The 115,343-nt window shown below is 69.2% G+C and carries 99 protein-coding genes, 1 tRNA gene and 2 pseudogenes (2 of these 102 cut by a window edge); 50 read left to right on the forward strand and 52 right to left on the reverse strand.

What is annotated here, in order from left to right; translation table 11 throughout:
- The 6 genes in view from pstC to IPN47_13525 are tightly spaced (at most 59 nt apart) and all read left to right on the forward strand, a layout consistent with a single transcriptional unit that may run on beyond the window.
- A protein-coding gene (pstC, locus tag IPN47_13500) for a phosphate ABC transporter permease subunit PstC (protein ID MBK9409030.1) crosses the window boundary here: on the forward strand, window positions 1-129 show its 3' portion. Its footprint begins 840 nt before the window's first position; only the last 129 of its 969 coding nucleotides appear in the window; its start codon lies off the left edge, out of view; its stop codon occupies window positions 127-129.
- Entirely contained in the window at window positions 126-1,043 is a 918-nt protein-coding gene (pstA, locus tag IPN47_13505) for a phosphate ABC transporter permease PstA (GenBank protein MBK9409031.1), read from the forward strand. Before pstC ends, pstA begins: the two co-directional genes overlap by 4 nt.
- Window positions 1,044-1,089: 46 nt before the next feature.
- Entirely contained in the window at window positions 1,090-1,932 is an 843-nt protein-coding gene (gene pstB / locus IPN47_13510) for a phosphate ABC transporter ATP-binding protein (GenBank protein ID MBK9409032.1), read from the forward strand.
- Window positions 1,933-1,991: 59 nt separating this feature from the next.
- Window positions 1,992-2,735 carry a phosphate ABC transporter ATP-binding protein gene (locus tag IPN47_13515; protein ID MBK9409033.1) on the forward strand — a complete coding sequence of 248 codons (744 nt, stop codon included), beginning with the start codon at window positions 1,992-1,994 and terminating at the stop codon, window positions 2,733-2,735.
- Window positions 2,732-3,454, forward strand: a complete 723-nt coding sequence (gene phoU, locus IPN47_13520; GenBank protein MBK9409034.1) for a phosphate signaling complex protein PhoU — start codon at window positions 2,732-2,734, stop codon at window positions 3,452-3,454. Before IPN47_13515 ends, phoU begins: the two co-directional genes overlap by 4 nt.
- Window positions 3,455-3,464: 10 nt before the next feature.
- Window positions 3,465-5,108: a Ppx/GppA family phosphatase gene (locus IPN47_13525; protein ID MBK9409035.1), complete on the forward strand. Its 1,644-nt coding sequence runs from the start codon at window positions 3,465-3,467 to the stop codon at window positions 5,106-5,108.
- A 54-nt stretch (window positions 5,109-5,162) separates the two neighbouring features.
- Here IPN47_13525 and ppk1 read toward each other — a convergent pair whose 3' ends face one another.
- The 6 genes from ppk1 to IPN47_13555 all read right to left on the reverse strand — a co-directional run bounded on the left by ppk1 (window position 5,163) and on the right by IPN47_13555 (window position 12,342).
- Entirely contained in the window at window positions 5,163-7,385 is a 2,223-nt protein-coding gene (gene ppk1, locus IPN47_13530; GenBank protein MBK9409036.1) for a polyphosphate kinase 1, read from the reverse strand.
- A 156-nt stretch (window positions 7,386-7,541) separates the two neighbouring features.
- Entirely contained in the window at window positions 7,542-8,837 is a 1,296-nt protein-coding gene (locus tag IPN47_13535) for a glycosyltransferase family 1 protein (protein MBK9409037.1), read from the reverse strand.
- Window positions 8,838-8,863: 26 nt separating this feature from the next.
- Window positions 8,864-9,610, reverse strand: a complete 747-nt coding sequence (locus IPN47_13540; protein MBK9409038.1) for a polysaccharide deacetylase family protein — start codon at window positions 9,608-9,610, stop codon at window positions 8,864-8,866.
- A complete protein-coding gene (locus IPN47_13545; protein MBK9409039.1) occupies window positions 9,607-10,902 on the reverse strand; it encodes a glycosyltransferase in 1,296 nt (431 codons plus the stop codon). The genes IPN47_13540 and IPN47_13545 overlap by 4 nt, the downstream gene beginning before the upstream one ends.
- Window positions 10,899-11,420, reverse strand: a complete 522-nt coding sequence (locus IPN47_13550; protein MBK9409040.1) for a phosphatase PAP2 family protein — start codon at window positions 11,418-11,420, stop codon at window positions 10,899-10,901. Before IPN47_13550 ends, IPN47_13545 begins: the two co-directional genes overlap by 4 nt.
- A 34-nt stretch (window positions 11,421-11,454) precedes the next feature.
- The gene (locus tag IPN47_13555; GenBank protein MBK9409041.1) at window positions 11,455-12,342 is read right to left on the reverse strand and encodes an alkaline phosphatase family protein; all 888 of its coding nucleotides are present in this window, start codon (window positions 12,340-12,342) and stop codon (window positions 11,455-11,457) included.
- Between the two features lie 266 nt (window positions 12,343-12,608).
- Between IPN47_13555 and IPN47_13560 the strand changes: the two genes are divergently transcribed.
- Window positions 12,609-13,808, forward strand: coding sequence for a glycosyltransferase family 1 protein (locus tag IPN47_13560; protein ID MBK9409042.1), 1,200 nt, complete (start codon window positions 12,609-12,611; stop codon window positions 13,806-13,808).
- Between the two features lie 81 nt (window positions 13,809-13,889).
- Here the strand turns inward: IPN47_13560 and IPN47_13565 are convergent, their stop codons facing one another.
- The 7 genes from IPN47_13565 to IPN47_13595 form a co-directional block, all read right to left on the reverse strand.
- Window positions 13,890-14,192, reverse strand: coding sequence for a hypothetical protein (locus IPN47_13565; GenBank protein MBK9409043.1), 303 nt, complete (start codon window positions 14,190-14,192; stop codon window positions 13,890-13,892).
- A 135-nt stretch (window positions 14,193-14,327) separates the two neighbouring features.
- Window positions 14,328-15,365: an inorganic phosphate transporter gene (locus IPN47_13570; protein ID MBK9409044.1), complete on the reverse strand. Its 1,038-nt coding sequence runs from the start codon at window positions 15,363-15,365 to the stop codon at window positions 14,328-14,330.
- A gap of 3 nt (window positions 15,366-15,368) precedes the next feature.
- The gene (locus tag IPN47_13575; protein MBK9409045.1) at window positions 15,369-15,986 is read right to left on the reverse strand and encodes a DUF47 domain-containing protein; all 618 of its coding nucleotides are present in this window, start codon (window positions 15,984-15,986) and stop codon (window positions 15,369-15,371) included.
- 164 nt (window positions 15,987-16,150) lie between these two features.
- Window positions 16,151-16,912: a deoxyribose-phosphate aldolase gene (gene deoC / locus IPN47_13580; protein MBK9409046.1), complete on the reverse strand. Its 762-nt coding sequence runs from the start codon at window positions 16,910-16,912 to the stop codon at window positions 16,151-16,153.
- 245 nt (window positions 16,913-17,157) lie between these two features.
- Complete coding sequence (locus IPN47_13585) at window positions 17,158-17,454, reverse strand: EutN/CcmL family microcompartment protein (protein MBK9409047.1); 297 nt, start codon at window positions 17,452-17,454, stop codon at window positions 17,158-17,160.
- A 23-nt stretch (window positions 17,455-17,477) separates the two neighbouring features.
- Entirely contained in the window at window positions 17,478-17,792 is a 315-nt protein-coding gene (locus IPN47_13590; protein MBK9409048.1) for a EutN/CcmL family microcompartment protein, read from the reverse strand.
- Between the two features lie 59 nt (window positions 17,793-17,851).
- On the reverse strand, window positions 17,852-18,622 hold the full coding sequence (locus IPN47_13595; GenBank protein ID MBK9409049.1) for a rhomboid family intramembrane serine protease: 771 nt from the start codon (window positions 18,620-18,622) through the stop codon (window positions 17,852-17,854).
- 184 nt (window positions 18,623-18,806) lie between these two features.
- On the opposite strand from IPN47_13595, the pseudogene dnaK reads away from it, so the two are divergent.
- The 4 genes and pseudogenes from dnaK to IPN47_13615 all read left to right on the forward strand — a co-directional run bounded on the left by dnaK (window position 18,807) and on the right by IPN47_13615 (window position 23,476).
- Window positions 18,807-20,746: pseudogene (gene dnaK, locus IPN47_13600) on the forward strand (molecular chaperone DnaK).
- Between the two features lie 262 nt (window positions 20,747-21,008).
- Window positions 21,009-22,598, forward strand: coding sequence for a Do family serine endopeptidase (locus IPN47_13605; protein MBK9409050.1), 1,590 nt, complete (start codon window positions 21,009-21,011; stop codon window positions 22,596-22,598).
- Window positions 22,599-22,862: 264 nt separating this feature from the next.
- Window positions 22,863-22,944, forward strand: a tRNA-Leu gene (locus IPN47_13610).
- Window positions 22,945-23,017: 73 nt separating this feature from the next.
- Entirely contained in the window at window positions 23,018-23,476 is a 459-nt protein-coding gene (locus tag IPN47_13615; GenBank protein ID MBK9409051.1) for a hypothetical protein, read from the forward strand.
- A 115-nt stretch (window positions 23,477-23,591) separates the two neighbouring features.
- On the opposite strand, the gene IPN47_13620 is transcribed toward IPN47_13615, so the two are convergent.
- The 3 genes from IPN47_13620 to IPN47_13630 are packed head-to-tail and all read right to left on the reverse strand — an operon-like array spanning window position 23,592 to window position 28,194.
- Window positions 23,592-24,929: a hypothetical protein gene (locus IPN47_13620; protein MBK9409052.1), complete on the reverse strand. Its 1,338-nt coding sequence runs from the start codon at window positions 24,927-24,929 to the stop codon at window positions 23,592-23,594.
- Between the two features lie 27 nt (window positions 24,930-24,956).
- A complete protein-coding gene (locus tag IPN47_13625) occupies window positions 24,957-25,139 on the reverse strand; it encodes a hypothetical protein (protein MBK9409053.1) in 183 nt (60 codons plus the stop codon).
- A complete protein-coding gene (locus IPN47_13630) occupies window positions 25,114-28,194 on the reverse strand; it encodes a TonB-dependent receptor (protein ID MBK9409054.1) in 3,081 nt (1,026 codons plus the stop codon). The genes IPN47_13625 and IPN47_13630 overlap by 26 nt, the downstream gene beginning before the upstream one ends.
- Window positions 28,195-28,967: 773 nt before the next feature.
- Here IPN47_13630 and IPN47_13635 point away from each other — a divergent pair.
- The 10 genes from IPN47_13635 (at window position 28,968) to IPN47_13680 (ending at window position 41,842) form a co-directional block, all read left to right on the forward strand.
- Window positions 28,968-29,894 carry a phytoene/squalene synthase family protein gene (locus tag IPN47_13635; GenBank protein ID MBK9409055.1) on the forward strand — a complete coding sequence of 309 codons (927 nt, stop codon included), beginning with the start codon at window positions 28,968-28,970 and terminating at the stop codon, window positions 29,892-29,894.
- Window positions 29,895-29,914: 20 nt separating this feature from the next.
- Window positions 29,915-30,868: a carotenoid biosynthesis protein gene (locus IPN47_13640; GenBank protein ID MBK9409056.1), complete on the forward strand. Its 954-nt coding sequence runs from the start codon at window positions 29,915-29,917 to the stop codon at window positions 30,866-30,868.
- An 82-nt stretch (window positions 30,869-30,950) separates the two neighbouring features.
- Window positions 30,951-32,468, forward strand: coding sequence for a phytoene desaturase (locus IPN47_13645; GenBank protein ID MBK9409057.1), 1,518 nt, complete (start codon window positions 30,951-30,953; stop codon window positions 32,466-32,468).
- A 182-nt stretch (window positions 32,469-32,650) separates the two neighbouring features.
- Window positions 32,651-34,078 (forward strand): hypothetical protein, encoded by a 1,428-nt coding sequence (locus IPN47_13650; protein ID MBK9409058.1) that lies wholly within the window; start codon window positions 32,651-32,653, stop codon window positions 34,076-34,078.
- A 178-nt stretch (window positions 34,079-34,256) separates the two neighbouring features.
- Window positions 34,257-35,495, forward strand: a complete 1,239-nt coding sequence (tig, locus tag IPN47_13655; protein ID MBK9409059.1) for a trigger factor — start codon at window positions 34,257-34,259, stop codon at window positions 35,493-35,495.
- 183 nt (window positions 35,496-35,678) lie between these two features.
- Window positions 35,679-36,317, forward strand: coding sequence for an ATP-dependent Clp endopeptidase proteolytic subunit ClpP (gene clpP, locus IPN47_13660; protein MBK9409060.1), 639 nt, complete (start codon window positions 35,679-35,681; stop codon window positions 36,315-36,317).
- Between the two features lie 140 nt (window positions 36,318-36,457).
- On the forward strand, window positions 36,458-37,708 hold the full coding sequence (gene clpX / locus IPN47_13665; protein ID MBK9409061.1) for an ATP-dependent Clp protease ATP-binding subunit ClpX: 1,251 nt from the start codon (window positions 36,458-36,460) through the stop codon (window positions 37,706-37,708).
- Between the two features lie 188 nt (window positions 37,709-37,896).
- Window positions 37,897-40,344, forward strand: coding sequence for an endopeptidase La (gene lon / locus IPN47_13670; GenBank protein MBK9409062.1), 2,448 nt, complete (start codon window positions 37,897-37,899; stop codon window positions 40,342-40,344).
- Window positions 40,344-41,072, forward strand: a complete 729-nt coding sequence (locus tag IPN47_13675) for a YihA family ribosome biogenesis GTP-binding protein (GenBank protein MBK9409063.1) — start codon at window positions 40,344-40,346, stop codon at window positions 41,070-41,072. The genes lon and IPN47_13675 overlap by 1 nt, the downstream gene beginning before the upstream one ends.
- Window positions 41,072-41,842 carry a hypothetical protein gene (locus IPN47_13680; GenBank protein ID MBK9409064.1) on the forward strand — a complete coding sequence of 257 codons (771 nt, stop codon included), beginning with the start codon at window positions 41,072-41,074 and terminating at the stop codon, window positions 41,840-41,842. The genes IPN47_13675 and IPN47_13680 overlap by 1 nt, the downstream gene beginning before the upstream one ends.
- Before the next feature lie 73 nt (window positions 41,843-41,915).
- Here IPN47_13680 and IPN47_13685 read toward each other — a convergent pair whose 3' ends face one another.
- The 3 genes from IPN47_13685 to IPN47_13695 form a co-directional block, all read right to left on the reverse strand.
- Complete coding sequence (locus tag IPN47_13685) at window positions 41,916-42,380, reverse strand: NUDIX domain-containing protein (GenBank protein ID MBK9409065.1); 465 nt, start codon at window positions 42,378-42,380, stop codon at window positions 41,916-41,918.
- Window positions 42,381-42,444: 64 nt separating this feature from the next.
- On the reverse strand, window positions 42,445-44,715 hold the full coding sequence (gene tadA / locus IPN47_13690; protein ID MBK9409066.1) for a Flp pilus assembly complex ATPase component TadA: 2,271 nt from the start codon (window positions 44,713-44,715) through the stop codon (window positions 42,445-42,447).
- 180 nt (window positions 44,716-44,895) lie between these two features.
- Window positions 44,896-47,037, reverse strand: coding sequence for a hypothetical protein (locus IPN47_13695; protein ID MBK9409067.1), 2,142 nt, complete (start codon window positions 47,035-47,037; stop codon window positions 44,896-44,898).
- Window positions 47,038-47,099: 62 nt separating this feature from the next.
- On the opposite strand from IPN47_13695, the gene IPN47_13700 reads away from it, so the two are divergent.
- The 5 genes from IPN47_13700 (at window position 47,100) to IPN47_13720 (ending at window position 52,699) form a co-directional block, all read left to right on the forward strand.
- Entirely contained in the window at window positions 47,100-48,650 is a 1,551-nt protein-coding gene (locus IPN47_13700; protein MBK9409068.1) for a chorismate-binding protein, read from the forward strand.
- A gap of 48 nt (window positions 48,651-48,698) precedes the next feature.
- Complete coding sequence (locus IPN47_13705; protein ID MBK9409069.1) at window positions 48,699-50,309, forward strand: FHA domain-containing protein; 1,611 nt, start codon at window positions 48,699-48,701, stop codon at window positions 50,307-50,309.
- A gap of 4 nt (window positions 50,310-50,313) precedes the next feature.
- The gene (locus tag IPN47_13710) at window positions 50,314-51,120 is read left to right on the forward strand and encodes a hypothetical protein (protein MBK9409070.1); all 807 of its coding nucleotides are present in this window, start codon (window positions 50,314-50,316) and stop codon (window positions 51,118-51,120) included.
- Between the two features lie 67 nt (window positions 51,121-51,187).
- Window positions 51,188-52,234: a glycosyltransferase family 9 protein gene (locus IPN47_13715; protein MBK9409071.1), complete on the forward strand. Its 1,047-nt coding sequence runs from the start codon at window positions 51,188-51,190 to the stop codon at window positions 52,232-52,234.
- 84 nt (window positions 52,235-52,318) lie between these two features.
- Entirely contained in the window at window positions 52,319-52,699 is a 381-nt protein-coding gene (locus IPN47_13720) for a Spy/CpxP family protein refolding chaperone (GenBank protein MBK9409072.1), read from the forward strand.
- Window positions 52,700-52,811: 112 nt separating this feature from the next.
- Here the strand turns inward: IPN47_13720 and maf are convergent, their stop codons facing one another.
- From maf to glmM, 8 genes are all read right to left on the reverse strand, one after another.
- The gene (maf, locus tag IPN47_13725) at window positions 52,812-53,402 is read right to left on the reverse strand and encodes a septum formation inhibitor Maf (GenBank protein MBK9409073.1); all 591 of its coding nucleotides are present in this window, start codon (window positions 53,400-53,402) and stop codon (window positions 52,812-52,814) included.
- Window positions 53,403-53,418: 16 nt separating this feature from the next.
- Window positions 53,419-53,871: a D-tyrosyl-tRNA(Tyr) deacylase gene (locus tag IPN47_13730; GenBank protein MBK9409074.1), complete on the reverse strand. Its 453-nt coding sequence runs from the start codon at window positions 53,869-53,871 to the stop codon at window positions 53,419-53,421.
- Between the two features lie 4 nt (window positions 53,872-53,875).
- Complete coding sequence (locus IPN47_13735; protein MBK9409075.1) at window positions 53,876-54,538, reverse strand: aquaporin; 663 nt, start codon at window positions 54,536-54,538, stop codon at window positions 53,876-53,878.
- Window positions 54,539-54,594: 56 nt separating this feature from the next.
- Complete coding sequence (locus IPN47_13740; GenBank protein MBK9409076.1) at window positions 54,595-55,602, reverse strand: arsenite methyltransferase; 1,008 nt, start codon at window positions 55,600-55,602, stop codon at window positions 54,595-54,597.
- A gap of 119 nt (window positions 55,603-55,721) precedes the next feature.
- The gene (locus tag IPN47_13745; protein MBK9409077.1) at window positions 55,722-56,171 is read right to left on the reverse strand and encodes a GNAT family N-acetyltransferase; all 450 of its coding nucleotides are present in this window, start codon (window positions 56,169-56,171) and stop codon (window positions 55,722-55,724) included.
- Between the two features lie 310 nt (window positions 56,172-56,481).
- The gene (locus IPN47_13750) at window positions 56,482-56,847 is read right to left on the reverse strand and encodes a winged helix-turn-helix transcriptional regulator (protein ID MBK9409078.1); all 366 of its coding nucleotides are present in this window, start codon (window positions 56,845-56,847) and stop codon (window positions 56,482-56,484) included.
- Between the two features lie 173 nt (window positions 56,848-57,020).
- Window positions 57,021-58,850, reverse strand: a complete 1,830-nt coding sequence (gene glmS / locus IPN47_13755; protein MBK9409079.1) for a glutamine--fructose-6-phosphate transaminase (isomerizing) — start codon at window positions 58,848-58,850, stop codon at window positions 57,021-57,023.
- Between the two features lie 17 nt (window positions 58,851-58,867).
- Window positions 58,868-60,238 (reverse strand): phosphoglucosamine mutase, encoded by a 1,371-nt coding sequence (gene glmM / locus IPN47_13760; GenBank protein MBK9409080.1) that lies wholly within the window; start codon window positions 60,236-60,238, stop codon window positions 58,868-58,870.
- Window positions 60,239-60,510: 272 nt separating this feature from the next.
- Here glmM and IPN47_13765 point away from each other — a divergent pair, with 272 nt between their 5' ends.
- Window positions 60,511-61,494 carry an acyl--CoA ligase gene (locus IPN47_13765; protein ID MBK9409081.1) on the forward strand — a complete coding sequence of 328 codons (984 nt, stop codon included), beginning with the start codon at window positions 60,511-60,513 and terminating at the stop codon, window positions 61,492-61,494.
- Between the two features lie 4 nt (window positions 61,495-61,498).
- Here the strand turns inward: IPN47_13765 and IPN47_13770 are convergent, their stop codons facing one another.
- Window positions 61,499-62,608, reverse strand: a complete 1,110-nt coding sequence (locus IPN47_13770) for a response regulator (GenBank protein MBK9409082.1) — start codon at window positions 62,606-62,608, stop codon at window positions 61,499-61,501.
- Window positions 62,609-62,725: 117 nt separating this feature from the next.
- On the opposite strand from IPN47_13770, the gene IPN47_13775 reads away from it, so the two are divergent.
- The 6 genes from IPN47_13775 to IPN47_13800 all read left to right on the forward strand — a co-directional run bounded on the left by IPN47_13775 (window position 62,726) and on the right by IPN47_13800 (window position 70,977).
- On the forward strand, window positions 62,726-63,898 hold the full coding sequence (locus IPN47_13775; protein ID MBK9409083.1) for a PLP-dependent transferase: 1,173 nt from the start codon (window positions 62,726-62,728) through the stop codon (window positions 63,896-63,898).
- Between the two features lie 148 nt (window positions 63,899-64,046).
- Window positions 64,047-65,027, forward strand: coding sequence for a M48 family metallopeptidase (locus IPN47_13780; protein MBK9409084.1), 981 nt, complete (start codon window positions 64,047-64,049; stop codon window positions 65,025-65,027).
- Window positions 65,024-66,307 carry a phosphoribosylamine--glycine ligase gene (purD, locus tag IPN47_13785; protein ID MBK9409085.1) on the forward strand — a complete coding sequence of 428 codons (1,284 nt, stop codon included), beginning with the start codon at window positions 65,024-65,026 and terminating at the stop codon, window positions 66,305-66,307. Before IPN47_13780 ends, purD begins: the two co-directional genes overlap by 4 nt.
- Window positions 66,291-67,181, forward strand: a complete 891-nt coding sequence (gene mutM, locus IPN47_13790; protein MBK9409086.1) for a bifunctional DNA-formamidopyrimidine glycosylase/DNA-(apurinic or apyrimidinic site) lyase — start codon at window positions 66,291-66,293, stop codon at window positions 67,179-67,181. The genes purD and mutM overlap by 17 nt, the downstream gene beginning before the upstream one ends.
- Window positions 67,169-68,296 (forward strand): UvrB/UvrC motif-containing protein, encoded by a 1,128-nt coding sequence (locus tag IPN47_13795; protein ID MBK9409087.1) that lies wholly within the window; start codon window positions 67,169-67,171, stop codon window positions 68,294-68,296. The genes mutM and IPN47_13795 overlap by 13 nt, the downstream gene beginning before the upstream one ends.
- Window positions 68,297-68,520: 224 nt before the next feature.
- On the forward strand, window positions 68,521-70,977 hold the full coding sequence (locus IPN47_13800) for a hypothetical protein (protein MBK9409088.1): 2,457 nt from the start codon (window positions 68,521-68,523) through the stop codon (window positions 70,975-70,977).
- Between the two features lie 29 nt (window positions 70,978-71,006).
- Here the strand turns inward: IPN47_13800 and IPN47_13805 are convergent, their stop codons facing one another.
- The gene (locus tag IPN47_13805) at window positions 71,007-72,776 is read right to left on the reverse strand and encodes a response regulator (GenBank protein ID MBK9409089.1); all 1,770 of its coding nucleotides are present in this window, start codon (window positions 72,774-72,776) and stop codon (window positions 71,007-71,009) included.
- Between the two features lie 372 nt (window positions 72,777-73,148).
- On the opposite strand from IPN47_13805, the gene IPN47_13810 reads away from it, so the two are divergent.
- Entirely contained in the window at window positions 73,149-73,733 is a 585-nt protein-coding gene (locus IPN47_13810) for a DUF2490 domain-containing protein (protein MBK9409090.1), read from the forward strand.
- An 87-nt stretch (window positions 73,734-73,820) separates the two neighbouring features.
- Here the strand turns inward: IPN47_13810 and IPN47_13815 are convergent, their stop codons facing one another.
- From IPN47_13815 to IPN47_13835, 5 genes are all read right to left on the reverse strand, one after another.
- Window positions 73,821-74,291 (reverse strand): metallophosphoesterase family protein, encoded by a 471-nt coding sequence (locus tag IPN47_13815; GenBank protein MBK9409091.1) that lies wholly within the window; start codon window positions 74,289-74,291, stop codon window positions 73,821-73,823.
- Window positions 74,292-74,317: 26 nt separating this feature from the next.
- Complete coding sequence (locus tag IPN47_13820) at window positions 74,318-74,932, reverse strand: UbiX family flavin prenyltransferase (protein ID MBK9409092.1); 615 nt, start codon at window positions 74,930-74,932, stop codon at window positions 74,318-74,320.
- Between the two features lie 7 nt (window positions 74,933-74,939).
- Entirely contained in the window at window positions 74,940-76,004 is a 1,065-nt protein-coding gene (locus IPN47_13825) for a UbiA family prenyltransferase (protein MBK9409093.1), read from the reverse strand.
- On the reverse strand, window positions 75,890-77,374 hold the full coding sequence (locus IPN47_13830; GenBank protein ID MBK9409094.1) for a menaquinone biosynthesis decarboxylase: 1,485 nt from the start codon (window positions 77,372-77,374) through the stop codon (window positions 75,890-75,892). The genes IPN47_13825 and IPN47_13830 overlap by 115 nt, the downstream gene beginning before the upstream one ends.
- Before the next feature lie 78 nt (window positions 77,375-77,452).
- Window positions 77,453-78,199 carry a ubiquinone/menaquinone biosynthesis methyltransferase gene (locus tag IPN47_13835; protein ID MBK9409095.1) on the reverse strand — a complete coding sequence of 249 codons (747 nt, stop codon included), beginning with the start codon at window positions 78,197-78,199 and terminating at the stop codon, window positions 77,453-77,455.
- Window positions 78,200-78,415: 216 nt separating this feature from the next.
- On the opposite strand from IPN47_13835, the gene IPN47_13840 reads away from it, so the two are divergent.
- The 3 genes from IPN47_13840 to IPN47_13850 are packed head-to-tail and all read left to right on the forward strand — an operon-like array spanning window position 78,416 to window position 80,886.
- Window positions 78,416-79,018, forward strand: coding sequence for a sigma-70 family RNA polymerase sigma factor (locus IPN47_13840; GenBank protein ID MBK9409096.1), 603 nt, complete (start codon window positions 78,416-78,418; stop codon window positions 79,016-79,018).
- A gap of 49 nt (window positions 79,019-79,067) precedes the next feature.
- Window positions 79,068-79,658, forward strand: coding sequence for a hypothetical protein (locus IPN47_13845; protein ID MBK9409097.1), 591 nt, complete (start codon window positions 79,068-79,070; stop codon window positions 79,656-79,658).
- 1 nt (window position 79,659) lies between these two features.
- Window positions 79,660-80,886, forward strand: a complete 1,227-nt coding sequence (locus IPN47_13850) for a hypothetical protein (protein MBK9409098.1) — start codon at window positions 79,660-79,662, stop codon at window positions 80,884-80,886.
- A 6-nt stretch (window positions 80,887-80,892) separates the two neighbouring features.
- Here IPN47_13850 and IPN47_13855 read toward each other — a convergent pair whose 3' ends face one another.
- The 3 genes from IPN47_13855 to IPN47_13865 all read right to left on the reverse strand — a co-directional run bounded on the left by IPN47_13855 (window position 80,893) and on the right by IPN47_13865 (window position 84,769).
- Entirely contained in the window at window positions 80,893-82,146 is a 1,254-nt protein-coding gene (locus IPN47_13855) for an Nramp family divalent metal transporter (GenBank protein ID MBK9409099.1), read from the reverse strand.
- A complete protein-coding gene (locus IPN47_13860) occupies window positions 82,136-83,035 on the reverse strand; it encodes an L-lactate dehydrogenase (protein MBK9409100.1) in 900 nt (299 codons plus the stop codon). The genes IPN47_13855 and IPN47_13860 overlap by 11 nt, the downstream gene beginning before the upstream one ends.
- 93 nt (window positions 83,036-83,128) lie before the next feature.
- Complete coding sequence (locus IPN47_13865) at window positions 83,129-84,769, reverse strand: family 10 glycosylhydrolase (GenBank protein ID MBK9409101.1); 1,641 nt, start codon at window positions 84,767-84,769, stop codon at window positions 83,129-83,131.
- 200 nt (window positions 84,770-84,969) lie between these two features.
- Here IPN47_13865 and IPN47_13870 point away from each other — a divergent pair, with 200 nt between their 5' ends.
- A complete protein-coding gene (locus IPN47_13870) occupies window positions 84,970-85,599 on the forward strand; it encodes a hypothetical protein (GenBank protein MBK9409102.1) in 630 nt (209 codons plus the stop codon).
- Between the two features lie 12 nt (window positions 85,600-85,611).
- Here the strand turns inward: IPN47_13870 and IPN47_13875 are convergent, their stop codons facing one another.
- Window positions 85,612-86,121 carry a GyrI-like domain-containing protein gene (locus IPN47_13875; protein ID MBK9409103.1) on the reverse strand — a complete coding sequence of 170 codons (510 nt, stop codon included), beginning with the start codon at window positions 86,119-86,121 and terminating at the stop codon, window positions 85,612-85,614.
- Window positions 86,122-86,348: 227 nt separating this feature from the next.
- Here IPN47_13875 and IPN47_13880 point away from each other — a divergent pair, with 227 nt between their 5' ends.
- Window positions 86,349-87,893 (forward strand): Ig-like domain-containing protein, encoded by a 1,545-nt coding sequence (locus IPN47_13880; GenBank protein ID MBK9409104.1) that lies wholly within the window; start codon window positions 86,349-86,351, stop codon window positions 87,891-87,893.
- A 42-nt stretch (window positions 87,894-87,935) separates the two neighbouring features.
- Here the strand turns inward: IPN47_13880 and IPN47_13885 are convergent, their stop codons facing one another.
- Complete coding sequence (locus tag IPN47_13885) at window positions 87,936-88,415, reverse strand: SRPBCC family protein (GenBank protein ID MBK9409105.1); 480 nt, start codon at window positions 88,413-88,415, stop codon at window positions 87,936-87,938.
- Window positions 88,416-88,733: 318 nt separating this feature from the next.
- Between IPN47_13885 and IPN47_13890 the strand changes: the two genes are divergently transcribed.
- Window positions 88,734-91,718, forward strand: a complete 2,985-nt coding sequence (locus tag IPN47_13890) for a SusC/RagA family TonB-linked outer membrane protein (protein ID MBK9409106.1) — start codon at window positions 88,734-88,736, stop codon at window positions 91,716-91,718.
- Window positions 91,719-91,723: 5 nt separating this feature from the next.
- Window positions 91,724-93,073 carry a hypothetical protein gene (locus IPN47_13895; GenBank protein MBK9409107.1) on the forward strand — a complete coding sequence of 450 codons (1,350 nt, stop codon included), beginning with the start codon at window positions 91,724-91,726 and terminating at the stop codon, window positions 93,071-93,073.
- A gap of 89 nt (window positions 93,074-93,162) precedes the next feature.
- Here the strand turns inward: IPN47_13895 and IPN47_13900 are convergent, their stop codons facing one another.
- The 11 genes and pseudogenes from IPN47_13900 to IPN47_13950 all read right to left on the reverse strand — a co-directional run bounded on the left by IPN47_13900 (window position 93,163) and on the right by IPN47_13950 (window position 105,486).
- Window positions 93,163-93,912, reverse strand: coding sequence for an SAM-dependent chlorinase/fluorinase (locus tag IPN47_13900; GenBank protein MBK9409108.1), 750 nt, complete (start codon window positions 93,910-93,912; stop codon window positions 93,163-93,165).
- Window positions 93,912-95,336, reverse strand: coding sequence for an MATE family efflux transporter (locus tag IPN47_13905; protein MBK9409109.1), 1,425 nt, complete (start codon window positions 95,334-95,336; stop codon window positions 93,912-93,914). Before IPN47_13905 ends, IPN47_13900 begins: the two co-directional genes overlap by 1 nt.
- A 19-nt stretch (window positions 95,337-95,355) precedes the next feature.
- Complete coding sequence (locus IPN47_13910) at window positions 95,356-96,489, reverse strand: Mrp/NBP35 family ATP-binding protein (GenBank protein ID MBK9409110.1); 1,134 nt, start codon at window positions 96,487-96,489, stop codon at window positions 95,356-95,358.
- 165 nt (window positions 96,490-96,654) lie between these two features.
- Window positions 96,655-97,695 carry a bifunctional oligoribonuclease/PAP phosphatase NrnA gene (locus tag IPN47_13915; GenBank protein ID MBK9409111.1) on the reverse strand — a complete coding sequence of 347 codons (1,041 nt, stop codon included), beginning with the start codon at window positions 97,693-97,695 and terminating at the stop codon, window positions 96,655-96,657.
- Between the two features lie 138 nt (window positions 97,696-97,833).
- Window positions 97,834-99,312: an amino acid permease gene (locus IPN47_13920; GenBank protein MBK9409112.1), complete on the reverse strand. Its 1,479-nt coding sequence runs from the start codon at window positions 99,310-99,312 to the stop codon at window positions 97,834-97,836.
- 268 nt (window positions 99,313-99,580) lie between these two features.
- Window positions 99,581-101,139, reverse strand: a pseudogene (gene guaB, locus IPN47_13925) (IMP dehydrogenase).
- A 39-nt stretch (window positions 101,140-101,178) separates the two neighbouring features.
- A complete protein-coding gene (locus IPN47_13930) occupies window positions 101,179-101,610 on the reverse strand; it encodes a hypothetical protein (GenBank protein MBK9409113.1) in 432 nt (143 codons plus the stop codon).
- A 135-nt stretch (window positions 101,611-101,745) separates the two neighbouring features.
- Window positions 101,746-102,804 carry a DUF882 domain-containing protein gene (locus tag IPN47_13935; GenBank protein ID MBK9409114.1) on the reverse strand — a complete coding sequence of 353 codons (1,059 nt, stop codon included), beginning with the start codon at window positions 102,802-102,804 and terminating at the stop codon, window positions 101,746-101,748.
- Window positions 102,789-103,715 carry a DUF882 domain-containing protein gene (locus IPN47_13940; GenBank protein MBK9409115.1) on the reverse strand — a complete coding sequence of 309 codons (927 nt, stop codon included), beginning with the start codon at window positions 103,713-103,715 and terminating at the stop codon, window positions 102,789-102,791. The genes IPN47_13935 and IPN47_13940 overlap by 16 nt, the downstream gene beginning before the upstream one ends.
- Before the next feature lie 212 nt (window positions 103,716-103,927).
- Window positions 103,928-104,785, reverse strand: coding sequence for a L,D-transpeptidase (locus tag IPN47_13945; protein ID MBK9409116.1), 858 nt, complete (start codon window positions 104,783-104,785; stop codon window positions 103,928-103,930).
- Window positions 104,782-105,486 (reverse strand): hypothetical protein, encoded by a 705-nt coding sequence (locus IPN47_13950; protein MBK9409117.1) that lies wholly within the window; start codon window positions 105,484-105,486, stop codon window positions 104,782-104,784. Before IPN47_13950 ends, IPN47_13945 begins: the two co-directional genes overlap by 4 nt.
- 74 nt (window positions 105,487-105,560) lie before the next feature.
- Between IPN47_13950 and IPN47_13955 the strand changes: the two genes are divergently transcribed.
- From IPN47_13955 to IPN47_13995, 9 genes are all read left to right on the forward strand, one after another.
- On the forward strand, window positions 105,561-107,102 hold the full coding sequence (locus tag IPN47_13955; protein MBK9409118.1) for a 2,3-bisphosphoglycerate-independent phosphoglycerate mutase: 1,542 nt from the start codon (window positions 105,561-105,563) through the stop codon (window positions 107,100-107,102).
- Window positions 107,103-107,121: 19 nt separating this feature from the next.
- Window positions 107,122-107,814 carry a hypothetical protein gene (locus IPN47_13960; protein ID MBK9409119.1) on the forward strand — a complete coding sequence of 231 codons (693 nt, stop codon included), beginning with the start codon at window positions 107,122-107,124 and terminating at the stop codon, window positions 107,812-107,814.
- A 28-nt stretch (window positions 107,815-107,842) separates the two neighbouring features.
- Window positions 107,843-108,271, forward strand: coding sequence for a 6-carboxytetrahydropterin synthase (locus tag IPN47_13965; GenBank protein ID MBK9409120.1), 429 nt, complete (start codon window positions 107,843-107,845; stop codon window positions 108,269-108,271).
- A gap of 148 nt (window positions 108,272-108,419) precedes the next feature.
- Complete coding sequence (gene fdhD, locus IPN47_13970; GenBank protein MBK9409121.1) at window positions 108,420-109,163, forward strand: formate dehydrogenase accessory sulfurtransferase FdhD; 744 nt, start codon at window positions 108,420-108,422, stop codon at window positions 109,161-109,163.
- Between the two features lie 5 nt (window positions 109,164-109,168).
- The gene (locus IPN47_13975; GenBank protein MBK9409122.1) at window positions 109,169-109,807 is read left to right on the forward strand and encodes a molybdenum cofactor guanylyltransferase; all 639 of its coding nucleotides are present in this window, start codon (window positions 109,169-109,171) and stop codon (window positions 109,805-109,807) included.
- A 113-nt stretch (window positions 109,808-109,920) separates the two neighbouring features.
- Window positions 109,921-110,448, forward strand: a complete 528-nt coding sequence (mobB, locus tag IPN47_13980; protein ID MBK9409123.1) for a molybdopterin-guanine dinucleotide biosynthesis protein B — start codon at window positions 109,921-109,923, stop codon at window positions 110,446-110,448.
- A 144-nt stretch (window positions 110,449-110,592) separates the two neighbouring features.
- On the forward strand, window positions 110,593-112,122 hold the full coding sequence (dacB, locus tag IPN47_13985) for a D-alanyl-D-alanine carboxypeptidase/D-alanyl-D-alanine-endopeptidase (GenBank protein MBK9409124.1): 1,530 nt from the start codon (window positions 110,593-110,595) through the stop codon (window positions 112,120-112,122).
- Window positions 112,122-113,372 (forward strand): molybdopterin molybdotransferase MoeA, encoded by a 1,251-nt coding sequence (locus tag IPN47_13990; GenBank protein MBK9409125.1) that lies wholly within the window; start codon window positions 112,122-112,124, stop codon window positions 113,370-113,372. Before dacB ends, IPN47_13990 begins: the two co-directional genes overlap by 1 nt.
- Complete coding sequence (locus tag IPN47_13995) at window positions 113,369-114,037, forward strand: methyltransferase domain-containing protein (GenBank protein ID MBK9409126.1); 669 nt, start codon at window positions 113,369-113,371, stop codon at window positions 114,035-114,037. Before IPN47_13990 ends, IPN47_13995 begins: the two co-directional genes overlap by 4 nt.
- A gap of 15 nt (window positions 114,038-114,052) precedes the next feature.
- Here the strand turns inward: IPN47_13995 and IPN47_14000 are convergent, their stop codons facing one another.
- Window positions 114,053-114,508 carry a hypothetical protein gene (locus tag IPN47_14000; protein ID MBK9409127.1) on the reverse strand — a complete coding sequence of 152 codons (456 nt, stop codon included), beginning with the start codon at window positions 114,506-114,508 and terminating at the stop codon, window positions 114,053-114,055.
- Between the two features lie 60 nt (window positions 114,509-114,568).
- A protein-coding gene (locus IPN47_14005; GenBank protein MBK9409128.1) for a (Fe-S)-binding protein crosses the window boundary here: on the reverse strand, window positions 114,569-115,343 show its 3' end. It continues 1,310 nt past the right edge of the window; only the last 775 of its 2,085 coding nucleotides appear in the window; the start codon falls outside the window, past its right edge; it ends in the stop codon at window positions 114,569-114,571.

Below are 115,343 nucleotides of genomic sequence, written 5' to 3' on the forward strand. Positions count from 1 at the left end.
GCCGAGGCGACGACGGCGCTGCACACCTCGACGCTGATGGCCTGCGGCGCCGTCCTCCTGGCGGTGACGCTCGTCGTCAACGTGATCGCCCGCTGGCTGGTCTGGCAGGTATCGAAGGAGGGACGATGAGCGGCCCGGCCACCGTCCAGCCGTCGCGCGTGACGGGCGTGCAGGTCGCGGCCGCGCAGCGCACCGCCCGCTCGTTAGGGCGGCGCCGCGTCGTCAACACGATCATGCTCGGCGTCATGTACGTCGCCGCGCTGGTCGCCGTCCTCCCGCTCATCTTCATCCTCTGGCACCTGGCCCGAGAGGGGGCGTCCTCGCTCTCGCTCGACTTCTTCACGAAGATGCCCAAGCCGGTGGGTGAGGAAGGCGGTGGCATGGCCAACGCGATCGTGGGGACGCTCGTCCTGCTCGGCATCGCCTCGGCGATCGGACTCCCGATCGGCATCGGCGCGGGGCTCTACCTCGCCGAGCAGCGCGGCACGCGCCTCGCCAACACCGTGCGCTTCCTCTCGGACGTGCTCAACGGCCTCCCGTCGATCGTGATGGGGATCTTCGCCTGGCAGTTCCTCGTTCGCCCCCTCGGGCACTTCTCGGCGGCCGCCGGCGGCATCGCGTTAGGCGCCATGATGATCCCGCTGGTGACGCGCACCACCGAGGAGATGATCCGCCTCGTCCCGGTCTCGCTGCGCGAGGCGGCGCTGGCCCTCGGCTACACGCGGTGGCGCACCTCGCTGGCCATCGTCCTGCGCACCGCGCTGCCGGGGATCGTGACCGGTGCGCTTGTCGCGGTCGCCCGCATCGCCGGCGAAACGGCGCCGCTGCTCTTCACCGCCTTCGGCAACCAGTTCTGGTCGCTCTCGCTCGATGAGCCGACCTCCGCCCTCCCGCTGCAGATCTTCTCGTACGCCATCTCGCCGTACGACGACTGGCATCGCCTGGCCTGGGCCGGCTCGATGGTCCTGATCGGGCTCGTGCTCGTGATCTCGCTCATCTCGCGCTTCGTCACCCGTTCACGATTCGGAGGGGGCGGTGACTGACCTCACCCTCGCCAGCCGCAGGCCGACGCCATCCCCCGTGCGGTCCATGACCCCTGTACCCCCGGTCCCACCAACCCCACCGGTCGTCGTCCCGCCGCGCCAGCACGCGGAGGAATCGGCGGCACCGGTGGTCCGCATCGCCGTACACCACCTCGACGCGTACTACGGCGCCTCGCGCACCGTGCGCGACGTCAACATCGGCTTCCACGACGGCCAGGTCACGGCGATCATCGGCCCGTCGGGGTGCGGCAAGTCGACGCTCCTGCGCTGCCTCAACCGGATGCACGAGACCATTCCGGGGGCGCGCACCGAAGGGGAAGTGTTGCTCGACGGTCAGGACGTCTACGCCCGCGGCGCGTCGCCCATCCAGGTGCGGCGTCGCATCGGCATGGTGTTCCAGCGTCCGACGCCCTTCCCCACCATGTCGATCCGCGACAACGTCGCCGCCGGCTTCAAGGGATTCGGCGGGACGGCCCCCTCGCGTCGCGAACTCGATGAGATCGTCGAGCGCTCGCTGCGCAGCGCCGCCCTGTGGGAGGAGGTGAAGGACCGCCTCAAGGACTCGGCCATCGGGCTCTCCGGCGGCCAGCAGCAACGCCTCTGCATCGCCCGCGCCCTCGCCACCGGGCCGCGCGTCCTCCTGCTCGACGAACCGACCGCCTCGCTCGATCCCATCAGCACGCAGAAGGTCGAGGAGCTGGTCTATCAGCTGCGCGGCACCGTGACCGTCGTGATCGTCACGCACAACATGCAGCAGGCCGCGCGCGTCTCCAACCGCACCGCCTTCATGTTGGGCGGCGAGCTCGTCGAAGTCGCGCCGACCAGCGCCCTGTTCACGACCCCGAAGGACCCACGGACCGAAGCGTACATCACGGGCCGGTTCGGATGACCGCAGAAGCTGCCGTTCCTCCCGTCTCCCGCCTCCCGTCGCCCGTCTCACGCGGCGTCATCGAAGCCAAGCAGTTCAGCTTCTGGTACGGCGCCAAGCAGGCGCTGCACGGCATCGACCTGCGCATGCCGGCGCGCTCCGTCACCGCCTTCATCGGCCCGTCGGGCTGCGGGAAGTCGACCTTCCTGCGCTCCATCAACCGGATGAACGCGCTCATCACCGGAACGCGGCACGAAGGCGAACTCCTGCTCGACGGCGAGGACCTCAACGGGCGCGTGATGGACGTGGTGCAGCTGCGCCAGCGCGTCGGGATGGTCTTCCAGCGCTGGAACCCGTTCCCCAAGTCCATCTACGACAACGTGGCCTACGGGCCCCGCATCAACGGCACGGCCACCCGCGGGGAGATCGACGACATCGTCGAGTCGTCGCTGCGGCGCGCCGCCCTCTGGGACGAGGTGAAGGATCGCCTCAAGCAGAGCGCGCTCGGCCTCTCCGGCGGCCAGCAGCAGCGCCTGTGCATTGCCCGCGCACTGGCCAACCAGCCCGAGGTCCTCCTGCTCGACGAACCCTGCTCGGCGCTGGATCCAATCGCCACGCAGAAGGTCGAAGAACTCCTCTACGAGCTCAAGTCCGAACTGACCATCGTGATCGTCACGCACAACCTCCAGCAGGCCGCACGCGTCTCGGACCAGACGGCCTTCTTCTACCTCGGGCGCCTTGTCGAAGTCGACGCCACAGAGCGTATCTTCACCAGCCCGCGCGAAGAGCGCACCGAGGCCTACATCACCGGGAGGTTCGGATGAGCCCCGCCAACATCGCGTCCGAATCCGTCGGCTTCCGCCACTTCCATGACCAGCTGGCCACGCTCAAGCAGCGGCTGCTGGACATGTCGGCGCGGGCCGAGGAACTCGTCGACCTCGCCGTCGACGCCTTGCTCACGCGCGACAAGGACAAGGCCGACGCCGTCATCCAGGGCGACCGCGAGATCGACACCCTGGAGATCGACGTGGAATCGCTGGCCGTGGAACTGCTCGCCACACAGCAGCCCATGGCGCGCGACCTGCGCTTCATCATCAGCGCCATCAAGGTCTCCAGCGACCTGGAACGCGTCGGCGACCACGCCGTCAACATCGCCCAGTCGGCGCTGCGCCTCATTGCCCTGCGCTCGTCCATCACCCCCGATCCCGAGATCGAGGACATGGCGCGCCGGGCGCGGCGCATGCTCTCCGACGCCCTCGACGCCTTCATCCGCGCCGACGGCTCGCTGGGGCGCGAGGTCTGCAAGGCCGACGACGCCGTCGATGCCCTGCACAACTCGCTCTTCCGCATCCTCCTGACGCACATGATGGCCGACGCCCGGACCATCAACCCGGCGCTGGAACTCCTGCTCGTCAGCCGCAACCTCGAACGCGTCGCCGACCTGGCCACCAACATCGGCGAGGACGCGGTCTATCTGGCGGAAGGCAAGCAAATCAAGCATCGTTTCGAGTTCGACGAGAAGGCGAACGCCGACCCTTCCTAGGCTGACCTCGATGGCCGCTCCCGTTCGCCCCCGCATCATTCCGCTTCGCAGCAAGGCCCCGCGCCCCGGCGACGGCGTTCGGTTGGCGGCCATCGACATCGGGTCCAACTCGATCCGACAGATCATCGCCGACGTCTCCACCGACGGACGCATCCGCGTCCTCGACGAGATGAAGGCGGCCCCGCGGCTCGGCACGGGGCTCGACGCCAGCGGGCGCCTCGACGAGGACGCCATGCGCCACGCCCTCGAGGCGTTGCACCGCATGGCGACCCTGGCCACGCAGTACGGCGCGACCAAGGTCGAATCGGTCGCCACCAGCGCCGTGCGCGACGCCGCCAACGGCAAGCAGTTCATCGAACTCGTGCGGCGTCAGACCGGGCTGCGCGTGCGCGTCCTGCACGGCGATGACGAGGCGCGCCTCGCCTTTCGCTCGGCGCTCGCCCACTTCGACCTCGCGCGCGGCCGGGCGGTGGTGATGGACATCGGCGGCGGATCGTTGGAGCTGGCGATGAGCGCCGACGGGCTGCTCGATGGCCTCGTCTCGCTCCCCTTCGGCGCCATCCGCATGACCGAGCAGTTCCTCGGCCTCACGCCCAGTCGCAAGGCCGTGCGCAAGCTTCGCGAGTACGTGCGCGACGACATTCGCCGGGCGCTCCCGCTGCGCGACTGGCGCGGGGCAAAGCTCATCTGCTCCGGCGGGACCTTCACCAACCTCGCCGGGATCTACCTCTACCGGCAGGCGACATCGAGCGCGGCGGGACGCGTGCAGGGGACGCGTGTCCCGCGCGAGGAACTCGAGCACATCATCGACCTGGTGCAGGAGTGCTCACCCGAAGAGCGCACGCAGGTACGCGGCCTCAACGTCGGGCGCTCCGACATCATCCTCGCCGGGCTCGTCGTCGCCGCCGAAGTGATGGCGCGCACCGAGTCGCGCGACCTCGTGGTCTCGGCGTATGGCATTCGCGAGGGACTCCTGCTCGAGAGCGCGCAGGTGACCACCGTTCCCGCCGACCCCGGCGAGGCGCGCGAACGTTCGGTGAACACGCTGGCCGAACGCTGCCACTACGAGGCGCCGCATGCGCAGCACGTGCGCCGGCTGGCGTTGCAGCTGTTTGACGCCATCGGCCCGCGCATCGGCTGCTCCAACGAGGACCGCCAGGTGCTGGCCGACGCCGCGCTCCTGCACGACATCGGCTACCACATCAACTACGACCAGCACCACAAGCACTCGTACCACCTCATCCTCCACGCCGACCTGCTGGGGATGTCACCGGTGGAACAGGTGCTCGTGGCCAACGTGGCGCGCTACCACCGCGGATCACCGCCGAAGAAGAAGCACCCCAACTTCGGGCGACTCGACCGCGAGTCGCGCGACCGCATCGTGCGGCTCTCGTCGCTCCTGCGCATTGCCGACGGCTTCGACCGGGGGCATGTGGGCGGGGTACAGCGCGTGAAGGTGCGCTGGACCGATCGTGCGTTGCGCATCACCGCCGTCCCCGACCCGCGCGCCCGCGTCCTGCGCCTCGAACTGTGGGGGGCGAGCCGCAAGGCGACGTTGTTGTCCGAGCTCGCCGGGATCCCGGTGGAGATCGTCGCCCCCGATGGCACGGTGATCGACTCGGGGCAGGACGACGGGGACGGCGACGGCGAGTAGCGGCGAAGGCGCGCGCCCCGGACCGCACCATCGCGTCTTGCCTGTGAGCGCCTCCTAACGCCTAGGCGGCCGCTTCCCCTTCCCGCGCGGGGCGGCCGAGGTGCCCTTGCCGTTCGCCGGCGTGGGCTGAGCGACGGGTGCCACCGCCAGCGCCGTCACCGCACGGACCTCGGCGGTGGTGTAGCGCGAATCGATGCGATCCAGCCCCCACGGGTCGCGCAGCAGCTTGCGATGCGTCGCCAGTTCGTCCTCGTGGCCGGGGACCACCTGCACATAGGTTCCGTCCGGCCCCAACTCCCAGGCCTGGCGGTTGTCGGCCAGACACGTCTCGAGGAGCGAGAACATGCGCAGTTGCAGCCCGCGGTCCTCCACCGGGACGATGACCTCCACGCGCCGCTCGAGGTTGCGCGGCATCCAGTCGGCCGAACCCGTGTAGTACTCCTCAGCCCCGCCGTTCGCGAAGTAGAAGAGGCGCGAGTGCTCGAGGAAGCGCCCGATGATGCTGCGCACCCGAATCCGGTCCGACACCCCGGGGAGCGCCGGACGCAGGCAGCAGATCCCGCGCACGATGAGGTCGATCTCCACCCCGGCCTGTGATGCCTCGTACAGGGCGGCGATGACGTCGGGCGAGACGATCGCGTTCAGCTTGGCCACGATGCGCGCCATGCGCCCCGCGCGCGCGTGCTCCGCCTCGCGCCGAATGAGCTCGATGAAGCGCGCCTTCATGTTGGCCGGCGCCACCAGCACCTTGCGATACTCGCGCTGGCGTGAGAAGCCGGTGAGGAGGTTGAAGACGTCGGTGAGGTCGGCGCCAACCGCCGGGTTGCAGGTGAACAGCCCGATGTCGGTGTACAGTCGCGCCGTCTTCGAGTTGTAGTTCCCCGTGCCGATGTGGACGTAGCGCCGGATCCCGTCCGGCTCGCGCCGCACGACCAGCGCGATCTTCGCGTGCGTCTTGAGTCCCGGGAGGCCGTACGCCACGTGCACCCCGAAGTCCTCCAGCGTGCGCGCCCAGGTGATGTTGTTGGCCTCGTCGCCGCGCGCCTGCAGCTCCACCAGCACCGCCACCTGCTTCCCCCGCTGTGCCGCGTTGGTCAGCTGCTTGACGATCGCGCTGTCGCCCGAGGTGCGGTACAGCGTCGTCTTGATCGCCAGGACGTGCTCGTCCACGGCGGCCGACTCGAAGAAGCGCTCGACGGAGGTCGCGAACGACTCGAACGGATGGTGCACGAGGATGTCGCGCTCGCGGATGACGTCGAAGATCGAGCGCGTCGCATCGCGCAGTTCCGGCGGCGTAAGCGGGGCGAACGGCGCATCGCGCAACTCGGGAATGTCCAGCAAGGACAGCGACATCAAGTCGCCCAGCTCGAGCAGCGGCCCGGGTTCGTGCACATCACGGTCGGTGAGCGGCAGGACGTCGGGATCCGTCACCTCGCGCAACTCGTCGAGGAGCAGCTGGCGGATGTGCGCCGGCATCCCGGTCTGCACCTCCAACCGCACCACCTCGCCAAAGCGCCGCTGGAAGACCTGCTCCTCGATCGTCGCGAGCAGGTCTTCGGGCTCGTCAGCCGCCGGCACGTCGAGGTCGGAGTAGCGCGTGATCTTGAACGTGTGCCACCCGAGGATCTCCATCCCCGGAAAGAGCGTTCCCAGGTGCGCGCCGATCAGGCGCTCCAGCGGGACGAAGTGAAACGGGCGCCCGGTCGGGATCCAGCGCGGGAGCGAGCGCGGCACCTTCACGCGAGCGAAGTGCTCGCCGGCACGCGAAGGATCGCGCAGCTCGACCGCCAGCGAGATCGAGAGGTTGGAGATGTACGGGAAGGGATGCCCGGGATCGACCGCGAGCGGGGTCAGGACCGGAAAGACCTCGCGCTCGAAGAAGGCGTCCATCGCCGCCGACTCGTCCGGCGTGAGCGACGCCATGTCGACCAGGCGTATGCCGCGCGCATCGAGCAGCGGGAGGAGCCGGTCGTGCAGGCAATCGCGCTGCTGCACCACGAGGTCACGCACCGCCTTCTCGATGGCCTCGAGCTGCGTCGCTGGCAACATGCCGTCTGCAGGCGCCTGTACCACTCCGGCCGCCACCTGTCGCCGAAGCCCCGCCACACGTACCTGGTAGAACTCGTCGAGGTTGGTGCTGAAGATCGACAGGAACTTGAGGCGTTCGAGCAGCGGCGTCCGCTCGTCGAGCGCCTCATGCAGCACCCGCGCGTTGAATGCGAGCCAGGACAGCTCGCGATTCACGTACAGGGCAGGTGCGACAGCGTGTTCGATCATGGGGTGGGACGTCGCGGGCTCGGGGACGCTCACTCGCACTCGGGCAGTTGTGGGAAATCTCCCCGTGCAAGCTAATGACGGAAGGGTCACCGGCGTGTCACGAAGCTGCAACGCCGGCCGAGGCCGGTTTGCGTCAACTGGTTGTCAGTTGAGGAGTTACGGGCGCCGTGCCCCTTCCTTTACGGCCGCAAGGTAGTCGGCGAACAGCGCATCGAAGACGCAGTCCCAGCTGCGCGCCCGCGCCCCCTCTCGCCCCCGCCGCCCCGCCGCGCGCCGCATCGCCGGGTCGCGCCCCCAGCGGGCGATGTGCGCCGCCAGTCCGCTCGCGTCCCCCGGCGTGTAGAACGAACCGGCCCCGGGTACCATCAGCTCGCGCGTCACCGCACTGTCGGCCGCGACCACCGGAAGACCGCTCGCCATCGCCTCCAGCGTCACGTTGCCGAAGGTGTCCGTCGTCGACGGGAAGACGAAGACGTCGGCCGTCGCATACAAGCGCGACAGCTCCTCGCCGCTGCGGTGCCCGGCGAAGGTGACCGTCTCGCCGGCGCGCGCCCGGCACGCCGCCAGGTGCGGCCCATCGCCAACGACGAGCAGCCGGCATGGCGGCGCGTCGGGCAGTGCCTGCAGGAGGCGCATGGCGTCGATCGCATCGTCGATCCCCTTTTCGCGGGCCACACGCCCCACGTAGAGCACCACCAGGTCGTGTTCGCGCAGGCCAAAGGCCGAACGCAACCGCGGAGTGCGCCACTCGGGCGAGAAGGTCTCCGTATCCACGCCACGCCCCCACACCGCCGTCCGCTCGAAGCCGTGGCGTTCGAGTTCCGCCGCCACGGTCGCCGTGGGGCAGAAGGTCCGCGCGCCGCTGTTGTGGAACCACCTTAGGAAACGCCACCCCGGCCGGCTGAGCAGGCCGAGTTGGTAGAAGTGGGCGTACGCGGTGAAGTGCGTGTGGTACGACGTCACGAGCGGGATGCTCCCGCGCTGCGCCGCGCGTCGCGCCGCCAAACCCATTCCGAAGGGGGTGGCCGCATGCACCAGCGTCGCCCCCCAGCGTCGCATCGCCTCGCCGAGCCGCCGCGAGCCGGGCGCCGCCAGCCGCAATTCCGGATACCCCCAGAAGGCCACGCTCGGGAATCGACGTACATGCGCCGACGGCGTCGCCGCCGGATCGTCCGACGTGAAGACCTCGACCGCCCCCCCGCGCGCCCCCACGGTCCGCACCAACCGGTCGAGGGTGCGCGTCACGCCGTTGACCTGCGGGAGAAACGTGTCGGTGACCAACGCCAGCCGCACGCCATCGAGCCGCACCCCGGCCGAGGCCTCCACCGGCGTCGACCCGCGCGTCACCTCGGACGGCGACGGCCAGGCGCCGCTCCGCGACACGGGCGGCGCGAGCCCCTCCTCCCCCCGTCGCATCGCGCGCGCGACGCGCCAGCTGTGTGTCGCGGGCACGGTCACCTCCGTCCGCTCGGTCATGGTCAGGCAGCCCCGCGCGCCGACGCGCGAATGGCGGCCAGCGAGCCATAGCCGTCGCCTTGCCGGAACTGCAGCCACCGCTGCATCGAGCGCTCCAGCGAGCGCCGCGTCTCCGGGTGATCCATGTCCGTCGGGTGCAAGGCGAGGCGAACCAAGGGCGACGTCCGGTGCGCGTGCCAGCGCGCATCGGCCACCAGCGACGACATCATGGCGCGCCACGACGACCGGGCACTCCATCGCACCGCTGGGGCGCTGAACGACCGCCCTTCCTGCAGCAGGTACACCCGCCGTTCGTCCTCGGCCAGCGCCAGCCCCGCGTCACGCGCCGCCTCACGCGTGGCGGCGCGCGCCAGCCAGGCCGGCGGGACGAAGCCGATCGGCGAAAGCCCGCACCGCGCGAGCGTCCCCAGCCCGCGCGCGATTCGCGCCCGCGCCGCGGCGTAGTCCAGCGTCAGGAACTCCCCCTCGCGCGCGGTCCGCCCGAGCGCGCGCCATTCGTCCATCACCCCGCGCGCGCTCTCTTGCTCGTCGTGGCGTTCGCCGTGCAGGAAGATGCGCGCCCCCTGGTCGGCCCGCGCGAACAGCCAATCGACGAATCGGCGATCGCCCTCCAGGGGATGGGCACCGTGCCAGTTGGGAACCACCAGCAACGCCGGCCGCACCCCCAGCCCGATGCACAGCGACCAGAGTTCGTGCAGCTGGCGGGTGAAGGGTGGCGCGACGTCATGGATCGACACGAGCACGGTCATCGGTGCAGGACCTCACGGTAGACGGCAAAGAGCCGGTCAAGGACGGTGTTCCACCCATGCTCACGCTCGGCGTAGGCGCGCCCCAGCGCCCCGCGCACCCCGCCATCGGGGGTGAGCGCGTCCAGCAGCGCCCGGGTCGCATCGCCCGACGATCCCGGCTCGTACCCCACCCCGGCTTTCGATCGTTGGACCAGCTCCCATCCGCCGCCGTGTGCCGCGGACACGACGGGGACGCCGGAGGCCAGCGCCTCCAGCGCCGAGAGGCCGAACGTCTCCACCGCGCCGGGCGAGACGTACACGTCGGCGCACGCGTGCAACCGTGCCACCATCTCCCGATCGGCGACGAACGGCAGCCACGTCACGTCGGCGTCGCCCGACTGCGCGCGCATGCGGGCACGCAGCGCGCGCTCCGTCGCCCCCGCCCCGACGATCACGAGGCGCGCCCCCGACTGCCGCGCGACCTCCGACCACGCATCCAGTACGACCTCCAGCGACTTCTCGGGGGCCAACCGCCCGATGTACAGCGCCACCGGCCGGTCCACCGGGAGCCCGAAGCGCCGCCGCGTGTGATCGCGCGCCGCTCGACGGACGGGGTGGAAGTGCGCCAGGTCCACGCCTAACGCCACGCGCGACACGCGCTCGATCCCCATGCGACGCAGCTCCCCCGCCGCGTAGTCGGACGCCACCATCGTGGTGCGGAAGAGCCGATTCAATCGGCGGAGGTAGCCCGCGGCGCCGGCGCGCGCCAGCCGCGCGAACGGTTCCGGCATGGCCAGCGACGCCGGCAGCCCGGCAAGGCTGGTATGGTGAAAGGCCACCATCGGCGCCTGCAGCCGGCGAGCGGCGATCGCCGTCACCCACGGGACAAAGAACGGCGACCCCACCTCGATCACGTCCGGACGCTCATGCTCGACGATGCGACGCGTGCTGCGCGTGGCGAACAGGAAGCGGTACGCCGTCTGCGTGGGAATGCGCGGCCCCTGCAACCGGTAGGTACGCACCCCGTCGCCCAGTGCGTATCCATCGAACGGCCCCGGAACGACCAGCACCTGCCGCAACCCCTCCCGCTCCGACACGTAGCGCGCCTTCTCCGTCAGGTACGTGCGCACGCCGCCGCTCGTCTCCCCGAACCACTTGGTAACGTCGAGGATCGTCAGTTCGGCGTGCGGGCGATCGATCGGCGGAAGTGGAGCGCGCCCCAACTCGACACGCGCCGTGCGCGCGATGGCCGGCAGGGGCGTGGCCGGAGCAATCGCTCCCGGCCGCCCGGCCGCCTCGAGAATCGTGGTCACCAGGCGCCGAGCACGAGCGCGGTGAGCATCGCCAGGACCTGCCCTGCCACGACGTCGCCAGGATAGTGCACCGCCAGGGCGACGCGCGAAAATCCGACGATCACGGCCAACAGCGTGAGTGCAGGCGCCAGCGCGGGCGACGCCGTCGCGAAACCGATCGCGACCGACATCGCCGCCGCGGCATGCCCGGATGGAAAGGAAAAGCGATCGGGCTCGGCGATCAGCACCTCGCACGACGTCCCGAGCGATGGACGCGGGCGCCCGACCGTGCGCTTGATGAGCTGCACGACGAGATGCGACACCACGAGAATCGACAGGGCGCGCAGCGCCCCGTCGCGCCACACCCCACCTATCGCCAGCGGCGCCAACGACACGCCGATGGTGCAGCGCGCCCCGCCCAGGTGCGTGAGCGCGCGCCAGAGGCGACGCGTGCGGATGGGGGTCGCATCCTGCAGCGCGAGTCGCAGGAAGAGCGCACGATCGCCGCGGCTGAGCCGCGTCAGAAGCGAGTTCGCCATGTCCGGAACCTCGGTCAGGGGTGTCGCGGAATGCCTAACGGGGAGCCACGAAGGCGTAACGCTGCGCGACTGCCGGGATGGCCGGCCGGGCCGCCGGTTCCGTCGACCCGGCAGGGATGAAGGCCTCGACCATCGCCCGACCGGCGTACCCCGCCGGCACCGGGACACCCATCGCCCACGCCACCGTGGCAGGTACGTCGAGGAGCGACGAGCAGGGGGCCAACTCGCCCGAGACCACGCGCCCGCCCGCCAGGATGAGGGGGATGGTTCGGTCGTGCGGGTGCGCCGAGTCGTGGTCGCGGAAGACCGCCCCGCCGCCGCCATGGTCCGCCATCACGACCAGCAGCGTGTCGGGATCCTCCGAGGCCCGCGTGACTACGTCGAGCAGGCCTAACGCTTCGTCCATGACACGCGCCGCGGCCACGTATTCGCGCGAGAGCCAGCCGTGCGCGTGGCCGGCGCGGTCGGCGTCGGGCCAGTGCAGCAGGAACAACCCCGTGGACTCACGCGCCAGCACCGGCCGCGCCGCCGCGAGGATCTCGACCGCCCCCCTCCCGCGAAACGTGGCGTGGGTGACGCCCGTCATGCGCGCCAGCCGCGTTGCGATCGCGCCGTACCCGAAGGGGACCGAGGCGAGGAACGCGTGCGACCCGATGCGGTGCTGCGCCAGCACGCGCGGCAGCGGCTGCAACGCGACGCGCGGACGGGGAATGCGGAAGCGATCGCTCGTGAGGCCGTGGTCGGCTGGCCGAACCCCGGTCAGGAGCGACCCCATGGCCGCCGCGGTGACGGAGGGGGCCACCGTTTGCGCCGCCAGGCTGGCGGCGCCACCGCTCGCGAGGCGAGACACGTGGCGCAGCGCCAGGAGCGGCACGGCATCGGCCCGGAGGCCGTCGAGCACGACGACGATCACGCGAGACACGCGGGGCGATGGCAGCACCATTCCTCCTGTCGATGGACGAAACACGCCGCGAATACCCGCGAAGCTCGGCCGCGCACGTATGCGGCCGTGCACGGTCGCGTTGCGGCTGCGTAACGACCGCACCCGCCGCCGCGCGTCGTCAGGCGTTCGTGACACGTGTGTCACCGGGCCGTGACCGACCGGCATCACTCGTTATGCATCGCGCGCGCGTACCGGCCACCGCACGGCCGCCACGGAGTCGCTCACCTCCACCCGGATCGCCCCGGATGCCGAGACCCCCTCGCCTGCTCGTCTGCACCGACACCTATCCGCCGCAGGTCAACGGTGTCTCCGTCGTCACGTCGCTGTCCGTCATTGGACTCGCCGAGCGCGGATGGGAGGTCACCGTGGCCGCCCCACGCTATCCCACCGCGATGCGTGACGCCTTCCCCCCCGACGTCATGCGCGCGGGGGCCCGCGAGCTCCTGCTCCTCCCCAGCGCCCCGCTCCCCTTCTATCCTGATATCCGGCTGTCGCTGCCGAATGCCACGGCCCTGTCGGAGCTCGTCGACCGGCATCGCCCGGACCTCGTGCACTGCGCGACCGAGTTTTCCATCGGTTGGCTCGCCCAACGACTCGCCCACCGTCGCGGACTCCCCGTCGTCACGTCGTACCACACGGACTTCTCGCGCTACACCGAGTCGTACGGCGTGGGATGGCTGCGCCCCGCCGTGTCCTCGCACCTCGCGCGCTTCCACCGCCGCGCCGCTCGCACCTACACTCCCTCTGCCAGTGCGGCGGCCGATGTGCGCACGCTCGGAGCCCCCGATGTGGAGGTGTGGGGACGGGGCGTGGACACCACGCAGTTCCACCCCAGGCACCGGAGCGATCCGCTGCGGCGCGCGTACGGCCGGCGCGACACCTTCATCTTCCTGCACGTCGGACGCCTGGCCGCCGAGAAGGGGGTGGATCTGATCCTGGCCGCGTACCAGCGCGCACGCTCCCAACTCCCCGAGGGCGCGGTGCACCTCGTCGTGGCGGGTGCCGGCCCCAAGACCGACGCGCTGCGCGCGCAGGCGGGCGATGGCGTCTCCTTCCTCGGGAACCTCGACCGCCGGGAAGTGCTGCCACGTCTGTACGCCAGCGCCGACGCCTTCGTCTTTTCGTCGGTTACGGAGACGCTGGGGCTCGTGATCCTCGAGGCGATGGCGAGCGGCCTCCCGGTCATCGCCGCCCCAGCAGGGGGCGTCGCCGACCACCTGCGCGACGATCTGAACGGGTTGGCCTATCCTGCGGGCGACGTCGAGGCGATGGCCCGCGCCATGATCGCGCTCGCCCTCCAGCGCGATCGCGCCGCCACGTTAGGCGCCGGCGCTCGCAGCACCGCGGAAGCGCTCGATTGGTCGCACGAGCTCGACCGGCTCGATGACAGCTACCGCGAGGTCATCGCTCGGCACGGTGCGTCGCCGGTGGCCGCGAGCGCGTAGAGCGCGGCGCCGCCGGTCGTGCACGGCACCTGACGCAGGGCGCCTCCCGCGTCGGCGGGAGGCGCGATGCCGCGCGCGGGACTAGGCCGACGCCGCCGTTGCGTTGTCGACGCGCCGTGGGCGTGACGTCAGGCGGATGGTCGTGTCGCTCCCGAGCACCCGGGCACGCTCACGCAGCCCCTCCAGCTCGCTCCACGAGAACTCCGCCCAGGCCAGCGGATAGTCGCGAAGCACGAGCGTCGTTCCGCGCGAAAAGAAGTACAGCCACCCCTCGCCGGCTGCTGGGGCATCGGCGCGCGGGACCACGCCGGGCCGAGGCGCCACCAACTCGCAGACCTGCCAGGCAAAACCAAACCGATCGGTGAAACGTCGAGCCTCGTGCATTCACTCGCTCCTCCCCCGCGTGAATCGCGCTCTCGGGGTCGGTGAATGCTGGCAGCCCGACGCGGCGCCAGCCATACGGGAAGCACGCTGTTACACGAACCGTTACACGGCCGCGACGTGGGGCGCGCGCGCCGCCTACTTCACGGCGACGAGCCGCTCCAGGAGCATGAGGCAGAGCGCCGAAATGGAAGCGGCCGCCGGGATCGTCATGATCCACGCCCACACGATGCGCCCGGCGATCCCCCACCGCACCGCGCTCACGCGGTTGGTCGCCCCGACTCCCATGATGGCCCCGGTGATCGTGTGCGTGGTGCTCACCGGGATACCGAACCTGGTCGCCAGCAGGATCGCGAAGGCGCCAGCGGTCTCGGCCGCACTTCCACCGACCGGGCGGAGCTTCGTGATCCGGCTCCCCATCGTGTGGACGATGCGCCAGCCGCCAAAGAGCGTCCCGGTGGCAATCGCCGTGTAGGCACCGATCTCCACCCAGAAGGGAATGTGATCGCTGTTGGCGACGTACAGGTGGCGCAGCCACCCCGTCTCGTTGGCAAAGGCCGCATTGGCCGAGACGAGCAGGCCGACGATGATCCCCATCGTCTTCTGCGCATCGTTGGCTCCGTGCGAGAGTGAGAAGAGCGCCGCGCTCGCCAGCTGCACTTTCCGGAAGATGGCGTCGACCTTGCGCGGCGACACCTTCTGGAAGGTCCAGTAGATGGCCGTCATCAGCAGGTAGCCGGCCACCATGCCGATGATCGGCGAGAGGAAGATGAAGATGATCGTCTTCGTCCACCCGGCCACGATGATCGCCCCCGATCCCGCCTTGGCCACCGCCGCCCCGGCGTACCCGCCTAACAAGGCGTGCGACGAGCTGCTGGGGAGGCCGTAGTACCAGGTGATCAGGTTCCAGATGATCGCCCCCAGCAACCCACCCAGGATGACGTTCGGAGTGACGATCGACACGTCGATCATCCCCTTCCCGATCGTCTTGGCGACTGCCGTCCCCACCGTGAAGGCCGCCACGAAGTTGAAGAACGCCGCCCACACCACCGCCGTCAGCGGGCTCAGGACGCGCGTCCCGACGATGGTGGCGATGGAGTTGGCGGAGTCGTGAAAGCCGTTGATGAAGTCGAACACGAACGCGACCAGGACGATCGCGATGACGTAGGTGACCACGGCTTACGAGTTCTTGAGGGAGATGCTCTCGAGGACGATGGCCACCGTCTGGCAGCGGTCGAGCGTCTCCTCGACGGTGTCGTAGATCTCCTTCCACTTCATCACGTCGAGCGGATCCGGGCGACCGGCGAAGAGCTGCCCCATCGCGTTGTGGTACACGGTGTCCCCCTCGGCCTCCAGTCGCTTCACCTCGCGCGTGGCAATCGCCACGGTGCGCGGATCCTTGATCGAGGTCACCGCCTTCTCGAGCTGCCGCACCGACTGGCAGAGGATATCGCAGAGCTTCCGGACCGGCTCGCGCGACTCGGCGAGGTGGAACATCTGCGCCCGACGCGCTGTCCCGTCGATCAGGTCGACGACGTTGTCGAGTTCCTGCGTGAGGTTGTGGATGTCCTCGCGGTCGAGCGGCGTGATGAAGCTCTTGTCGAGGCGGGTGCTGACTTCGTGCGTGATATGGTCCGCTTCGTGTTCGACTTCCTTGATCTGCGCCGCGATCTCGTCCAGCCGCTCCGGCTGCGTGAACATGTCCTTCAGGAGGGCGGCGGCCGCAATGAGCTTCTTGGACAGCTCATTGAAGAGATCGAAGAAGCCTTCGTCGCGCGGAATGAGGCGAAAAGCCACGGGAGGTCTCAATCGGGAGACGGCGCCGCACTCGCGAATCGCCCTGGGGGCGCCTAGCCACCGCGCGGTGCCGTGACGGAATCGATACAGAACAGTGACGAAAAAATATGCCGCCGGTGTGCCCGGCGGCAGGAGAGAATTCGTCCGGTTTCGCGTCGATTCGCCTAGTACGGCCCCGTCCCCCCGCTCCCCCCTTTCCCCGCGCCGCCAACCGCACACGTCGCGCAGCCGGTGGAATGCTCCGAGGCGAGCGACAGCAGGTCGTGCAGCGGCAACGGCCCCTGCCCCAGGCACTTTGCCATCGACACGCCACTCGACGTCCCGATTCGCGTCGCGCCGTTGGCGATCATCTTGAGCGCCGCCTCGCAGTCACGGACCCCACCCGAGGCCTTGACCCCCATCGCATCCCCCACCACCAGGCGCATCAGCGCTACCGCTTCGGCGCTGGCCCCTCCCGCAGCGTGGAAACCGGTCGATGTCTTCACGTACTGCGCCCGCATCTCCCGGGCAATCGCGCACGCCTTGATGATCTCCACCGGCGACAGCGCCGCCGATTCGATGATCACCTTCACGAGCGTCCCCGACGCCCCGTCCACCACCGCGGCGATGTCGTCCGCCACGTGGTTCCAGTCGCCACTCTTGATGTGGCCCAGCGCGACGACCATGTCGAGCTCCGTCGCCCCATGCGACACGGCGAGCGCCGCCTCGCGCCGCTTGGTCTCGGGCGCGTTGGCGCCTAACGGGAAGCCGATCACCGTCGCCACCTGTACCGGGATGCCGCGCAGGCGCTCGGCGCAGCGTGACACCCACACCGGGTTCACGCACACCGCGGCGAAGCGATGCACCTTCGCCTCGTCGCACAGCTTGTCGATCTCTCGTGCCGTCGCTTCGGCCTTGAGTAGCGTATGGTCGATGAAATCGGCCATGCGCGCGTTCTGGCGTACGAACGTCACGCCCGGCGGGGCGCCAACGAGTGGCGTGTGCGCGACGGCCGGCCCGCTGGCCGGAGCGGAAACGCTACGCTCGGCAATGGAATGATGAGGGGGCGCTCCGGTGATCGAGGTATCGTGTCGCTCGGGGGGGGCCCCCCGCGTCGCCACCCCCGCCACCGCGCGGTCCCCCGCCGCCAACTCCCGAGCAATCTCCCGCGCCAACGCCTGCAGTCTATCCGTCACCGTCCCTCCTCCGGGACTTCGCCGTCCTCTAGGTCCACTCGATCCACCACCCCCACCACCACCGCCTGCGCGGGAATGCGCGCGCTCTTCGACAACGACCGCGCCGCCCCCCCCTCCTGCACCACAAGGACGCGCTCCCCCACCCCAACGCCAATCACGTCCAGCGCGACCACCTCCCCTCCCTCCTCATGCCCGGTCGTCGACAACCGACGGATCAGCAGGAGCTTGCGCCCCTCCAGCTCGCCGTGTCGATGCGTCGCGATGACCTCGCCGACCACTCGCGCCAGGAACATCGCGCTATCGCCCCCCGCGGCGGTCAGGCATCGAGCGTCCGCTCCGAGGGGGTCCCGACACGAGCCCCCTGCGGCGTGACGTTGCACCAGTCGACCTTGGCCACGATCCCCGCGTCAACCGCCGCCATCGGCTCCGGGAGCGTCATCGCCGCCTCACGCGACGTGATGTAGACGACCACGTCCCCCGGGCCAGAACCAATGCGGTCGATGGCGACGATGGGCTTCCCCGCCAGCTCGCCGGCCGCCGTCAGCGGCTGGATCCACTGCAGCGGAATCGCCGTCAGCGTCTCCTGCTTCACCGTCGCCACGAGGCGCCCGAGCACGCGAGCCAGATGCATGCGGCAAAGGTGGGGGAGACGTGGGCCCCGGGGTAGTGGGAGCTCGTGCGTCCCGACCGTCAGTCGAACACCTGGCGAGCATCGGCCACCGCCCGCCGACGACGCACCATCTCGCGATCCTCGAAAGCACGAATGAGGAGCACCCCGGCCACAAACCCGCCGACGTGGGCCCAGACCGCCACACCGCCCGAGACCTCCCGGCGCAGCGACATGAGTTGCGGCAACCCGCTCAGCACCTGCACCGCGAACCACCAGAGCAGGACGATCCACGCCCGCATGTGCACGATCAGCGGATAGATCACGATCGGGATCAGCATCTTCACTCGCACCTGCGGATAGAGCAGCAGGTACGCCCCCATCACCCCGGAGATCGCCCCCGAGGCCCCGACCGTCGGCACCGGCGACCCGGGGTCGAGGAGCACGTGCGCCCCCGCCGCCGCCAGCCCACACAGCAGGTAGAACGCCAGAAAGCGCAGGTGCCCCATGCTGTCCTCGACGTTGTTGCCGAAGACCCAGAAGAAGAGGCAGTTCCCCAGCAGGTGCATCCACCCGCCGTGCAGGAACATCGACGTGATCGGGGTGACGATGTTGATCGCATGGTCATCGACCACGCACGCCATGTCCGGGCCGATCGGGACCCCGGTGCCCAGCGACGCCCCATGCGTCAGCTCCCCCGGAACCATCCCGTAGTCGCAGACCGTGGCCGCCAGACGCGTCGCGTCCATCCCGCCCCCCTGCACGAGAATCCACGTCCCGACGATCGCCCCCAACAGGGCGTACGTCATGAACGGGGGGTGGAGGGTCGGGTTGTCGTCGCTAAGTGGGATCATGGCGGGCGGCGATTTGTGCCAGACTCACCCTCGCGCCCCCCCGCCGATTTCGCAAGACACCACGCAAACTCGGCATCTGAGACAGAATTCCCTGCCAATCTGACGCCCTTCTGCGGTCCCGGTCTTGCCCTGAACGCGCGCGGGAGTACGAGAGCCCGGACCATCTACTCATTCGGAATCCATCATGGCAGACAAGGTTATCGGCATCGACCTGGGGACCACCAACTCGGTCGTCGCGGTCATGGAGGGGGGCGACCCGGTCGTGATCCCCAACTCCGAGGGCGGACGCACCACCCCATCCGTCGTCGGCTTCACCAAGGACGGCGAGCGCCTGGTCGGGCAGATCGCCAAGCGTCAGGCCGTCACCAACCCCAAGAACACCGTCTTCTCCATCAAGCGCTTCATGGGGCGCAAGATGTCGGAGGTCTCCGAGGAGTCGAAGCGCGTCCCGTACGGGGTGCAGTCGGGGGCCAACGACCAGGTCGCCGTTGAAGTCTCGGGCAAGAAGTTCACGCCGCCCGAGATCTCGGCGATGATCCTCCAGAAGATGAAGCAGACCGCCGAGGACTACCTCGGCCACTCCGTCACCAAGGCGGTCATCACCGTCCCGGCGTATTTCAACGATTCGCAACGTCAGGCGACCAAGGACGCCGGCAAGATCGCCGGGCTCGAAGTGCTCCGCATCATCAACGAGCCCACCGCGGCCGCCCTCGCCTACGGCCTCGACAAGAAGAAGGACGAGAAGGTCGCCGTCTTCGACTTGGGCGGTGGCACGTACGACATCTCCGTGCTCGAACTCTACGACGTCGACGGCACCCGCCAGTTCGAGGTCAAGTCGACCAACGGTGACACCCACCTGGGCGGCGACGACTTCGACCAGCGCGTCATCGACTGGCTCGTGAGCGAGTTCAAGCGCGACCAGGCCATCGACCTCTCCAAGGACCCGATGGCGCTCCAGCGCCTCAAGGAAGCGGCCGAGAAGGCGAAGTGCGAGCTGTCGTCGACCATGTCGACCGACATCAATCTCCCCTTCATCACCGCCGACCAGTCGGGGCCCAAGCACCTCAACTACTCGCTCACGCGCGCCAAGTTCGAGCAGCTCGTGGATGACCTCATCCAGCGCACGCTCGAGCCGATGAAGAAGGCGCTGTCCGACGCGGGGCTCAAGCCGTCGGAGATCGACGAGGTCCTCCTCGTCGGCGGCTCCACGCGCATCCCGAAGATCCAGACCGTGGTCAAGGACTTCTTCGGCAAGGAACCCAACAAGGGCGTGAACCCGGACGAAGTGGTCGCCATCGGCGCCGCCGTACAGGGCGCGGTCCTCACCGGTGAACAGAAGGACGTCCTCCTGCTCGACGTCACCCCGCTCTCGCTCGGCATCGAGACGTTAGGCGGCGTGATGACGGTGCTCATCCCGCGCAACACGACGATCCCCACCCGCAAGACCGACGTCTTCTCCACCGCCGACGACAACCAGACGACGGTCGAGATCCACGTCCTGCAGGGCGAGCGCGAACTGGCCGTCCACAACAAGACGGTCGGCAAGTTCCAGCTCACGGGGATCCCGCCGGCACCGCGCGGCATGCCGCAGGTCGAAGTCGGCTTCGACATCGACGCCAACGGCATTCTCCACGTCTCCGCCAAGGACAAGGCGACCGGCAAGGAGCAGAAGATCCGCATCGAGGCCTCCAGCGGCATCTCGAAGGACGAGATCGACCGCATGGTGAAGGACGCCGAGAAGAACTCCACCGAGGACAAGAAGCGTCGCGAGGAGATCGACACGCGCAACCGCCTCGACTCGCTGGCCTACGAAGTGGAGAAGAACTCGAAGGAGTGGTCGGAGCGCCTGGCCCCTGAGATGAAGACGCGCCTCGACGGCGCCGTGGAGCGTGCCCGCAAGGCGCATCGCGGCGACGACATGGCCGAGATCAAGGCGGCGCTCGAGGAGCTCAACAACGCCTACCAGGAGGCCGGACGCTCGCTCTACGCGCAGCAGCAGGCCGCCGGGGAGCAGCCCCCGCTGGTGAGCCCGCCGCGGATGGCGCCGGGACTCAGCAGCCGCCCAAGGGCGACGACGTGGTCGAGGCCGACTACGAAATCGTCGACGAGAGCAAGAAGTCGTAATCCGCGGTTCAGGGACGCGCCGTAGCTTTCCTCCTACGGCGCTCCCGGACGGCCCACCCCTGTCCGAAGGTCGGTCTCGCGGAAACGTGTACCGGCCTTCGCGCTTTCTTGGTAGTGTGGGGTAGCAACGAAATGGGTGCCGAGCTGTGACTAGTGTCGTAGGGACGAAGTTGAAGGTGAGCCGCGCCCTCCGCCGGGAGGCTCGATTCGCTCGATTCACCTCGTCCTCCCGTCTTCCCGTCTTCTCGTCTTCTGGAGTCCTATGTCGTCACCGATCTCCTCTCGCTTCAAGCTCGCCGGCGCCGTCGCGATTGCCTTCGCCTGCGGGCTGGTCTTCGCGTCGGGCTTCGACCTGACGCGATTCGGGTACGCCCAGCAGTCGCGCAACGGGGTCCTCCGCCCGGCGAGCAACGCGCCGGCCTACACCCCGCCGGCCAACGTCGAGTCGCTCAACGCCTCGTTCGTCGGGATCTCCGAGACCGTCACCCCGGCCGTCGTCTCCATCGAGGCCGAGCGCTCGGAACCCAAGCGCACCCAGCGCAGCAACCCGCGCCGTCAGGCGCCGCCGGGGCTCGAGGACTTCTTCCAGCAGTTCGACCCGCGCCAGCAGGAGCAGCCCATGCAGTCCAGCGGGTCGGGCTTCATCGTCTCGGCCGACGGCTACATCCTCACCAACAACCACGTCGTCGCCAACTTCGACAAGCTCACGGTCAAGCTCACCGATAACCGCGAGTTCAAGGCGCGCCTCATCGGGCGCGACTCCACGACCGACGTGGCCGTCATCAAGATCGACGGGGCCAGCAACCTCCCTGTCACCACGTTAGGCAACGACGATCAGGTGCACGTCGGCGAGTGGGTCCTGGCCATCGGCAACCCGCTCGGCCTCGACCACACCGTCACCGCCGGCATCGTCAGCGCCAAGGGGCGCGGCACCAACGACATCGACATCAATCGCAACCAGTACGCCATCTCCGACTTCATCCAGACCGACGCCGCCATCAACCCGGGCAACTCGGGCGGCCCGCTCGTCAACATCCGCGGTGAAGTCATCGGCATCAACTCGGCCATCGCCACCCGCACCGGCTACTACCAGGGCTACGGCTTCGCCATCCCGGTCAACCTGGCGCGCGACGTCATGGATGACCTCATCAAGCACGGGCGCATCCGCCGTGCGGTCATCGGCGTCAGCATCCGTGACGTCACCGCCGCCGAGGCGGCCGCCGCCAAGCTCCCGCAGGTGCGCGGCGTGCAAGTCGGTGGCTACACCGGTGACGACAGCCCCGCCAAGCGCGCCGGGCTCCAGGAAGGCGACATCATCCTCAAGGCCGACGGCAAGCCCGCCGACCGCGTCGGGACGCTGCAGCGCATCATCCGCTCGCACGAACCCGGCGAGACGGTCGAGGTCGAAGTCTTCCGCTACGGGCAGACCAAGACGTTCAAGGTGAAGCTCGCCGAGGCACCAACCGAGCCGCAGCAGGTGGCACGCGCGGAAGGGAACGAGGAGGAGACGCCCCCCACCCCGACCGGCACCACGTCGTCCAAGCTCGGGATCACGGTGGAGCCGGTCAGTGCCGAGTTCGCCCGACAGGCGAGCATCCCCGAGGAGCGGCGCGGACTTCGCGTCATCGACGTCGATGCACAGAGTGGCGCGCGACAGCACTTCCTCCCTGGCGGCATCGATGTCATCGTGGAGGTCATCTATCCCGCTCCCCGAAAGGCGGTGCGTTCTGCCGCCGATCTGGCCGCATCGCTCTCCAAGGTCGGGAACGGTGAGTTCGTCAGCCTCCTCGTGTACAACGCGCAGCAGAAGTCGACGCGTGTCGAGACGATCAAGGTGGGCGGCGGCGAGTAGTCGCCCCTAGCCCAACCCAACCACGGGTAGGGGTCCCCCCCCTCCCGCGGAGTCTCATCTGGAGCCCGGCCCGCCATCGCGCGCCGGGCTCCGTTCTACGGTGACCTGGCTTTGGGGCAGGCTATCCTGACTGGCGTCACCCGGTGGGAGCCCCCGATGCGCGGGCGTCGTGCGCGGCGGGCGCCCGTCGTCGAGCCCCATGCTGTCGGGCCCCGCAGTGGTCGGTTAGCTTCTCGCCGTTGCGGGCGACCGTGCGTCGCCACCGCGGGAGTGGCGGAATTGGTAGACGCGCTGGACTTAGGATCCAGTGGGGAAACCCGTCCGGGTTCGAGTCCCGGCTCTCGCACTGTACGCTCCCGGCGGTCCCGTCGGGCCTCACGCCGGCTCTCCGCACCTTCCCTCTCCTCTCGTCGTCGCCCATGCGTCTTCCCGGTCTCGTCGGCATCGCCAGCGCCGCCGTCCTCACCGCTGGCTGCTACACCTACACGGACGTCCAGACCGGCACCTCGATGCCGGCCGACACCTTTGTGCGCGTCGAGCTCACCGACGTCGGGACGACCAACGTCACCAAGGCCATCGGCCCGTACGTCCTCATGCTCGACGGTCCACTCGAAACGAGTGGCAGCAACGGCGTGTCGATGCGCATCACCTCACTGCGACGCCGCGGTGAGGGAGAGACGCGGTGGACCGGCGATCAGATCACGCTCGCGCGCGAAGACATCCGCTACATCCACCAGCGATCGCTGAGTCGCGGCCGCACCATCGCCGCCGCCACGGGCTTCATCGGTGGTGGGCTCGGCCTCCTGTACATCATCGCGAAGGCCGCCGGTCTTGTGAGCGGGACCCCCATGCGCCCACCAACGCCGCCCGGGACCTGATCGGCGCGCGACGCCGCGACTTTGCGCCTGCCGGGCGCGCCACGAACGCAACGAGGGGGGCCAATGAATTGGCCCCCCTCGCGCGTTCCGTGCTACGGTGCCGCCGTGCTGCGTGTTACTTCGCGCAGACCGGCGAACCCGTGACCAGCTTGTTCGCGTCGCGCTCGATGAGCGGGATCGGGAACAGGCACCCCGGCTTGGTCGAGGCCAACGCGGCCGCGATCCACTTCGGGTCCTTCGTGCCAAAGCGGTACATGTCGTTCAGGCGACGCCCCTGGAAGACCAGGTGCACGCGCCGCTCCCACTCGAGGAGCTTCACGCGGGTCGGGCCGGCGCCGGTATAGGCCGCCTTTCCGTCCAGCGCGCGGAGCGTGTTGATCGCCGTGTCGAAGGCGGCGTTCTGCCCAGCGGCCAGTGCCCCTTCGGCGATGATCAGGTACATCTCGCGGGTCGAGGCCTGCGTGAGCGGCGGGTGGTTGAGCGCCGCCGTGATGCGCGTGATCTGCTTCACCGCGGACGCGTCGACCAGGTTGGTCACCGGATCAGGCGCAATGATCGCCTGCGGCTTTCCGCTGTTGGGATCGATACGGGCGAGGTCCTGGCTCGGGGTGTACTCCACGCGGGAGTTCATCTCGAAGCCAAAGCCGCCGCCCGACCCATCGCCCTCATTGAGGTCGCTCGTGAGGACGTCGAGGTACCAGTCGCCGCTACGGGCAGCCAACGCCGCCTGGGCATCGGCCACCGCACCGGCGTCGTTCACCAGCGGGTTCGCCGGCGTGGTCCCCGGCGGGTTGAGCTTCTGCCACACGGCACGCGCGTGCTTGGTGCGGGCGCGCATGGCGAGCACCGAAGCCCGGTTGTTCCCCGTGGCGAGCGGGAGCGCGGCGTCGAGCCACTTGGTCGCCGAGTCGTACAGCGCGACCATCCCCTGCTCGCCGAAGTTCTTGCCGGCTACCGTGCGGTCGGAGAAGGCGATGTCGTCGTACTTGTCGGCAATGCCGTTGTAGACGATGGCCGCATTCAGGTACGCGCGCACGAGCAGCTGCTTGTCCAGCAGCTTTCCGTCGGCGTTGAACTTGGCCACCTTCGACACCGCCTGGTCGCCCATCCAGCGCGCGCGGGCCACCACGAGGTACGCCGACTGCACGTACTCGTTGGTGTTGATCCCGAACTCGCCGGAGTCCAGCAGGCGATAGTCGTCGCGCGAGCCGACCCAGTAGGCCTCGTCGGTCGCCGGGCTGTAGAAGTTGAGCATGGACGACAGTGCATTGCCACCGATGTTCTCGGCGCCCTGCACGATCGCCGCTGCCGCCGCCGGGTCATCGAGCGCCTCGGCGGAGACGTTGTTCGGGTTGTCGACGTCGAGAAGCGACGTGCAGGCGCCGGCCATCAGCAGGCCGAGCCCCGCCACGATTCCCTTCCCGATGCGCGTCGCCGTCCCGCTATGAGTCATGCGTGAGTAATTCACGTTGTGATCTCCTTAGAAGCCGAGGCGGACAGAGAGACCGATGCGGCGGGGCACCGGAAGACCGAAGGCATCGACCGAGTCCTGGAAGTTGTTGTCGATACCGCCGCCAGCGCGCCCGAAGTTCGTGACTTCCGGATCGACGCCCTGGTACTTGGTCCACAGGAAGAGGTTACGAGCGGTGAGCGAGATCGCCATTTCGCGCGCACGCAGCTTGTCCGCCAACCCGCGCGGCGCCGTGTACGTGAGGCTCAAGCTCGCGCATGCGGACGAACGAGCCGTCCGACACTTCGTTCAGCCCCTGGTACGGCGTGAGCGAGGCCAGGTCGTAGACCCACTCCTTCGCGGCGGCGAGGCGCTGCTGCGCCGTCGAAGCCGGGTTCTCCAGCGTCGACTGCACGCGGGCAGCCGCTTCGGAGTTGTTGCCACGCGGCGACGCATTGCGGAAGCCGCAGATGAGGCACCAGTACGTGTAGTTGCCGCCCTTGTACTCGAAGAGCGTATTGATGCGGAAGTTGCGACGGAGCGTCACGGCCGCACCAAACGATCCGGTGTAGTCCGGGGTCGGCTTGCCGAGGTTCGACTCCAGCCCGTTCTCGAGCAGGATGATCGAGCCGTTGAACAGGTTCGTGTACGAACGCGAGCGCGACAGATACGCGAGCATCTGCGCTTCGGTCGCCGCCTGTCCGTTGGCCACGCCACCGGTGATGAGACCGGCGTCATACGGATACGAGCCGCTCGGCACGCTCTTGACCTTGGCGCCGAAGATCTGGCCCGGGGCAAAGCCCTCGCGGATGAAGTTACGGATGCGGGCGTAGTTGGCCGACACCTTGATGTTCGGGGCACCACCCAGCGACGCAACGGTCTGGTCGAGGAAGGCGATGTTGGCGAACAGGTCGACCGAGAGCCCCGGGGTCTGCACCACGAAGCCCTTCACGCCAATCTCGAGACCATTGGCGTCGAGCTGGCCGATGTTCGTGAGCTGGGCGTTGGTGAAGCCGCCCGACGGCGGATACTGCACGTTGTACAGCAGGTCCTTGACCTTGCGGTCCCACCACGTCAGCTCGAAGCCGAGGCGGTCGTTGAAGAAGCCGAACTCGGTCCCCGCCTCGATTTCCGTGGCGACTTCGGGCTTCAGGTCGGGGTTGCCGAGGTTATCCGGGCCAAGGCCCGGGCCCGCAGGACCACCGGCAGCCGCAAAGGTCGTGAACTTGGCGAAAGCGCTGGGCTGGCGGCCGGACTGGCCCCAGGCCGCGCGCACGCGCCACGACGAGATCGGACCGATCGCGCCACCCTTGAAGTCGGTCGGGACGAACGAGACCGAGACCTTCGGGTAGACGACGCCCGCCGCCGACTTGCCGAACGCCGACGAGTAGTCGTAGCGCGCGCCGCCGGTGACGAACAGGTAGTTCTTGTAGCCGATCTGCTCCTGGACGAAGTAGCCGCCGTTCACCGTCTCCGTCACGCCGTCGTTGGCGTACTGCGTGCCGGTGGCGTTGGTGACCGCGACGCCCGGGCCCGGGAAGTCGTAGCCGTTGGAGCCGGGGAACTTCTGGCGCGAGATGAAGCCCTGCACGCCCGCGAGGAACTGCGAGTTGAAGGACTTGCCGAAATCGCGCTGCCAGTTGCCCTTGAGGTCGACCGTGACTTCACGATCGTTCCACTGGTAGATCCCCTTCTGCCCGAGGACGTTGTCGCCAATGATCTTGTCGACGTTGTAGCCGAAGGGCTGATAGTTCGTGGTGACTTCCGACGTGTAGTCGACGCCGACGGTCCCCTGGAAGTTGAGCTCGGGGAACGGCGTGTACTGCGCGTCGAGGGCCGACAGGTACCGGTCGGCGCCGATCGTCGAGAGCTTCTTGGCCGTCTCGCGCGGGGTGCCGAAGGCGCCCGGCGATCCGACTTCGTTGCCGGCGATCTTGCACTTGCCGGGTGAGGCGACGCCCAGATCCGGGTCGGTCCCGGTGGGGTCGGAGTTGATGCAGTTGGCCAACTCCGGCTTGCCGAATCCAAGGAGGGTGATCGGCGAGTAGATGTTGTTGCCGTACTGCGGGCGGTCGGCGAACTGGTTCACGTACTGCGCGCGGCCGCCGATGCGGAGCTTGCTGGTCGGGAAGGTGCTGATGTTCAGGTTCCCCGAGCTGCGGCGGATGAAGTCGTGGGCGAGGCCGCCGAGCTTCTGCGCGGCGAACGGCCCGTCATCCTTGTTGTAGCGGCCGGCCAGGAAGTAGTTCAGGTTCTGCGTCCCGCCGGTCACCGAGGCGGACGCCGTGGTGCCGAGACCAGTCTCGAAGTAGTTGCGCAGGAGCGCTTCGGAGAACGGCTTGAACGGGGTGATGTCCGAACGCCCCCAGAACTTCTTGAGCGAGTCGGCCTTGGCCTGCGTCGTGGCGTAGCCCCAGTTGTCGTCGAGGCGGTTGGTCGGATAGTTCGACGCGTCGGCGTTGACCTGGAAGTCCCACTTGGGCTCCCCCGACACTCCACGCTTGGTGAAGATCTGGATCACGCCGTTGGAGGCTTCGGTGCCGTACAGCGTGGCCGCGGCCGCGCCCTTGAGGATCTCGATGCGCTCGATCGTCGCCGGATCGATGTCGTCGAGGCGCGAAATCGACGCGCCGCCCGAGCTCGAGCCGTTCGAGTTGATGCGCAACCCGTCGACGAAGATGATCGGCTCGTTGGACTGCGTCAGCGACGCATTGCCGCGGATACGGATCTTCATCCCCTCGCCGGCCAGGCCGGACGAGGTGAAGCCGACGACGCCCGGCTCACGACCCTGGAGGAGCTCCGAAGGAGAGTTGATCGGGGCGTACTTCGGCGGATCGATCGTGGCGACCGAGTTGCCGAGGCGCTTCACTTCCGTGGCGCCGGCGGTGCCGGTCGTGACGACCGCCTGCAGCTGCAGCGCCGACTGCGCGATGGCAAAGTCGGCGGTGACGGTCTGCCCCGCGTTGACGGAGACCGCCCTCGTGGAGGGCGAGTAGCCTACCATACGAACGCGAACGTCGAAGGCGCGACCGGCCGGGACGTTCTGCAAGCGGTAGCGTCCCTGCGAGTTCGTCGTGCCGCCGATTCCTGCCGTGGTCAAGCCGACCTGGGCGCCCTCGACCGGGCGTCCCGTGCCGGCATCGGTCACGGTTCCTTCGATGGTGCCGACGCCGGCGCCCGTCTGGGCGTACAGCGTCGTGGAAGTCACGCTTAAAGACGCCGCGAGCGCGGCGACCAGCGTTCCTCCCCAGCGAACGAGTCTGTTCATGCGTCCTCCCGCATGAGGTGGTGGAAAAAACCTCTTGCTCTGACCTGGACCTGCGTGCTTCACACTGCGCCCTGACGCATGGCGGGGTGCACGATAGGTGGGCTCGCGCACTACGAACCGGGGGTTGGTCGACGCAAAAAAACGAACGGCGCGCGCCGCCCTGCCTCAGGAGGCCCCTTTAGTACGGCACTTGGCCCCCGCTGTCAATGAACCCGTCCCAATCGGGTAGGTCGCGGCCACCCCAACGCGCGGCGGCCAAACGGGGGGAGGCGGTGCGTAGCCGTGACCGTGCGTATCGCCCTCGCCAGACGGTGACGAACCGAGCGCAGCGGCCCTTGCCTTTACGAGTTCTTAGCGCGACTTCACGCTGGAATGGCGGGGCGCGCGGGGCGATCGCCACCGCCTCCGACGCGATCGGCAGCGATCGACGAGCCGCCGGAGACACGGGCGCGGGGGGGCGTGGTGGACCCGGTCAGTGAAATGCCCGAAGTCCCCTGACGCGTTCGCCCGGTTCCCATGATCGAATTTCCGGCGAGGACACTCCTATGTTGTGTAATTCGTGAATCCTCAAGCTGTTAGGATCGGTTGTCGTTTGCCCGTGTTCGGCTTTGTGGACAAAGCACCAGCCATACCGTACACTATCGTCGTCCGTCATTCACGTCTTCGTGGCGTGGCGACCGTGGGCGTCTGGGGCGTAGGTCTTCCGCCGGAACTCTCCGCGTCCCAGCGCGTTCTCCACTCGGAACCGCGATCGTCCCGCACCCGCCCCCTGCATGTCCGTCGCTGACGCTCAAAGCTGCGAAAGGATCCTTCGTACGCACTCGCGCACGTTCTATCTCGCGAGTCTCTTCCTTCCGCCGGAGAAGCGTCGCGGTGCCTTGGCCCTCTATGCCTTCTGCCGTCTCGCCGACGACATCGTCGACGACGCGACGATCCGGGGCACGTCGGGCGACGAAGTTCGGCAGCGCCTGAACGCGCACACGCGGGGGCTCGACGCCGTCTTCAGCGGGCGCCCGGACACGCCGCTCTTTCGCGAGATCGCGTGGACGGTGCAGCGCTTCGGCGTCCCGCGCGAGCCGCTCGACGAACTCCTCGATGGCGTGGCGCGTGACCTGAGCGAGTGCCGCTACCGCACGTGGAGCGACCTCGAGCACTACTGCGAAGGCGTCGCGTCGTCGGTCGGGGAGATGTGCACGTACGTCTGGGGGGTGCGGGGCGATGCATCGCTCAAGGCGGCGGTGGCCTATGCGCGCACGCTCGGCACCGCCATGCAGCTGACCAACATCCTGCGCGACGTCGGCGAGGACGCGCACCGTCATCGCTGCTACCTCCCCGAGGAGGAACTCGAGGCCTACGGCTTCTCGCCGGAGGACGTGCTGCAGCAACGCGTGCTGCGTCGGCGCGCCGCGTGGACCTCGCTCACGCGGGCCCAGATCGACCGCGCCGTCTCGCTCTATGCCGCGGCGGCCCCGGGGATCGCCCTCCTGTCATCCGACGCCCAACGCTGCGCGAGCGCCTGTGCCGTGGGCTATGCCTCGATCCTCGACGCGATCGCGCGCCAGGATTACGACAATGTCACGCGGCGCGCGAGCGTCGGTTGGCTGGGACGCGCCGGTGTGTTGGCGCGCGCCTGGCTCGGCCCGCTGGCCCCGTTCCCGATGTCGAGTAGTGGCCGCGCGGCCGCTGCGTCCGTCGCCTAACGCTTCTTCCCGCGCTTCCGATGTCTGACGCACACACTCCGCCCTGGGAACGCCGGGCGGCTCCCGGCTTTCTCATCGCGCACTGCGCGCTGATCGCCTTCTCGACGGTCGCGCTCACGACGTTCCTCAAGGGGCCGCCGCCGCCGTGGCTCGCCGAGGAACCGAACGCGACGATCCTGCGCCTGGGGTGGAAGTTCTCGGGCCCCACGTACGTCGTGCTCGGCGCCATCGCCGCGATGCTGCACATGGCAGGCCTCATCACGTGGCGTCGCGCCGTCCCGATGTTCCTCGTGATCTCGGGCGTCGCCCTCGGCTCCGAGCTGCTCGGCACGAGCACGCAACTCCCGTTTGGAGAATACAGCTACACCACGATCCTCGGCTATCGCATCCTCGACCTCGTCCCCTTCCCCATCCCGATCTCGTGGTACTACATGATCGTGGGATGCCTGGCCATCGCGGGGCGCCTGATGACGGCGCGCGATGACAATGCCACCAAGTGGAAGTGGTCGCTCGTCGCCGGCCTGATCCTCGTGGCGTGGGATGTGTCGATGGATCCGGCGATGGTGAAGACGATGCACTGGATCTGGGGCGACGGCGACCTGTTCACCCGCCTCGGCCTCCCCGCACCGGTGATCGCCTTCTTCACGAAGGACATCTTCTACGGGATGCCGCTCAGCAACTGGTTCGGGTGGTACCTCACCGGGGTGATCATCGCGCGGCTTGCCTTGGTCTTCGCGCCGCCGACGATGTTCGCCGCGCGCGTGAGCCCGACCTGGCTCCCGATCATCCTGTACGCGGTGAACGGCATCATGCCGATCGCGCTGTGCATCCGCGACGACATGATCTGGGGGGCGGTCTTCGGGACGATCGCCATGCTCATCCCCGTCGCCCTGGCCGTGCGGGCCACGCCCAAGACGGGCAACGAGCAGGAAGTCCGCGAGCCCGTCGCCGCCCGGGTGCCGCGCACCGCGTAGTACTCGTACGCCATCGTGAGGCGGGCCCCAGCGTTCGCTGGGGTGCTCGCTTCGCCTGCATCTTCCCGTCTTCTCTCGCTCGATGAAGGTCGTTGTAGTTGGTGCCGGCTTTGGCGGCCTCGCCGCCGCGATTCGACTGCGTGCGCAAGGGCACGACGTCACCATCGTCGAGAAGCGTGACAAGCCCGGCGGGCGGGCCTACGTCTTCCAGCAGGACGGCTTCACGTTCGACATGGGGCCGACGATCATCACCGCCCCGTGGCTCATCGACGACCTCTACACGCTGTGCGGGCGCAAGACCGCCGACTACGTGCAGCTCGTCCCGATTGACCCGTACTACAACGTGCGGTTCGAGGACGGCTCGGTCTTTCATTACAACGGGAGCATGGACGCGCTGGTGCAGCAGGTGCGCGCCTTCAATCCCGACGATGTCGAGGGCTTCCTCAAGTTCAGCGCCTCGACCGAGCAGATCTTCAACAAGGGGTTCGCCCTCATCGACAAGCCGTTCCATCGGTTCGGCGAGATGATCAAGGCGGCGCCCGACCTGGTGAAGCTGCAGTCGCACAAGTCGGTGGCGAGCTACGTCAACCAGTACATGAAGGACGAACGGCTGCGGCAGGTCTTCTCCTTCCACCCCCTGCTCATCGGGGGGAACCCGTTCAAGAGCACGTCGATCTACGCCCTCATCCACCACCTGGAGAAGAAGTGGGGCGTGTGGTTCGCGATGGGTGGGACCGGCGCGCTGGTGAAGGGGCTCGCGTCGCTGTTCACCGACATCGGGGGCGAGCTGCGGCTGGGGTGCGAGGTGTCGCAGATCCAGGTGAGCGACGCCACCGGGCGCGCCACCGGTGTGCAGCTGGCGGATGGCGAGGTGCTCCCCGCCGACGCGGTGGTGAGCAACGGCGACCTGGCCTTCACCTACATGAAGCTCATCGCGCCGCGCCACCGGAAGTTCAACACCGACAAGCGGCTCGCGCGCAAGAAGTACTCGATGTCGCTCTTCGTGTCGTACTTCGGCACCGATCGCCAGTATCCCGACCTCGCGCATCACGAGATCCTGATGGGGCCGCGCTACAAGGGGCTCCTGCACGACATCTTTGATCGCAAGGTGCTGAGCGACGACTTCTCGCTTTACCTGCACCGTCCCTCGGTCACCGACCCGTCGCTCGCCCCGCCGGGGTGCGACTGCTGGTACGTCCTCTCGCCGGTGCCGAACCTCGGGGGAAGCACCGACTGGCGCGCCATGGCTGGCCCCTATCGCGACCGCATCTTCCAGTACCTGGAGGAGCGCTACATGCCGGGGCTGCGCCAGCACATCGTCACCGAGCGTCACGTCGACCCGCTGTACTTCCGCGACGCGCTCAACTCGCACCTCGGCAATGCGTTCTCGGTCCAGCCGACGCTCCTGCAGTCGGCGTGGATGCGGCCGCACAACATCAGCGAGGACATCCCCAACCTCTATCTCGCCGGTGCGGGCACGCATCCCGGGGCGGGGCTGCCGGGCGTCATCTCGTCGGGGAAGATCGTGGCCGACCTGATCGGGCGCGCGGAGCAGGCGGGCGGACGGCCGCATGCAGGGGTGAGCGCGGTCGGGGCGTGAGACGTCGCGCTCGACCGCGTCGGCGCGACATGTAGAGCGTCGCGCCATGGAGCCTCGGTGAGGGATTTCGCCTGCCGGTCCCGCTGCCTTCTCCACATAATGGAACGCCGGACCGAATCGCCGGAACGCCGGCGGGGTATGTCCAGTGCGTCCCCTCGCCACCCTCACACGCCCACCGTCCTATGCGCAGGCTCCTTTACGCACTGATGGTCGTAGGCTCGTTCCTCTCCGCCGCGCTTCTTCCGGCGCAGGACGTCGAACGTCCCGTCGCCCTCGACGCCGCGGGACGCGTCATGGCCATGACACCGGCACTGGCGGCCCGCCTGAAGCTCACCGCGCCGGCCTGGCCGGTGTCCGGCGACTTTGTCGAGGCCAGACTCTTCGACCGCGGCGGCAGCGGATTCGTGCTGGTCGTGCAGCGGGCGCGTGACGTCAACGAGCGCTACCTGCTGACGAACGAACAGCGCGTGGCGCTGCAAGAGGTCCTCACCAGCGCGCTCGCCACGGCGGGAAACCTCAGCACTGGCGAGCGACAGGATCTGATCTCCGAACCTGCCAAGGGGCAGTTCGTGCGCGACCAGACCCTCGCCGCCGCGCTCGTGTACGGCCCGGCGCTGGCGTCGCTCACCGACAACGGATCCACGGGAACAGCGGTGTACCTCGCCACGGTGGGCGCCACGTTCTTCACGAGCGCCAATCTCGCGAAGAACCGCTCGATCTCGAAGGCGCAGAATCACATGGCGACCAACGGCACGTGGCGTGGCGGCTTGATCGCCAATGGGCTGCTGTACGTTGCAGCCGGCGACGACGTCAGCGGCGATATCGCGGCTGCGACCTCGCTGCTTGGTGCGATCGGCGGAAGCATCATCGGCTTTCATGCCGGACGCCCACTCACCGATAGCGAGGCCCACGGCGCAACGTTCGGCTCCACCGTGACCGCGATGACGACCGCCGGGCTGCTCGGCTCCTTTGGTGCGTTTCAGGGCAACCAGTCGCGCGCGGAAGTCGCAGGACTCATCGGTGCCGCCCTCGTGGGATACCCGATCGGGCTGCGCTACGTGCGCCGCGCCTCCTACACGGTCACCGCCGGCGACGTCACGACCATGACCATGGGGACGCTCCTCGGCGTGGTGGGTGCCGCCGCTCTCCTTCCGGAGAGCACCGACTCCGAACAAGCGGTTGCCGCCGTGCTGACCGCGGGATTGCTGGGCGGCACCATCATGGGTGATCGCGTCTTCGTCAGGCGCTACGACTTCACCCAGAGCCAGGGACGGCAGATGGGACTTGGCGCGTTGGCGGGGGGGCTAATGGGAATCGCGCTTCCGCTCGCGGCGGAGTCCGACAACGGGCAAGCCTACTTCGCCGGAGCCGCAATCGGAGGGGTGGTCGGCATGGCGATCACCAAGGGGTTGATCGATCCCGCGAAAGGGGGCGCGCGCCTCTCGTCGAACAGCGGTGTGCGGAACGGACGTCCTGATGCCGCGGACGGAAACCGCGCTTCCCTCGCCAGCAACCCGGCGATTCGCCTGCACCCGGAGAACCTCAGCATGCTCTTCGCGCGATCTCGGAATCGACGCGTGAACGTCCCGCTCGTCTCCCTCGCATTCTGACCGCGGCGGCACGAACGGCGACCGCGATTCCTCAGCAGCAGCACGCGCCGGCCATGCGCCCGTAGCCCGGCATTGAATGCGGTTGGGCGTGGGTTACCTTTCCGTCTCGAATTTCTCTTGTACTCCGCGGCCGGTCGACCGATTCCGAGCGGTCGTGCCGGCCGCTACGCACTCTACGATGAACATCGCCATCGAAGCCAAGAAGTCCGAGGGGGCAGAGCGCCTGTTACAGGTGACGGTCCCGCTCGATGCCGTGAACGACGCCAAGGAAAAGGCCGCGCGCAAGATCGCCGGAACGGTCTCCCTCCCGGGGTTCCGCCCCGGGAAGGCGCCGCTCGCGATGGTCATGAAGCGCTTCGGTGAAGCCATTCGCAGCGAGGCGGTCGAGACCCTCGTGCAGGAGGCGTACAAGGAAGTGCTGGAGCGCGAGCAGCTGAAGGTCGCCGCGCAGCCGCACATCCACGACCTCAAGTTCGAGGAGGGCGAGCCGCTCACCTTCGACTTGCACCTGGAGCTGCGCCCCGAGCTCGCCTTGACGAACACGCAGGGCTTCAAGGTCACGCGCACCGTGCGCACCGTGACCGATGAGGACGTGCAGCAGCAGCTCGAGCAGCTGCGCGACCAGCGCGCCTCGTGGTCACCGGTCGAGGACAAGCCGATGGAGGGTGACATGGTCACCGTCCTCCTCGCCACCGCCGACGAAGACGGGACGATCCCCGAAGGGCGGGAGTACCGCATCGTGCTGGGCGGGGGGCAGGCCATTCCCGGCATCGAGGAAGTGATCATGTCGATCAAGGCCGGGCAGTCGTCGGAGCAGTCGGTCCGCTGGCCCGACGACTTCCCCGACGAGGCGCAGCGCGGCAAGTCCAAGTCGGTGCGGGTGGAGCTCAAGGACGTGAAGCGCAAGTCGCTCCCCGAGCTCGACGACGCCTTTGCCAGCGAAGTCGGCGACTTCGAGTCGGTCGAGGCGCTCCGCAAGGTGGTGCGCGAGGACATGGAGGAGTCGGCGACCCGTGAGTCGGATGCCGAGGTGCGCCAGAAGCTCCTGGACGAGCTGATCGGGGCCAACCCGTTCGACGTCCCGCCGAGCTGGGTGGCGCAGCTGGTGCACGGCTATGCCGACGCCTACAAGATCCCGGAAGAGGAGCACGAGCGCTTCGCCACGGGCTTCCGCCCGACGGCCGAGCGCCAGGTGCGCCGTGACATGGTCATCGACGCGATCGCCGAGTCGGAGAACCTCAAGGCATCCGAGGCCGACATCGACGACAAGGTCACCGAGATGGCCGGCAAGCGCGGGGTCAACCCCGGCCAGCTGTACGCCCAGCTCCAGAAGGCGCAGCGACTCTCCGAACTCGAGCGCGGGATCACGGAGGACAAGGTCTTCGCGTGGCTGTTCGAGCGGAATACCGTAGAGTAGGATCAGGGCGGACGGGAGACGGGAGACGGGAGACGGGAGTGGGACGCCCAGACGGCGTCCCATCGCCTGATCGGCCGATACTTTCGCTACTGTCTGGACAAGCACCTTTGGCAGCGTGGGAATCTGCGTGGCGCGTCGCGCCACGCACTCCCGTCCCCCGTCTCCCGTCCCCCGTCTCGCTTTATGAGCATTTACCCGCCGTACGTCATCGAGCGCTCCAGCCGCGGTGAGCGTTCGTACGACATCTTCAGCCGCCTGCTGATGGATCGCATCGTCTTCCTGGGGACCCCGGTGAACGACGACGTCGCGAACATCGTCATCGCGCAGTTGCTCTTCCTGGATGCGGACAACCCGGGACGCGACATCAACCTGTACATCAACTCCCCCGGTGGGAGCGTGTCGGCCGGGCTGGCCATCTACGACACGATGCAGTTCCTCAAGTCGCCGGTGAGCACGATCTGCATGGGGATGGCCGCGTCGATGGGAGCGTTCCTCCTGGCGGCCGGTGCTCCCGGAAAGCGCTCGGCGCTCCCGCACTCGCGCATCATGATCCACCAGCCCTCCCAGTCGGGCGGCGGCGGCTCGGCCTCGGACATCGAGATCCAGGCGAAGGAGATCCTGTACCTCCGCCAGAAGCTGAACGGACTCATGGCCAATCACACCGGCCAGCCGATCGAGCAGATCGAGAAGGACACCGATCGCGATCGCTGGATGTCGGCCGACGAGGCCAAGACCTACGGGCTGGTGGACAACATCGTGGCCCACCGCGCCGAAGTCGGCGACGGGAAAGACGGCCCGAAGATTCCCGCGGTGACCGGCTAACAGCCTCAAGAACGGGTCCGACGGTGTCGCAACTCACCAACGGGCCCGTTTCTTTTGCTTGACCAGCCCGAAACCCGTCTATTACGTATCGGTGGCCCGGATCGCCGGGTCAGCTTCCATCTGTCCCCAACGCCAGCGCCATGTCGCACGATAAACACCTGCGCTGCTCGTTCTGCGGAAAGTCGAAGGACTCGGTCCGAAAGTTCATTTCGGGTCCGTCCGTCTACATCTGCAACGAGTGCATCGCCCTCTGCAATGAGATTCTTGCCGAGGACGAGGAGCGCGAGGTAGCCGAAGCGATCACGCAGGTCCCCATCCCGCGCGAGATCAAGGATGTGCTGGACCAGTACGTGATCGGACAGGAGCAGGCGAAGAAGGCGCTCTCCGTCGCGGTCTACAATCACTACAAGCGCATCAACTCGGGGTCGTCGCGCGACAGCGACATCGAGCTCGACAAGTCCAACATCCTGCTCCTCGGTCCCACCGGTGTCGGCAAGACGCTCTTGGCGCAGACCCTGGCCCGCATCCTGGACGTCCCGTTCACCATCGCCGACGCCACCACGCTGACCGAGGCGGGGTACGTGGGCGAGGACGTGGAGAACATCCTCGTCCGCCTGCTGCAGGCCGGCGACTTCAACGTGGCCGAGTGCGAGCGGGGCATCGTCTATCTCGACGAGATCGACAAGATCGCCCGCAAGAGCGAGAACCCGAGCATCACGCGCGACGTCTCGGGCGAAGGGGTGCAGCAGGCGCTGCTCAAGATCCTCGAGGGGACGGTCGCATCGGTCCCGCCGCAGGGGGGGCGCAAGCACCCGCAGCAGGAGTACATCCAGATCAACACGAAGGACATCCTGTTCATCTGCGGTGGTGCCTTCGACGGACTGGAGAAGATCATCGAGGCGCGCACGGGACGCCGCCAGATCGGCTTCGGGAAGGAAGAGGCCGCGGGCGTCACCCCCGAGTCGCTGACCAAGAATCCGTTCAAGGAAGTGGAGCCGGACGACCTGCTGCGCTACGGGCTCATCCCCGAGCTCGTGGGGCGTATGCCCGTGGTGGTCCCGCTCGAGGCGCTCGACGAGGAAGCGCTCGTCAAGATCCTCAAGGAGCCGAAGAACGCGCTGACCAAGCAGTACCACAAGCTCTTCGAACTCGAGGACGTGAAGATCACCTTCGAGGAGTCGGCGCTGCGCGCGATCGCCCAGAAGGCGCTCAAGCGCGGGACCGGGGCGCGCGGACTGCGCGCGATCCTCGAGGAGACGCTCCTGGAGATCATGTTCGACCTCCCGAGCCGCGAAGACGTGGTCGAGGTGAAGGTGACCGAGGCGTGCATCTCCAACGGGGCGCCGCCGCTGCTCGAGATCCAGCCCAAGCGGCAGAAGAAGGAAGCGTAGTCGGCGAGACCGCCGGCGAAAGCCGGGGGAGGCGCAACAGGGGAGACGGGAGTGCGCGGCGTTGCCGCGCGCTCCTTATCTTTTTTCGGGGGGACGGCTCCGGTTCCAGCGGGTGCGAGCTACGGCCGGCGCGCGCGGCGCGCCGGCACTCCCGTCTCCCGTCTCCCGTCTCCCGTCTCCTGTCTCTGATGCTCCTCCACCGCGCCACCGACACCTTCGACGTCCCCGACCGGCTCCCTGTGCTGCCGCTGAAGGACGTCGTGCTCTTTCCCTACGTCGCCATGCCGCTCCTCGTGGGGCGTGTCGGATCGTTGGGGGCGGTGGAGCAGGCGTGGCGCGGTGACCGGTACCTGGTCCTCTCGGCGCAGAAGTCCGCGGATGTGACCGACCCCGTCTCGGCCGACCTCTTTCGGACCGGGGTGGTAGCGCGACTGCAGCAGGCGTCGCGGCTGCCTAACGGGACGGTCAAGATCCTCGTGGAGGCGGTGGCCCGCGTGCGCCTGACGCGCATCACGACGCACCAGGGGGTGCTGCGGGCCTCGCTGGCGGCGCTTCCGTGGAGCCGCGAGCCGCTGGAGGGGGAGGCGCAACTGCGTGCCCGCCAGGTGCTGGAGCGGTTCGAGGAGTACGTGACGCTGCAGCGGCGCATCCCGCAGGAAGTGCTGCAGATGGCCACGGCGGGGGGCGACGACGAACGGTCGGCGTGCGTGCTGGCGTCGCACCTGGCGGTGCGCCATGAGATCCGCCAGCGCCTGCTCGAGTCGCCGACACTCGAGGAGCTGTACGAGGGGTTGTATGACGTCATCTCCGGCGAGTTGGAGATTCTCCGCCTCGAGCGGAAGATCGACGACGAGGTGCGCGGCTCGATCTTCCGCAACCAGCGCGAGTTCTACCTGCAGGAGCAGCTGCGGGCGATCCATCGCGAGCTGGGCGAGGACGATGCCGACGACGTCGACGAGCTCGAGGCGCAGGTCGAGGCCAAGGGGCTCCCCGAGGCCGTGAAGGCGCGCGCCATGCGCGAGGTGAAGAAGCTCAAGCGGATGGCGTCGATCTCCCCGGAGGCGACCGTCGGGCGCAACTACCTCGACTGGGTCCTGGCGCTCCCGTGGAGCCAGCGCAGCGACGACGTCCTCGACGTGGCCCACGCACGACGGGTCCTGGACGAGGACCACTTCGGGCTGGCCGACGTGAAGGACCGGGTGCTCGACTACCTCGCGGTGCTGGGGCTGGTGGGGCGCCTCGAGGGGCCGATCCTGTGCCTGGTGGGGCCGCCCGGGGTGGGCAAGACGTCGATGGGGCGGTCGATCGCCCGGGCGATGGGGCGCAAGTTCGTGCGCATGTCGTTAGGCGGCGTGCGCGACGAGGCGGAAATCCGGGGCCACCGGCGCACCTACATCGGGTCGCAGCCCGGGCGCATCATCCAGGCCATGCGGCGCGCCGAGACGGTGAATCCGGTGCTGCTCCTCGACGAGATCGACAAGCTGGGGCAGGACTACCGCGGCGACCCGGCGGCAGCGCTGCTCGAGGTCCTCGACCCCGAGCAGAACAAGGCGTTCAACGACCACTACCTCGAGGTGGACTACGACCTGTCGCAGGTCCTGTTCATCACGACGGCCAACTCGCTGGCCACGATCCCCGAGCCGCTGCGCGACCGCATGGAGCTGTTGCGGCTGCCGGGGTACCTGGACCATGAGAAGCACGCCATCGCGCGGCAGTTCCTCTTCCCGCGGCAGCTGGAGCGCAACGGCGTCCCCCCCGCGTCGGTCGAAATCCCGGCCGACGTGATCGCCAGCATCGTGCGCTCCTACACCCGCGAAGCCGGCGTGCGCGAACTGGAGCGCCGCATCGGGCGGGTGGCGCGCAAGCTGGCGCGCCGGCGCGTGGAGCGCGCCGCCCTCGCGGTCGCGGCGCCCGCCCCCGCCCCTGCCGTCGAGGGCACGGCGGTCGCCCCCCCCGAGACGCTGTCGCACGCCGACGTGCGCGAGTTCCTGGGGGTGGCCCCGTATGACCCCGAGGACCTGTCGCGTGAGGACAAGGTGGGGGTTGCCACCGGGCTCGCCTACACCTCGGTGGGAGGCGAAGTCCTGGAGATCGAAGTCGCCGTGCTGCCGGGCCGCGGACGGGTGCAGCTGACGGGTGCCCTCGGCGACGTCATGAAGGAGTCGGCCGGGGCGGCGCTCTCGTACGCCCGGTCGCGCGCCGCGGCGTTAGGCATCGACCGTGACTTCCACAAGACCCGCGACATCCACGTGCACATCCCCGCCGGCGCCACCCCCAAGGACGGCCCCTCGGCGGGAATCGCCATCGCCACCGCCCTGGTGAGTGCGCTCAGCGGGATCCCCGTGCGCGGCACCGTGGCCATGACCGGCGAGATCACGCTGCGTGGGCGCGTCCTCCCCATCGGCGGGCTCAAGGAGAAGTCGGTCGCCGCGCTGCGCGCGCAACGCACCGACGTCGTGATCCCGCACCTCAATGCCCGCGAACTCGAGGAACTCCCCGAGGACGTGCGCAACGGCATCACCTTCCACGCGGTGGAGACGATGGACGAGGTCCTGCGCCTCGCCCTCACCCGCCCCCCGCGCCCCGCCGCGAGCGAGCGCGAGTCGCTCCCCGCTGCCGACGACGTGACCCACTAATGGCCGACACCAAGAAGCCCGCGCAGGAGAAGGAGAAGGACCCGCTCATCATCCGCGAGCTCAAGTTCCTGGGCGGGATGGCGGTCCAGGGGGGGTGGCGCCCCCCCGAGGCGCTCCCCGAGGTCGCCTTCATCGGACGCTCGAACGTCGGCAAGTCGTCGCTCCTCAACCTGCTCGTCAGGCGCAAGGCGTTCGCCCGCGTGAGCCGCACCCCCGGGCGCACGCAGGAGGTGAACTTCTTCCAGGTGAACGACGAACTCGTCCTCGTCGACCTCCCGGGCTACGGCTACGCGCGCGTCTCCAAGACCAAGCGCCACTCCTGGCAGCCGCTCATCGAAGGCTACCTGCGCATGACGTCGCAGCTGCGGGGGATCGTGCTCTTGCTCGACATCCGGCGCGACCCCAACGCGGAGGATCTGGCCATGCTCGACTACCTCGCCGATCTGGAGATCCCGACGCTGATCGTCATCACGAAGGTCGACAAGCTCGGGGCCACCGCACGGCGGGAACGGCTCACGGCGGTGATCGATACGATCGAGGTGGACGAAGGACAGGTCATCGCCTCGAGCGCGCACACGGGGCTCGGACGGTTCGAGCTGGCCGAAGCGGTGGCGTCGCTGGTGACGCAGCCGGCGTGGCGCCGGCAGGGCGCCGCCCCCGCCCTCGAAGAGCCGTTCGACGACGAGGGCGACGACGTGTCGCTGCCGTACGGGGGAGACGAGGACTGATGGCGCGAGTCAGCGCTCGCGTGACCACCGTGCCCTACGCCGTGCCGTGCCCCGTGCGCCGCGCCGTGCACCGCGTGGCCCTCCTCGCGGTGCTGCTCCCGTTGGCCGCCTGTGCCCCCTCGGGATCGTCGACATCGGCGCCAGCGCCGGCGCAGGTATCGCCCACAACGCCCCCGCAGTCCGCAGGGACGGGGACGAGCGGGGGACGCAACGCGCAGGACCAGGCGGCGCGTGACAGCAGTGCGGCGCTCGTCCCGCCGGGGTTCGGGACGCTGCGGCAGGACGACATCGCGCTCCGCGTGGCGCAGTTCGGGCTGCAGGTGCGCGCCATCCCGCTCGACGAGACGGTCATTCGCGTCCTCTCTCCTGACTCCTATCGCGCGCTGCGGGACCTGGTCGCGAGTCAGGGCGACCGCCTTCGCGACCTGCAGCGGCGTACGGCCCTCCCCCGCCTCAGCCTCTGGTACGTCTCGTTCTTCGCCCTGCAGCAAGGCGAGACGCGGTTCTCGCCCATGGAGTTCAACGTCTCCAACGTCGGGCGCGACTTCCAGCCACTCGACGTGATTCCGCTCTCGCCTGGCTTCGGCTCGCAACGCCTGCGCCAGCGCGAGGTGCAACACGCGCTGTATGTCTTCGACGGGCAGATCGACGTGAACCAGCCCCTGGCGATCGTCTACGAGACGGCGCGAAACGACGAGTGGAGCATCCTGCTGCAGCGGATCGAACGCGAGCGAGCCTTGGTCCGTTCGCGCGCCGCAGGGAAGCCATGACCGTCAGCCCCGGGGCCGGCGGCGAGCCCTTCGCCGCGGGGAGCGCCCGTCGGGTCGCCGCGCCCGTCCCCGGCTAGAGCACCCGGAGCACGTCCTCCACCGGTCCGGCGTCTCCGCTGCGCAGGAGCGCCCGGATATCGGCGAGCGAATGGCGCGATCGCGGCCAGACGAGCCGCTCCATCGCCTCCTCCACCCCCACCCATTCGCCCTGATCGTGCTCCGCGCCCAGCGTGGGGGCGACCGCGCTGTCGGCAAAGGCGGCGAAGACGACCGCCACCTGCACCACGCCGAAACGGTGCAGGTAGAAGGGATGGCAGGTGACGTTGTAGAGTCGGAGCGGGGCGAGTCCGGTTTCCTCGCGCATCTCGCGGATGGCCGCGTCTTCCGGACGTTCGTCTCCCTCGATCCGTCCGTGCACGACCTCCCAGGCACCGGTGCAGCGAGTCCCCGCCGCACGCCTCAGGACGAGGACCTTCCATCCGTCGGGACGCGGGTCGATGACGAAAACGTCGACGACCCCGACCTTGATTTCTGCCATGCGATGCTCCCAATGAAAAGCGGGAGCACGACAAGTGCTCCCGCGCGAAAAACCGGCGACGACCCTAGCTCTTGCGAAGCAGGGACCGGAGGCGTGCGGTCAGCGCCCGAGGTCTGAACGGTTTGGTCAGGAAATCGTTCGCCCCCAGCTCGAAGACGCGCACCTCGTTGTCCTCGTCGCCCTTGGCGGTGAGGACGATGACCGGGAGACTCGAGGTCTGCGGGCGAGCGCGCAGCCGCGCGAGGACATCGTAGCCGTCGAGGCGCGGGAGATTGAGGTCGAGGACGACCGCATCGGGGGCCATGTGGTCGATCTCTTCGAGTGCCACGATGCCGTCGGCGGCCTCGATCACGGTGAAGCCGTCCCGCTCGAGCAGGTCACGCAGGACACGGCGGAGCGGCTCTTCGTCTTCCACCAGCAGCACGGTGTTGCGCCCCCCGCGTCGGGCGGCGGCCGTGGGGATGAGGTCGTCGACAAGTTCCAACGCCTCGTCGGGGAGGATCGACGTCGCCCGGACTGGTGGGGGCGTCGGGCGCCGGACCGGTGGAGGGGCGACCGGAGGGGGGGCCACGGTCGACCGGTACGACGGGGTGTCGTATCCGGGCATGGGGGAGAGCTGCCGCGGCTCGGCACGCGCCTCACGGCGCGGCGCCGGCTGGTCGAGGGGGGCCTCGACGACGCGCAGCAACTCCTCGAGGTCGGTCATGCCGTCGATGACGTGGTCGATCCCCGACTCCCACAGCGAGCGCATCCCGGCGGCGCGAGCCGCTTCGAGGATCTTGTCCGTCGTCTCGCCCGACGCGACGCGCCGCTCCACCTCGCCGTCGGCGATGAGCACTTCCATGAGCGCCAGGCGCCCGCGGTAGCCGGTGTGGCCACACTCGTTGCAGCCGACGGCCCGGTAGAGCGACGCGTCGGAGGGAATCCAGCGCTGCAGGCGGTCGGCCACCGGCTCGTTCATCGGGGCGCGACAGCTGCGGCACAGGCGGCGGACCAGGCGCTGCGCGATGACCCCCTTGAGCGCGGCGCCGATCTTGTAGCTCTCCACCCCGATGTCGAGCAGGCGGGCCACCGAACTGGCCGCATCGATCGTGTGCAGCGTCGAAAGCACGAGGTGCCCGGTGAGCGACGCCTGGATCGCGATCCCGGCGGTCTCCTTGTCGCGGATCTCGCCGACGAGGACGACGTCGGGGTCCTGGCGCAGGATCGAGCGCAGGGCGGCGGCAAAGGTGAGCCCCGCCTTCTCGTTCACTTGCACCTGCACGACGCCGGTGAGCTTGTACTCGACCGGGTCCTCGACGGTGACGATGTTGACGCCGCGCGTCTGGATGGTGCGCAGCGCCGCATACAGCGTGGTCGTCTTGCCCGACCCCGTGGGGCCCGTGACCAGCACGATCCCCTCGCGCAGGTTCACGAGGTGCTGGATGCGATCGAAGTCCCGCGCGCTCAACCCGAGGTTGTCGAGCGCGAGGATGTTGTTGCTCGAATCGAGGATTCGAATGACGACCTTCTCGCCCGCCGAGGCGGGGAGCGTCGAGACGCGCAGGTCGACGCGCTTGCCGTCGACCGCGACGCGCGCGCGCCCATCCTGCGGGCGCAGGCGGTCGGCGATGTCGAGCCCCGAGATGATCTTGATGCGCGACACCAGCGGGATGCCGACGGCGCGCGGCAGCGTCATGGCGGTGCGCAGCACGCCGTCGATGCGGTAGTGCACCTGCACCCCGCCCTCCTGCGCCTCCATGTGGATGTCGCTCGCGCGCTGCTGGATCCCCTCGGCGATGATGTGGTCGACGAGCCGGATGATCGGCCGTTCTGACGCCTTGTCGGCCGACAGGTCGAGCTCCGACGATTCGACCACTTCGGAGATCGACTGCACGTCGTACTGGTTCATCCCCTCGAGGAGCTTCTCCACCGCGCTTTCCGGGCGATACAGCTCGTCGATGCGCTCGATGATGCGCGCCGGCGCCGCCAGCTGCATCCGGATCGTGCGCCCGGTCGCGAAGCCCAGGGTGCGTTCGCAATCGAGGTCGTGCGGATCGGCGGTCGCGATGTCGAGGATCGCGTCCGTCATCTGCAACGGGAGAATGCGATACTTGCGCGCCAGCGACTCCGGGACCGCCTCACGCGACGCGGCCGTGACCTGCGTGAGGTCGGCGACCTTCATGCGGAAACGGGCCGACAGCGCCCCGACGATCGCCTCGTCGGTGGCGTAGCCGCGCTTGGTCGCGGTATCCCAGAGGCTTTCCCCCGCTAGCTGACGCAGTTCGGCGAGCGCAGCCGCATCCACCAGCCCCTCCAACGTCGGGAGGAGCCAGTCATCGCGGGTGTGACGCATCGACGACATGGGGTCGCGAACTCCTGGAACGGTCACGAATCGAAGCGGGAAGCGAGTGAAGCTAACGCGAGCGGATACACATCACCACCGAAGCGTGGGGCACCTCTCCCCACACCACTTGCAAGTATCGGCCGCCACAAAAGAAACTCGGAGTGCGCCGCCCTGCCGCGCCTCCAACCGTTACAGGATCGACCAGAAATCCCGACCGATGTCTACCCCGAAGGTCCAGCGTCCGTTGCGAAGTCCGCGTGCAACGTCGAGTCGCACCAGGTCGAAGAAGCTCAGGACCCCTACCCCAACCGACGAATACCATCCGGCATCCTGCGCCGTCCCCCCCACGCCGCCGGCCGGCCCCAGTTCCGTCCCCGCCCGGCCGCGTGCCGTGTACACGCCATGCAGGTACGGGGCGAGCCGAGCAGAGCCGGGGATTTTCCCCCATCGCCCCAGCGAAAGAGGGACGAATGGGACGGGCGTGCGCCACTCGAGACGCTGGGTCGCCACGGCCCGACTGCGGAAGGCGTGGAAGTCGTACCCCGGAGCCGACACCGGCCCCCCGGCGAACACGAGGAGTTGTGGTGCCGCCGCGCCGCGGGCGTCGACCGCCCCCCCGGTGAGACGCGCCACCCATTGTGAGCGCCCAACCTCCCGCTGCCACTCGGCCGCGGCGAAGGCGCGGCCATACCCCCCGACGTCGATCGAATCACCCCCCACCGCGGCGCCGCCATGGGACCGTGGTCCGAGTCGCCCAGCCGCCACCTCCGCGCGAAAGCGGAAGGTGCTCCCCCACCACCACGCGCCGGCCGGACGCTCGGCCGCGAGCGCGACGCGGGGCCCGGCCCCGCGATACGCCGCGAGCGTTGGCTCGTAGCGCCCGAGCGAGGGGGTCGCGGCGACCGCTACCGCGTCGTGCCACTCGTACGCACCGTCCAGGCGCCAGCGCATCCCGCGGTGCACCCCAAGGTGGAGCGCCGCCCCGACTCCACGCGTATCAAACGGCTGCGTGTAGTCACTTCCGAACTCCTGCGCGGCGATGCTGTTGCGCACGCGCGAGGTCTCCGCCTCGTCGCCGGCCTCGCGGTACTCGCGAAAGGCCCGCAGCCGGAGCGCGAGGCCATCGGCGCGCTCCCACCCCAGCGACACCGTCCCCTTGGGCTCGTGATCGGAGAGCCCGTAGTGCGCCATGACGCCGACATCCACCCCTGCCCCGAGGCGGCGGCGGAGCCCCCCACCCACGGAGAGCCCCTCGGCGCGCGTGACCCGCACGAGGTCCGAGAACGAGCGCGCGGACGGGAGGGTGGCTTGGGTGCGCTGCAGCGCCTGCGCGCGCACCAGACGCCGCGCCTCTTCTTGCACCTGTCGGACGTCGTCGTCGGTCGCCAGCCGCACCTCGTCGGGGAGCCCGCCGATGACCGTAGTCCCCTCCGGCCAGGTGAAGCGCGCACGCCGCTGCGCCGGCGCATAGACGATCTCCGGTCCCGGCGACTGGGCGATCGACTGCGCCTGCTGTCCCTCGTTGACCTTGTAGTCGCGGATCTCCCAGCGCCCGCGAATGATCCCCCGCGCCGGGAAGTCCATCCAGCTCCCCGTGCGACGGATCTCGATCTCCTGGCGCCGCGGGAGCCAGTACTGCCCCTCGATGAGCGAGTTCTCGATGACGATCGAGACGTCCTCGAGCTGCTGGTCCTTGAGCGCGGTGCGCGTGAACGAGAAGGCCATCCGCACCACCTGCCCGTCGTCTTTCGCGATGTAGAGCGCGCCGACCGCCGCCGCGTCGCGCTCGTCGCGCGGGCGCACCTTGACCTCGTACACGTCGATCGTGCGTCCCGGAATCTCGAGACGCAGCGAGTCGGAGAGCTGGTAGTCGTACGTCGCGAGCCCGCGCGGCGACAGCGGGTGCGCCACGTCCTGCACCTCGTCGCCATCGCCCAGCCGGATGATGTCGGGGAAGTTGTTCTGGACGATCCCGAGGTGGTCGCGATGGTAGTTGATGTCGGTGGGAAGCAGGAGCGTGTCCCGGCGCCCCACGATCCATTGCTTGCTGTAGTTCGGCGCGCGCCAATAGACTTCCAGCATCAGCTCGTCGGCCTTGATGACCTTGGGCGGGATGGGGAAGCCCTCGCCCACCTGCGCGAGGAAGGTCAGGTAGCCATGGGCCTGTGCCGAGTAGTCGGCGAGCCCCGAATCGGCCAGCTGGCGCGCGCGACGATCGGTCGCGCGCTGCACGAGGTGGCGCGACGTGGAATCGTTCCATGCGCGCTGCGCGCGTGCCGGGCGCGGCAGGGCGAGAACGACGGTGAGCGCCAGCAGCGCGGAAGCCAGCACGCGAGTCATGATGGGCGAATATCGGCCGGTGCACTCAGCGCCAGCAAGCGGAGTGGTGTGACGTGAGCTTTGCGGACTTCGAACGACGCGCACAGACCGGGACGCTCGTCCCGGTGTGGCGCGACATCCTCCTGGATACCGACACCCCGGTCTCCGCGTTCGCCAAGCTGCGGCGCGGCCCCTTCGCCTTCCTCCTCGAATCGGCCCCGGCCGGCGGGGAGACCTGGTCGCGTTACATCTTCATCGGGACCGAACCGCGCGCGGCGTGGCGGCTGACGGGACGGACCGTCGAAGAGTGGACCCCCACCGACGGCTGGCACGGCGCCACCGAGGTCGACGATCCCATCGGCGACCTGCAGCGACGCGTGCGCGACATGCGCCCGGCCAGCGCCCCCGAACTCGGCGAGTTCTGGGGCGGCGCCGTCGGCTTCTTCTCGTACGACGTCGTGCGGGCCATCGAGAAGCTCCCCAACGCCCCGCGCCGGGCGGTCGACGCGCCGGACGCCTGCTTCGTCTTCACGCGCTCGTTGGTCGTCATCGACAACCTGCGGGGGCAGGCGCGCCTGGTGGTGGCGGTCGACCTGGAGGACGCAGGGACGCGGGTCGGGAACGCCAGCCCCACCGAGAGGGAGGAGGAGGCGAGCGGGGCGCTGCGCGCCGCGTACGACGAGGCGTTAGGCGAGCTGGATGAACTGGAGCGGCGGCTGCGGGAGCCCTCCCCCCTCTCGGCGCTCCACTTCCCGCCTGACGCACCACGAGCGGAGGGGCGGTCGTCGTATGCGCGCGAGGACTTCGAGCGCGACGTCGAGCGCATTCGCGAGTACATCTTCGCCGGCGACTGCTTCCAGGCGCTCCTGGCACGCCGTATCGAGGTCCCGCTCGACTTCGACACCACCACGCTCTACCGCGCCCTGCGCGTCCTCAATCCGTCGCCGTACATGTACCACCTCATCCTCGAGGACGTCGAGCTCGTGGGCTCGTCCCCCGAGCTCCTGGTGCGCGTCTCCGACGGGACGGTGACCGTGCGCCCTATCGCGGGGACGCGCCCGCGCGGTCGCACGCCGGCCGAGGACGCCGAGATGGCCGCCGAACTCGCCGCCGACGAGAAGGAGCGCGCCGAGCACGTGATGCTCGTCGACCTCGGCCGCAACGACGTGGGGCGCATCGCCGAGTACGGTAGCGTCCGGGTCACCGAACTCATGACGGTCGAGCGCTACTCGCACGTGTTGCACCTGGTGAGCGAGGTGCAGGGGCGGCTGCGCGCCGGGCTGTCGGCGCTCGACGCCTTTCGCGCCACCTTCCCCGCGGGGACGATGACCGGCGCGCCGAAGGTGCGGGCGATGCAGATCATCGACGAACTGGAGCCGGAGCGCCGCGGGCCGTACGCCGGGGCGGTCGGCTACATCGCCGCCGGCGACACCCGCATGGACCTGGCCATCACCATTCGCACCTGCGTGGTGGCCGGGGGCGTGGCCAACGTGCAGGCCGGCGCCGGAATCGTTGCCGATTCGGTCGCCGCGAAGGAATGGGAGGAGACGGAGAGCAAGGCGCGCGCGATGCTGACCGCCATCGGGCGGGCGCGCGCGGCTGGCGCCAGCGCGCGGACGAAATAGCCCACACGCTAGGCGTAGGGCGGCGGTCTCGGCATATTCCCCTGTGTCATGACGTACCGACTCGTCAGCACCGACGGGAACATCCAGTTCGAGCTGCGCCCGGGGATGCCGATGATCCTCGGGCGGGCGCTGAACAGCGACCTCCCCGTCCTCGACCCCACCATCTCGCGCCGGCACGCCGAAGTCACCGCCGACCACGGGGGGGTCGCCGTGCGCGACCTGGGGTCGAGCAACGGGACGTTCGTCGCGGGAGCCCGTGTGGGCACCGCACGCCTCGTCGGCGGCGAGCGCATCGTCTTCGGCAAGGTGCACTTCGAGGTGCGCGAACTCAGCCCGATGCTGGTCGACGACGCCAGTGCCGAGAGCGTCCGTCGGGTCGCACGCGCGGGGACGACGATCATCCGGTCCATCCCCGTCCCCGACGCCGATCAGGCACTCGAGTTGGCGCTGCGGGCGAGCGGGGTGCAGAAGGCGGTCGAGGAAGGACGCGCGCAGGTCTCGCCTGCCGAGCGCGATCGGCTCAAGCTCACCCTGCTGCTGGAAATCTCGAAGGCGCTGACGCGGACGATCGACGTCGCGTCGCTCCTCGAGAAGATGGTGCACTTCACCTTTCGACTGCTCGACGTCGGCCACGTCTCGATCCTGCTCTTCGACGACGCGGGGACGCTCGTCCCGCGCATCGCCCGCACGCGCGGGGGCGAGAACGCCCCGCGCGAGATCTCGCCGACGCTGGCCAACACGGTCATTGCGCAGAAGGTGGCGGTCCTCTCCGACGTAACGGCCGACGCGACGCGCCCGACCCCGAGCGGCGTGGCCGGCGCCGGCATGGCGCGCAACGCCGCGTGCGCGCCGCTCATCGCCGGCGAGGGGCGCGTGCTCGGCGTGCTCTACGTCGACAGCCTAACGCCGACGTCGCGGGTGAGCGACGAGGACCTCGATTTCCTCGTGGCGTTCGCGGGGATCGGCGCGGTCGCGCTCGACAACATCCGCTCGGCGGACCGCAGCCGGCAGGAAGCCCGCATCCGCGACAACTTCGAGCGCTTCTTCACCCCGCACCTCGCCGCGCGCATCGCCGCCGCCCCCGAGGCGCTGGGATTGGGGGGCGAGCGGCGCACCGTGGCGGTCCTCTTCGCCGACATTCGCGGCTTCACCGAACTGGCCGCGCGCATGGCGCCTGACGAGACGGCGCGCTTCCTCACCGAGTACTTCTCGGAGATGGTCGACGTCGTGTTTCGCCATGGCGGGACGCTCGACAAGTTCATCGGCGACGCCGTCATGGCGCAGTGGGGGGCGCCGATCAGCGCGCCAGACGATGCCGATCGCGCGCTGGAGGCGGCGCTCGACATGATGCAGGAGGTCGACCGCCTCAACGCGCGCTGGCGCGACGAGGGGCGCTCGGAGATCCAGGTGGGGATCGGGCTGAGCTACGGCGAGGCCTTCGCCGGCTACCTCGGCTCGGAGCGCCGCCTGGAGTACACGATCATCGGCGACACGGTGAACACGGCCTCGCGCCTGTGCGCCTGGGCCGAGGGGGGCGAGATCCTGGTGTCGGAGTCGATGCGCGAGGCGTTTACCCGCCCGCAGGCGTTAGGCGACCGCGCCCCGCTGACGCTGCGCGGCAAGGCGGAGCCCGTCCGCGTCTTCCGCGCCGTCCGGTGATGTCGTGAGTCGGCCGGCCCCGCAGGGCTACGTGCGGCTCGACGTCCCCCAGGGCGACGTGGTGGTCCACCACAAGCTGGTGGAGCCGGTGAAGGCGACCCTGGAGTACGGGACGCTGTTCCACTGGGCCGCGGCCCATCCCGATCGCCGCCAGATGCAAGGGCGGCTCCCGGTCTATGCCGCCCCGCTCCCGCTGGACGGACCACGGGTCGTCGTGCGGCACGCGCACCACGGCGGCCTGCTGGCCCCGCTGCTGCGCGACCTCTTCCTCCCCCCCACGCGCGCCCCCGTGGAGCTCGTGACGGCGCTCGTGCTCGCACGCGCCGGCGTCCCCACGCCGCCCATCGCCGCCTACGCCGTGTACCGCGCGGGGGCCGTGCTGCGTCGCGTGGACGTCATGACCATCGAGCTCCCCGGGGAGGATCTCGGGGCGATGCTGTCGAGCGCCACAGGCCCCAACGATCGCCAGCGTCTGGTGGGGCCGGTCGCGACGCTGCTCGGCGCCCTCACCCAGGCGGGGGCCTGGCACCCCGACCTCAACGTGAAGAACATCCTGCTCGTCCCCGACGATGCGGGCGAATTGCAGCCGGCGGTGCTCGACATCGACCGCATGCGCTTCGTCCCCCCGGGCGACCCCAACGTGCGCGAGGCCAACTACGCGCGACTGGCGCGCTCGCTCGAGAAATGGCGCACGCAGACGGGAACGGGCTTCACCGACGACGAACTGCGCGACCTGCACGACCGGCTCGTGCGCGACGAAGCCGTGCAGGCCGCCCATCGCGCGCTGGCGATGGAAGCGTACATGCCATGACGGCGACGGCCGCAGCCCCCCGAGCGACCTCCGGTCGTGCCGTTTCCCACGCTGCCATGAAGACCGCATGATCGACGCCAGGCTGGACCGGGTGGGAATCGTGATGATGAGCGCGGTGGGCGACGCCGTGCACGTCCTCCCCGTCATCAACGCCATCAAGCGCCGCCAGGCGGATGCGCACATCACCTGGGTGCTGCAGCCGGGACCCGCCACACTGGTGCGTGGGCATCGCAGCGTCGACGAGATCGTGATCTTCGACCGTTCGCGAGGACGTCGCGCCTTCATCGACGTCAAGCGCGAACTCTCGCAGCGCCCGTTCGACCTCGTCCTCAACCTGCAGGTCTACTTCAAGGCGGGGCTCGTCACCTCGTTCACCCGGGCCCCGGTCAAGCTGGGCTTCGACAAGCCGCGCGCCCGCGACCTCAACTGGCTCTTCACGACGCATCGCATCCCCTCGTTCCCGGTGGGACAGCACGTGCAGGACCAGTACTTCGAGTTCCTGACGGCGTTAGGCATTCCGTACGAGCCGGTCGTCTGGGACCTCGGCCCCACCGAAGCGGAGCGCGCGTGGCAGCGCGAGTTCTTCGCCCCCATCGATCGCCCCACGGCCGCCATCGTCGTGGCCACCAGCAAGCCGGAGAAGGACTGGCTCCCCGAACGGTGGGCCCAGGTGATCGACGTGCTGTACGCCGACTACGGATTGCAGCCGGTCCTCGTGGGCGGGCGCTCGGAGCGCGAACTCGCCGCCGAGGCGGTCATCATGGCGAAGGCCCGCCACCGCCCCATCTCGGCGCTGGGGAGCGGGCTGCGAAAACTCGTCTCGATCCTCGACGGATCGGCGCTCGTCCTCGCCCCCGACACCGGGCCGCTCCACATCACGGTGGCGCTGCAGCGACCGGTCATCTCGCTGATGGGCTACACCAACCCCAAGCGCACGGGGCCGTATCGCGCCTACCACGACCTCCTCATCGACGCCTACGGTAATCCCGGCGAGGACTACCCCATCAGCATGGAGAACCGGCAGGGGCGCATGCCGCTCATCACGGTCGATGACGTCCTGACCAAGGTCGAGCACTGGCAGCGGACGTACGCGCTGGGCAGGGCACAGCCTTAACATCGCCGGGTATTGCCACGTCCAACCTTGGTGCACCATTTGTCCGTATCGAGCGCCGTGCCAATATCCCTCCGTGGAGGACCTGTGAAACGTTCGTGGATTTCTCTCGCCGTTGCCGTCGTCGTGCTGGCCATTGCCGCCCCGTCGGCGGCGCACGCCCAGGGCGGTCCGCCCCCGGGCGGGATGCGCGGCCCCGGCCGCATGATGGAAATGCTGATGAAGGACATCACGCTCGACGACGCCCAGAAAGTGAAGCTCGATTCCATCCAGGCCAAGTACGCCAAGGAAATGCCGCCCATGACCCCGGGCGAGCCCCCTTCGCAGGAAGCGATGACCAAGCGCCGCGAGGTCATGGCCAAGCAGCAGGACGAGATCCGCACCATCCTCACCGCCGACCAGCAGAAGCTGTACGACAAGAACCTGGCGGAGATGCGTGATCGTATGGGACGCCGCCCCGGCAACTGACGGGCGCACCACAGGCGCAGTAGACGCGCCCGAGAGGCGAGTGAAGGACGCGCGGGGGACGGGATCTGGTGATCCCGTCCCCCGCGTCGTCGTCCCCCCGGCCGCGCCGAGCTCAGCGCACGGTCTCGAGCCCGCGAAAGTGGTACACCACGCCGACCTCGCGCAGCAACCCCACCAGTCGACCTAACGCGAGCCCCATCACGGCGAAGTAGTCGCCGTGGATGCGCTCCACGAGCACGGCGCCAAAGCCCTGGATGCCGTACGCCCCTGCCTTGTCCATCGGTTCGCCGGTCGCGACGTAGTCCCGCACCTGCGCCGCGCCCAGCGGACGAAAGGTGACTTCGACCGCCTCGACCCCCGACACCACCTCGCCGCCGCGCGCCACCGCAACCGCGGTGTAGACCCAATGCGTGCGCCCGCTCAGCGCGGTGAGCATGCGCTCGGCGTCGGCCACGCTCGCCGGCTTGCCCAGCACCTCGTCGTCGATGACCACGATGGTGTCGGCGCCGATCACCACGGCATCGGGGTTCGCCACCGCCAGCACACGCGCCTTCTCGCGCGCCAGCCGCTCGGCGTGGGCCGGCGGGTGTTCGTGCGGGAGGTACGACTCGTCGATGTCGGCCGGGCACACCTCGTGGGCGATGCCGACCTGCGCCAGCAGTTCGCGCCGCCTCGGCGACTGCGAGGCGAGGATCACGCGCAACGGAGGGGTCGTCACCTCAGCGCTCCAGCGGGATCGTGACCGGGCCGTCGTTCACCAGTTCGACCTCCATCGTCGCCCCGAACTCGCCCGTCTCCACCCGGGTGCCGGTGGCGCGCAGCATGGCGACAAAGCGTTCGTAGAGCGGGATGGCGACCTCGGGGCGCGCGGCGTCGATGAACGACGGGCGCCGCCCCTTGGCTGCGTCGCCGTACAGGGTGAACTGCGACACCACCAGCAGGCTCCCCTGCACGTCGCCTAACGCCAAGTTCATCTTGTCCTCGGCGTCGGTGAAGACCCGCAGCCCCACGACCTTGTCCGTCATCCACTTGAGCTGCTCCTCGCTGTCGCCGTGCGTGAAGCCGACGAGCAGCACGAACCCCTTCCCGATGCGTCCGGACACGCGCGACGTCCCGTCGCCGTCGATGATGCGCACCTCCCCACGCGAGACGCGCTGGACCAGGACTCGCACGCGCCTACCGCCCGCGCAGCCAGCGCAGCACGGCGGCGGCGCTCGTCATGCCGGCGATGGGGGCGACCCAGTACAGCCACTGCGACTCCCATCGCTGCCCGATCAGCGCCGGGCCAAACGAGCGTGCGGGGTTCATCGATGCCCCCGTCAGCGGCCCGCCCATGAGGACGTCGAGTGCCACCGCCATCCCGATCGCGACCGCGGCCCCTCCGCCTCCCCATCGATCGTCGGCCGTGGCGCCGACCACCGTGGCCATGAGGACGAACGAGAGCCAGAACTCGATCGCCAGCGCCGCCCCCACCGAAACGGTCGGGAGCGTCATGCCGAGGTTGGAGACGTTGCCTAACGTGGCCAGCAGGATGAGCGACCCGAGCGAGGCGCCGGCACACTGGGCAGCGATGTACGGCCCCGCCTCACGCGCCGGGAACTGCCCGGTCACGGTCAGCGCGACCGTCACCGCCGGGTTGATGTGCGCCCCCGAGATCCCCCCGATCGTGGCGATCAGGGCGGTGACGAGGAACCCCCAGGTGAGGGCGATCCCTGTCAGCCCCAAGGCCCCTTGGGCGATCACGTTGGTCATCACGCACCCGGTCCCCACCGTCACGAGGAGGGTGGTGCCCAGCGCCTCGGCGGCGAGGCGGCGGGAAAGCGGCGGCGTCTCGGACATGCCCGTTCGGGTTGAAGGAGCGGGAATGGTGACACGCGAGGCGCCGCGGCGCCAGCCTAACGGGGCTTGGTCCCCCGCACGAAGGCGCTCATCACCTTCCCCTCGACCGCCGGGATCAGCGACGCCGCGTCGAGCCCTGCCCCCTCGATCAGCGCCCGCGCATCCTCGGCGCCGTAGATGCGCGTCGGCTCGATCCCGATGTCGGTGAAGCCCGCGTCGGCCAGATGGCGCGCGTAGGCCGACTCCTCGAGCGCCCCCGAGACGCAGCCCGTGTAGAGCGCCACGCTCCGCTGCACCTCGGTCGGGAGCTCCCCCCGCAGCACCACGTCCGAGACGGCGAAACGCCCGCCGGGGCGCAGGACACGAAAGGCCTCGCGCAGCACCTGCGGCTTGTCGGCCGAGAGGTTGATGACGCAGTTGGAGATGATCACATCGACGCTGTTGTCGTGGAGCGGGATGTGCTCGATCTCTCCCTTGAGGAACTCGACGTTGGTGACGCCGGCCCGCGCCTGGTTGGCGTGCGCGAGGGCGAGCATCTCGTCGGTCATGTCGAGGCCGTACGCCTTGCCGGTGGGCCCCACGCGGCGGGCCGAGAGGAGGACGTCGATGCCGCCCCCCGAGCCAAGATCGAGGACCGTCTCGCCAGGCGAGAGGGCGGCGAGCGCGGTGGGGTTGCCGCACCCTAACGACGCCAGCAGCGCCTCGGCGGGGATCCCCTCGACCTGCCCCGCGTCGTACAGGTCGCTGGTGATGGGGTCCCACACCTCGCCGTCGCCGCTGCAGCACGACGGCCCGCATCCACACGACTCGCCCGTCCCGCTCGCGGCGCGCGCCGCGGCACCGTAGGTCGCACGCACCGTCGCGCGCACGGCCTCACCGTCGTCGACCGCCGAAGTTCCGGCGGCCGCCGACGTCCCGGCGGCCGCCGACGTTCCACCAGCGACCGACGTTCCGGTGTCCGTACGCGACTGGGTCGCGCCGACGCGCCGCCCGATCGGGGTGACCGCCACGGAGTCGCCACCGCAGCAGGAGGGGGCACAGCAAGCGTTGTCGTCCTGTGTCATCGCAGTGGTCTCATGGAGAAGGGCGGCGCCGTGCCGCGCCGCTGACCGTGCAGCGCGTTGCATCGCCGCCGGATCAGGCGGCGCCGTGCGTCGCCGTAGAATCGTCAGGCATCGATGCCTCAGGCGAGGAGACGTCGCATGGCAATGGCAGAGGCCGGGCAGGCCTCGGCGAACTCGCGCGACCTCTGCATGTGCGCCGGGGCATCGGCGCGCGCCGCAGGTGCAAAGCCAAACCGCGGGAAGTAGTCGGCCGCCGTCGTCGTGAGGAGCCAGACCTCGCGCAAGCCGCGCGCGGCCGCCCAACGCAGGCGGTCCTGCGTGAGCGCATCGCCCACGCCACGCCCGCGCCAGTCCGCGTCGACCACGGCCGAGCGAAGCAGCCCCGCGTCGCCGTAGACCTCGATCCCCTCGGCGCCGATCGCGGTGCCCTTGCTTTCGGCGATCGCATACCCGTCGCCGAACTGCTCCTCGAGACCGTCCGTCGGAAGGTGGGCGGCGACCAGCAGTTGCCGCACGGTCGGGAGGTCTGCCTCGCGGGCGGCGCGGATCGCGTAGTCGTCTGTCGTCATGGATTCACCTCCGGGTGAGGGAGCGGGCGGTGCGCGGGGAACGCGTCGCATGCGTGACAGGTGCGTGACGCGTGCGTGACGTCTGCGCGTGGGGGAACGCGAGCGGTGCGCCCGCGCAGATCAGCAGCACTGAATTGGAAGGGTCCGGTCCGAGTACGTGGGGCGATAGACGGTGGGCTTGAGCTGCGGTACAGGCTCTCCCTTCCCCTCGGCAACGCGCGCTGCCTGACGACGCGCGGCGGCGCCCAACTCGGCATGCCCCTCTTCATTGACGTTCATCGATATAACTCTCGAAAAAAAACGGCGACGATTACACGAGCGATCCGAGCTGCGCCGCCAGGCGGTCGCGCAGGGCACCGATCAGGTCACGACGCACGCGATAGAACATCCACTGCCCGACCTTCTCCGACTCCACGAGCCCGGCTTCGCGCAGGATGCGCAGGTGGTGCGAGACGGTGGGCTGCTTCACCGGGACGGCGGCCTCGAGGTCGCAGACACAGACCCGCCCTTCGTTGCGTCCCAGCACGTCGAGCAGCTGGAGCCGCACGGGATGTCCGAGCAACTGCAGGTCCTCGGCGAGTCGCTCCGCATCACGCGCCGCAATCCGCGGCCGCGCCTCGCGGTCACAGCACCGGTCGCCCAGTTGGCGTTCGACGATTTCGAGGACCTTCGACATGGAAATAGGCTACTTGATACATCGAAGGTTGTCAATATACTGTTCCCACTCACGGCCTGCGGTTCCCCGAAACGCGAGAGGACGGCAGCGATGGCTGCCGTCCTCTCGTCGTCCTACGGTTTCGCTCGAGGTGCCCAGAACTTTCCGGGGTACTCCCGTCGCTCGCTCGTCCGCTACTCGACGGTGACCGACTTGGCCAGGTTGCGCGGCTGGTCGACGTTGGCGCCGCGCTTGACCGCGACGTAGTACGCCAGCAGCTGCAACGGCACCGACGCGAGGATCGGCATGAGCAGGTCGGCCGTCTCGGGGATCCGGAACTCGTAGTCGAGCATCCCAACGAGTGCGTCCTCGTCGCGCGACGTCACCGCAATCACGCGTCCCTTGCGCGCCTTCACCTCGTGCACGTTGGACGTGATCTTGTCGAAGACCGAATCGTGCGGCGCCACGAAGACCACCGGCATCATCTCGTCGATCAGGGCGATGGGGCCGTGCTTCATCTCGGCCGCCGGATAGCCCTCGGCGTGGATGTACGAGATCTCCTTGAGCTTGAGCGCCCCTTCGAGCGCCACGGGGAAGTTGTAGCCGCGGCCGAGGTAGAGGAAATTGCTCGCGCGCTTGTACTCCTCGGCGATGTCCTCGATCTCCTGCGCGCGCTCGAGCACCTGCTGGATCTGCGCGGGCAGCTGGCGCATCCCGGCGATGATCTCCGCCCCGCGCTCCTGCGACAGCGCGCCACGCAGGCGGCCGAGCTTGAGCGTGAACAGCAGGAGGGCGATGACCTGCGAGGTGAACGCCTTGGTCGACGCGACACCGATTTCGGGGCCGGCGTGCAGGTACACGCCACCGTCCGCCTCACGCGCGATCGTCGAGCCCACGACGTTCACCAGGCCTAACGTGCGCGCACCGCGCCGCTTGGCCTCGCGCATCGCCGCCAGCGTGTCGGCCGTTTCGCCCGACTGCGAGATGACGATGCACAGCGTCTTGCTGTCGACGATGGGGTTGCGGTAGCGGAATTCCGACGCGTACTCGACCTCGACCGGGATGCGCGCCAGCTCTTCGAGCATGTGCTCGCCGATGAGCGCCGAGTGCCACGACGTCCCGCAGGCGGTGATGACGATGTTGGTGAAGGAGAGGAGCTCTTCGTCGGTGAGGTTGAGCCCACCGAGCTTCGACGTCCCTTCCTCGTCGAGCAGGCGACCGCGCATCGTGTTCTCGACCGTCTTCGGCTGCTCGAAGATCTCCTTGAGCATGAAGTGCGCGTAGCCACCGCGCTCGATCTGCGCGAGGTCCCAGTCGATGTGCGCGACCTTCTTGTGGATCTCGATGGCGTTCATGTCGATGACGCGATAGCCGGCGTCGTCGATCACCGCCATCTCGCCGTCCTCGAGGTAGACGACCTGGCGCGTGTGCGCGAGGATCGCCGACACGTCGGAGGCGATGAAGTTCTCGTTCTCGCCGAGCCCGAGGAGGAGCGGGCTCCCCTTGCGCGCGGCAACGATCTTGTGCGAGTCGACCGACGAGATCACGGCGATCCCGTACGTCCCCTCCACCTGCCACAGCGCCTCGAGCACCGCATCCTCGAGGTTGCCGTCGAAGCACTCCTCGATCAGGTGCGCGAGCACCTCGGTGTCGGTATCCGACGTGAAGACGTAGCCGCGCCCCTCGAGCATCTGCTTGAGGACGGTCGCGTTCTCGATGATCCCGTTATGCACCACCGCGATGGAGCCGTCCTGGCTCATGTGCGGGTGCGCATTCTTCTGGTTCGGCGGCCCGTGGGTCGCCCATCGCGTATGCGCGATCCCCGTCGTCCCTGCCACGGGCGAGGCGACGAGGAGCGACTCGAGCTTGGCGATCTTTCCTGCTTCCTTCACGGTCTTCACGCCCGTGCCATTCATGATCGCCACACCCGCGGAGTCATAGCCGCGATACTCGAGGCGCTTGAGCCCCTCGAGCAGGAGTGGAGTGGCGACCTTAGCGCCGACGTAACCGACGATTCCGCACATGAGTTCTCTTGATTGATTTAGGCTGACAGCGCATCCAGTGGCGCGCGGCAGCGGCGCACGAGTTCCCTCGCCCCCTCCTCCGTCGGTGCCTCGGCGATCACGCGAACGATCGGCTCGGTTCCCGACGGCCTCACGTGCACCCAGCGATCGGGCCACGTAAGCCGCAATCCGTCCTGCAGGTCGACCACCGCGTCGGCAAAGCTCCGGCGCAGCGAGCCATACACCTCGTCGAGCGGCACGTTGGGCCGATCGAGCTTGTCCTTCACGATCCGGTACTGCGGGTATGATGCCACGACTGCAGACAGCGTGCCGTTGGATTCGTGCAACAGCTGGAGAATCAGGGCGGCCGCCAGCGGCGCATCCCGCCCCAGGTGCAGGTCGGGGAGAATGACACCGCCGTTCCCCTCTCCCCCGACGACCGCGCCGACACTTCGCATCTTCACCGCGACGTTGACTTCACCGACCGGGGCCAGCACCACCTCGCACCCCGCCTCCGCCGCCACGTCAGCGACGATCCGCGACGTCGAGAGGTTCGTCACCACGGTGCCGCGCTTCTGTCGCAGGATGACGCGCGCGGCGAGCGCGAGGGTGTAGTCCTCACCGATCGCCACCCCCGCATCAGAGACGAGCGCCAGCCGGTCGACGTCAGGATCCGTGGCAAAGCCGACGACGGCGCCGCTCGACTTCACGAGCGCCTCGAGCTCGCCCAGGTTCTCGGCCACAGGCTCGGGGGGGCGGTGAAAGCGCCCGTGCGGTTCGAGGTTGATCGCGCTCACGCGGCACCCCAGGCGCTCGAGCAGCTTGGGGAACATCGTGATCCCCGCGCCGTGGCAGGTATCGAGCGCCACGTGGTAGGCGCGGCGGCGAATGCCTTCTACGTCGAGGAACGGGAGGGCGAGGATCGCCTCGATGTGTCGATCGATCGCCGCCTCGTCGTTCGAGACACTTCCGAGCTTGTCCCAGGTCGCGCGTGGAATGCCGCGCTCCATGCAGGCGCGCATCTCGGCTCCCTCGGCGGCGTCGAGGAAGAGCCCCGACGACCCGATGAACTTGAGGGCATTCCACTCGACCGGATTGTGACTCGCCGTGATCGCGAGGCCGCCGGCGGCGTGATGGTGTTCGACCGCCATCTGGACGGTCGGGGTCGGCGCCATTCCGATATCCAGAACATCGGCGCCGACCGACTGTAGCGCGGCCACCACGGCTCGGTGGAACATCGGGCCCGAAACCCGACTGTCACGACCCACAATTATGACCCGCGACGACGAGCGTCCGACCGAGAACGCTCCAAACGCCGCCGCGAACTGGCAGGCTATTTCAGGGGTCAACGCCTCGCCGACGCGCCCACGCACGCCCGACACGCTGACCATCAGCCCTTCAAGACTCATCGAGTGCTCCCGGCAGTGTGGGAGGAAAGTAGCGGCGAAGCTGTTGTATTCAAGGCACTTACGTCGTGATCTGCGTCACACAACCTAACGATGCGCGCACACGGGGCGGCTCGAGCGTTACCTTCGGTGGCGTTGGACATGTCGCCCCCGCGATTCGCGCGGTCACCGCCCAGAACGATCGCGCCGGCGCCACGCACATCCGGCGGTCCGACCGAACTCCACAAGGACGCGCGACCTGTCAATTCTTTTCGCCGCCGTGCTCGACCACGATCATGAGTGATCCGCTCGCCTTTCTACCGCTCGCGCTCGCCGGCGCGAACGGCACGCTGAATGAGGTCCCGGTGCGACGCCTGGTGGCGTCCGGCGTGGCACTCCTGCAACGCTGCGCCCCTCTCGTCCGGGCGCTGCACGGTCGTCGCGCGGCCATCCTGCTTCCCCCGTCGCCGTCGCTCATAGTCGCCCTCGCCGCGAGCGACGGTCGCGCCGCGCTCCTGCTCGACGCGCAGGGCGCCGACGAGGCCATCGCCCAGGCGCTGGCCTCGGGCGACTCGGCCGCCGTCTTCACCGTCGCGTCGCTCGCCGCACGACTCCCGGCGGCGATGCCACGGGTGCTGCTCGACGAGGCCCCCGAGCGGGCGACGTGGCAGCGCGAGGGAGAGGAGCGCCCCGTCGACCTCACCCTGCACGGCGGGCTTCGCCTCGAAGGCGAGGCCGACGTGCCGGGGGCCAACGAGGAAGTGCTGGTCGCCGACGCCGGCGATCCATGGCGTGAGGCGTTCGGCACGCCGCTCACACACCGGCGCCTCCTCGCCGTCGTACGGGCGATCGCGGCACACGAGCAGCTGGCGGCGCGCGACCACACGCTTGCGCTGGTCTCCTTCTCCCGGCTGTTCGGGGTCGTGGTGGGGGCGCTGGCCCCGCTCATCGCCGGGGGGCGCGTCACCGCACACCGCGACCTGGCGCCGGACGAGGCGCTCGCCCTGCTCGAAGCGGGGGGCGTCTCGCGACTCGTCGCCGAACCCGCAACCTTCGCGTCGATGCTCGAGACCCTCGCCCGACGGGGGCGCCCGCTCGACGCCCCGGTGCTCCAACACTGCCTTGCCGGTGGCGGTGCGCTCGACGCCGCACTCGCGAAGCAGTGGTACCACGAGACGGGGGTCCTGCTGCACCGCGCCGACGTCGTTGGCGAGGAGGGCTCGCTCGCCTGGGTCATCGGCGAGGCGGGCTCCCGCACCGATCACGACGCCGCGCAGTGACCGCCTAACGCACCCCCATCGGGACGAAACCGGGGGCGTGGCTCCCCTCCCCGATCGACGACTTGTCGATCGCCCCCGAATGCAGCGCGCTCAGGAAGGCATCGACGACGTCGGGGTCGAACTGTGCACCGGAGCAGCGTCGTAGCTCCGCGATCGTCGCCTGCAGCGGGACGCCGGGGCGGTACGGGCGCTCGCTCGTCATCGCGTCGAAGGTGTCGGCCACCGCGGCAATGCGGGCCTCCAGCGGGATGTCGAGCCCGGCCAGCCCATCGGGGATGCCGCGTCCGTCGAACCGTTCGTGGTGCGAACGCACGACCGTCAGCGCCATCGGCATCTCGGACAGGAGCGGCGACAGGATGCGCCACCCGACGACGGGATGCGTCATGATGTGCTGGTACTCTTCGTCGGTGAGCGGCCCGGCCTTGTTCAGCACGCTCTCGCGCACCCCGATCTTCCCGATGTCGTGGACCTTGCCCCCCAGCTCGATCTGCCGGACGACGTCGGCGTCGAGCCCCAGAGTGCGGGCGATCACCGTCGAGTACTTGGAGACCCGCAGCGAGTGGCCATGCGTGTACGGGTCCTTCACTTCGAGCGCCTCGGCGAGCGACTGGATCGAGGCGAGGAAGAGCTCCTCGAGACGGCGCGCCTGCACCGAGACCTTCTCCTCGAGCAGCTCCTGGTAGTCGCGGTTCTCGAGGATCAGCCGGCGCTTCTCGAGCGCCTGGCGCACGCGAGCCCGCACCTCCTCCAGGTGGAACGGCTTGGTGAGGTAATCCATCGCCCCCACCGCGAGGCAATTGACCGCCGTACTCACGTCGGCGACGGCGGTGATCAGCATGACCGCCGTGTCGGGATAGTGCGCGCGGATCTCGCGCAAGAGTCCGATCCCGTCCAGCTCGGGCATGTGCAGGTCGGTGAGGACCAGGTGCACGGGGCGTCGGGCGAGGGAGACGAGCGCCTCGGCCCCATTCCCGGCCTCCTCACAGTTGAATCCGTCGCTCTGCATGAGGCGCACGAGGACGCGCCGCAGGTGCGGTTCGTCGTCCACGACGAGGCAGCGGAGCGAGTCCTGCGCTTCGAGCGCCGGAGCCGGCGCATTGGGAGTCTGCGTCATGAGTGCTTCCTAGTATCGCCCGCACCACGTGCGTTCAACACCACCCGTCCGCGGGACGTCGTGCCCCACACGGACTCGGGGTGTATCTTCTCGCCCTTCCCTCTCAACTGCAAACGCATGTCGCGCATCTTCGACGACGACCTCAAGTTCGCGTGCGGCACTCGCGCCGTGCACGCCGGGCAGCGCCCCGATCCCACCTCGGGCGCCATCATGACCCCCATCTACCAGACCTCCACCTACGCACAGGAGGCGCTGGGTCACAACAAGGGGTACGAGTACGCTCGCGGCAAGAACCCCACGCGCGAAGCGCTGGAGCGCAACATCGCGTCGCTGGAAGGTGGCACACATGGCTTCGCCTTCGCCAGCGGGATGGGAACGATCGACTCAATCATGAAGCTGTTCAAATCCGGCGACCGGATCCTCTGTGCCGACAACATGTACGGCGGCACGCCGCGCCTGTTCGACCGGATCCTCGTGAACTACGGGCTGCAGTTCACGTACGTCGACACCCGCGATCCCCAGCGGGTGGAAGACGCGATGACCCCGGACGTGAAGGCGGTCGTCGTCGAGACGCCAACCAACCCGCTCATGTGGATCACCGACCTGGCCGCCGTCGGAGCGATCGCCCGGCGGCACGGGGCGCTGTTCATCGTCGACAACACCTTTGCCACCCCCGTCTTCCAGCGTCCGCTGGAGCACGGGGCGCACATCGTCTTCCACTCCACCACCAAGTACCTAAACGGCCACAGCGACATGGTGGGCGGCTGTGCGGTGGTCAACGACGACGACCTGGCCACCCGCCTCCAGTTCATCCTCAACGCCGCCGGCGCCGTCCCCGGACCCTTCGACGCCTGGCTCGTCCTGCGCGGGACCAAGACGTTGCACCTGCGGATGGCCGCCCACGACGCCAATGGACGGCGCATCGCCGACTGGCTGGCCCAGCGCCTGGGCGACGAGCGCGTCTTCTACCCGGGGCTCGCCTCGCACCCGCACCACGCCCTGGCCGCGCGCCAGATGTCGGGCTTTGGCGGGATGATCTCGATCGACCTCGGGACGCGTGAGGCGGCCGCGCAGGTGGTCAACCGCCTGCACCTCTTCACCCTCGCCGAGTCGCTGGGCGGCGTGGAGAGCCTCGTCTGCCACCCGGCCTCGATGACGCACGCCTCGGTCCCCCCGGAGCGGCGCGCGCGACTGGGGATCAGCGACGGACTCGTGCGCTTCAGCGTCGGCGTCGAGGACGTCCACGACCTGATGGCCGACATCGACCACGCCTTCGAGGGCGTCGCCTAGGGTAGCCCCAGGCGGGGGCGCGACACTTTCGCCGCTCCCCCGCCGTAGAAAGAGCACACAGCAGACGAGAGCGTCTCGTCCGAGCTCCCGTCTCCCCCCGGCGTTCGCTGGGACACGCATTCTCCTCTCTCCCGTCTCGAGAGCAGCCATGGCCGAGCGCATCGTACTCACCGACATCTCGTCCGCCGCCTGGGAACATCCCGCCGACCGCGCCGCCCTCAACGCGCTGCGCGCCATCCCGGGCTTCGACCAGGTGGTGCGGAAGGTGGCGTCCTTCTTCGGGGAGCGCGGCGTTCGGCAGCTCTTCCTGGCCAATGCGGTGCGGGTCGGCCCCAACCAGCGGCCGAAGCTCTGGGCGCAGTACCAGGAGGTGCTGGCCACCCTGGACTGGAAGGAGGTCCCGGAGCTCTACGTCACCCAGACCCCGTTGGTCAACGCCGCCGCTGTGGGGTTCGACAAGCCGTTCATCGTGCTCAACTCGGGGATGATGGAGCTGCTCAACGATGAGGAGCGTCGCGACATCCTCGGGCACGAACTCGGGCACATCATGTCCGGGCACACGACGTACACCACGATCGCGATCATCATCCTGACGCTCGGGCTCAACAACCTCCCGTTCCTCGCGGGGATCGCCCTGCTCCCCTTCCAGCTCGCCCTCATGGAGTGGTACCGCAAGGCGGAGTTCTCGGCCGACCGCGCGGGGTTGCTCACCACGCAGGACATTCGGGTCACGGCCAGCACCTTCATGAAGATGGCGGGGGGCAAGGAGCTCGACGACACGCTCTCCGTCGACGCCTTCCTCGAGCAGGCCTCGCACTACGAGGGGCAGAACGAGTTCGCCGACAAGGTCTGGCAGGTGATCAACACGGCGTTCCGCACGCACCCCTTCGGCACCGTGCGCGCGGCCGAGCTGCAGCGCTGGGTCGCGTCGGGCGAGTACGACAAGATCCTCCGCGGGGACTACCGACGCCGGAGCGATGCGACGACGCCACCGCTCTCCTCGGACATCGAAGATGCGGTCGGTTATTATGGGGAGCAGGCGCGCGGGGCGATGGACTCGCTCAACGGGGTCTTCGATCGCGCGCGCGATGCCTTCAACAGCGCATTCAAGGGATCCTCTGGGCCGTGAAGATTCTCCTCCTGGGAAGCGGCGGGCGCGAGCACGCCATCGCATGGAAGCTCTCGCAGGATGATCCGTCGCTCGACCTGGTCTCTGCCCCCGGTAACCCTGGTATCGCCTCGCTCGGCCGTTGCATCCCGGTCTCCCCGACCGACGCGGCGGCCGTTGTCGCGTTGGCGAATGCCGAGCACCCCGATCTGGTCGTGGTGGGGCCCGAGGCCCCGCTGGCCGCAGGGGTGAGTGACGCGCTGAGAGACGCGGGCTTCCGCGTCTTTGGCCCGTCCAAGGCGGCGGCCGAGCTGGAAGCGTCGAAGCGATTCGCAAAGGAGGTCATGTTCGCGGCCGGGGTGCCGACGGCCGGAGCATCCTGGCATACCGACGCGCCTTCTGCCAAGCTCGCCGTGCGCATGCGCGGTGCTCCCGTGGTGATCAAGGCGTGCGGACTGGCGGCCGGAAAGGGGGTCGTCGTAGCCCTCACGCTCGACGAAGCCGAGCTGGCCATCGACCGGATGTTCCAGGGGGCGTACGGCGAGGCGGGGGCGGAGGTGCTCGTCGAGGAGTTCATGGCGGGTGAGGAGCTGTCGGTCTTCGCGGTGACCGATGGGGAGCACTTCGTACTCCTGCCGGGGGCCCAGGACCACAAGCGCCTGCTCGATGGCGACGCCGGTCCCAATACCGGAGGGATGGGAGCCTACGCGCCCGTGGCGGTGGCAACTGACGCCGTGCTCCAGTTCACGCGGGAGCATATCGTGACCCCGACTCTGGCCGAAATGCGTCGACGCGAGTCGCCGTTTCGAGGGCTGTTGTACGTGGGGCTGATGCTCACCGATGAGGGCCCCCGGGTGGTCGAGTTCAACTGCCGCTTCGGCGATCCCGAGACGCAGGTGGTCCTCCCCCTGCTCGAGGGCGATCTGCTCGAGCTCATGATGGGAGCCGCGGTCGAAGGGGGGCTGCGGGGCGTCCCCGAGCCGGCGATTCGAGATGGCGCAGCGGTGACCACCGTGGTCGCCTCACCCGGGTACCCTGAGACGCCCTTCACGGGAGCACCGATCGTGCTCCCTCAGGAGATTCCGGGCGTTCACGTCTTCCACGCGGGGACCAAGCGCCGAGCAGACGGGACGCTGGTGACGGCGGGGGGGCGCGTTTTCGCGGTCACCGCGGTGGCGCCTTCGTTCGAAGAGGCGCAGCGACTGAGCCTGGCCGGCGCCGAATCGATCCAGTTCCCCGACAAGGTGCTCCGCCGAGATATCGGGTGGCGAGAGCTGGCCCGCCGTGCCGGAGCTTCCTGAGGTCGAGACGATCGCGCGCGAGCTTCACGCGCGATTGGCGGGGCGTACGATCGTTGCGGTCGAGGTCAAGCGCGCGGATGTGCTCCGGCTCGCCGACGCGGAGCAGCTTGGGTCGACGTGCACAGGATTGAGCGTCGTCCGCGTCTGGCGTCGCGCCAAGACGGCGGTGATTTCGATGTCGGGCGACTGGCACCTGCTCGTGACGCCCCGATTCACCGGGGCTGTCCTCGTACGCGACGGGGGGCTGGTGTCTCCAGATGCGGCGCTGGATGTGGCCGGGAGCACGGACGGTACCGCCACTTCGCCTGTGGATGCTCCGGGCGACGAGTATGCGGCGATCATCTGGCGGCTCGCCGACGGCGGTTGCTTCTGGTATCGCGACGTTCGGCGACTGGGGACGGTGACGCTCGCCGACGATGCCACGCTTGCTGCCTACGAAGCCGCGCTGGGAGACGAGCCCCTTGACCCGGGCTTCAGCGCGGACCGATTATCGGTGCTTCTTCGGGGATCACGAGCGGCGATCAAGAAGGTATTGATGGACCAGCGGGTTCTGGCGGGAGTCGGCAACATCTACGCGAACGAGGGGCTCTGGCGCGCGGGGATCGATCCGTCGCGCGAGGCCAGATCACTCTCGCCCGACGAGGTGCAGCGCCTGCATTCGGCGCTGACGACGACCTTGGCCGCGTCCATTCAGGCGCGGGGGACGACCTTTCGCGACTACCGCGACCCGTCCAACCGCGAGGGTGGGTTTGCCGCACAGCTGCTGGCCTACGGGCGCGGGGGCCAGCGCTGCGCGCGGTGCGGGACGACGCTCACCGAGACGCACGCCATCGACGGACGCTCCACCGTGTTCTGCCACCGATGCCAGCGCTGACGGCGCCGCAGCGAAAGGCCGACGCCAAGCGTCTGGCCGAACTGCGCGAGCACGTGCGGGCGACCGCCACCGATCGCCCGGGCGTGTACCGCATGCTCGGGGAGGGGGGCGAGGTGGTGTACGTGGGGAAGAGCAAGAAGCTGCGCACACGCCTGATGAGCTACTTTCGCGCCGAGTACCCGCGGGACAAGGGAGCGCGCATCGTGCGCGACGCGGTGGCGATCGAGTGGAGCTACGTCCCCAGCGAGTTTGCCGCGCTGCTGGAGGAGCTTCGGCTGATCAAGCGGCTGCGCCCGCGCTTCAACGTGGCGATGAAGCGCGACGCTCGGCACTACGCCTTCGTACGCGTGGCGGGCGGCGTCGCTCCTCGGCTCACGGTGGTGCGCGGTTCCGGGGCGGGCGAGCGCGGGGGCGTCTACTATGGACCGTTTGTCGGCGCCGATCGCCTGCGCGACGCGCTGCGCGAGTTGGGCGACGCGCTGGGGCTGCGCGATTGCACCCTCGACAGTCGCATGCAGTTCGCCGACCAGTCGGAGCTCCTCCCCCTTCCGCCGCGAACGCCGGGGTGCATCCGGCACGAGATCGGGACGTGCCTGGGGCCGTGTATCGCCGCGGTGCGTGCCGACGTCTACGAGGAGCGCGTGCGGCAGGCGCGCACCTTCCTGGAAGGGGCGCACAACGAGCCGATCGAACGCCTGCGCGACGCGATGCAGGAGGCGAGCGATTTCCTGGCGTACGAGCGCGCCGCCGTGTTGCGCGACAAGCTGCAACGCCTGGAGTCGCTGCGCGAGCAGTTCCTGCGGCTCCGGTTCGCCGTGGAATCGTTGACGTTTGCCTACATCGTCCCGGGGCACGAGGGTGAGGATCGGTTCTACCTCATCCGTCGCGGCGTCGTGCGGGGGGAGTTCCCTGCCCCGCGCTCGCCGGCGGAGTGGGAGAGTTTGCGCGAGGGGTGCGAGCGGACGTTCGGCAACGGACCACCAGGGACGGTTGCCACGGTGCCCGCGCACGAGATCGACGAGCTGCTGCTGGTGACGTCGTGGTTTGGCGTGCACCCAACCGAGCTGCAGCAGACCGTGCCGGCCGACGCGGTGCGGACGCTGTGGGGGGGCTAGCCGCGTAGCATCCCGGTCGCCCGTCGGCGACGCACTGCCCCGTTCGCCCCACGAATCGGCGGCCGAGGTCGCCTGGGATCCTAACACGTTACAACAGGGATTCGCGGACTGGCTCGTCACGAGGGAGCCCGGGATATTGGCGCGGGTACTCCACGGCATCCCGCACCCGTCGCCAGATGCACGATATCGTACGACGCCTTCGCCTCGTTCGTCGTTGTCGCGCGATGCGCCCAGAATCGCTGCCGCGGTTCGTGACGCGTGGCGCGCTCGTCATCCTGAGCGCGTTTTCCGCCGTCGTCGTGCATGCGCAGCGGGGACCCAACGCCTCGGACGCGCCGCCGCATCAGTACGTGATCGAGTTCACAGCGAGCGAACGCTGGCTGCACGCCCGCAGCTTTCCCCCCGCCGTCCCCTTCGTCACGCGGGACTTCATCATCACGATCGATTCCGTCCTGCCTGACGCCGGGACGGGAGCGCGCACCGTCTTCCTCCGGCAGGGCGACCCGCGATACGCCAAGGGAGCAGGACGTCTCGTCATCCCGGCCACCGCGGCACCGCAGCGCGCCGTGGTGCCACTAGTGGAGAACGACCGGCCCCAACCAGGGCGTACCCCGAAGGAGATGCGCATCAGCTTCCTCTGGCGCGTCCTCGCCAATCCGGCGCAGACGGTCGGGCTCTCGCTTCCGGACGAGAATCTGTGGGACCTCGCCCCGTCGTTCCACCCGACATCGCTGACGCCAGGTGCCACGTGGCGCGACACCATCCGCGCGCGCGCCGAGATCGACGGGATGTGGCAGGAGGTCACGGGGATCCGCACAAGCTGGTTGGAGGCCGACTCCAGTGCCAACGGACGCGTGCGGTGGCTGGTGCGCGACAGCGCCGCGGTGCGGTATCGGGCGCAGTCCGAGATCCCGGACGACGATCGCGAGTCCAACCCGATCGTGCGGCAAGAGGCCACGGGGACGATCATGGGGCGCTACGTGCAGGATGTGGCGTTGCAGCTCCCGGCGTGGCGTCGCGACTCCACGCGCTGGTCCGGGACGGCACGACTCCAGGAGCCCGGGCGCCCCGCCGTCAGCACGTCGGCGCACTTCGAACGCATTCGCACGTGGAAGGGCTTTGCCCCCGACGAGTACGTTCGCATGCGCGACGCACGGTTCCGCGAGCGCAACCTCCGCTACTCCGGGCCGGTGCGGCAACCGAAGGACGCCTGGCAGGTGCGACTCGCGGCGCGCGACACGGCGCTGCTCGACTCCCTCGAGAGGGTCTTCGCCGCCTCGTCGCATGTGCCGTTGCGCGACAGCATCACGGCTGCCCTCCCGTGGGCCTCATGGAGCCCAGGGCTCGAGGTGCGCATGCGGGAGCGCGCCGTGGCCGCTGGCGACACCGCACAGCTACTCGCGAAGCTGGGCGCGACGCCGCTCGCATTCGAGCGGCGCTACTCGCTGGCCGACGCCCGTCGGCTCCTCGACTGGCTGGAGGATCCGCAACGGCTGTGGGACTGGGGGATCCGACGATCGACGCTCACCGAGCCGCTGACCGAGACGCTCGTGCACCGTCCGCTCGCGCTGCGCGACACATCGACGTGGCCCTGCGACCCCGAGGCCTGCGACCTGCTGGCCGAGCGAGGAGGGCGATCCCGCGAACCGTTGGCGCGTGATCTCGCGTTGCTCCTGCAGTTCTCGCGCGCGCCACGCGCCCATGTCGCCCGGGTTCGTCGTCACGCCGTGGAGCAGCCGACCTTCTTCGCCAGGGCGTTGTACCTGGCGGACGGCGTCGGCGCCTGGTGGGATGCCTCGACCAAACCACGTGTCCCCGCACCGGACGGCGATTGGCGCGACTGGTTGAGGTGGATGCACGGCGGGGTGACCACGCAGCTCGACCTAAGGCCCGCCGGTCTTCCGCGCCCGGTCCTCGCCGAACTCCCCCTGCGCTTCGAGAGCGGTCACGAACACGCCCTCCGCATGCACGCCCTGGTCACCGGGCGGGACTTCGATCGAGAGCTGCAGGCGGCGTTTGGCGCAGCCGCGAGCGACTCCGCACGCTTCGTCCTCGGCACGGTCTGGAACAACCTGCGACCGACACCGGTGCCGGAGGACACGCTGCGCGACTGGTTCCGCAGCGGCTCCCGTCTGCTGCAACAACTGGCCACCACGGAGGCCATGCTGGCAACCCGCCCGATGCCGCCGGCGGAACGTCGATGGCCGGAGACGGAGATGTCGCGCGCCCTGCGCGATTCCCTCCTCGACGGCGCCCTCGAGCAACTCGCCACGGGAGCGCCGCGCTGGCGAACGCCCGAACAGGTCACCGACAGCGCCAAGGCCGCCGCTTCCGGCAAGCGGCTGCTGCGGGGACGCAACCTCGCGGCACCTCGCGACACCCTCCCACCGATCCTGGTGGCAGAGGACTGGCCCGACGGGCTCCCCATGCGGTGGCGCGCTGCATTCCGCCTGATGTCACGCGCGGAGCTGAAAGCGCTCCCGGTGACCCAGGGCTTCGTCGCGCACTCGATGGCGCTCACTCGGCGCGGCCCGTTCGTCCTCCTCAACGTGGAGAAACTGGGACAGATCGCGCGCCCCGCGGACGCGGCCCGGCAGGCATTCTACGCCTACTCGACCTTCCTCCTGTTGGAGATCGACGGCGAGCGGCTGCTGGTGGGGATGCAGATGTCGATGACCTGACGCGGGCACCAGAGGTGACGACCGCCGCGCTAGCCTCGCGCCGCGATGCGCGGGCAGGCGTCGTCGATCGCCGACTTGAGGTCGGCCATGCCGTACGGCTTGGAGAGCAGCGCGGTCTTCACCCCAAGTGACCGCACGTCGCGCGCGGCCTCGGCCACGAAGCCGCTGACGACGACGGCGGGGAGATGCTCGCGCAGGCGGCGCAGGGCGGCGATCATCTGCGTCCCGGTACGCCCCGGCATGCGATAGTCGGTGATGACGAGGGCGCAGTCGTCGGCGTGCTCGGCGAACCACGCCTCTGCGGCGGCGGCCGACGACACCGCCACCGCCTGGTGCCCGAGCGCGGCGACCACGCGACGCGCCGTCTCCAGCACCACCGGTTCGTCGTCGACGAGGAGGATGGTGCGCGGTGCCACTCGGTCGCGGGCGTCGGGCCCGGTGGCCGAGGTCGGGGTGGGCCGCCGGGGCGCGGATGGCACCTGCGGCCTGGGGCCGTCTGCGCCTTCGATCGCCTCCGCGCGCGATGCCGGGATCATCACCGTCACGACCGTCCCGATGCCGCACGCACTGTCGATGTCGATCGACCCGCCTAACGCCAAGATGAGGTTGCGCACCGTCGGGAGCCCGAGCCCCGTGCCCTCCTGCGCCGCCTTGGTCGTGAAGAAGGGTTCGAAGACGCGCGCCAGCGTGTCGGGGCTCATGCCGTCGCCGTTGTCGCGCACGCGCAAACGCACGAAGGGGAGACCGTCCCGCATCACCCGCTCCGCCTCAATCACGACTACCCCGCCGGACGACATCGCCTGTACGCTGTTGATCGCCAGGTTCATCACGATCTGGTGCAGTTCGGCGGACGACGCGTGCACGAGGGGGAGCGCCGTCAGCCGCAGCTCGATGCGCACGCGCGCGTCGGCCCGGGCGCGCACGAGGCGCGCGACCTCGCGCACCACGGCGCCCAGGTCCCCGGTCTCATGGATCGCCACCTCGCCCTTTCGCAGCATCAGCAGGCGCTTGACGAGGTCGCGCCCGCGCTCGGCGGATGCGCGGATGTCGTCCAGCAGCTCGCGCGACTCGTCGTCCGACGAATCGGCGAGCAGCTCCACGTTGGCGAGGATCGGCGTGAGGAGGTTGTTGACGTCGTGGGCGATCCCTCCGGCGAGCGTCCCCAGCGCCTCGAGATGTTGGCCGCGACGGCGCTCGGCCTCCGCCTTGAGTCGCGCTTCGGCCTCGCGCTCGAGCCCGGAGACCAGCACGCCTACCGAGACGGTCGCCATGAGGCCGAGCATCGCCGTATTCAACGCCGACAATGTCCAGAGCGAGAGCGCATCATCAATCCCGATGGCCCACACCACCTGCCCACGTCCGATGCCCACGCCGATTGCGGCAAAGGCGACAATGTTCGCGATGACCACGCCGACGCCGGAGCGCACCCCCAGTAGAAGACCGGCCGAGAGCGCGGCCATGCTGAGCCAGACCGGCCCGGCGGTCCGGAATCCCGCCAGGGTGAGCGTGAGGGCGCCGATCGTGAAGAGCGAGACGATCAGCATCCACGCCCGGGTGCGATACGGCAGGGCGCGGCTGCCCAGCGTCCAGAATGTGAGCCCGTAAGCGACGAGATCGACGGCGACGATCGACCAGAGCCCGCGCCTTCCCAGCACGTAGATGGCGAAAAGGAGCGTGGGCGCCCCCAGCAGAAGCGCCCCGCCCAGGAGCGCGGCGAGGATGCGTCCACGCCATTGATCGAGGGTGGACGCGTCTTCCAGTCCGAAACGGTCGGCGGAACGGCGCGTCCACTCGCTCATCCTGCGGCGGACGCCGGCAACGGGGGGAGACTTCGCGATGGCCACGACGGGAGTATCGGCCGCGCTCGGCGTCGCATTGAGCGCCGGCGGCCGAATGGTGACAGCCGATCACGGAGGCGTTCGCCTACTTTCCTCACATGCGCATGATCCCGTCATCCTCGAGCGCCTCGCGCCGGCATGAGCGGAGCGCCACGACCACCGTTCTCACCCTCATGGTGGCGCTGCTGCTCTCGACCCCGGCGAGTGCACGCGCGCAGGATCGCGTCACCCGCGAGAACCTCAACGCGTGGCTTACTGTCGGCGGCGACGTCCGGCTGTCGCGCCGCTGGTTCGTCGACTACGACCTGAGCCTCCGCCGCAGTGGCCCCGCGGATGAGATGCGGCAGTTGCTCCTCGCGTTTCGGGCTGCGCTACCAACCCACGTCGACCGTCCGCTTCAACTGGGGGTACGCCTTCGTTGAGACGTGGCCGTACGGAAAGCTCCCGTCGGCCTTTCGCTTTCCCGAGCACCGAATGTGGGAGCAGCTGCAGCTCAACCAGTCGATCGGACGCGTCGCGCTGAATCATCGTTACCGCTTGGAGCAGCGGTGGCTCGGGCGCGTGGCGCTGGAGGACGAGGACGAGCGTGTGCAGAACTGGGTGCGCACGAACCGCTTCCGCTACCGCGTGCAGGGGACGCTTCCGCTGCAGGGGAAGACGCTCGACGATCGCGAGTTCTACCTCACGGGGAACGCCGAGGTCTTCCTGAACTGGGGGGCCAACGTGCAGTACAACGTCTTCGACCAGAACCGCCTCGTCCTGGGCATCGGGCGGCGGGTGTCGGAGAAGCTGCGGCTGGAGGTGGGCTACCTCGAGCAGCTCGGCGAGAAGAGCAACGGGCGCTTCCTCGAACGCAACCACACGCTCCTGTTCAGCGTGTACCCGAGCCTCTCACTCTGGCACGACGAGAAGCGTTAGGCGATTGGTCGGCGCGCCCGGCACGGCGCGCGGGCAAGGTGGCACGCGGCAGCGCGCGACGATCGTGCCGCGCGCGCTGCGGGGCCGTCAGTACGCGAGGTCGACCAGTTCGATGTCGACCACCCCGTCCGGGGAGATCGTGAGCCGGCCGACGCTCGGCGTGATGTCGAAGCGGCGCGGCCCGGCGGCACCCGGATTCACCACCAGCCGGCCACCGGCGCGGGCGATGAGCGGGCGGTGCGTGTGGCCGTAGACGATCACGTCGGCGTCGTACGCGGCGAGCAGACGCTCGACGGTGGGCGCGCCGAGTTCGTGGCCGTGGCTCACATGAATGCGCACGCCACGTTCCGTGCGTTCCACCTGCCTGACGAGTTGCGGGTGGTCGCGGTCGTCGCAATTGCCGAACACGGCGACCACTGGGGCGATGAGCTCCAGCTCCATGAGCACTTCGTCCCCGCACACGTCGCCCGCGTGCAGGATGAAGTCGACGCCGGCGAGGGCGCGGTGCACGTCGGCGCGCACCTGCCCGTGCGTGTCCGAGATGAGGCCGATGACCAGCGGTGCGTCCGGCGACGGCGACATCGTCAGGCGTTGAGGGCGTCCGGCTCCCCGCCCCACCGCCTGACGAGCGCATGCTCCACGTCGAGGTGGTCGAGGATGCGGGCGACGACGAAGTTCACGAGGTCGTCGATGCTCGTCGGCTGGTGATAGAAGCCGGGTGATGCCGGCATCACCACCGCTCCGGCCTGCGTGAGGCGGAGCATGTTCTCGAGGTGGATCTGGCTGTACGGCGTTTCGCGCGGGACGACGATGAGGCGCCGCCGCTCCTTGAGCATGACGTCGGCGGCGCGTTCTACCAGCGAACGCGACGTCCCCTGCGAGATGGCCGAGATCGTCCCCATCGAGCAGGGACAGATCACCATCCCCTGCATGCGCGTGGAGCCAGACGCCGGCGACGCCCCACGATCCTGGTCGCTGAAGGGCGTGATGAAACGATCCCAGCGCGCCGCGCCGATGTGCGCCCGCAGCGCCTCGGCATCGGCGATCCCCATCTCCGTTTGCAGCAGGCGGTATCCGTGCCCCGAGACGACGAGCCAGACGGGGCGCTCGGCGGCCACCAGCGCCTCGAGCAGGCGCACGGCGTACGGGGCACCCGATGCGCCGGTGATGGCGACGACGATGGGCAGCACGGCAGGCATCGCGCGGCTATCCCCGGAACGGGAAGGTCGTGACCCAGCCCCGCGCGAACAACACGCGCTCGGCGAGCACGACGAGGAAGAAGGCGATGGAGATCACGCCGTTCATCGTGAAGAAGGCGGCGTCGAGCCTGGACAGGTCGTCGGCCTTCACCAGCGAGTGTTCGTACAGCAGGAGTGCGGCGACCACGACGACGCCGACCACGTACAGCAGGCCACCGTTGGCGGCCCACCCCACCACGGCGAGAGAGGCGACCGTCGTCAGATGCAAGGCGCGCGACACGGCGATCGCGCGAACGCGCCCGAGGGCGACCGGGATGGAGTGCAGTCCGTGCGCCTTGTCGAACCCTTCGTCCTGCAGCGCGTAGAGGATGTCGAAGCCGCCCCCCCACGTGGTCACGGCCAGCGAGAGGACGAGCGGCATCCAGAACGGGTCCGGCCACGCACCGGTGACCGCGAGGTACCCACCGACAGGCGCAATGGACATCCCCACGCCCAGCACCAGGTGCGACCAGCGGGTGAAGCGCTTGGTGTACGAGTAGAAGCAGACCCAGGCCAGCGCGACCGGCGAGAGCCAGGCGCAGAGCGGATTGAGGCTCCAGGCACTGTACACGAAGATCGCCGACGCGACCGCCACGGACACCGTGGCCTCGCGCACCGTCATCGCCCCACTCGGGATCTCGCGCATGGACGTGCGCGGGTTGCGCGCGTCGATCTCGCGATCGACGATGCGGTTGAACCCCATCCCGGTGAAGCGCGCGCAGGTGAAGGCGAGGATGACCCAGCCGAGCATCCCCAAGGTGACCGGTGCGCGATACGACGCCAGCGTGACGCCGACGAGCGCGAACGGCAGGGCAAAGACCGTGTGCGGCAGCTTCACGAAGTTGGCGTACTTCACCAACCGCGTGGTCCCGCCGAAGGTCTGCCCTTCGCGCACCGGCACCCGCCCCGGCGTGACCGTCACCTCCCGTCTCCCAGCCCGAGCTTCGGCCACATCGCATCCACTCGGCGTTTGGTCGCCTCGTCCATCTCGATGATCTTGGGCCAGTTGCGCGTGAACCCTTCCTCGGGCCATTTGCGCGTGGCGTCGATCCCCATCTTGCTGCCGTAGGTAAAGGCGCGCGAGGCGTGATCGAGCACATCCACCGGCCCCATCGTGAAGCGCGTATCGCGCTCGGGGTCGATGTTGTTGAGCGCGATCCACCACGCTTCCTGCGGGTTGCGCACGTTCACTTCCTTGTCGACCACGACGAGCACCTTGGCCAGCGACATGAGCCCCGCCCCCCACAACGCGTTCATCACCTTGTAGGCGTGCCCCGGATACTGCTTGTCGATCGACACGAAGACGAGGTTGTGGAAGATCCCCTCGGCCGGCATGTGATAGTCGACGATCTCCGGCGTGGTGAGCTTGAGCAGCGGGAGGAAGATGCGCTCCGTGGCGTGGCCGAGATAGAAGTCCTCCATCGGCGGCCTGCCGACGATGGTGGTGCCATAGACGGCGTTCTTCTTCATCGTGACCGCCTTCACGTGCACCTTGGGGTACAGGTCGGCCTCCGAGTAGAAGCCCGTGTGGTCGCCGAACGGCCCCTCCACCACCAGCGCCTCCGACGGGTCGATCTCTCCCTCGATCACGATCTCGGCGTCCCACGGGACGTCGAGGTCGCAGGTGAGCGCCTTCACGAGCTTGACCGGCTCCTTGCGCAGGAAGCCGGCGAAGAGGAACTCGTCGATGTTGGGCGGGAGCGGCGCCGAGGCGGAGAAGACCGACGCCGGATCGGCGCCGACGATGATGCAGACCGGCATCTTCTCGCCACGCTCGGCCATCTCGCGCCAATGCGCTGCGCCCACCTTGTGGCGCTGCCAGTGCATGGCGACGGTGTCCTTGCCGAGTTGCTGCACGCGGTACATCCCGACGTTGCGAATCCCCCGCTTCGGATCCTTGGAGGTCACGGCGGTCAGCGTGATGTACGGACCGCGGTCCTCTGGCCAGCAGGTGAGGATCGGGAGCTTGTCGAGGTCGATGTCCTTCCCCTTCCAGACCACTTCCTGGCAGGGGGCGCTCCCGCTTTTCATCCGCGGCGGGAACTTGGCGATCTCGAGGAGGCGCGGGAGGAGGGAGAGCTTCGACAGGAAGCCGTCCGGCACCTTGAGGTCCATCATCTGCGTGATGCGTCGCCCGATCTCGTCGAGGTCGTCGACCCCTAACGAGAGGGCCATGCGACGGTACGAGCCGAAGGCGTTGATGAGCACCGGCATCGACGCCCTGGTCCCGTCGCGCAGCACCGGGTGCTCGAAGAGGAGCGCCTGACCGCCGCCGGGCCTCTTGGAGACGCGATCGGCGATCTCGCAGAGCTCGAGGTGCACACTGACGGGGTGCGTGATGCGGACGAGTTCACCCGCCTTTTCGATCTCGTCGAGGAACTGCTGAAAATCGTTGATGGCCATTGATCTAGAAGACGGGAAGACGGGAAGACGAGAAGACGAGTGAGAGCGATCGCATCTTCACCGCTTTGACCGATCTGTTCACTTGGTGCCCACGTGAATCGCGGCCACCCCGAACGTCAGGTCGCGATAGCGCACATCGACATACCCCGCGTCGCGCATCTTCTGCGCGAGCTGGTCCTGCACCGGGAAGTTAGCCACCGACTGTGGCAGGTACTTGTACGCCGTCTTGTGGCCGCTGATCACGCCGCCGATCCACGGGAGGATGTTGTGGAAGTAGGCGTGGTAGCCGGTGCGGACGAGGGCGCTCCGTGGGGTGGAGAACTCCAGGATCACGAAGCGCGCGCCGGGCTTGAGGACGCGGCGTACTTCACGAAGCCCCGCCCCCAGATCGGCCAGGTTGCGGATCCCGAAGGCGACGATGGCGCCGTCGAGCGCATTGTCGCGATACGGGAGCTCCAGGGCGTCGCCGTTCACCGGCGACAGGCGCTCGCGCGGCGCCTTCCCCACCCCGGCCTGCAGCATGGGGAGGGCGAAGTCGGTGCCGAGGACGAAGCCGCGGAATCCCGCGTCCTTGAGCAGCTGCGTCCCCACGTCGAGCGTCCCGGCGCAGAGATCCAGGTACGTCCCGTCAGGGACACGGGTCCACCCCAACTCGCGGATGGCCTTGGCGCGCCACCGCTTGTCGACGTTGAAGCTCAGGAGGTGATTGAGGAGATCGTAGCGCGGGGCGATCTCCGAAAAGATGCGGCGGACATAGGCCCGCTTGACGGCGCCCCCTTCTGCGGCGGCGCGCGCCTCTACCGCATCGAGATCGGTCGAGGTCATGAGATGCCAAAGTTGGGTGCGGGCCGAACCGCCGGCAAGCGCGCGGGCGTGTGAGCCCGCTGCCCCCCCGGCAGCCCACCGATCCAGGACCAGCGCACACCCCGCCGCTGGCCGGCGCAACACAAGCGCTTGTCCTAGATCCTCTTGGGCGCACTCCTTAGCTTCCCAACCTCGCGAGCCCGGGGTGCGTTCCCTTGGCGCTCCGCACACCACGGAATGGCGCCTCTCCTCGATCTTCGCAACCTCCCGGATGCCGATCTCGTCGCGCTGGCCCAGGAAGGGCGAGAGGCGGCCTATCGGGAGTTGGTCCGACGGTATGAGCGCCCCGTCTTCTCCCTCATCTTCCGCATGGTGCGCGATCGCGAGGTCGCCGAAGACCTCGCGCAGGACACCTTCATCAAGGTCCTGAACCACATCGACAAGTACCGGCCGGAGTTCAAGCTCTCCAGCTGGCTCTTCAAGATCGCCAACAACGTCGCGATCGATCACCTCCGGAAACGGCAGCTCGACACCGTCTCCATCGACGGCTCGCCGCACGCCATGTCGGCCGCCGAACAGGAAGCCACGTCGTTCGACGTCGTGGCGCGACAGGAGTCGGCCCTCGAGGAGATGGAAGCCAAGGAACTCGGCTCGGCCATCGAACGGGCCATCAAGAAGCTCCGCCCCGAGTACCGCGCCTGCATCATGCTGCGTCATGTGGAGGGGCGCTCCTACGAGGAGATCGCCGCCACGCTCGACCTTCCATTGGGAACCGTCAAGACATACATCCACCGCGCTCGGCACCAGCTCCGGGACGCGCTTGAAGGATTGCGGGAATGACTGAAACCGTCGCTTTCGTACCGGCGTAAGGGCTTCCGGAGGCACTCACTTGGATCATCGGCATCTACTCCCTGAAGAGATCGACCTCCTCCTCGATGGCGAGGAGGGGTTCGGCGTGAACCCGCTCAAGGCGCATCTCGCGCAGTGTGCGGGGTGTCGTGCCGAGTATGAGGCGCAGCGCGAGGTCGCCCTCGCGCTCGAAGGGCTGCCGCACATCGCCCCCTCGTTCCGATTCGCCGACAAGGTGATGGCCAACGTCCAGGTCTTCGAGCCCTGGCACGTCTCCCTTCGCGACAGTATCCGGCGCGCCCTCCCCACCACGCAGGTGGGGCGGACGCTCGTCTTCGGGACCGGTGGGGTCATGGCCGTCTCCATGACCTTGCTCACCGTCTGGCTGGCGCACCGCGCCGATGCGGTCCTCTTCCTCGGGGCGCTCGTCGGTCAACGCCTGCGCGAGTTCGTCGCCGGCGGGGTGCACGATGCGGTCGTCGCCACGGTGGGCCAGGGGGCCGCCACGACGGTCAGCTCCAATGGCCTGGTCGGCGTCGGTATCGCCCTCTCCGCGCTCGCCGTCGCCATCCTCGGCACCGCCTTCGGTCTCAAGACGCTGGCCTCGGCCGCGCGCAGCCGGAGAGGCTAGCGTGCGGTCGTCCCTGTTCACTCCCGCCGCCCTTCTACAGTTCGCGCTGGCGGCGCTCTTGCCCGTGGCACTCACCGCCCAGAAGGCAAGCGACACCAGCGTCGTCAACATCGGCGGCGCCCGCGCCACCATCGTCACCGACCACGACTCGGTCACCGTCTCGTCCGGTGCGGCCGCCGTGCAGGGGCGCACCGCCGAGGCGCGCAGCCAGCTGGCTCGCTCGCGCGATTCACTCGCCGGGCGCGCCACGCCCGATAGCCTGACCCTCGGTGGTCGGGTGATCCCGGCCGGGACGTCCGTCGCCGGTCCGATCGTCGTCGCCGGGGGCGACCTCGTCGTGCGAGGGACCATCAACGGCTCCGCGGTCGCCATCGCCGGCGACATCGATGTCCTCGCCGGCGGGAAGATCACCGGCGACGCGATTGCCGCCTTCGGTTCGGTCTACGTCAACGGCGGGACCGTGGTCGGGGCGATGCGTTCCATGACGGGGCGCTGGGGCGAGAGTATGCGGACCGCCCTCCGTGGCGACGGCCTCGAACCCACCAAGCGTTCCCCGCTTCAGTTTGCCTTCGGCTGGTTCGGGGTGATGCTGCTCATCGGCCTCGGGGTCCTCGTCTTCGCCAGCAGCTACCTCGATGGCGTCGTCGACGTTCTTCAGGAGTCGTTCTGGCGGTCGTTCTTCGTTGGGATTGCCGGGGAGCTGGGCATCTTCCCCGCCATCCTCCTGCTGGTGCTGGGACTGGCGATCACCGTGATCGGCGCCCTGCTCATCCCCTTTGCCGTCGTCGCCTTCGTGCTGGCGGTTGCGGGGCTGGCGACGCTCGGCTTCATCGCCGTGGCGCAGCTCACCGGCGGGAGCATCGGCGGCAAGTCGGTCGAGCGCCTGTCGGCGAGGGGCGGCGCGCTTCGCGCGGTGCTCGTCGGCGTCACGCTGTACATGGGACTGTGGCTGGTGGCCACCGCCGTTGGCGACATCCCCGCGGCCGGTGCGGCGCTGCGCATCGTTGCGCTCCTGGTGACCTACGTGGCGGTGACCGCCGGCTTCGGCGCGGCGCTCCTCTCTCGTGGCGGGTCACGGCGCGACGCGGCGGTGGCGCAGGCCCCGGCGCCGGCCATGGACGCGGCGAGCTGGCAGACCCCCACCCCGGTCACCGGCGTGGTTGCCGCCCGCCGCCCCGTGGCGGCCGCCAAGGGCGACGGCTCGAGTGCGGGGACCGGGGCGCGTTAGGCAGCCTCAGAGCAGGAACATCGCCCCCGCGGCCCCAAACATCAGCAGCATCGCCAGCGCCACGACCACGCGCGTGATCACGAGGCTGGGCTGCCCCCGCATCAGCGTGCGATCGGAGGCGGCGATGAGGATGCCCAGCAGGAGGAAGGGGGCGAGGACGCCGTTGATCACCGCGGTCCAGAAGAGCGCCCGCAACGGATTGACGTGCGCGAAGTCGAGCGCGACTCCGGCTGCCAGCGAGAGCCCGAAGACCGTATAGAAGGCCGGGGCGCCACGAAAGCGCTCGTCGATCCCCTCGCGCCACCCGAACAGTTCGGCCAGCGCATACGCGGCCGAGCCGGCGAGCGTCGGGATGGCAAGGACACCGGTCCCCACGAGACCGACCGTGTACAGCAGTGCGGAGAAGCGTCCCGCGAGCGGCTCCAGCGCCTGCGCCACCTCGCGACTCGATTGCGGCTGCGTGATGCCGGCGCGGTGCAGCGTGAGCGCCGTGGTGAGGATGATGAAGTACATCGCCACGTTGGAGAAGAGCGTCCCCAGGCCGACGTCCCATCGGCGGTTCGTCAACTCGTCAGGCGTGGCCCCACGACGTGACGCCTCGGACGCGCGCCCGCCGAGCTTCTCCTCCTCCACCTCCTGCGACGTCTGCCAGTAGAAGAGGTATGGACTGATGGTGGTGCCGAGGATGGCGACGAGCATCGCCCATCCGTCGCGCCCGCCGGGGATGCGCGGCGTGAACGTATCGCGCAGGACCGGGCCCCAGTCGGGGCCGATGCGTAATGCCGCGATGACATAGGCAAAGAGGGCGAGCGCGAGCCACTTGAGGGCGCGCGCGACGGCGGCGTAGCGCAGCGAGATCGTCGCCCATCCGATCGCCACGGCGAAGATCACCACCCACACGTGCGATCCAACTCCGGACAGCAACTCGGCGGCATCGGCCATCCCGGAGAGGTCGGCGCCGATGTTGATCGTGTTGGCCACGAGCAGCGCGAAGCTGGCCACGACGAGCAACGGACGGGGAAAGCGATGGCGGAGCGCTGCCGTGAGCCCCTTCCCCGTCACCATCCCGATGCGCGCGCACATCGACTGGACGGCGGCCATCAACGGCCAGGTGATCAGCGCCGTCCAGAGGAGCGAGGTGCCGAATTGGGCGCCGGCGATGGAGTACGTGGTGATGCCGGACGGATCGTCGTCGGCCGCGCCCGTCACGACGCCGGGGCCGAGCGCGCGCCAGAGGCGGCGGATGGCGTTAGGTCGCATGCCCCACGGACGCCAACGCCTTCCGCAACACCTCCGACGACCGATCGAGCGCCGCCCCCTCCTCCGGCGACAACTCCGGCGTCACGACCAGCGTCGCACCATCGCCTCCCACCACCGTGGGGAGCGAGAGCGCAATCCCTCGGTAGGGTCCTTCCTCCTGCACCTTGCTGATGGCGAGCACCTGCCGCTCGCCGCGCAGGATGCCGCGCAGTAACCGAGCCGTCACGAGGCCGATGGCGTGGTTGGTCGCCCCCTTGCGATTCACGATCTCGTAGCCGGCGCGTCGCACCTGTTCGGCGAGGATTGCCTCGCGCGAGCCGTCCCATCCCGGCCAGGTGCGGAGCGCCGTGGCCCCGACGCGCGCGGTGGACCAGAGCACGACTTCCGAGTCGCCGTGCTCGCCCACCACATACGCGTGGATCGACTGCGCCTCGAGTCCCAACTCTACGCTCATCACCTGCCGAAGGCGCGCCGTGTCGAGCATCGTCCCGGTCCCGATCACCCGCGTGGGGGGCATATGCGCCGCGTCGGCAAAGACCGCCGTGAGGACGTCGACGGGGTTGGTCACGATGATGACCAACCCGCCGTAGCCGGCGAGCTGCGCCCCGAGGTCGCGCACGATCCCCACGGTGTGCTGCAAGGCGGCGAGCCGGTCCACACCGCCGGGGATGGCGCCACGTCCCGCCGCGATGACGATGACGTCGCAGCGCTCCTTCATCTCGGCGATGTCGGCGACGCGTACGGTCGCTGGCGGATAGAACGACGCGCCCTGCGCGAGGTCCATCGCCTCCCCCTCGGCCAACGCCTGTCGCAGGTCGTACACGAGCAGTTCGCGCGCCGCCCCGGCGTGCAGCAGCGAGATCGCGACGCTCGACCCGACCCATCCCATGCCAACGATTCCGACAGACGCCTGCAATTGGTGACTCCCTAATGAAGTGAGCGGGATGCGGTCAGCGCCCCTGTTGGCGCGAGACCTTCGCCGCTAGGGTGCGCGCCACGTGACGCCGCTGCTCATGTTCCCCGCACGGTCCACCGCGTACGTCACGATGCCGTCCACACGCCCGGCCGCGTTCACGGCGGGGACGCTGATCGCCGTCGCGGTGGCCGGCACCAGTCGCGAGGCCCAGCGGATGTCGTCGGCCGTCGATCGCGTGCGCCACTGCACCCACCACCAGCGCACCAGCTCTCCAGCGCCTGGCGTCACCGCCACCTGCCACGTGGCGGCGCCAGCGGCGGTGACGCCGAGCGTCGGTGCAGCTGGCGGAGTGTTGTCGACCCAGGTGAGCGCCGGCGGAAGCGCTGCTGTGACGAAGGCATCGTTGACGAGGGCGCCGAAGATGTTGTCCCGGTTGTCGAAGACCGAGCCGGCGCGAAAGAGGATCGTCCCCGATGCCCCGCCCCGCTGCCGCACCGTCTTCACCTGGTTGACGATCTCGCTCGCACTGTAGGCGCTCGATGAGCCGTCGGCCACTCGATAGGCAGCGAGCCCGGGCCAGATGTGGCGCCCCATGCTGTTCTGCGCCAGCCACCAGTCCAGCAGGGCATTGAACGGCTGCCCGGTCGAGGCGATGGACCAGTAGAGTTGCGGCGAGAGGTAGTCGACCCACCCCCGCTGCAGCCAGAGGCGCGAGTCGGCGTAGAGGTCGTTGTAGGCATCGAGCCCGGTGACCCCCTGCGGATTGCCGGGGCGCCAGATCCCAAACGGCGAGATGCCGACGCGCACCCACGGCTTGAGGCGCTTGACCTCGGTGTACATCCGCTGGACGAAGCGGTTGATGTTGTCGCGCCGCCAGTCGCCGCGGGTGAGCGTCCCGCCGCCGCGCGTGTAGCGCGCGTACGTGGAATCGTCAGGAAAGACGAGCGCTCCGTTGCCGTTGGGATACGGATAGAAGAAGTCGTCGATGTGCAGCGCATCGATGTCGTAACGCTGCACGACGTCGGCCATCACGGCGATGGTGTGGTCCTGCACCTCCGCCTCTCCCGGGTCGAACCAGAGCCCCACGCCGCCTCCGGTGACGCGGTCGCGCGGGACGCGGCGCAGGTCGGGGCGCTGGCTGGCGAAGTGCGTGGGGGCGAGGCGCGCGGTGTCGCTGGCGTTGCCGGCGCGGAACGGGTTGAACCAGGCGTGCACCTCGAGCCCGCGGGCGCGCGCCGAGTCGATGGCCAGCTGCAAGGGATCGTAGCCGGGGTCGACGTCGGTGCGGCCGGCGAGCGCGGTGGCCCACGGCTCCGCGCCCCCCGCATACATCCGCTCGCCGTTCACTCGGATCTGGAAGACGACGGCGTTGGCGCCGAGCTGCGAGGCGCGCTCGAGGAGCCCCACCAGCTCGCTGCGCTGCTCGGCGGACGACAGCGAATTGCGCGACGGCCAATCGAGGTTGCCCACCGTCGCGATCCAGACGCCGCGAAACTCGCGCACCACCGCGGGGACGACGAAGGCGGTGTCCTTGGGCGTTGGCGGCGGGGGGGTGATCCCCGGCCCGGTGGGGGCGTCGCCGGTGGCGCAGGCCGCGAGTGTCGCCTGGGCAGCCAGCGTCGCGATGCGCGCGAGCGGTGGCACGCGCCCCGACCGACCACCAGCGGTGACACGCGCGCGCACGGCGACGCGGAGTGCTTGCATCATTCGCGAAGAATGACGCTCGGCGCCACGGAGCGGGAGTGCAGCACGGGGGCGCACGTGGTCGACGCACCGCGGCCTACCACGTCCAGCGCCCTCCGCGCGATCGTGTCCGGCATCAGAGGGCGAAAATCCCGCGGCACACCTACAGACTTGCCGCGATCCCGCTCGTAGCGTCGCACGAACTCCGGGGACAGGAGGGTCCCATGCGATCCCGTTTCCTGCTGCTCGCCCTCACGCTGGCGGTCCCGACGCTCACCAGCGCCCAGACGCCGAAGCGCGCGAAGGACGTGGAGAAGTTCGAGGTCACCGGGCTGCCCAAGGCGCCGGCCTCGCAAATCGAGAAGGAGATCTTCGTCCTCCTCCGTGCGCACAAGCGGGGGGACTACACCGACGCCTCGCGCATCCACCTCAAGCTGGCGCAGTACTACAAGGAGCGCGGACAGGAGCAGCTCGAGGACGTCTGCAACCAGAAGGCGATGGAGGCCTGGTCCGCGGCCTCTGGTGAGCGCCCCAGCTCGGCCGGTTCGCCCGGCTCTCCCCCGTTTGAGCCCGCCGGGACCTTCGCCCGCCTCTTCAGCTATACCGACGACCTCAAGTTCGAGCACACGTGGGAGTTCTTCGCCGACGGGACCTTCGCGCATGCCGTGGAGACCGCCGAAAAGTCGGCGACAGCACCACCGCGCGAGCGTGGGTGGTACTCGCTGAGTGACGGCAAGATGCGCCTCTGGCAGTTCAAGCCGCGCGCCGAACGCACGGTGCGCTTCGAGCTGCTGGGCGAGGGGGGCAAGGACGGCGCCGTGATGGACGACATCAAGCTGGTGGTGGTGCCGTAACCACGCGACTCGTTAGGGCGGACGCGGCACGTAGACGTTGGTCACGCGCCGCTCCGCCGGCGTGTGCACCAGATCGCCCAGATACTCCTCCCACATCGGGAGGAGGTGCGCCCAGTCGCTCTCGGACGACAGGACGCCGCGCGCCAGCAGCCACTGCGTGATGCGGGCGTACATGGCCGGGAGCGTGTCGTACGCCCCTACATGCACGAAGCGCCACCCGTCGAACGCCGCCAGCACGTCCACGCGCACCGCTCCCCACGGGAGCGGTGGCTGGGCCGGCGGGGCGATCGGGAGGGCGAGGGTGAACGTCGTGCGGTGGTTCCCGTAGGCGGTATAGATCGCGCGGGGAGCGCCGCTCACCTCGAGCCCGTGTCGCTGCACGTATTGCGTGAGGCGACCAAAGCCGACCGTCATGGCGGCCGCGATGGCGAGGGCATCGGTCGTCGTCGTCACGCAGGTCACGACGGCGGGGACCGATTCGGTCACCACCTCGTGCACCTGGAGCGGGACGGGCGCGCGCATCTGTACCTCCGCGCAACGACCAACCGGCGACGCTGGCTCGGCACCGCTGCCAGCGGCCGCTTCCCAACGATGTCGCGTTGCACCGCGCGCGTCTGCGCGGAAAGCCCGCACCAGCATCAGCCGGAGGCCGCTTGCGCCCCCGGGCGGCTGCGGGGGGCCCCGCACGAGCGCCCGGCGACTCGGCAGAATGCGCCGCCGACGGCCGTGAGTTGTAGATTTCCACCCACATGATCGCGCCCGTCACTCGTCAGGCACGCCTCGCCACCGCCCTCGCGTTCCTGTCCGTGCTTGCCTCGTGCAGCGCGGATGGCCCGGCCGCGTCGCGGTGCACCGTCTCGAGCGTGCGGGTCGATCCCTCGGGCGTGAGCGTGGCCCCAGGGGCGACGCTGGCGCTCACGGCAACGCCGACGGCGCAGGGCTGCGCGGCCAGCGCCCTCACCCCTACCTGGTCGTCGAGCGACGTCTCGGTCGCCCAGGTCTCCGCGACTGGCGCGGTCACCGCGCTCGCGCCGGGGCTGGCGACGGTGCGCGCCACGATCCTCGGCGTCTCCGGCACCACCGACGTCGCCGTCGTGGCGCCGGTCGCGTCGGTGCTCGTGACCCCGGCCGCCGCCACGCTCGCCCCAGGGGCCACGTTGCAGCTCACGGCCGCCACACTCGATGCCCAGGGGGGCACGCTCACCGGGCGCAACGTGACGTGGAGCGCGTCGAACGCCACCCTCGCGACCGTCTCCCCCACGGGGCTCGTCACCGCCGTCGCCACCGGTGGCCCGGTGACCATCACCGCCACCAGCGAGCAGCGCAGCGGCACGGCCAGCATCACCATCGCCCCGCCGCCCAGCATCCAGCTGTCCAGCGCGGCCGTGGCGTTCACCGCGGTGGCCGGCGGGGCCAACCCGGCGGTGCGTTCGGTGATCATCACCAACGGCGGCGGCGGGACGCTGGGCGGACTCACCGCCGGCCCCGTCAGCTACACCGGCGCCGCCACGGGCTGGCTGCAGGCGACGCTCCCCTCCCCCTCGGCGGCGCCGACGGCCACGCTCCTGCTCCAGCCCATCATCGCGGCGCTGGCGCCTGGGACGTACAGCGCCTCAGTCCCGGTGAGTGCCCCGGCCGCCTCCAACTCCCCGCAGCTTGTCACGGTCACTCTCACGGTGCAGGCGCCCCCCCCTGCGGCGGTCGTGGTGACCCCGGCCACCTTCCTCCTGGCGCTCGGCGCCAAGCAGGCGATGACGGTGGTGGTGCGTGATGCCGCCGGGGCGATCATCACCGGGCGCACCGTGCTGTGGAGCAGCTCCAACCCCGCCGTCGCCGCCGTGGATCCCGCCACCGGGCTCGTGACCGCGGCGTCCATCGGCGTGGCATCGATCATCGCCACAGTCGACGGCGTGTCGGGGAACGCGTTCGTCTACACGGGGACGACAAGCGCCTTCGACGGGAGCTGGCGCGGGAGCGCGGGGAGCGGGCGCACCTTCGCCATGACCGTCTCGTTAGGGCGCGTGGTCGCGGTCACGATCGCCCTCGGCACGCCGATCGGATCGCCGTGCGCCCTCAGCTACACGGCCTCGCCGCTCACCCTCATCAGCGGCAACGCCTTCTCCTTCACGACTTCGGGGGGGACCGCCTCGGCGACGGTGAGCGGCAACTTCCTGAGCACGCAGTCGGCGCAGGGGACGTACGGCACGGTGACCTTCGATCGCTACCTCTGCCCGCCCAACCTGCTGGTGACGGGGACGGTCCCTGGCGGGAGCTGGACGGCGGCGAAGCAGTAGCGCTGATCGGGCGGCGCGGGCCCCCCATCTCACCCAAACCAGCTATTCCACGTGCGCCTCGCGCTCCGGCGACGGCGTCCTGGCCACGTACGCCGCGAGCCGTCCCAGCTCCTCACGATACACGCCGAGTAGGAAGCGGCGCGTGAACCAGCGCTCGACGACACCGCGAACCCCGCCCGCCGACGGCAGGGTGGAGGCGATGGTGACGTCGCACTCGCGCTCGCCTAACGAGTCCACCCGGAAGCTCGTCACCACCCCGGACTCGGGATACGTCTCGACGATGAGGCGCCCCGGTTCTGGCTCGGTGACAAGTCCGCGCACGGTGCGCGTCTGCCCGAGTGCCCTCATGGTGAAGCGGATATGCGTCCCCGCCCCGACCCCTCCCTGCTCCACCACCAGCGGCCCGAAGGCCCGCGGGGGGACGATGGCCGGGTGCCCAACCCGGTAGTCGGCGATGACGCCGTAGCAGCGGGCGGCGGGGGCGGCGATGCGTGCGCTGGAGGAAACGATGTAGCTCGGCATGCGAAGAGTCCGGTTTCGCGAAGGGTCGAGGGAAAGGGCAGCGCTGCTGGAATTTCGCTCTGCCGTGCGTCGCTTAGACAGGGTCGCATGACCCATCGACAGCGCACGTGGGGAGGCACGCCTGCGGTCGGCGCCAGTGACGAGTCGTTCCGGAAGCCGCAACAAACGGTCGGACACCCTCCGGATGATCCGACACCGTCCATCCGTCCGCGCTCGCCGCTCACCCCAGATCGTTTGATGCGTTGGCATACGCCTGCCCTACGTGCGCACTGCAGCCGCACGCGGCTGTGCTCGTGCCCTTTCCTCGCAGGAGGTCCCATGCATCGCTTCTGTTCGCGCTCCACCCTCGTCGCCCTCCTTGTCGCCAGCGCCCCCGCGGCCGTGGCGCAGGGGACCGGCACCATTGCCGGACGCATCACCGACCGCGCCACCGGCGCGCCGCTCGGCGACGCCCGCGTCATTGTCGTGGGTACGCAACGCGACACGCGCACCACCGAAGCCGGGCAGTACCGCCTGGCGAGTCTCCCCGCCGGCGTGGTGCGCCTGCGGGTACTCCGACTCGGTTACGCCGCACTGCTCGACAGTGTGCAGGTGAGTGCAGGCCAGGAGGCGACGCTCGACGCGTCGCTCACCGCCACCGTCACCCGCCTCGACCAGGTGACCATCAGCGCGACCGGCGCCTCCGAACGCCAACGCGAGACGGGGAACAGCATCGCCGCGCTCACCGTCGACTCGTTGCCCACGATGATCGTGAGCGGCGTGAACGACTTGCTGTCGTCGCGCGCTGCGAACGTGACGGTCACGCAGACGAGCGGGACCAGCGGGACCGGGTCGCGCATCCGCATCCGCGGCTCCAACTCCGTCTCGCTCTCCAACGAACCGCTCATCATCATCGACGGCATTCGCTCCGTCTCCGATCCGGGCGGGTCCACGATCAGCGTGGGCGGACAGAATCCAACGCGCCTCGACGACCTCAACCCCGATGACATCGAGAACATCGAGATCATCAAGGGACCGGCCGCCGCCGCGTTGTACGGCACCGCTGCCGCCAACGGCGTTGTGCAGATCACGACCAAGCGCGGCAAGTCGGGGCGCACGCGCTGGAGCTTCTTCGGCGACGGCGGGCGCGTGGAAGACGTCTTCGACTATCCGGCCAACTTCGCCCGCGTGGGGACGCGCCCCAACGGCGCGCGCACCACGGCGTGCACCTTGCTCGACGTCGCGGCCGCGACCTGCAACCCCAAGACCGATTCGCTCGTGCAGTGGACACCCATCGAGGACGCCTCGGTCTTCGTGCGCGGCTGGCGCTCCAACTACGGGCTGAGTGCCGCCGGCGGGACCGACCGCGTGCAGTACTACCTGGGTGGCGACTATACGCGTGAACAGGGAGTGTACTCCAACAACAGCGTGCGCAAACAAGGGGTGCGCGCCAACGTGGGTGGCCAACTGTCCTCCTCCTCCGAGTTCTCGGCCAAGCTGGGCTACAACCAATTGCGTGCGCGCATCCCGCAGAACGACAACAACGACCTGAGCCCGATCGCCAACAGCGTCCTGGGGTCGGCGTTCGACAACCCCACGACGCGCGGCTACTTCCTGTATCCGCCGGCGCTCTTCAATCAGATCGGGGTGGACCAGAACGTCGAGCGCGTGACTGCATCGCTCAACGGCACGTGGCGCCCGCTCTCCTGGCTCTCGCTCACCGGCCTTGGGGGCGTGGACTACGCCGGACGCAGCGATCAGGCGATCATCCCCCCGGACCTCATCCCCGGTCCCGACAATCGCAACATCGGCTCGCGCACGTCCAATCCTTACGGCCTCTGGACCTACACGGGCAATACCTCGGCTACCGCCCAGTGGCGCCCTTGGGCCAGCATCGAAGCCAACACCTCGTTAGGGACGCAGTTCAACCGCGAGGTGCTGCATGGGACGCAGGCGTTCGGGCGCGGGCTGGCGGCCGGCACCGGCTCGCTGGGTGGGACGACGAGCGGCTTTGCTGTCGCCGAGCAGAACCAGGAGATCGTGACGCTCGGTGTCTTCGCGCAGCAGCGCGTGGCGTGGCGCGACAAGCTCTTCTTCACCGCATCGCTGCGTGGTGACGACAACAGCAACTTCGGGACGAACCTCCAGCTCGTCACCTATCCTGCCGCCTCGCTCTCGTGGGTGGTGAACGAGGAGTCGTGGTTCCCGCAGGTGGGGTGGCTCTCGTCGTTGCGGCTGCGCGCTGCGGCCGGCCAGTCGGGACAGCGCCCCGGCTTCCGCAACGCGGTGACGTTCTACAACACGATTGCCTACCGCCGCAGCGGGAGCGACCTGGGGGGAGTGGAGCTGGCCAACAACGTGGGCAACGCGACGCTCAAGCCGGAGAAATCGACCGAGTTCGAAGGGGGGCTCGACATCGGGCTCTTCAAGGGGCGCGCCTCGCTGGAACTCACCGCCTACAACAAGACGACGCGCGACGCGCTCATCCAGCGCAACCTCCCGCCGTCCACCGGCGCCGCAACGCGCTTCGAGAACCTGGGTGAGGTGACCAATCGCGGCTTCGAGGCCTCGCTCCTCACCACGCTGGTCGATACGCGTCCGCTGCGCCTCGACCTGAGCGTGACCGGCTCCACCAACCGCAATCGCCTCGTGACGCTCGGCGCCGGCGTCGACACGATCTTCTTCGGCCTTGGCGCGCTCGACGGCAACTTCTCGCAGCGGGTCGCCGAAGGGCATCCGGTGGGCGGGTACTGGCAGCTTCCGTACACCTGGAGCGATGCCAACGGCGACGGGATCATCCGCGCGAGCGAGGTCAGCCTCGGCGAGAACTCGGCGTACTTGGGTTCGCCGCTGCCGAGCCGCGAGTTCTCCATCTCGCCGTCGCTCACCCTCTTCGGCAGGGTGCGCATGACCGCGTTGATGAACTATCGCGGCGGCCACCGCGTGTACAACGCGGGGAGCGAGTTTCGCTGCGCCGTCTTCGTGCGCTGCGAGGAAGCCTACGCGCCGGGGTCGTCGCTCTCGCTGCAGGCGCGCCGGGTGGCCGGCTTGTTAGGCACCAGCGCCGGCTACATCGAGGACGCCTCGTTCTGGAAGCTGCGCGAAGTCTCGGTGGCCTTCGACGCCCCGGCCGACTGGGCCCGCCGCCTGCGCGCCTCGTCGCTCTCGCTCACGCTCGCCGGACGCAACCTGGCCACCTGGACCGACTACACCGGCTTCGATCCCGAAATCACGTTCAACGGGACCTCCAACTACAGCACCGCCGAGTTCTTCACCCAGCCGCCGGTTCGTTACCTCACGGCGCGCATCGCGCTCGGGTGGTGATCGCCATGACTCGATTCGGAGAGATCCGCATGTCCTCATCTGCTTTCGCGCGCGTGGCACCGCTCGCCGCCGCGCTCCTCATCGCCGGCTGTAACCCCGACACGGTGCTCGACGTCCCCGATCCCGACGTCGTGCGCCCGGGGACGCTCACCGGCAAGTCGGCACTCCCCGCCCTTCGCAGCGGCGTACTCGGGTCGTTCCAGGTTGCCTACTCGGGCGGGGGCGACCTCCAGAACGGCGGGCACGAAGGGATCATCCAGCTCGCCGCGCTCTTCACCGATGAGTTCATCAACGCCGAGACGTTCAGCGACCGCATCAACCTCGACGCACGTCGCGTCACCGCGGCCAACGGCACGATGGTCGCGCTCTTCCTCGACCTGAGCCGGGCGCGCGCCGCGGCATCCACCGCCGCGCGCAAGTACGCGCAATTCGACCCGGGGGCCGCGGGGCACGCCGAGATGATCGCCATCGACGGCTTCTCGCACGTGCTCTTTGGAGAGCACTACTGCTCCGGCGTTCCCTTCAGCACCATCACCGACGACGAGCAGCTCGTCTACGGTGATCCGCAGACGCGCGACCAGATGTTCCAGACCGCCATCGCGAAATTCGATTCGGTGATCACGATGGCACGCGCCATCAACAGCACGCAGCTCGAGTCGCTGGCGCGCGTCGGGAAGGGGCGCGCCCTGGTGAACCTGGCGCGGTGGACGGAGGCCTCGGCCGCGGTGGCCCCCGTCGCCACGTCGTTCTCCTATGCGATCGAGGCATCGAGCAACTCCGCGCGCCAGAACAACGGGATCTGGCACTACTTCTTCAATTCGGCGTCGTTCAGCGTGGCCGATCGCGAAGGAGGGGTGGGACTCCCCTTCGCGTCGGACGGTGATCCTCGTGTGGACGCCGAAGACACGGGTGGCCCCGGCTTCGATGGCGAGACGCCGTTCATCGTGGCGCTCAAGTACGCGGAGGCGACCACGCCGACCGTGCTGGCCAACGGGATCGAGGCGCGACTGATCGAGTCGGAAGGGGCGCTGCGCGCCGGGCAGGGGGCGGCGATGCTGACGACGCTGAACGGGCTACGGGGCAGTGTTGGCCTCGACCCGCTGGCCGATCCCGGGACGCAGCTGTTGCGCGAGGACGCGCTCTTCAAGGAGCGTGCGTTCTGGTTGTACCTGACGGGCCATCGCCTCGGTGACCTGCGGCGGCAGGTGCGGCAGTATGCACGGACGGTCGCATTGGTCTATCCGTCGGGGAGCTACTTCAAGGGCGGAACCTACGGGACGGACGTCGTCTTCCCAGTCTCGGCGGACGAACGCAACAACCCGAAGTTCCAGGGGTGCATCGATCGCACCCCTTAGCCCGACTCGTTCGTGAGTGACGCCTGGCTCCGAGTCCTCCGCGGTGATGTGGAGCGCTGCGCCGCGGAGGGCGCGGAGGGAGGTCGAGCCTACCCCTTGTACCAGACCACCGTCGCCCCGCGGGCGAGGCCGAGGACGCGGGCGGCGTTCCCTTCGCGCACGGCGATCTCCAGCAGCCCGGTCGACCCACTGATCGCGACCGCCGCCCCGACGGCGACGTCGGCGTAGGTCGCGCGGATGGGGACGGGGCGTCCGCCAGCCGCAACGACGCCGGCGCGCACCCCCAGCAGGTTGGTGATGGCGTTGCCGAAGCGATCGATGGCGATCACCTCGCCCAGGACCGCGCCGTCCTCGCGGCGCACGGCCTCCTTGGTGCGGCGCACGATGGGCGCCTCGAAGTCGGGGCCGAGGTCGTCGAGGCGCGCCCCGCGGGCCAGCGCCGCGGCCGCCGGGGCAAAGACGTCGCGCCCGTGGAAGGTGCGGGAGGCGGTGGCGGCGATGGGGAGCGAGACCGCGCGGGCCCCCGTCAGCAGCAACGCCGGCGAGAGGATCCCGTTGTCGGGCCCCACGAGGAAGCGGCCATCGCTCTCCACCGCCAGGCAGGCGCGCCCCGTTCCGACGCCGGGATCGACCACCGCCAGGTGCACCGTCCCCTCGGGAAAGCGCCGCCAGTAGCGAGCGACCGTCAGGCGCGCGAGCTCCACGTCCTGCGGTGGGACCTCGTGTGACAGGTCGACGACCTGTGCCTCGGGGGCCAGCGTGAGCAGCACCCCCTTCATCTCGGCCACGTAGCCGTCGGCCGTGCCAAAGTCGGTGAGCAGGGTGATGGGCGGTCGCATTACACAGTTTTGTGCTTCCAACGCCCGCTGCGCCAGAGGAACATCATCGCCACCCCGCGCCCGGCCGCGGTCAGCGAGATCGCCCACCAGATCCCCACCGGCCCCCACAGCGCGGCCCACCACGCGGCCAGCGGGATGCGGAGGGCGGTGAGGAGGGTCGAGGTGATCATCGGCGGAACGGTGTCCCCCGCCCCACCCAGCGCCCCCTCGAGGACGATCTCCGCCGGGAGCAGGAGCTGCGACAGGGCGTTGATGCGCAGGTACATCGCCGTCTCGTCGACCACGGTCGGGTCGTCGGTGAAGGCGAGGGCCAGCCGCTCGGGGATGGTGAGCGAGACGATCGCCATGAGGAGCGCCGGGGCCATGGCGAAGAGCATGGTGATCCACCCGGCCCGCTCGGCGCGGTCCACCCGCCCCGCCCCCAGGTTCTGCCCGACGATGGCCGCGGCGGTGGCGCCGAATCCGACCCCGATCATGTACAGCCAGCTCTCGATGCGATGCCCCAGCCCGAGCGCCGCCAGCGCCGGCGTCCCGAAGCGCGTGGTGGTGCGCGTGAGGGCGACGTAGATGAACGAGAAGATCACCCCGGTGACCGCGGTGGGGAGACCGATGCGCAGGACGCGGCGGGCGACGGCGAGGATGGAACGTACCTCTCCCAGGCGGGCCAGCCGGGCGACCGCCCCCACCGGGGCCCCATCCACCTCCGACAGCTGCAGCGCCTCGCGCCCCACGTGCCGCCCGGGGGCCTTGAGCATCCCGCGCCGCCGGAGGATCGTCACCCCGACGGCGAAGGCGGCGCCGCGCGTGGCCAGCAGCGCCACCGCCGCCCCAGCGATCCCCAGCTCGGGAGCCGGCCCCCACCCCAGGATGAGCACGGGGTCCAACAGCAGCGTGCAGGCGACGGAGATGGAGAGGAGGACGAGCGGCGTCCGAGTGTTGCCCGATGCGCGAAAGGTCGCGTCGACGCAGAAGTAGCCGTAGATGAGCGGGAGCCCCAGGAAGTACGTGCGCAGGTAGTCGCGGGCGAGCGCCGTTACCTCGGGCGGCGTCTGCATGAAGGCGAAGAGCATGTCGACCGACAGCGCCCCGGCCACCCCGACGACCGCGCCTAACGCCAGCGCGAAGACGAGCGCCCCCCCCGCCACATGCGCCGCTTCGTCGCCACGCCCCTCCCCGTGTCGCCGCGCCGCCAGCGCCGTGACCCCCAGCGCCACCCCCTCGGCGATCGACACGACCAGCCAGACCCAGAAGATCGCCGTGGACACCGCCGCCAGCCCGTCAGGGCCGATGCGCGTCCCCACCCAGTACGCATCCATCGACGCGAAGAGCGTCATCAGGAGGTTCGACGCCACCGCCGGGATGGCGACGCGCCGGATGACCCGCGGGAGCGCGTCGTCCACCAGCGCCCCCGCGGCCACGCTCATGCCGTCGTGCCTCGCACGCTCAGGCGGCGCCTAACGACTTCGCCAAACGGTCGGCCAGCGCGATGATCGCCTTGGCTGCCGGCGACGTCTCATCGACCGCCACCACCGGGCGCCCCGTGTCGCCCCCCTCCATCACGCGCGGATACAGCGGGATCTGCGCCAGAAGCGGGATCTCGCACTCGTCGGCGAGCTTCTGCCCGCCGCCCGTCCCGAACAGCGCCGTCGGCTTGCCGCAGTGCGGGCACTCGAACCACGACATGTTCTCCACGATCCCCAGCACCGGGACGCCGGTGCGCTGAAACATCTTCACCCCGCGCAGCGCATCACCGATGGCCACTTCCTGCGGCGTCGTCACGATCACCGCTCCGGTCACCTGCGTGGCCTGCACCAGCGAGAGCTGCGCGTCGCCCGTCCCCGGCGGCATGTCGACGATGAAGAAGTCGAGCTGCCCCCAGTCGACGTCCTTGAGGAATTGCGTGGTGATCTTCATGACGATGGGGCCGCGCCAGATGGCCGGCTGGTCGCGCTCGATGAGCAGCCCTAACGAGATGCACTTCACCCCGTGCGCCTCGTGCGGGATGATCTTCTCGTCCTGCACCATCGGCGCCCCCGAGATGCCCATCATGCGCGGGACGTTGGGGCCGTAGATGTCGGCGTCCATCAACCCCACGCGCAGCCCACGCTGCGCCAGCGCCACCGCGAGGTTCACGGCCACCGTCGACTTCCCCACCCCGCCCTTCCCCGACGACACCGCAAGGATCCGCCCCAACTGCGGATAGACCACCGGCTGCGGCGCGCTTGGGCGCGGTGCCGCCGGACGGTCATCCATCACCGGGAGGGCGCGCGCCTGCCCAGCCGCCGCGGGACGCCCCGCCGCCGCCTGCGCCGCCCCTCGCCCCGGGGCAAACTCCGACGGGTCGCGCACCGCCACCTGCACCGACGACACCCCGTCCACCCGCTCCACCACCTGCCGCACGTCGCGCACGAGCGTCGCGTCGTCCTGCGGCGCCAGCACCACCGTCAGGTGCACCTTGCCGTCGAGCGTCGTCCCGATGTCGCGCACCAGTTGGCTGGTGAGCACGTCCTCGCCCGTGCGAGGGTTGCGAATTGCCGACAGCGCGATCCCGATGCGTTCCTGGAGCGTGGTAGCCATACATCCTGCCGTTGGTGTGATCGATCAGCGTGCCCTGTGGGCGAGGCGACCGCGAGGCCTGACGACCGTCTCGCCCGCGCCGCGCCGCGCCGCGCCCGACCGGGGGCGGCGCGTCGCCGTCTCCCCGTCAACTCCGCACGACCGCCGAGCGGCGGCCGCCTCCGTCTACTCCGCCGCAGCGGGCGCGAGTTCGCCCACGTAGGCGCGCGCCGCATCCACCACGCGCTCGCGCACGCCCTCGAGCGCCCCGGGGATCAACGCTCCAGACGCCTTGGCGTGCCCGCCGCCGCCGAATTCGCGCGCAAAGCGGTTCACGTCCACGTCACCCGTGCTGCGGAACGACACCTTCACCTTGCCGTAGCCCAGGTCGCGGAAGAACAGCGCGAGGCGCGTCCCGGCGATCGAGCGCGGATGCTCCACGATCCCGTCGAGATCCTCGGGACTCACGTCGTATCGCTCCAACGCGTCGGCGGTCACGCAGATCCAAGAGATCCCGTGCAGCGCGTCGTGTCCAAGCGAGTGCAGCGAGTCGCGCAGGAGGAAGAGGCGGCCCGGTGACACCGAGGCGTAGATGCGCCGGTACATCTCCTCGGGATCGACCCCCTTGGACAGCAGCGTCGCCGCAATCGCGTGACAGCGCGGCGAGGTGTTGGAGTAGCGAAAGCCCCCGGTGTCGGTGAGGATCGCCGTGTACAGCGCCTCGGCGATCGCCGGCGTGATTTCGAGGTTGAGCGCCGTCGCAAAGTCGAAGAGCAGCTCGCCCGTGGCGCACGCCGCGGTGTCGTCGAGCACGATCTCGCCCGCCGGCTCTTCGGTGGGGACGTGATGGTCGATGACGATGCGCGGGATCTTGAGCGAGCGCACGGTGTCGGCCAGCGCGCCCAATCGCTTCATGTCGCTCACGTCGAGCGCGATGAGCCCGTTCACCGTCTTGAGCGCCGAGGCCCCCTTGGAGGTGGCGTCGGTGATGTCAGGCCCCAGGAGATACGAGAAGATCGACGGCCACGGCGTCGGGTTGACGACACGAGCCTGCACTCCAAGCTGCGGCAGCAGACGCGCGAGCGCCGACACCGATCCCGCGGCGTCACCATCCGCATTGATGTGCGTGGTGAGCGCGACGAGTGGGGTCGAACGGAGCGTGTCGGCGATGCGCTCGATGGCGTCGCGACGCGCGCTAGGAACGGCGAGCAGTCCGGTCAGTGGCACGGAACGTAGGGACAAGCGAAAGCGGCGCTCCAACCGGAGCGCCGCCAGTAAAGTAACAACCTGAAGGACCGAACGGACGCTCATCGCCCATCCCGCACACGGTCGCCGCAGAACGGGCGACCGTGTGTGAATCGGCGGCTAGTACTCCGTCCCGTCGCGCTCGGCGGCCTGCACGCGCGAATGCTGCTTGCCGTACAGGAAGTAGACCGCCAGCCCCAGCGCCAGCCAGATCAGCAGCCGGAGCCACGTGTCGCCCGGAAGCCCGGACATCATGTAGCCGCAGATCAGGATCGACAGGATCGGGACGAGCGGGACCAGCGGCGTCCGGAACGGACGATGCAGGTTGGGCGAGCGGTAGCGCAGCACCAGCACGCCGGCGCTCACGATCACGAAGGCGAGCAGCGTCCCGATGGAGACGAGTTCGCCCAGCAGCCCGATCGGGAAGAGCCCGGCCACCACCATGGCCACCGCACCGGTGATGATGGTCGAGATGTACGGCGTCTGGAACTTCGGGTGGATCTTGCCGAAGACCGGCGGGAGGAGCCCGTCGCGCGACATCGCGTAGAAGATGCGCGGCTGCCCGAGCAACATCACGAGCACCACCGAGGCCAGGCCGGCGATGGCACCGAGCGCGATGAGCGGCTTGAGCCAGGCGAGCCCGGGCCCTGCCTGGGCGATCGCGACGTAGACCGGATCGGGGACGTTGAGGTCCTTGTAGTTCGCCACGCCCGTCATGACGCGCGCCATCAGGATGTACAGCACCGTACAGATGGTGAGCGACCCAAGGATGCCGATGGGGAGGTCACGCTGCGGGTTCTTCGCCTCCTGCGCTGCGGTCGACACCGCGTCGAAGCCGATGTACGCGAAGAAGATGACGCCGGCCGCGCGCACCACGCCGCTCAGGCCGTAGCGCCCGAACGTCCCTTCGTTAGGCGGAATGAACGGTTCCCAGTTGGACGGCTGCACGTACATGAAGCCGAAGCCGATCACCAGGAAGACGATCGCGACCTTCACAAAGACGATGATGTTGTTGAGCTTGGCCGATTCCTGGATCCCGATCACGAGCAGCGTGGTGAGGATCGCCACCAGGAACATCGCCGGCAGGTTGATGATCGCCCCGCTCGGCACCAGCGTGTGCGTTCCTTCCACGCTGAACGGCGCATTGGAGAGCGACGCCGGGATGTTGATCCCCGTGTAGTCGCGCAGGAACGAGGTGAAGTACCCCGACCAGCCCACCGCCACGGTCGACGCGGCGAACAGGTACTCCAGGATCAGGTCCCACCCGATGATCCAGGCCACCAGCTCACCCAACGTGGCGTAGCCATAGGTGTAGGCGCTGCCGGCGATCGGGATCATCGACGCAAACTCGGCGTAGCAGAGCCCCGCAAAGAGGCAGCCGGCACCCGCGAGCACGAACGAGAGGACGATGGCCGGCCCCGCATACTGCGCCGCCGCCGTCCCCGTGAGGACGAAGATGCCGGCGCCAATGATGGCCCCGATCCCCAGCAGCGTCAGGTTGAGGGCGCCGAGCGTTCGCTTGAGCGTCGGCTCGCCACTCGTGCCATCGGCCTCCTTCATCAGAAGGTCGAGGCTCTTCTTGGAAAACAGTCCCATCAGGGAGTCTCCGGTGGTCAACGTGAAAAAGGCGATCGCCGCCACGATCGCCCGACGGTACACAGGCCAGCGCACTGGCCCTTCTGCCCTGCGTAAGGCGCGGGCAAAGTGCGCCGAAGTTGAGAGGCTTGTCAAGCAATTGCCAACGAAAACGCGGGCCCCTCACCGGGACCCGCGAGATCTGACATCCACCTGACACACGCGCTATTGCGCCAGCCACCATCGAGCGCCGGACTCGCGCCGAGTGGCGCCAATCGCGACCACCTGCGTCTCAGACGCTGTAGTTCGGCGCCTCACGCGTGATGGTCACGTCGTGCGGGTGCGACTCGCGCAGACCGGCCGCGGTGATGCGAACGAAGTACGACTCGGTACGGAGCTGCGTGATGTCGCCGCATCCCACGTAGCCCATCCCGCTCCGCAGTCCGCCGACCATCTGGAAGAGGACGTCGCCCACGGGGCCCTTGTACGGCACACGTCCCTCGATCCCCTCGGGGACGAGCTTCTTGGGGCTCATCTCCCCTTCCTGGAAGTAGCGGTCGGCGCTCCCGTCCTGCATCGCCGAGAGCGATCCCATGCCGCGGATCATCTTGAAGCGACGCCCCTCGAGCAGGAACGACTCCCCCGGACTCTCCTCGGTGCCGGCGAGCATCGATCCCATCATGACGCTCGACGCACCAGCGGCCAGCGCCTTCACGATGTCGCCCGAGTACTTGATCCCGCCGTCGGCGATGATCGGGAGCCCGTTGGCCCCCTCGACGGCGTCCATCACCGCGGTGAGCTGCGGGACGCCGACCCCGGTGACGACGCGCGTGGTGCAGATGGAGCCCGGTCCCACGCCGACCTTGATGGCATCGACGCCACGCTCGGCGAGCGCCGCCGCCCCTTCGCGCGAGGCGATGTTGCCCGCCACCAGTTGCACCTGCGGAAAGGCCTCGCGCACGCGCGACGTGGCCTTGAGCACCTCTTCGCTGTGCCCGTGCGCGGTGTCGATGATGAGGACGTCGACTCCGGCATCGACCAGCGCCTGCGCCCGCGTGATCACGTCGGCCCCCGCGCCTAACGCGGCGGCACAGCGCAGGCGCCCGTGCTGGTCCTTGTTGGCGTTGGGGAACTGCCGGCGCTTGTGGATGTCCTTGATGGTGATCAACCCCTTCAGCGTCCCCTCGCCATCGATCACCGGGAGCTTCTCGATCCGGTGCTCGGCCAGGATGCGCTCGGCGTCGTCGAGCGTCGTCCCGAGCGGGGCGGTGATGAGCCCCTTGGAGGTCATCACCTCGTGGATCGGCCGCTGCACGTTGCGCTCGAACTGCAGGTCGCGGTTGGTGATGATCCCCACCAGCTTCCCGCCCCATCGACGATCGGGACGCCGCTGATCTTGAAGCGGTTCATCAGCCCCACCGCCTCACGCAGGAGCGCGTCGGGGGTGAGGGTGATGGGGTTGAGGATCATCCCGCTCTCGGAGCGCTTGACCCGGTCGACCTCGGCCTGCTGCCGGTCGATCGACATGTTCTTGTGGATCACCCCGATCCCACCGGCACGCGCCATGGCGATCGCCATCTCGCTCTCGGTGACGGTGTCCATGGCCGCCGAGACCAGCGGGACGTTGAGCGGAATCCCCCGGGTGAACCAGGTGGCCGTGTCGACGTTTTTCGGGTGGACCAGCGAGTGTCGCGGTGCGAGGAGGACGTCGTCGAAGGTGAGCGCGATGTCCTGTCGAATGCGTACGGTCGGCGCCGCGCCGTTGGATCCCTGGGGGCCGGTACGCGAAAGCCCGCTCTCCGGTGTGCTCGGAGTCGCGGGCCCGTCGGAAGATCGAGTTGTTGTCGCCATGGCGAAAGCTAGACCGGCCCTTGGACGACTTCAAGCGGGTCAGGACGGCGAGGGATTCTCCGCGTCGTCGGGCTTCGATCCCTCGCCCGGGGCGGGGGCGGTCGTGCCTGGGGTGGTCGCCCCACCGTTGGCCGGCGTGGTCCCAGTGACGGTCTTGGCCACGTCGCTCGCAGTGCTCACGATGTCGCTAGCCACCGACTTCCCCGCGGCGGCCACGCCGCTCAGCACCCCGACCGCCTGGTTCAAGAGTCCCATCGTCTGCGAGATCGCCGACGCCGAGACCTTGCCTGCGCGCATCGTATCCTCGATCCCCTCGGTGAAGCGGGTGAAGATGTTGGCCGTCGACGTCTCCTTGACGCCGTGTCGGGCCGCGATGAAGTCGACGTAGTCGAGGACCGCATATCCCTTCTCGTCGGTGAGCGTGTCGATCTGGCGCAGGATGCGGTCGCGCAGGTGCGGGGAGAGCGGCATGGGGAACCGAGACGGGAGACGGGGGGAGACGGGAGACGGGAGAGCCGCGCGCGATGGCGCGCGGCGCAACTCGGGTCTGGTGGTCAATCTACGGCGCGGCGTGGGCTGAGGGTTCAGCGCGGCGCGTTGCCGGGGTCAGCCCTGCCAGCGCGCCTTTTTGCCGCGGGCGTCGATGTGCGCGTAGGACGAGCCGTTCTGCGTGTACACGCCCAGCCCCCCCACGAGGTCCGGGTGCTTGCGCTCGATGATCTCCACGGCCAGCTCGATGAGGCGCACGTCTCGGCTGTTGACGCGCCCGTCGCGATTGGCGTCGATGGCGATGTCGGCCGCGTCGCCGTACTGGTGCCGCGAGTCGGCGGCGGCGCGCGGCACGCGCTGGTTGTAGACGGGGGTGCGGAAGCCCGAGTGCACGTCCACCTCGACCGGCGCCCGCCCCTCGCCACCGTGCCAGCTCGCGATCTCGTCGAAGATCAGCTCGAGCTTGTCGAGCAGGCGCCCGTCGATCGCTGCATAACGAGGCCAGCTCGTCTGCTCGTCGTGCGTGATGAAGTCACCCACGCGCATGTGCGCCGACAGCGGCAACTCGGCCAGCGGCTGCTCGATCTCCAGAAAGCCCCGCGGGCGCTCGAGGTCAGCGCCCCACTTCTCGGCGCGGTACGTCCCGATCTGGTAGCCGTTGATCGCCGTCCCCTGCTTCTCCTCGAACGGCACGAGGACCGCCAGCGTGAGCGAGTCGATCACCGTGGCCCCACCGCGATTGCGCACGGCGAGTCGATAGAAGCCGGGGCGCGACGGCGCGTTGAACGTGCCGGCCACGACCTTCGCCGTGTCGATCGACGCCAGTTCACCCAGCGGGATCCACTCGAAGATCACCGACGACGGAGCCGCATCGAGTTCGAGCGGGAACTGGACGCGCTCGCCCGGAAGGGCGAAGCGCATGTTCACGCCGCGGCTCCTCCCCAGCGCCGTGGAGGCAAGCCGCGCCACCGGCGGCGCGGGGGGCGGTGCTTCGGGGACCGGCGGGCCGAAGGCCGCATCGGCGCGGCGCAGTGCCAGCAGCGACCCGGCCGCGAGGATGACGAAGCCGAGGATCGGGATCGCACGCGAGCGCAGCCGCGAAGGACGCGGCGGCGGGACGTGCGACTGCTGCGGCGACTGCCAGTGCTGGTACACCCGCCCTAGATCCTCCCCCATCGTGCGCGCGAGCCGCGCACATCGACGTGGACGAACGGGCCGTGCGCCGAGGTCGCGCGATACAGCCCGGCACCACCGATGAGATCGGGATACTTGCTCTCGATGCGCTCCACCGACTCGAGGACGACCTTGGCATCGCGCGTGTCGACGCGACCGTCGCGATTGAGGTCATCCATGCGCCCGTCGCCATCGCTGTCGACGAAGACGTCGGCGGCGTCGCCGTACTGGTGACGGGAATCGGTCGCCCGCCCCCCCTTCCGCCCCACGCCCTGGGCGTTGTACTGCGGCGTGCGGAAACCCGACAGCACCGTCATCGCCCCTACGCGGTAGCCGCGCGACTGCAGGTCGCTGATGAGCAGTTCGAGCTTGTCGACCAGTGCCTCGCGCAGGACGAGGTACTTGGGCCACACGGCCTGCTGGTCGTGCGTCAGGAAGTCGCGAATCCGGAAGTGCTCGGAGAGCGGCGTGTCCTGGTTGTCGGCCGTGACCTCGATGAACCCCTCGGGGGCCTTGTTGCTCGCCCACGCGCTCCGGCGCTCGCCCGGCCAGAAGCCGACGCGATAGCTCCCGAGCTTCCCGCGCTCGCGCGCCTGGAAGGGGAGGAGGTTGATGAGCGAAAAGCGCTTGCCCGTGGCCGAGTCGGAGGCGTGGTAGATCCCGGGGCGCTGCGCGGCGGCGTCGCCAAAGAGCTGCTTGAGGATGCGGATGCTGCCATCACGCCGCGGCGAGACGATGCGCGCCTTGAGCTTCCCGCTCCGGCCGCTCAACGAATCGCTCACCGGCTCGACCGGGCGCGACGCGGCCATCACAACAGAATCGGTGGACAAGGCCGAGGCGGCGCTGGCTGGCGCCAGTGCGGCCACGGCGACACCGATCAGGGCGGCGCGGAAACTGAGCGAGGAAAAGGGCACGTGTGTGATATCCCGTCGTCCTGTGGATGCCGAGGTTCCCGCGGATCGACGCCCCGAACAGGGCGAGGTCACGCAGGGAAGCGAACGGTTGGAGGAGGGGGGGAGGTCACCCGGCGGCTGGTACTCCCGGGTGCACGGCGAAAGATCGGTCAAAGTGACGTCTGGTGGGACCCCTCCGCGATGACGGAGGTTCCCCCTCCGTAACCGACGGGTCAGTAAATGTAGACCGGGGTGCCGACCGGGACGATGCGAAAGAGCGTCTCGATGTCCTCGTTTCGAAGGCGAACGCAGCCGTGGCTGGCGGCGCTCCCGATCGAACTGGGGACGTCGGTCCCGTGCAACGCATAGCCATCCCCGAGGTTGAGCCGGTGTGTGCCGACGACCCCCGGAAAGCGGCGCTGGTTGGTCCCGAACGGTGGGATGATCACGTTGCCGTTCACAATCAGGTCCTTCCCCTCACCGGCTTCCAGGACCTCCTCGGCGCCGTCGATCAAGCGCTTCACGACGTTGCTCCCGGTGACCGCGAGAACGCTCCCGTCGGGGAGCGGGATCTCGTCCGTTCGCTTGAGGTTCACCAGCCCGAGTTTCTTCTTGTGCGCCACCTCGACGTAGTGCCAGTCGGGGGGGACCCAGGCGGGATCGGACTCCTTGTTCAGGACGACGAGCCGCCCGCGTGGCGTCTCGAACTTCCACTGGTTCCCGCCGCCCTTGGCTAGGACCTTCCCGCTCCCGGTGGCGACACGGGTCGTGAAGAGGAGCGAATCGCCGTCGCGGTACCAGAGCCGGCGGTCGGCGATGCTGACGACGAGGTACGCCTTCCCGGCCGAGGAGTCGATCGGCGCGTCGACGATGGTCTGGAGCGAGTCGGAGACGAGCCCCACCTGGCGCTTGACGTCCTCGAGCCCCTCGAGGTGGCCGTCGAGTACGCGGCGGGTCTGGTCGCGACTGGAGCGCGCCGTGATGGCGGCGGCGCCCAGCCCCGCGCTCCCCAGCAGGAGCAGGGCGACGAGGGTGACCAGGACGCGGGCCGGGGTGCCGCCGTGCTTGAGGAAGTGCCGGACGTCGTTCATTCGTAGAAGTACACCGTGAGTCCCGGAGTGATGATCGGCGCGATGGCGCGCAGGTCGCTACGCGAGACGCGCACCGCCCCCGGGAGGACATATCCACTATCGGCCAGCACCCCCGAATCCGGGAGTGCGTAGATCACCGTCCCCCCGCTGAGCACGAGGGCGTTGCGACCGAGCGCCCCCGGGCGCTTCCGGTCCTCGGGCCCCGGCGCCCCGCGGTCGCTGAAGACCCACGTGGGCACCTCCCACGGATCGCGCGCGCCGAGCACTCGCTCCACCGAGAGGGGGCCGCGTGGCTTGAGGACGCGGACGGTGTCGCCGCCCTGGACGACCAGGCGCTCCTCCCCCACTTGCACGCGCATCTCGCGCAGGAGGGCGCCGTCGCGCTCCAGCAGCATCGTCCCGCTATCGACCGAGACCGACAGGTGCAGCGCGCGGTCGGCCGCGGCCCGCCTGCGCACGAGTTCCTGCATGACGTTCGCCTTGTTCTCCTCCGCATCGGCGACCATGTCGGCGCGCTGGCGCTCGGCGTCGGTCATCCCGTTGCGCAGTCGCTCGGTCTCGGCACGGTCGCGGAGATAGCGCGCGGCGAGCAACACGTCTCCCACCACGAAGGCGGCGATGAGCGTCGCGAGCACGGCGACGGTTCGGGGATAGGTGCGCCGCAGGGCGGACCAGCCGCCGTTGGGAGGGTGTGGGCTCATTCCGGCTTGGGCGCGGTGATACATTCCGAGCTTCGTTCGATCGACGATATCACGCCACCGGCTCCCCAGCCAAGATGCCCCGTCCGAATACGCGCCCCGTGGTCCTCGTGGTCGTCGATGGCTTTGGCCATCGCGATGCCACGGAAGGTAATGCCGTTGCGATGGCGAAGATGCCGACCTGGAAGTCGCTCTGGTCCAAGGCGCCTCGCACCCTGCTCGATGCGTCCGGGCTGGCGGTGGGCCTCCCCGCCGGGCAGATGGGGAACAGCGAGGTCGGGCACATGAACCTGGGCGCCGGGCGCGTGGTCAAGCAGGACCTGGTGCGCATCGAGGAGGCGATCACCGACCGGTCGTTCTTCCACAAGCCGGCCTTCGTGCAGGCCTGTGCGCACGTGAAGGCGACGGGGGGAACGCTGCACCTGCTGGGGCTCCTGGGCGACGGCGGGGTGCACGCGATGCAATCGCATCTCTTTGCCCTCATCGACCTGGCCGAGCAGCAGGGGGTGGGCAAGGTGGCGATCCACGCGCTCATGGACGGGCGCGACACGCTGCCGACCAACGGCTACCGCTACATGGAGGAGACGCTCGCCAAGGCCAGCGGCCGCGCGAAGATCGCCTCGTTAGGTGGTCGTTACTTCGGGATGGACCGCGACAAGCGCTGGGAGCGGGTCAAGAAGTGGTACGACAGCGTGATGGGGGTCGGCCCGTCGACCGACGATCCGCTGGCCGCCATCCGTGCCGCCTACGAGCGCGGCGAGACCGACGAGTTCATCACCCCGATGGTGGTGACCGAAGACGGCGCGCCGGTGGCCCCGATCCGCGATGGCGATGCGATCATCGGCTTCAACTACCGCTCGGACCGCATGCGCCAGATGGTGCGGGCGCTCACCCAGCCCGACTTCAGCGGCTTCGACATCAGCACGCGCCCCACGCGGTTGCATCTGGCGACGATGACGTCGTACGACGAGACCTTCTCCTTCCCGGTGGCCTTCGCGCCGTTCTCCATGGCCCGCATCGTGGCCGAGGTGGTGTCGGAGACGGGGATGACGATGTTCCGCACGGCGGAAACCGAGAAGTACCCGCACGTGACCTATTTCTACAACGGCGGGATCGAGACGCCGTTCGCCGGCGAGGTGCGCAACCTCGTCCCGTCCCCCAAGGTGCCGACGTACGACTTGCAGCCGGAGATGTCGGCGGCGGGGGTGACCGACGTGCTGGTGGAAGCGATCGCGAGTGGATCGTACGACTTCACGCTGTGTAACTACGCCAATGCCGACATGGTGGGGCACACCGGGTCGATCCCGGCGGTGATCAAGGCGCTGGAGACGGTGGACGCGTGCCTGTCGCGTGTCATCAAGGCGGCGGAGAAGGCGGGGGCGCGACTCCTGGTCACCGCCGACCACGGGAACTGCGAAGTGATGATCGATCCGGAGACCGGGGGGCCGCACACGGCCCACACGACCAACCCGGTCCCGATCGTGGTCGTCGATCCCGATGGGGACCGCCCGCTGCGCGGGGGTGGGGCGTTGTGCGATGTGGGACCGACGATTCTCTCGATGCTGGGCATCGACCAACCGACTGAAATGACCGGGCGCTCGCTGCGCCTGCTGTCCTGACCGTCCTGACTGCGACGTGATGACGATTCGATCGTTCGCCCTGCTCGGGCTCTGCGTGCTGGCCCCGGCGATGGCCCAGGGACAGGTGGGCTACACTCCGCGCAAGTCGCCGTATCGCGACTTGGCGCGTCGCCAGGAGCTGACCTTCTTCGGCGGGATGTACCAGGCCAGCAAGGACCCGGCTGGTGTGGCGCCGCAGAGCGGCCCGACCGCGGGGGCGCACTACGAGTTCCACATCTCGGGGCCGGCGTACTTCACCGCCCGCACGGCGGTCGTCCTCTCCGAACGGCAGGTCATCGACCCGACCAAGCTGCTGACCGAGCGCTTCCTGGGGAAGGAATCGATGACGATGGTCCTCAGCGACATCGGCTTCGCGCTCAACCTCACGGGCTACAAGTCGTGGCACGGGATCGTGCCGACGTTAGGCGGCGGGCTGGGGATCGGCGCCGGTTTCGACTCGCCCGACGTCGGGGGCTACAAGTTCGGCTATCCCTTCCTGCTCGCCTTCCGCCCGGCAATCAAGTTCGTCCCCGGCGGACGCTGGCAGGGGCGCATCGATGCGACGAACTACTTCTATCGCATCCGCTACCCCGATTCGTACTTCACCAAGTCGACCGCCGACCCTGCGGTCCTCGAGACGACGGACGGCCGGAACATCTGGAAGCGCAACCTCGGCCTCACCGCCGGCATCACGTACACCTTCGGGCGTTAGGGTGGCGCGGGCGTACCTCACGCGCCGCGTGACGTTCGCCGCGGCACATCGCTACCGCCGCCCGGAGTGGGACGATGCGCGCAACGAGGCGGTCTTCGGGCTGTGCGCACGCCCCAACTACCATGGCCACACGTACACCTGCGACGTGACGGTGGGGGGCGAGATCGACGAGCAGACAGGCTTCATCGTCGACCTCGGCGAACTCGATCGCGTGCTGGCGCGCGAGGTGCGCGAGCGCTACGACCATCGCAACCTCAACCTCGACATCCCCGAGTTTGCCGAGGGGAAGCAGATCCCGAGCGGGGAAAACGTCGCCCGCCTCATCTTCGGCCAGCTCCGCGCGGCGTTAGGCCACCTGGTGGATGTTGTCGAGGTGCGAGTGGCGGAGGATGTCACGCTCTCGTCGGCGTATCGCGGAGAAGGGACGAGCGCAGCGGGCACGCCGCCGAACGCCTAGGCCTGGCGTCGCTGGCTCGGGGGCGTCTTGCGGGCGGAGCTCGCGGCCCATCGGTCGACTCGCTGTCGCGCGGCGCACCCGGTTCGGCGCACGGGAGGGCGACCCGGTCCCCGATGCGAATGGATGCGTCGCGGCGCAGATTTCCGACATGAGCGAATCCCACCCCCCTGCGCCGCCGCTCGACGCCGTGGAGGAATCCCCGGTCTGGCTCGAGCTCAACGGCGTGCCGGTCGTCACGTGGATGTGCACCCCCGACGCGCTCGACGAGCTCGTGGTCGGGTGGCTCTTCGGCGAGGGATACATCGAGACGCCGGCCGACATCGTGCGCATGCGCCCCTGCACCAGAGAGTTGGGGTTCTGGGTCGACATCGACCCGGCGCGCGTGGCGACGGTCGAGGGGATGTCGCGACGGCGGATCCTCGCCTCGGGGTGCGGATCGGTGACCGCCTTCCTCGGGAGCCTGGCCGACGTGCCGCGCCGGAAGGGGACGGTCCCGGCGGTCGACACGCCGGCGCTGCGCGCGGTCTTCAAGGAGCTCTTCGCCCTCGGAACGCGCTACAAGGAGACGGGGGGCATTCACGCCGCCGCGCTCACCGACGGGCAGTCGCTCTTCCACCACGCCGAAGACATCGGGCGGCACAACGCGGTCGACAAGGTCTTCGGGGCGGCGCTGCAGGCGGGGCGTTCGCCGGCCGACATGATCCTGCTCGTCACCGGGCGCATCTCGGGCGAGTTGGCCTTCAAGGCGGCGCGCGCCGGCGTGGCGGCGGTCGCCACGCCATCGGTCCCCTCGACGATCGCCGTCGAGATCGCCCGCGCCGCCGACATGCTGCTCATCGCCCGCGCCGTGAGCGGGGCGCCGCAGCTCCACGACCCGCGCACCACTCGTTAGGGGCGATGCACTGCACCGGGGTGATCCTCGCGGGAGGAGGCGCCACACGATTCGGCGGCCTCCCCAAGGGGCTGGAGCTGGTGGGCGGGCGCCGGATCATCGATCGCGTGGCCGACGCGTTGCGCGACGCCACCGACGAACTGCTCGTGGTCGCCAACGATGCACGCGCCCCGGACTGGCTCCCGGGGGTGCGCGTCGCCGGCGACCTGCGTCCGGGCGAAGGGAGCCTTGGCGGCCTGCACGCGGCGCTGGCCCACGCACGGGGCGCCGTGATCGTGGTCGCCTGGGACATGCCGTTCGTCTCCGCCGCGCTGCTGCGCCGGCTGCGCGCGTTAGGCGAGTCGGGGTTCGACGCCGCCCTCCCCGAGAGTGGCTCCAAGCGCGGCGTCGAACCGATGTGCGCGTGGTATGCCCCGCCCTGTCTCGACGCCATCACCGCCGCCCTCGACCGGGGCGACCGACGCGTGATCGCCTTCTTTGACGCCGTACGTGTCGCTCGCCTCGGTGCCGACGCGGTGGCGACGTTCGGCGACCCGGCGACGTTGTTCCTGAACGTGAACACGGCCCAGGAACGGGACGCGGCGGAACGGTGCGCGCGCGCGCAGCCGGACGACGCAACGACGGAACGGCAGGACGACGCCTGAGCCCCTCGCGCCGCTCCCCGCGGCCGCTCTGGTCGCGGCGGTAGATTCCCTTTCACTGCCGCAACCGCACCGTTTGCCAATACCACCGCAACCACGCTCTGCCGCACCCTCGCATGCCCCCTCTCCTCTCCATCGTCGGCCGCAAGCACTCCGGCAAGACCACGCTCGTCGTGCGACTGGCGGCGGAACTTCGCCGGCGAGGGGTGTGCGTGATGACCATCAAGCACGGGTCGCACACCTTCAACCTCGACCCCGCCAGCACCGACACCTATCGCCACTTCCACGAGGGCGAAGCCGAGCGGGTGGCGATGATCTCCCCGGATCGTTTCGCGCTGGTGATGCGGTGGAGCGAGGAGCTGACCCCGCACGAGGTGGCGGCGCGGTTCATGTCCGACGCCGACCTGGTGCTCTGCGAGGGGTTCAAGGAGTCGTCGATCCCCAAGCTCGAGGTGGTGCGCCGCGCGGCACACCCCACGTCGCTTGCCGAGGAGGGGAAGATCGACGTGGCCACGCTGCTGGCGGTGGTCACCGACGCGCCGGCATCGATCGAGGGCGGGCGACGCTTCGACCTCGGGGAGGCGACGTGGCTCGAACAGCTCGCGACCTTCGTGCAGGAGTGGCTCGCGGCGTCGCAGCGCTGATCCCCTGCCTCGCGCCTGACGCGGCGCTGCGGTAATGTGCGGGGCGCGCTGCCCCCGCACGGCCGCGCAGGTGCCAGGGCACCGCGTCACACGGTCACCCCCCTGCCGCCACGCACACCGACGCTCCGCCCGCTCCCATCGCGCATGTCCTCGCCTCGCTCCCGACACGCCCTCGTCGCCCTCGTCGCGGTCGCCCTCGGCGCTCCTGCCGCCTGCGCCCCCCGCGGGACGGCGACGTCGCCGGCCCCGCGCCTGTCGCCTGCCGTCGCCCTGGTGCGCCGGACGGTCGACTCGATGGTCGCCGACCCCAAGTTTCGCAGCGCGCAGTTGGGGATCCTCGTCGTCGACCCGACCACGGGCGACACCCTCGTCTCGCACAACGCGGGGAAGCTCTTCATCCCCGCCTCCAACCAGAAGATCCTCACGGGGGCCACGGCGTTGCACCTGCTGGGGCCCGACTTCCGCTTCAGCACGACCGTCTCCGCCTCGGGCCCGGTCGTCGATGGCGAGATCCGCGGCGACCTCGTGGTGAGCGGAACCGGCGACCCGAGCGTGAGCGACCACATGGCGGGCGACGCCATGGTCCCGCTGCGCGCCCTGGCCGATTCGCTCGTGGCCCGCGGGGTGAAGCGCGTGACCGGGGCGCTCGTCCCCGGCGCCGATGCCTTCCCCGATGCCACGTTAGGCTTCGGGTGGTCATACGACGACCTCGACTTCGCCTTCTCGGCGGGGGTCGACGAACTGTACTTCAATGAGGGGTTCTCGCGCGTGGTGGTGCGCGGCGGCGCGGGGGCGGGAGACCCTCCGACGGCGCGCACGATGCCGGCCCGCTCGGTCCCGCGGGTGCGCGTGTGGGCGCAGACCACCGCGCCCGTCGCCACCAACGGGACGGCCGTGCGCCGCGCGCGAACTGTTTCCATCCGGCAGGACTCCACCGACGCCGCCACGGTCATCGTGGAAGGCACCATCGCGGCCGGCGACTCGGCCGTCCTCACGATCACCCACCGTGACCCGGCGCGCGCGTACCTGCTGGCGCTGCACGAGGCGCTGGGGGAGCGGGGGATCGTGGTGGAGGGGGGCGTCTCGCCGTGGCGCGGCAACGCCACCTACCCGCTCTTCTCCCTGATGTCGCCGCCGCTGTCGCAGGTGCTCTCGTACTTCGAGAAGCCGTCGCAGAACCAGATCGGCGAGATCCTGCTGCGCACGTTAGGCAGGGCGCGCGCCAATGTGGGGAGTGCCGACAGCGGGGCCCGCGTGGTGCGCGACCAACTCCTGGCCTGGGGGGCCGCACGCGACGGCTTCATCGTGCGCGACGGGAGCGGGCTCTCGCGGCATGACGTCATCACCCCGGAAACGATCGTCCGCGTCCTCGACGTCATGCGGCGCTCGCCCCACTTCAGGCTCTTCTACGACGCCCTCCCGGTGGGGGGCGTCGACGTCACGATCGCCAACCGCATGAAGGGGACCCCCGCCCAGGGAAACGTGCACGCCAAGACGGGGACACTCGACATGGTGCGCTCGCTCTCCGGCTATGTCACCACGGCCGACGGGCGCCTCCTGCTGTTCAGCGTGCTGGCCAACCACTTCACGGTCCCCACGCGCGAGATCGAGCGGGTGCAGGACACCCTCGCCGCGCTGCTCGCCGGCATGCGCCTGACGGGAGGGACTCCCTGATGCTGACGGTCGCCGAGGCCAGTGCGCGCAGCCTGGCCGGGATCGCACCACTCGGGATCGAGCGCGTTCCCCTGCTCGACGCCGTCGGTCGCGTCCTCGCCCGCGACGCCGTCGCCAGCTACACCCTCCCCCACTGGGACAACTCGGCGATGGACGGCTACGCCGTGCGCGGCGCCGACCTCGCCGGTGCGTCGGCCCAATCGCCCGTGCGCCTGGCGGTGCAGGAGACGGTCGCCGCTGGCGAATTCCCCACCAAGCCGGTGCGCGAAGGGGTCTGCACGCGCATCATGACCGGTGCGCCGCTCCCCGACGGAGCCGACACGGTGGTCCGCGTCGAGGACACCGACGGTGGACTCGACCTCGTCTCCATTCGCGACGCGCGCGACCTGCGCAAGAACATCCGTCCGCGCGGCGAGGACTTCGTCGCCCACGATACCGTCATCCCCGCCGGGACCCCCATCGCCCCCGCGCAGGTGGGAGTCCTGGCGTCGCTCGGCCTCCCCTCCGTGGACGTGCATCGTCGCCCGGTGGTCGCCATCCTGGGATCGGGCGACGAACTGGTCGACCTGGACCGGTTCCACGAGGTGCTGGCGGGGCGCAAGATCGTGACCTCCAACTCGTACACGATCAGCGCCCTCGTCAGGAGCAACGGCGGGATCCCGCTGTTGCTGGGGAACGCCGCCGACACGCCGGAGTCGCTGCGTGCGCTGCTGGAGCAGGCCACGGGGGTCGACCTGATCATCACCTCGGCCGGCGCCTCGGTGGGGGCGTTCGACTACACGCGCGAGGTGCTGGCCTCGTTAGGGGCGCGCCTCGACTTCTGGAAGGTGCGCATGCGCCCCGGGGCCCCCATCGGCTTCGGCACACTGCACGGCACGCCGTGGGTGGGGCTGCCGGGGAATCCGGTGAGCGTGATGGTCACCTTCGAGCTCTTCGTGCGCCCCGTCCTCCGGCGGCTGCAAGGGCACGCCCGCCTGTTTCGCCATCCCGTCCCCGTCGTCCTCGACGAGCCGGTGAGCATCGGGGCACGCCTCACGCACTTCCTGCGCGGGATCGCGCGCCCGGCCGAGGACGGGCGCATGCACGCACGCCTCACCGGTCCGCAGGGGTCGGGGATCCTCACGTCGATGGCCCGCGCCAACGCGCTGCTCGTCGTCCCCGAGGATCGTCCGCGCTGCGAGGCGGGTGACGTGGTCAACGCCCTCCTCGTGGGCGACGACGCCTCCCTCTCCGAGTCGTTCGCGCTGTGATCTGGGAAGACGAGCTGGCCGCCCTCCGGACGCGCTTCGACGTCACGGAGACCGAGGTGACGTGCGGCAACCGGACGTTTGTCCTCGCGCACCCGCGCAACGCCGACACCCTCATCAGCGAGGAAGACTACGTCAAGGACGAGCGGCTCCCGTACTGGGCCGACATCTGGCCGTCGTCGCGCATCCTGGCCGAGCACGTCGTGCGCCACAAGGGGAACGGGCGGCGCGCCCTGGAACTCGGCTGCGGAAGCGGGCTCGTGGCGTGCGCGCTCGCCGCAGCGGGCTACAAGGTCACCGCCACCGACTACTACCCCGACGCGCTGGAGTTCACGCGGGTCAACGTGGCTCGCAACACCGGGCAGTACCCCGCCACGCGCATGGTCGACTGGCGCGACATGCCGCGCGACCTGGGGCGTTTCCACGTGGTGGTGGCGTCGGACGTGCTGTACGAACACACGCACGGCGAGCTGGTGAGCGATGCGGTGATCGCCACCGTGCGCGACGACGGCTACGCGCTCATCGCCGATCCGGGGCGGCTGTCACTGGAGTCGTTCCTGTTGAGCGCCGAGGAGGGCGGGCTGGCGCTGACCGAGCATTGGACGTCGCCCTTTGCGGAAGGGGCGCAGAAGCACGACATCCAGCTGCACGTGTTGCGGGTGCGTTAGGCGCTCGGAGTCTGCCTACTTCCCCAGTCGCTCCCCGCACCCCGTGACCTGGCTTCCATCGAAGACGACGGTGGCCCGGTGCGTCCAGGTCTTGTCGGCCATGGTGTCCTGGCACTTCTCCTCGACGAGCGTGACCTCGAGGGTGTGCGCGTTAGGCGCCGGGGTGAGCGCGATCCAGCGCAGCGTCGCCCCGGCGGCCTGCGGCGCGGTGGACGGGAAGAGGATCCCGTCCTTGTAGTCCGGCGTGGTGTAGGTGAGCCCCCGGGCCGTGATGCGCACTCCCCAGAACGGCTCGTTCCCCGCCAGCCGGAACTCCCCCGCTTGCGACGGCGACGACGTCGGGAGCGTCCCGGTCTCGCCGGCCGTGGCCGGACCCGGCGCCGAGTCGTTTGCAGCTGCCGGAGGCGGCGACGCGCTTACGGTGCTGTCCGCCTGCGGTGCGTCCCCGCCCCCGCATGCACCGAGCGCCACCGAGGCGAGCCACACGACCCACGCCCCCGCCCTCGCGCCCTCCCATCGCGCCCCCATCGCCTACCCTCCCGTCTCCCGTCTCCCGTCTCCCGTCTGCAGTCTCGCCGCCACCACCTCGGCGATGTCGTACACCGGCACCGTGCTCTCCAGCTTGGCCCCGGCATCGTTGAGCATCGTCATGCAGAACGGACAGGCGACCGCGACGGCGTCGGCGCCGGTCGCAAGGAGTTCCTGCTTGCGCTCGACGTTGATGCGCTGCCCCACGCGCTCTTCCATCCACATGCGCCCACCGCCGGCGCCGCAGCAGAGCCCCTTGTCGCGCGACCGCGGCGCCTCGACCAGGGTGACCACCGGCAGCGCGCGCTTGAGCGCCTCGCGCGGGGCGTCGTAGATCTCGTTGTAGCGCCCCAGGTAGCAGGAGTCGTGATAGGCCATCACCAGCTTCTGCCCGTCGTCGTGCTTGAGCGGGACCATCTCGTCGGCCAGCAGACGCTCGATGTACGTCGAGTGGTGAATCACCTCGTAGTTGCCGCCGAGCTGCGGGAACTCGTTCCCGATCTGGTGGAAGCAGTGCGGGCACGAGGTGACGATCGTCGTGACCTCATAGCGGTCGAGCGTCTCGATCGCCTGCTTGGCCAGCATCTGGTAGAGGTACTCGTTCCCCATGCGGCGCGCCGGGTCGCCGTTGCAGCTCTCTTCCTGCCCGAGGATGGCGAACTTGATCCCCGCCGCTTGCAGGATGCGGGCAAAGGCGACCGTCGTCTTCTTGGCGCGATCGTCAAACGATCCCATGCAGCCGACCCAGAAGAGGATGTCCGGGCGCTCGCCGCGCTCC

It is taken from the genome of Gemmatimonadota bacterium, assembly GCA_016719105.1.
Classification (GTDB): Bacteria; Gemmatimonadota; Gemmatimonadetes; order Gemmatimonadales; family Gemmatimonadaceae; genus SCN-70-22.

Excerpts from the sequence above, each read along its gene's own strand:
- pstA (MBK9409031.1), top strand. The coding sequence starts at position 126 with ATGAGCGGCCCGGCCACCGTCCAGCCGTCGCGCGTGACGGGCGTGCAG.
- pstB (MBK9409032.1), top strand. The coding sequence starts at position 1,090 with ATGACCCCTGTACCCCCGGTCCCACCAACCCCACCGGTCGTCGTCCCG.
- phoU (MBK9409034.1), top strand. The coding sequence starts at position 2,732 with ATGAGCCCCGCCAACATCGCGTCCGAATCCGTCGGCTTCCGCCACTTC.
- IPN47_13525 (MBK9409035.1), top strand. The coding sequence starts at position 3,465 with ATGGCCGCTCCCGTTCGCCCCCGCATCATTCCGCTTCGCAGCAAGGCC.
- ppk1 (MBK9409036.1), bottom strand. The coding sequence starts at position 7,385 with ATGATCGAACACGCTGTCGCACCTGCCCTGTACGTGAATCGCGAGCTG.
- IPN47_13540 (MBK9409038.1), bottom strand. The coding sequence starts at position 9,610 with ATGACCGTGCTCGTGTCGATCCATGACGTCGCGCCACCCTTCACCCGC.
- IPN47_13550 (MBK9409040.1), bottom strand. The coding sequence starts at position 11,420 with ATGGCGAACTCGCTTCTGACGCGGCTCAGCCGCGGCGATCGTGCGCTC.
- IPN47_13560 (MBK9409042.1), top strand. The coding sequence starts at position 12,609 with ATGCCGAGACCCCCTCGCCTGCTCGTCTGCACCGACACCTATCCGCCG.
- IPN47_13565 (MBK9409043.1), bottom strand. The coding sequence starts at position 14,192 with ATGCACGAGGCTCGACGTTTCACCGATCGGTTTGGTTTTGCCTGGCAG.
- deoC (MBK9409046.1), bottom strand. The coding sequence starts at position 16,912 with ATGGCCGATTTCATCGACCATACGCTACTCAAGGCCGAAGCGACGGCA.
- IPN47_13585 (MBK9409047.1), bottom strand. The coding sequence starts at position 17,454 with ATGTTCCTGGCGCGAGTGGTCGGCGAGGTCATCGCGACGCATCGACAC.
- IPN47_13590 (MBK9409048.1), bottom strand. The coding sequence starts at position 17,792 with ATGCATCTGGCTCGCGTGCTCGGGCGCCTCGTGGCGACGGTGAAGCAG.
- IPN47_13595 (MBK9409049.1), bottom strand. The coding sequence starts at position 18,622 with ATGATCCCACTTAGCGACGACAACCCGACCCTCCACCCCCCGTTCATG.
- IPN47_13605 (MBK9409050.1), top strand. The coding sequence starts at position 21,009 with ATGTCGTCACCGATCTCCTCTCGCTTCAAGCTCGCCGGCGCCGTCGCG.
- IPN47_13615 (MBK9409051.1), top strand. The coding sequence starts at position 23,018 with ATGCGTCTTCCCGGTCTCGTCGGCATCGCCAGCGCCGCCGTCCTCACC.
- IPN47_13620 (MBK9409052.1), bottom strand. The coding sequence starts at position 24,929 with ATGACTCATAGCGGGACGGCGACGCGCATCGGGAAGGGAATCGTGGCG.
- IPN47_13625 (MBK9409053.1), bottom strand. The coding sequence starts at position 25,139 with ATGGCGATCTCGCTCACCGCTCGTAACCTCTTCCTGTGGACCAAGTAC.
- IPN47_13630 (MBK9409054.1), bottom strand. The coding sequence starts at position 28,194 with ATGAACAGACTCGTTCGCTGGGGAGGAACGCTGGTCGCCGCGCTCGCG.
- IPN47_13635 (MBK9409055.1), top strand. The coding sequence starts at position 28,968 with ATGTCCGTCGCTGACGCTCAAAGCTGCGAAAGGATCCTTCGTACGCAC.
- IPN47_13640 (MBK9409056.1), top strand. The coding sequence starts at position 29,915 with ATGTCTGACGCACACACTCCGCCCTGGGAACGCCGGGCGGCTCCCGGC.
- IPN47_13645 (MBK9409057.1), top strand. The coding sequence starts at position 30,951 with ATGAAGGTCGTTGTAGTTGGTGCCGGCTTTGGCGGCCTCGCCGCCGCG.
- IPN47_13650 (MBK9409058.1), top strand. The coding sequence starts at position 32,651 with ATGCGCAGGCTCCTTTACGCACTGATGGTCGTAGGCTCGTTCCTCTCC.
- tig (MBK9409059.1), top strand. The coding sequence starts at position 34,257 with ATGAACATCGCCATCGAAGCCAAGAAGTCCGAGGGGGCAGAGCGCCTG.
- clpP (MBK9409060.1), top strand. The coding sequence starts at position 35,679 with ATGAGCATTTACCCGCCGTACGTCATCGAGCGCTCCAGCCGCGGTGAG.
- clpX (MBK9409061.1), top strand. The coding sequence starts at position 36,458 with ATGTCGCACGATAAACACCTGCGCTGCTCGTTCTGCGGAAAGTCGAAG.
- lon (MBK9409062.1), top strand. The coding sequence starts at position 37,897 with ATGCTCCTCCACCGCGCCACCGACACCTTCGACGTCCCCGACCGGCTC.
- IPN47_13675 (MBK9409063.1), top strand. The coding sequence starts at position 40,344 with ATGGCCGACACCAAGAAGCCCGCGCAGGAGAAGGAGAAGGACCCGCTC.
- IPN47_13680 (MBK9409064.1), top strand. The coding sequence starts at position 41,072 with ATGGCGCGAGTCAGCGCTCGCGTGACCACCGTGCCCTACGCCGTGCCG.
- IPN47_13685 (MBK9409065.1), bottom strand. The coding sequence starts at position 42,380 with ATGGCAGAAATCAAGGTCGGGGTCGTCGACGTTTTCGTCATCGACCCG.
- tadA (MBK9409066.1), bottom strand. The coding sequence starts at position 44,715 with ATGCGTCACACCCGCGATGACTGGCTCCTCCCGACGTTGGAGGGGCTG.
- IPN47_13705 (MBK9409069.1), top strand. The coding sequence starts at position 48,699 with ATGACGTACCGACTCGTCAGCACCGACGGGAACATCCAGTTCGAGCTG.
- IPN47_13715 (MBK9409071.1), top strand. The coding sequence starts at position 51,188 with ATGATCGACGCCAGGCTGGACCGGGTGGGAATCGTGATGATGAGCGCG.
- IPN47_13735 (MBK9409075.1), bottom strand. The coding sequence starts at position 54,538 with ATGTCCGAGACGCCGCCGCTTTCCCGCCGCCTCGCCGCCGAGGCGCTG.
- IPN47_13740 (MBK9409076.1), bottom strand. The coding sequence starts at position 55,602 with ATGACACAGGACGACAACGCTTGCTGTGCCCCCTCCTGCTGCGGTGGC.
- IPN47_13745 (MBK9409077.1), bottom strand. The coding sequence starts at position 56,171 with ATGACGACAGACGACTACGCGATCCGCGCCGCCCGCGAGGCAGACCTC.
- IPN47_13750 (MBK9409078.1), bottom strand. The coding sequence starts at position 56,847 with ATGTCGAAGGTCCTCGAAATCGTCGAACGCCAACTGGGCGACCGGTGC.
- glmS (MBK9409079.1), bottom strand. The coding sequence starts at position 58,850 with ATGTGCGGAATCGTCGGTTACGTCGGCGCTAAGGTCGCCACTCCACTC.
- glmM (MBK9409080.1), bottom strand. The coding sequence starts at position 60,238 with ATGAGTCTTGAAGGGCTGATGGTCAGCGTGTCGGGCGTGCGTGGGCGC.
- IPN47_13765 (MBK9409081.1), top strand. The coding sequence starts at position 60,511 with ATGAGTGATCCGCTCGCCTTTCTACCGCTCGCGCTCGCCGGCGCGAAC.
- IPN47_13770 (MBK9409082.1), bottom strand. The coding sequence starts at position 62,608 with ATGACGCAGACTCCCAATGCGCCGGCTCCGGCGCTCGAAGCGCAGGAC.
- IPN47_13775 (MBK9409083.1), top strand. The coding sequence starts at position 62,726 with ATGTCGCGCATCTTCGACGACGACCTCAAGTTCGCGTGCGGCACTCGC.
- IPN47_13780 (MBK9409084.1), top strand. The coding sequence starts at position 64,047 with ATGGCCGAGCGCATCGTACTCACCGACATCTCGTCCGCCGCCTGGGAA.
- IPN47_13795 (MBK9409087.1), top strand. The coding sequence starts at position 67,169 with ATGCCAGCGCTGACGGCGCCGCAGCGAAAGGCCGACGCCAAGCGTCTG.
- IPN47_13800 (MBK9409088.1), top strand. The coding sequence starts at position 68,521 with ATGCGCCCAGAATCGCTGCCGCGGTTCGTGACGCGTGGCGCGCTCGTC.
- IPN47_13805 (MBK9409089.1), bottom strand. The coding sequence starts at position 72,776 with ATGAGCGAGTGGACGCGCCGTTCCGCCGACCGTTTCGGACTGGAAGAC.
- IPN47_13810 (MBK9409090.1), top strand. The coding sequence starts at position 73,149 with ATGAGATGCGGCAGTTGCTCCTCGCGTTTCGGGCTGCGCTACCAACCC.
- IPN47_13820 (MBK9409092.1), bottom strand. The coding sequence starts at position 74,932 with ATGCCTGCCGTGCTGCCCATCGTCGTCGCCATCACCGGCGCATCGGGT.
- IPN47_13825 (MBK9409093.1), bottom strand. The coding sequence starts at position 76,004 with ATGGCCCGAGGAAGGGTTCACGCGCAACTGGCCCAAGATCATCGAGAT.
- IPN47_13830 (MBK9409094.1), bottom strand. The coding sequence starts at position 77,374 with ATGGCCATCAACGATTTTCAGCAGTTCCTCGACGAGATCGAAAAGGCG.
- IPN47_13835 (MBK9409095.1), bottom strand. The coding sequence starts at position 78,199 with ATGACCTCGACCGATCTCGATGCGGTAGAGGCGCGCGCCGCCGCAGAA.
- IPN47_13840 (MBK9409096.1), top strand. The coding sequence starts at position 78,416 with ATGGCGCCTCTCCTCGATCTTCGCAACCTCCCGGATGCCGATCTCGTC.
- IPN47_13855 (MBK9409099.1), bottom strand. The coding sequence starts at position 82,146 with ATGCGACCTAACGCCATCCGCCGCCTCTGGCGCGCGCTCGGCCCCGGC.
- IPN47_13860 (MBK9409100.1), bottom strand. The coding sequence starts at position 83,035 with ATGGGATGGGTCGGGTCGAGCGTCGCGATCTCGCTGCTGCACGCCGGG.
- IPN47_13865 (MBK9409101.1), bottom strand. The coding sequence starts at position 84,769 with ATGATGCAAGCACTCCGCGTCGCCGTGCGCGCGCGTGTCACCGCTGGT.
- IPN47_13870 (MBK9409102.1), top strand. The coding sequence starts at position 84,970 with ATGCGATCCCGTTTCCTGCTGCTCGCCCTCACGCTGGCGGTCCCGACG.
- IPN47_13875 (MBK9409103.1), bottom strand. The coding sequence starts at position 86,121 with ATGCGCGCGCCCGTCCCGCTCCAGGTGCACGAGGTGGTGACCGAATCG.
- IPN47_13880 (MBK9409104.1), top strand. The coding sequence starts at position 86,349 with ATGATCGCGCCCGTCACTCGTCAGGCACGCCTCGCCACCGCCCTCGCG.
- IPN47_13885 (MBK9409105.1), bottom strand. The coding sequence starts at position 88,415 with ATGCCGAGCTACATCGTTTCCTCCAGCGCACGCATCGCCGCCCCCGCC.
- IPN47_13890 (MBK9409106.1), top strand. The coding sequence starts at position 88,734 with ATGCATCGCTTCTGTTCGCGCTCCACCCTCGTCGCCCTCCTTGTCGCC.
- IPN47_13895 (MBK9409107.1), top strand. The coding sequence starts at position 91,724 with ATGACTCGATTCGGAGAGATCCGCATGTCCTCATCTGCTTTCGCGCGC.
- IPN47_13900 (MBK9409108.1), bottom strand. The coding sequence starts at position 93,912 with ATGCGACCGCCCATCACCCTGCTCACCGACTTTGGCACGGCCGACGGC.
- IPN47_13905 (MBK9409109.1), bottom strand. The coding sequence starts at position 95,336 with ATGAGCGTGGCCGCGGGGGCGCTGGTGGACGACGCGCTCCCGCGGGTC.
- IPN47_13910 (MBK9409110.1), bottom strand. The coding sequence starts at position 96,489 with ATGGCTACCACGCTCCAGGAACGCATCGGGATCGCGCTGTCGGCAATT.
- IPN47_13930 (MBK9409113.1), bottom strand. The coding sequence starts at position 101,610 with ATGCCGCTCTCCCCGCACCTGCGCGACCGCATCCTGCGCCAGATCGAC.
- IPN47_13935 (MBK9409114.1), bottom strand. The coding sequence starts at position 102,804 with ATGGGGGAGGATCTAGGGCGGGTGTACCAGCACTGGCAGTCGCCGCAG.
- IPN47_13945 (MBK9409116.1), bottom strand. The coding sequence starts at position 104,785 with ATGAACGACGTCCGGCACTTCCTCAAGCACGGCGGCACCCCGGCCCGC.
- IPN47_13950 (MBK9409117.1), bottom strand. The coding sequence starts at position 105,486 with ATGAGCCCACACCCTCCCAACGGCGGCTGGTCCGCCCTGCGGCGCACC.
- IPN47_13955 (MBK9409118.1), top strand. The coding sequence starts at position 105,561 with ATGCCCCGTCCGAATACGCGCCCCGTGGTCCTCGTGGTCGTCGATGGC.
- IPN47_13960 (MBK9409119.1), top strand. The coding sequence starts at position 107,122 with ATGACGATTCGATCGTTCGCCCTGCTCGGGCTCTGCGTGCTGGCCCCG.
- fdhD (MBK9409121.1), top strand. The coding sequence starts at position 108,420 with ATGAGCGAATCCCACCCCCCTGCGCCGCCGCTCGACGCCGTGGAGGAA.
- IPN47_13975 (MBK9409122.1), top strand. The coding sequence starts at position 109,169 with ATGCACTGCACCGGGGTGATCCTCGCGGGAGGAGGCGCCACACGATTC.
- mobB (MBK9409123.1), top strand. The coding sequence starts at position 109,921 with ATGCCCCCTCTCCTCTCCATCGTCGGCCGCAAGCACTCCGGCAAGACC.
- dacB (MBK9409124.1), top strand. The coding sequence starts at position 110,593 with ATGTCCTCGCCTCGCTCCCGACACGCCCTCGTCGCCCTCGTCGCGGTC.
- IPN47_13990 (MBK9409125.1), top strand. The coding sequence starts at position 112,122 with ATGCTGACGGTCGCCGAGGCCAGTGCGCGCAGCCTGGCCGGGATCGCA.